The 89,073-nt window shown below is 71.2% G+C and carries 72 protein-coding genes and 3 tRNA genes; 31 read left to right on the forward strand and 44 right to left on the reverse strand.

Going from position 1 to position 89,073, the window contains the following annotated elements; genetic code table 11:
- Window positions 1-311: 311 nt before the first annotated feature.
- The 7 genes from E0H26_RS25670 to E0H26_RS25700 all read right to left on the reverse strand — a co-directional run bounded on the left by E0H26_RS25670 (window position 312) and on the right by E0H26_RS25700 (window position 13,789).
- Window positions 312-4,319: a galactose-binding domain-containing protein gene (locus E0H26_RS25670; RefSeq protein ID WP_131308106.1), complete on the reverse strand. Its 4,008-nt coding sequence runs from the start codon at window positions 4,317-4,319 to the stop codon at window positions 312-314.
- Between the two features lie 99 nt (window positions 4,320-4,418).
- Window positions 4,419-7,271 carry a galactose-binding domain-containing protein gene (locus E0H26_RS25675; RefSeq protein ID WP_131308108.1) on the reverse strand — a complete coding sequence of 951 codons (2,853 nt, stop codon included), beginning with the start codon at window positions 7,269-7,271 and terminating at the stop codon, window positions 4,419-4,421.
- A 126-nt stretch (window positions 7,272-7,397) separates the two neighbouring features.
- Window positions 7,398-9,029: a glycoside hydrolase family 13 protein gene (locus tag E0H26_RS25680; protein ID WP_131308109.1), complete on the reverse strand. Its 1,632-nt coding sequence runs from the start codon at window positions 9,027-9,029 to the stop codon at window positions 7,398-7,400.
- A gap of 27 nt (window positions 9,030-9,056) precedes the next feature.
- Window positions 9,057-9,944, reverse strand: a complete 888-nt coding sequence (locus E0H26_RS25685; protein ID WP_131308111.1) for a carbohydrate ABC transporter permease — start codon at window positions 9,942-9,944, stop codon at window positions 9,057-9,059.
- A gap of 4 nt (window positions 9,945-9,948) precedes the next feature.
- Complete coding sequence (locus tag E0H26_RS25690) at window positions 9,949-10,902, reverse strand: carbohydrate ABC transporter permease (protein ID WP_131308113.1); 954 nt, start codon at window positions 10,900-10,902, stop codon at window positions 9,949-9,951.
- A gap of 77 nt (window positions 10,903-10,979) precedes the next feature.
- Window positions 10,980-12,359: an ABC transporter substrate-binding protein gene (locus E0H26_RS25695; RefSeq protein ID WP_131308115.1), complete on the reverse strand. Its 1,380-nt coding sequence runs from the start codon at window positions 12,357-12,359 to the stop codon at window positions 10,980-10,982.
- Between the two features lie 428 nt (window positions 12,360-12,787).
- Window positions 12,788-13,789 (reverse strand): LacI family DNA-binding transcriptional regulator, encoded by a 1,002-nt coding sequence (locus E0H26_RS25700; protein ID WP_131308117.1) that lies wholly within the window; start codon window positions 13,787-13,789, stop codon window positions 12,788-12,790.
- A gap of 118 nt (window positions 13,790-13,907) precedes the next feature.
- On the opposite strand from E0H26_RS25700, the gene E0H26_RS25705 reads away from it, so the two are divergent.
- Entirely contained in the window at window positions 13,908-14,825 is a 918-nt protein-coding gene (locus E0H26_RS25705) for a hypothetical protein (protein WP_240742376.1), read from the forward strand.
- A 23-nt stretch (window positions 14,826-14,848) separates the two neighbouring features.
- On the opposite strand, the gene E0H26_RS25710 is transcribed toward E0H26_RS25705, so the two are convergent.
- The 8 genes from E0H26_RS25710 to E0H26_RS25745 form a co-directional block, all read right to left on the reverse strand.
- On the reverse strand, window positions 14,849-15,895 hold the full coding sequence (locus tag E0H26_RS25710) for an NlpC/P60 family protein (RefSeq protein WP_131308119.1): 1,047 nt from the start codon (window positions 15,893-15,895) through the stop codon (window positions 14,849-14,851).
- Window positions 15,896-15,920: 25 nt separating this feature from the next.
- Window positions 15,921-16,406: a poly-gamma-glutamate biosynthesis protein PgsC/CapC gene (locus E0H26_RS25715; protein WP_131308120.1), complete on the reverse strand. Its 486-nt coding sequence runs from the start codon at window positions 16,404-16,406 to the stop codon at window positions 15,921-15,923.
- Complete coding sequence (gene pgsB, locus E0H26_RS25720) at window positions 16,403-17,680, reverse strand: poly-gamma-glutamate synthase PgsB (RefSeq protein ID WP_131308122.1); 1,278 nt, start codon at window positions 17,678-17,680, stop codon at window positions 16,403-16,405. Before pgsB ends, E0H26_RS25715 begins: the two co-directional genes overlap by 4 nt.
- 2 nt (window positions 17,681-17,682) lie before the next feature.
- A complete protein-coding gene (locus E0H26_RS25725) occupies window positions 17,683-19,848 on the reverse strand; it encodes a cache domain-containing protein (protein ID WP_131308124.1) in 2,166 nt (721 codons plus the stop codon).
- Window positions 19,849-20,021: 173 nt separating this feature from the next.
- Window positions 20,022-21,236: a CapA family protein gene (locus tag E0H26_RS25730; RefSeq protein WP_240742377.1), complete on the reverse strand. Its 1,215-nt coding sequence runs from the start codon at window positions 21,234-21,236 to the stop codon at window positions 20,022-20,024.
- Window positions 21,237-21,296: 60 nt separating this feature from the next.
- Window positions 21,297-22,772: a dihydrolipoyl dehydrogenase family protein gene (locus E0H26_RS25735; protein WP_131308126.1), complete on the reverse strand. Its 1,476-nt coding sequence runs from the start codon at window positions 22,770-22,772 to the stop codon at window positions 21,297-21,299.
- 92 nt (window positions 22,773-22,864) lie between these two features.
- On the reverse strand, window positions 22,865-24,187 hold the full coding sequence (locus tag E0H26_RS25740; protein ID WP_131308128.1) for a cryptochrome/photolyase family protein: 1,323 nt from the start codon (window positions 24,185-24,187) through the stop codon (window positions 22,865-22,867).
- Window positions 24,184-25,095 carry a phytoene/squalene synthase family protein gene (locus E0H26_RS25745; protein WP_131308130.1) on the reverse strand — a complete coding sequence of 304 codons (912 nt, stop codon included), beginning with the start codon at window positions 25,093-25,095 and terminating at the stop codon, window positions 24,184-24,186. The genes E0H26_RS25740 and E0H26_RS25745 overlap by 4 nt, the downstream gene beginning before the upstream one ends.
- A 64-nt stretch (window positions 25,096-25,159) precedes the next feature.
- Here E0H26_RS25745 and E0H26_RS25750 point away from each other — a divergent pair, with 64 nt between their 5' ends.
- The 8 genes from E0H26_RS25750 to E0H26_RS25785 all read left to right on the forward strand — a co-directional run bounded on the left by E0H26_RS25750 (window position 25,160) and on the right by E0H26_RS25785 (window position 30,826).
- Complete coding sequence (locus E0H26_RS25750; RefSeq protein WP_131308132.1) at window positions 25,160-26,314, forward strand: polyprenyl synthetase family protein; 1,155 nt, start codon at window positions 25,160-25,162, stop codon at window positions 26,312-26,314.
- Complete coding sequence (gene crtI, locus E0H26_RS25755; protein ID WP_131308134.1) at window positions 26,314-27,816, forward strand: phytoene desaturase family protein; 1,503 nt, start codon at window positions 26,314-26,316, stop codon at window positions 27,814-27,816. Before E0H26_RS25750 ends, crtI begins: the two co-directional genes overlap by 1 nt.
- 55 nt (window positions 27,817-27,871) lie before the next feature.
- Entirely contained in the window at window positions 27,872-28,462 is a 591-nt protein-coding gene (idi, locus tag E0H26_RS25760) for an isopentenyl-diphosphate Delta-isomerase (protein ID WP_131308136.1), read from the forward strand.
- Window positions 28,452-29,402: a MerR family transcriptional regulator gene (locus tag E0H26_RS25765; RefSeq protein WP_131308138.1), complete on the forward strand. Its 951-nt coding sequence runs from the start codon at window positions 28,452-28,454 to the stop codon at window positions 29,400-29,402. The genes idi and E0H26_RS25765 overlap by 11 nt, the downstream gene beginning before the upstream one ends.
- Before the next feature lie 126 nt (window positions 29,403-29,528).
- On the forward strand, window positions 29,529-30,326 hold the full coding sequence (locus E0H26_RS25770; protein ID WP_131308140.1) for a polysaccharide deacetylase family protein: 798 nt from the start codon (window positions 29,529-29,531) through the stop codon (window positions 30,324-30,326).
- A 143-nt stretch (window positions 30,327-30,469) separates the two neighbouring features.
- Window positions 30,470-30,542 (forward strand) — tRNA-Glu (locus tag E0H26_RS25775).
- 33 nt (window positions 30,543-30,575) lie between these two features.
- Window positions 30,576-30,649 (forward strand) — tRNA-Asp (locus E0H26_RS25780).
- Between the two features lie 103 nt (window positions 30,650-30,752).
- Window positions 30,753-30,826, forward strand: a tRNA-Phe gene (locus tag E0H26_RS25785).
- Window positions 30,827-30,971: 145 nt separating this feature from the next.
- On the opposite strand, the gene E0H26_RS25790 is transcribed toward E0H26_RS25785, so the two are convergent.
- The gene (locus E0H26_RS25790; protein ID WP_131308142.1) at window positions 30,972-31,298 is read right to left on the reverse strand and encodes a hypothetical protein; all 327 of its coding nucleotides are present in this window, start codon (window positions 31,296-31,298) and stop codon (window positions 30,972-30,974) included.
- Window positions 31,299-31,345: 47 nt separating this feature from the next.
- Between E0H26_RS25790 and E0H26_RS25795 the strand changes: the two genes are divergently transcribed.
- Together E0H26_RS25795 and E0H26_RS25800 are read left to right on the forward strand one after the other, a co-directional pair.
- Window positions 31,346-32,068: a class I SAM-dependent DNA methyltransferase gene (locus E0H26_RS25795; protein ID WP_131308144.1), complete on the forward strand. Its 723-nt coding sequence runs from the start codon at window positions 31,346-31,348 to the stop codon at window positions 32,066-32,068.
- Entirely contained in the window at window positions 32,022-32,534 is a 513-nt protein-coding gene (locus E0H26_RS25800) for an SRPBCC family protein (RefSeq protein ID WP_131308146.1), read from the forward strand. The genes E0H26_RS25795 and E0H26_RS25800 overlap by 47 nt, the downstream gene beginning before the upstream one ends.
- Before the next feature lie 27 nt (window positions 32,535-32,561).
- Here E0H26_RS25800 and E0H26_RS25805 read toward each other — a convergent pair whose 3' ends face one another.
- Entirely contained in the window at window positions 32,562-32,951 is a 390-nt protein-coding gene (locus E0H26_RS25805) for a hypothetical protein (protein WP_131308148.1), read from the reverse strand.
- A gap of 153 nt (window positions 32,952-33,104) precedes the next feature.
- Between E0H26_RS25805 and E0H26_RS25810 the strand changes: the two genes are divergently transcribed.
- Window positions 33,105-34,442: an ABC transporter substrate-binding protein gene (locus E0H26_RS25810; protein ID WP_131308150.1), complete on the forward strand. Its 1,338-nt coding sequence runs from the start codon at window positions 33,105-33,107 to the stop codon at window positions 34,440-34,442.
- 75 nt (window positions 34,443-34,517) lie between these two features.
- Here E0H26_RS25810 and E0H26_RS25815 read toward each other — a convergent pair whose 3' ends face one another.
- Window positions 34,518-35,264, reverse strand: a complete 747-nt coding sequence (locus E0H26_RS25815) for an enoyl-CoA hydratase/isomerase family protein (protein WP_131308152.1) — start codon at window positions 35,262-35,264, stop codon at window positions 34,518-34,520.
- Complete coding sequence (locus tag E0H26_RS25820) at window positions 35,261-36,190, reverse strand: 3-hydroxyacyl-CoA dehydrogenase family protein (protein ID WP_240742378.1); 930 nt, start codon at window positions 36,188-36,190, stop codon at window positions 35,261-35,263. The genes E0H26_RS25815 and E0H26_RS25820 overlap by 4 nt, the downstream gene beginning before the upstream one ends.
- Before the next feature lie 193 nt (window positions 36,191-36,383).
- Here E0H26_RS25820 and E0H26_RS25825 point away from each other — a divergent pair, with 193 nt between their 5' ends.
- Window positions 36,384-36,671: a hypothetical protein gene (locus E0H26_RS25825; protein ID WP_131308154.1), complete on the forward strand. Its 288-nt coding sequence runs from the start codon at window positions 36,384-36,386 to the stop codon at window positions 36,669-36,671.
- Between the two features lie 68 nt (window positions 36,672-36,739).
- On the opposite strand, the gene E0H26_RS25830 is transcribed toward E0H26_RS25825, so the two are convergent.
- The gene (locus tag E0H26_RS25830) at window positions 36,740-37,528 is read right to left on the reverse strand and encodes a class I SAM-dependent methyltransferase (protein WP_131308156.1); all 789 of its coding nucleotides are present in this window, start codon (window positions 37,526-37,528) and stop codon (window positions 36,740-36,742) included.
- 54 nt (window positions 37,529-37,582) lie between these two features.
- Here E0H26_RS25830 and E0H26_RS25835 point away from each other — a divergent pair, with 54 nt between their 5' ends.
- Entirely contained in the window at window positions 37,583-37,963 is a 381-nt protein-coding gene (locus E0H26_RS25835; RefSeq protein WP_131308158.1) for a PPOX class F420-dependent oxidoreductase, read from the forward strand.
- A gap of 250 nt (window positions 37,964-38,213) precedes the next feature.
- On the opposite strand, the gene E0H26_RS25840 is transcribed toward E0H26_RS25835, so the two are convergent.
- Window positions 38,214-38,423, reverse strand: a complete 210-nt coding sequence (locus tag E0H26_RS25840) for a BldC family transcriptional regulator (protein ID WP_007073996.1) — start codon at window positions 38,421-38,423, stop codon at window positions 38,214-38,216.
- A gap of 253 nt (window positions 38,424-38,676) precedes the next feature.
- Window positions 38,677-39,516 carry a DUF8083 family protein gene (locus E0H26_RS25845; RefSeq protein ID WP_131308160.1) on the reverse strand — a complete coding sequence of 280 codons (840 nt, stop codon included), beginning with the start codon at window positions 39,514-39,516 and terminating at the stop codon, window positions 38,677-38,679.
- A 229-nt stretch (window positions 39,517-39,745) separates the two neighbouring features.
- Here E0H26_RS25845 and E0H26_RS25850 point away from each other — a divergent pair, with 229 nt between their 5' ends.
- Entirely contained in the window at window positions 39,746-40,828 is a 1,083-nt protein-coding gene (locus E0H26_RS25850; RefSeq protein WP_131308162.1) for a Glu/Leu/Phe/Val family dehydrogenase, read from the forward strand.
- A 296-nt stretch (window positions 40,829-41,124) separates the two neighbouring features.
- A complete protein-coding gene (locus E0H26_RS25855; protein WP_131308165.1) occupies window positions 41,125-41,337 on the forward strand; it encodes a DUF3073 domain-containing protein in 213 nt (70 codons plus the stop codon).
- Window positions 41,338-41,482: 145 nt separating this feature from the next.
- On the opposite strand, the gene amcA is transcribed toward E0H26_RS25855, so the two are convergent.
- From amcA to E0H26_RS25880, 5 genes are all read right to left on the reverse strand, one after another.
- Window positions 41,483-41,719 carry a multiple cyclophane-containing RiPP AmcA gene (amcA, locus tag E0H26_RS25860; RefSeq protein ID WP_165521986.1) on the reverse strand — a complete coding sequence of 79 codons (237 nt, stop codon included), beginning with the start codon at window positions 41,717-41,719 and terminating at the stop codon, window positions 41,483-41,485.
- The gene (amcB, locus tag E0H26_RS25865; protein WP_338106237.1) at window positions 41,688-42,791 is read right to left on the reverse strand and encodes a cyclophane-forming radical SAM peptide maturase AmcB; all 1,104 of its coding nucleotides are present in this window, start codon (window positions 42,789-42,791) and stop codon (window positions 41,688-41,690) included. The genes amcA and amcB overlap by 32 nt, the downstream gene beginning before the upstream one ends.
- Before the next feature lie 172 nt (window positions 42,792-42,963).
- Entirely contained in the window at window positions 42,964-44,118 is a 1,155-nt protein-coding gene (gene purM / locus E0H26_RS25870; protein WP_131308174.1) for a phosphoribosylformylglycinamidine cyclo-ligase, read from the reverse strand.
- Between the two features lie 61 nt (window positions 44,119-44,179).
- Window positions 44,180-45,781, reverse strand: coding sequence for an amidophosphoribosyltransferase (gene purF, locus E0H26_RS25875; RefSeq protein ID WP_131308177.1), 1,602 nt, complete (start codon window positions 45,779-45,781; stop codon window positions 44,180-44,182).
- Between the two features lie 160 nt (window positions 45,782-45,941).
- Entirely contained in the window at window positions 45,942-46,262 is a 321-nt protein-coding gene (locus E0H26_RS25880) for a sterol carrier family protein (RefSeq protein WP_420812892.1), read from the reverse strand.
- Window positions 46,263-46,503: 241 nt separating this feature from the next.
- On the opposite strand from E0H26_RS25880, the gene E0H26_RS25885 reads away from it, so the two are divergent.
- Complete coding sequence (locus tag E0H26_RS25885) at window positions 46,504-48,807, forward strand: carboxypeptidase regulatory-like domain-containing protein (protein WP_240742381.1); 2,304 nt, start codon at window positions 46,504-46,506, stop codon at window positions 48,805-48,807.
- Window positions 48,808-48,943: 136 nt separating this feature from the next.
- Here the strand turns inward: E0H26_RS25885 and E0H26_RS25890 are convergent, their stop codons facing one another.
- From E0H26_RS25890 to purS, 4 genes are all read right to left on the reverse strand, one after another.
- The gene (locus tag E0H26_RS25890; RefSeq protein ID WP_131308185.1) at window positions 48,944-49,699 is read right to left on the reverse strand and encodes a 2-phosphosulfolactate phosphatase; all 756 of its coding nucleotides are present in this window, start codon (window positions 49,697-49,699) and stop codon (window positions 48,944-48,946) included.
- A gap of 4 nt (window positions 49,700-49,703) precedes the next feature.
- On the reverse strand, window positions 49,704-52,499 hold the full coding sequence (purL, locus tag E0H26_RS25895) for a phosphoribosylformylglycinamidine synthase subunit PurL (protein WP_240742379.1): 2,796 nt from the start codon (window positions 52,497-52,499) through the stop codon (window positions 49,704-49,706).
- A 67-nt stretch (window positions 52,500-52,566) separates the two neighbouring features.
- Window positions 52,567-53,250 (reverse strand): phosphoribosylformylglycinamidine synthase subunit PurQ, encoded by a 684-nt coding sequence (gene purQ / locus E0H26_RS25900; protein ID WP_131308188.1) that lies wholly within the window; start codon window positions 53,248-53,250, stop codon window positions 52,567-52,569.
- The gene (purS, locus tag E0H26_RS25905; protein ID WP_131308191.1) at window positions 53,247-53,510 is read right to left on the reverse strand and encodes a phosphoribosylformylglycinamidine synthase subunit PurS; all 264 of its coding nucleotides are present in this window, start codon (window positions 53,508-53,510) and stop codon (window positions 53,247-53,249) included. The genes purQ and purS overlap by 4 nt, the downstream gene beginning before the upstream one ends.
- Window positions 53,511-53,991: 481 nt before the next feature.
- On the opposite strand from purS, the gene E0H26_RS25910 reads away from it, so the two are divergent.
- Both E0H26_RS25910 and E0H26_RS25915 read left to right on the forward strand, forming a co-directional pair.
- Window positions 53,992-54,672, forward strand: coding sequence for a S1 family peptidase (locus tag E0H26_RS25910; RefSeq protein WP_131308193.1), 681 nt, complete (start codon window positions 53,992-53,994; stop codon window positions 54,670-54,672).
- 24 nt (window positions 54,673-54,696) lie between these two features.
- A complete protein-coding gene (locus tag E0H26_RS25915; protein ID WP_131308196.1) occupies window positions 54,697-55,263 on the forward strand; it encodes a YbjQ family protein in 567 nt (188 codons plus the stop codon).
- A 203-nt stretch (window positions 55,264-55,466) separates the two neighbouring features.
- On the opposite strand, the gene purB is transcribed toward E0H26_RS25915, so the two are convergent.
- The 3 genes from purB to E0H26_RS25930 all read right to left on the reverse strand — a co-directional run bounded on the left by purB (window position 55,467) and on the right by E0H26_RS25930 (window position 59,110).
- Window positions 55,467-56,891, reverse strand: a complete 1,425-nt coding sequence (purB, locus tag E0H26_RS25920) for an adenylosuccinate lyase (RefSeq protein WP_131308199.1) — start codon at window positions 56,889-56,891, stop codon at window positions 55,467-55,469.
- A gap of 171 nt (window positions 56,892-57,062) precedes the next feature.
- Window positions 57,063-57,668, reverse strand: coding sequence for a hypothetical protein (locus E0H26_RS25925; protein WP_131308202.1), 606 nt, complete (start codon window positions 57,666-57,668; stop codon window positions 57,063-57,065).
- A gap of 149 nt (window positions 57,669-57,817) precedes the next feature.
- Window positions 57,818-59,110 (reverse strand): acetyl-CoA C-acetyltransferase, encoded by a 1,293-nt coding sequence (locus tag E0H26_RS25930; RefSeq protein WP_131308205.1) that lies wholly within the window; start codon window positions 59,108-59,110, stop codon window positions 57,818-57,820.
- Window positions 59,111-59,164: 54 nt separating this feature from the next.
- On the opposite strand from E0H26_RS25930, the gene E0H26_RS25935 reads away from it, so the two are divergent.
- The 7 genes from E0H26_RS25935 to E0H26_RS25965 all read left to right on the forward strand — a co-directional run bounded on the left by E0H26_RS25935 (window position 59,165) and on the right by E0H26_RS25965 (window position 66,583).
- Complete coding sequence (locus E0H26_RS25935; RefSeq protein WP_131308208.1) at window positions 59,165-60,538, forward strand: 3-oxoacyl-ACP reductase; 1,374 nt, start codon at window positions 59,165-59,167, stop codon at window positions 60,536-60,538.
- The gene (locus E0H26_RS25940; protein WP_420812890.1) at window positions 60,538-61,722 is read left to right on the forward strand and encodes a MaoC/PaaZ C-terminal domain-containing protein; all 1,185 of its coding nucleotides are present in this window, start codon (window positions 60,538-60,540) and stop codon (window positions 61,720-61,722) included. Before E0H26_RS25935 ends, E0H26_RS25940 begins: the two co-directional genes overlap by 1 nt.
- An 85-nt stretch (window positions 61,723-61,807) precedes the next feature.
- On the forward strand, window positions 61,808-62,560 hold the full coding sequence (locus E0H26_RS25945; RefSeq protein WP_131308211.1) for an NUDIX hydrolase: 753 nt from the start codon (window positions 61,808-61,810) through the stop codon (window positions 62,558-62,560).
- Window positions 62,557-63,531: a serine/threonine protein kinase gene (locus E0H26_RS25950; RefSeq protein WP_131308214.1), complete on the forward strand. Its 975-nt coding sequence runs from the start codon at window positions 62,557-62,559 to the stop codon at window positions 63,529-63,531. Before E0H26_RS25945 ends, E0H26_RS25950 begins: the two co-directional genes overlap by 4 nt.
- A 10-nt stretch (window positions 63,532-63,541) precedes the next feature.
- A complete protein-coding gene (locus E0H26_RS25955) occupies window positions 63,542-64,501 on the forward strand; it encodes a hypothetical protein (protein WP_131308217.1) in 960 nt (319 codons plus the stop codon).
- Between the two features lie 68 nt (window positions 64,502-64,569).
- Window positions 64,570-65,829, forward strand: a complete 1,260-nt coding sequence (locus E0H26_RS25960) for an adenylosuccinate synthetase (RefSeq protein WP_131308268.1) — start codon at window positions 64,570-64,572, stop codon at window positions 65,827-65,829.
- Between the two features lie 133 nt (window positions 65,830-65,962).
- The gene (locus tag E0H26_RS25965) at window positions 65,963-66,583 is read left to right on the forward strand and encodes a DedA family protein (RefSeq protein WP_131308220.1); all 621 of its coding nucleotides are present in this window, start codon (window positions 65,963-65,965) and stop codon (window positions 66,581-66,583) included.
- A 67-nt stretch (window positions 66,584-66,650) separates the two neighbouring features.
- Here E0H26_RS25965 and E0H26_RS25970 read toward each other — a convergent pair whose 3' ends face one another.
- A complete protein-coding gene (locus E0H26_RS25970; protein ID WP_131308223.1) occupies window positions 66,651-67,277 on the reverse strand; it encodes a TetR/AcrR family transcriptional regulator in 627 nt (208 codons plus the stop codon).
- A gap of 65 nt (window positions 67,278-67,342) precedes the next feature.
- On the opposite strand from E0H26_RS25970, the gene E0H26_RS25975 reads away from it, so the two are divergent.
- The 3 genes from E0H26_RS25975 (at window position 67,343) to E0H26_RS25985 (ending at window position 70,828) form a co-directional block, all read left to right on the forward strand.
- Window positions 67,343-67,795, forward strand: coding sequence for an SCP2 sterol-binding domain-containing protein (locus E0H26_RS25975; RefSeq protein ID WP_131308226.1), 453 nt, complete (start codon window positions 67,343-67,345; stop codon window positions 67,793-67,795).
- Between the two features lies 1 nt (window position 67,796).
- Window positions 67,797-69,011, forward strand: coding sequence for an acyl-CoA dehydrogenase family protein (locus E0H26_RS25980; RefSeq protein WP_131308229.1), 1,215 nt, complete (start codon window positions 67,797-67,799; stop codon window positions 69,009-69,011).
- Window positions 69,012-69,253: 242 nt separating this feature from the next.
- Window positions 69,254-70,828, forward strand: coding sequence for an AMP-binding protein (locus E0H26_RS25985; RefSeq protein ID WP_131308232.1), 1,575 nt, complete (start codon window positions 69,254-69,256; stop codon window positions 70,826-70,828).
- Between the two features lie 81 nt (window positions 70,829-70,909).
- Here the strand turns inward: E0H26_RS25985 and E0H26_RS25990 are convergent, their stop codons facing one another.
- The 9 genes from E0H26_RS25990 to E0H26_RS26035 form a co-directional block, all read right to left on the reverse strand.
- On the reverse strand, window positions 70,910-71,836 hold the full coding sequence (locus E0H26_RS25990; protein ID WP_420812891.1) for an endonuclease/exonuclease/phosphatase family protein: 927 nt from the start codon (window positions 71,834-71,836) through the stop codon (window positions 70,910-70,912).
- A 152-nt stretch (window positions 71,837-71,988) separates the two neighbouring features.
- Complete coding sequence (locus E0H26_RS25995; protein WP_240742380.1) at window positions 71,989-77,061, reverse strand: DNA repair ATPase; 5,073 nt, start codon at window positions 77,059-77,061, stop codon at window positions 71,989-71,991.
- Window positions 77,054-79,075: a flotillin family protein gene (locus E0H26_RS26000; RefSeq protein WP_131308235.1), complete on the reverse strand. Its 2,022-nt coding sequence runs from the start codon at window positions 79,073-79,075 to the stop codon at window positions 77,054-77,056. Before E0H26_RS26000 ends, E0H26_RS25995 begins: the two co-directional genes overlap by 8 nt.
- Window positions 79,076-79,239: 164 nt before the next feature.
- Window positions 79,240-79,872: a hypothetical protein gene (locus tag E0H26_RS26005; protein ID WP_131308238.1), complete on the reverse strand. Its 633-nt coding sequence runs from the start codon at window positions 79,870-79,872 to the stop codon at window positions 79,240-79,242.
- A gap of 268 nt (window positions 79,873-80,140) precedes the next feature.
- Window positions 80,141-80,710: a hypothetical protein gene (locus E0H26_RS26010; RefSeq protein ID WP_131308241.1), complete on the reverse strand. Its 570-nt coding sequence runs from the start codon at window positions 80,708-80,710 to the stop codon at window positions 80,141-80,143.
- On the reverse strand, window positions 80,707-81,276 hold the full coding sequence (locus E0H26_RS26015) for an RNA polymerase sigma factor (RefSeq protein WP_165521987.1): 570 nt from the start codon (window positions 81,274-81,276) through the stop codon (window positions 80,707-80,709). Before E0H26_RS26015 ends, E0H26_RS26010 begins: the two co-directional genes overlap by 4 nt.
- A gap of 66 nt (window positions 81,277-81,342) precedes the next feature.
- On the reverse strand, window positions 81,343-82,587 hold the full coding sequence (purD, locus tag E0H26_RS26020; protein WP_131308247.1) for a phosphoribosylamine--glycine ligase: 1,245 nt from the start codon (window positions 82,585-82,587) through the stop codon (window positions 81,343-81,345).
- Between the two features lie 218 nt (window positions 82,588-82,805).
- Window positions 82,806-83,726: a type IV toxin-antitoxin system AbiEi family antitoxin domain-containing protein gene (locus tag E0H26_RS26030; RefSeq protein WP_131308250.1), complete on the reverse strand. Its 921-nt coding sequence runs from the start codon at window positions 83,724-83,726 to the stop codon at window positions 82,806-82,808.
- A 277-nt stretch (window positions 83,727-84,003) separates the two neighbouring features.
- On the reverse strand, window positions 84,004-85,293 hold the full coding sequence (locus tag E0H26_RS26035; RefSeq protein ID WP_131308253.1) for an adenylosuccinate synthase: 1,290 nt from the start codon (window positions 85,291-85,293) through the stop codon (window positions 84,004-84,006).
- Between the two features lie 123 nt (window positions 85,294-85,416).
- Here E0H26_RS26035 and E0H26_RS26040 point away from each other — a divergent pair, with 123 nt between their 5' ends.
- Together E0H26_RS26040 and E0H26_RS26045 are read left to right on the forward strand one after the other, a co-directional pair.
- A complete protein-coding gene (locus E0H26_RS26040) occupies window positions 85,417-86,415 on the forward strand; it encodes a diacylglycerol kinase family protein (RefSeq protein ID WP_131308256.1) in 999 nt (332 codons plus the stop codon).
- A 69-nt stretch (window positions 86,416-86,484) separates the two neighbouring features.
- Complete coding sequence (locus E0H26_RS26045; protein WP_131308258.1) at window positions 86,485-88,893, forward strand: chromosome partitioning protein; 2,409 nt, start codon at window positions 86,485-86,487, stop codon at window positions 88,891-88,893.
- Window positions 88,894-89,073: the final 180 nt, after the last annotated feature.

The raw sequence follows: 89,073 nt of genomic DNA on the forward strand, positions 1-89,073 counted from the left end.
GCCGCGCCGCAGTACGCGCAACGCAACCCGGCGTACCGGGGCCCCCCCCCACCCCTCCCCTCCCCTCCCCCCCCCTCCCCGCCCTCCCCTCCCCCCCTCCCTCCCCTCCCCCCTCCCTCCACTCCCTGCCCTGCCCCTGCCCTGCCCCGCCCAGCCCCGCCCTGCCCAGCCCAGCCCCGCGATCTTGCAGTTTTGGTCTCCGATACGCGTCTTATGTCCGCTATACGGGGACACAAAGTGCAAGATCGCGGGGTGGGAGGGGTGGGAGGGGTGGGAGGGGTGGGGGTGGGGGTGGGGAGGGAGGGGTGGGGTTAGTTGCGGGTGATGGTGAAGGTGGGGGTGGTGTTGCGGATGTCCTGGTGGTTGTTGGTCAGGCGGAGGTTGTTGAAGGTGACGGAGCCGACGGCGGGGCCCTGGCCTGCCTCGGGTAGCTCGTTGGCCCAGATGGCGAAGCCGGACTTGGCGTCGAAGGCGTCACCACTGCGCTGCGCGCCGCTGATCGACACGTTGGTGAAGACCGTGTCGGTGATCGGATTCTCCGGCTGGCTGCCGGTGTACTTGGTCTGGAACATGATGCCCGAGTACGTCGGGTCCACGATGTCCACGTCGCTGACGCGGATGCCGCGGAACTCCTTCGACGCGGAGAACACCCAGATCGCGGGGAAGGTCTGCGCGCCCCAGAAGTGGCCGCCGGACCGGATCAGCGAGATGTTCTCGAAGCGGGTCGGCGGGCTGGCCCCGAACCCGACGAACGGGTAGCCGAAGTCCAGCGAGCTGATGGTGATGCCGGAGTACGTCAACTGGTCGGCGATGTAGAGGTTCCGGAACACGTTGTCGTAGCCGCCGTACACCGCGATCCCCGCCGCCCGCCAGGTCAGCGTGGCGGTCAGGTTCTCGAAGACGTTGCCGTGGTTGCCGGTGGAGGCACCCTGGTCGGTCGCAGAGAACAGCGCGAACGCGTCGTCGCCGTTGGAGCGTCCCTCCGAGTTGCTGACCAGGTTGTTGGTGCTGCCGTTGGTCAGGTTCACCGCGTCGGCGAAGGTGTTCCGGAACCGGCTGTTGGTGATCTTCAGCCCGCTGACGCTCACCCCCCAGTACGCGCAGACCGTGTGCTCGACCCAGACGTTGTCCAGGGTCAGGTTGTCGACGTCCTTGAGTTCACCCCAGACCTTGCCCGGTCCGTCCTGCCGGACGGTGTAGTTGCCGAAGAAGGCGAGGTGTTCGAAGGACGACCCGCTGGCGCTCGGCTCCACCCGGAAGCCGGCGTCGGTGTTCTGCTGCGACGGCGGCGTCTGGAACCGGGTGAACCACATGCCGGCACCGACCACCTTCACCGCCTTGCCGTACACCTGGAACTTCTGGGCCGTCTCGTACGTGCCCGGCGGCAGGTAGACGCCGATCAGATTGCCGGTGGTGTCCATCCGGACCGCGTCCATCGCGCTCTGCACGTCGGCGTGGCCGAACCCGTTGGGCACCCGGTAGCGCGCCGGGTCCGGGTTCGCTCGCGGTGCCACCTGCTCCAGGTTGATGAAATCGATGGCGTACGTGGTGGTGTTCGCCAGGTCCTTCTGCAACCGGATCCGGCTGCCCGCCGGGATGGTCGAGTTGAGCAGTACGTTCGCCTCGTCGTAGAGGTGCCGGGGCGGCCCGGCGCTCGGCGAGTCGCTCGGGCTGGCCTCGGCGCCGTACAGCCAGATGTGCTTCGAGGTGAGGCTGATCGGCTTGTGCAGCACGCCGTTGACGTAGATGTTCAGCGTCGAGTTGATCCCGCCACCGTTCGGGGCGTCCGGAATGGAGAAACGGGTGACCAGGGCGTTGGCGTCCGCCTTGGTGGTCCACTCGACGTACGCGCCGGTGCTGTTGAGGGTGACCGCCCGCCGGCCGGACGCCTCACCGGCCAGGTCGCCGATGGTCCGGTTCGGCCCGACCACCTGCGCCCCGCCGCCGACCGAGCCCTCCTCGGCCTCGTAGTGGTCGTACGGCAGGTTGGCGCCCCGGCCCACGAACAGCGGTCGCTCGCTGGTGTTGTTGGCCCGCTTCACCGGCAGTTCGTTGGCATCGGCCGCGACCACCACCCGGACCGTGTACCGACCGTTGGCCGCCGTCCAACTGCCCAGGTTGACCGGGCCGGCCGTGGCGCCGGCACCGATCGTGCCGGTGTAGGAGCCGGTGAGGGTACGCACCACCGTGCCGGAGTCGTTGAGCACGGTGAGGGTGATGCCGTGCGCGCCGCCCGCCGAGGCGATCGTGCCCTGGTTGCGCAGGGTCACCGCGAAGCTGACGGTGGCGCCCGCGCTCGGCGTGCCGGGCGACCAGGTGACCGCCGAGGCGACCAGGTCCGAGCTGGCCACCGGGCTGACCGTCAGCGGGCTCGCGGCGGTCCGGCCGTTGTTCGACTCGTCCTGCTCGATGACCGTGTTCGCCGGGTCGACGGTGGCGCTGAGCTGGTAGCTGCCGGCGTCCCGGGCGGCGATGGTGGTCGACACGGTGGTCGACGCACCGGCCGCCAGGGCGGCCACGTTCGCCTGCCCCACCTTCGTCCCGTCCAGGGCGAAGTCGACGGTGGTCGCACCGGCGGCCAACGGGCCGGCGTTGCGCACGGTGGCGGTGAGCGTCAGCGGGTCGGTCTCCACCGGCGCGGCGGGGGCGAAGGTCACGTTGGTGACGGTCAGGTCCGGGTTCGGCGCCGGGGTGCCGATCACCTGGAATTCGGCGACCTGCCCGTTGGACGACCCGGTGTTGGCGGTGAAGCTGAGCCGGACGTCGGCGGCGGTCGCCGACACCGGGATGGTCACCGTGTTGCTGCCGGCCGGGCTGAACGAGTAGTTCACCGAGCCGACCAGCGTGCTGAATCCGGACGCGGACTGCTCGCGGCCGAGCACGGAGAAGGTCTGGGTACGCGGACCCCACGCCGCGTCCGGGTTCAGCTTCACCACGACCGCGCTGATGCTGGCGTTGGCGCCGAGCGCGACGGTCAACGTGCTCGGGTACGCCCCCGGTGCACCCTCCCAGTAGGTGGTCACGTCGTCGTCGACGGCGTTGGCCGCGGCGAAGACGTGCACCGTCGAGGAGGCGGTGGCCGGCTTACCGGCGGCCAGGTTGGTGCCGCCGGGGGTGCTGCCGGTGCGGGTGACCGTGTTGCTGTTCGCCGAGACGTTGCCGGCCGCGTCCTTCGCCCGTACGTGGTACGACACGGTCGCGCTGGCCGGTTGGGTGTCGGTGTACGTCAGGGTCGTACCGGAGACGCTGGCCCGCAACGAACCGTTGGCGTACACGTCGTAACCGGTCACCCCGACGTTGTCCGTCGACGCCGTCCAGGTCAGCCGGATCTGCCCACTACCGGGCTGGGTGAACGCCAGGTTCGTCGGTGCGGTGGGCGCCTGGGTGTCGCCGGTGGCCGGGCCGTACACCTCCAGCTCGGAGAGCTGCCCGGCCGGCCACGCGGTGTTCGCGGTGATCAGCAGCCGGACGTGGCGGGTGGCGGCCGAGCCGACAGGGACGGTCACCGTGTTGTTGGCCGCCGGGTTGAAGGCGTACCCGGCGGAGGCGACCAGGGTGCTGAACGTCGACCCGTTGGTGCTGCCCTGCACGGTCAACGTCTGGGTACGCGCTCCCCAGCCGGCGGGCAGCTTGAGCACCAGCCGGTCGACGGTGACCGTGGCGCCCAGGTCCACCTGGATCCACTGTGGGAAGGCGTTGTTCGCGCTCTCCCAGTAGCTGCCCTGGTTGCCGTCGTTGGCGTTGGCAGGGGCGTAGACGTCGGCGTGGCCGCTGGCGGACATGCTCCGCCCGGCCGCCAGGTTGGTCGACGAGTTGGTCGCGCCGTACACCTCCAACTCGGCGAGTTGTGCGGCGGGCCAGCCGGTGTTCGAGGTGATCGTAATCCGGACGTACCGGGTGGTGGTGGCCGGGAAGTCGAGGGTGACGGTGTTGCCGCCGGCCGGGCTGAAGGTGCGGCCCGCCGAGCCGACGATCGTGCTGAAGGCGCTGCCGTTCGTGCTGCCCTGCACCGACAGCGTCTGGGTGCGGGCCTCCCAGCCCGCCGGCAGCTTGAGCTTGACCTGGTCGACGGAGTGGCTGGAGCCCAGGTCGACCTGGATCCATTGCGGGAGGGCACCGCTGCTCTCCCAGTAGCTGCCGGCGTTGCCGTCGGTGACGTTGGCTGCGGCGTACGGGCCGTTGACGCTGCTGGCGGTCGCGGCGCGGCCGGCGGCGAGGTTCGGGCCGCCGGCCGCAGTGGCCGGTGGCGCGGGCGCGGCGGTGAGCGCGAGGCCGACGGCGGCGAGCACGGCGGTCAGCCGGATGCGGAATCTGGACATGGGGAATCGACACCTTCTTCCGGGACGTGGAGAGGCGTTGCGGGGGTGTGGTGCTCTTCGTGGGTGGGCCCCGATCGGCGTGCGGGGCCCACCCACGGGTCAGGAGGCGTGCACCTCGAACTCGGCGAGCTGGGCAGCCGGCCAGCCGGTGTTGCCGGTGACGTTGAGTCGCAGGTACCGACGGTCACCGGCCGGCAGGTTGATCGACACCGTGTTGCCGGAGGCCGGGTCGAAGGTGCGACCCGCCGAGCCGGCGAGGGTGGTCCAGGTGTTGCCGTCGGTCGAGCCGAGCACCGACAGCGTCTGGGTACGGGTCTGCCAGGCCGACGCCGGTGGCAGCTTCAGCACGACCCGACCCACCTGCCGGGCGGTGCCCAGGTCCACGGTGATGGTCTGCGGGAAGGCGTTGTTGGCGCTCTCCCAGTAGGTGTTCGCGTTGCCGTCCACCGTGTTGGTGGCCGTGTACACGTCGGTGTGGCTGGTGGCCGTGACCGGCCGGCCGAGCGCCAGATTCCCGGCCGGGGGCGGGGTGGTGGTGGGCGGCGGGGTGGTCGGTGGCGGGGTGCTGCCGCCGTACACCTCGAACTCGGCGACCTGGGCCGCCGGCCAGCCGGTGTTGCCGGTGATGCTCAACCGCACGAACCGGCGGTCACCGGCCGTCAGGCCGATCGAGACGGTGTTGCCGCTGGCCGGGTCGAAGACCCGCCCCGCCGATCCGGCGAGCGAGGTCCACGAGTTGCCGTCCGTCGAGCCGAGCACCGACAGCGTCTGCGTGCGCCGTTCCCAGCCGGCCGGCAGCTTGAGCACCACCCGGTCGACGGATCGCGCGCTGCCCAGGTCGACGGTGAGGGTCTGCGGGAAGGCGCTGTTGGCGCTCTCCCAGTAGCTGCCCGGGTTGCCGTCCACCGCGTTGCCCGCGACATAGCTCTGGTTGTGGCTGGTGGCGACGACCGGCCGCCCCTGAGCCAGGTTCCCGCCGGGCGGCGGGGTGGTCGGCGGGGGCGTGGTGGGCGGCGTGGTCGTGGGAGGCGGCGGGCTGGTCGGGCCGCCGCCCCACTGCGGCTCCGGCCACGGTCCGCAGTACGGAGTCGAGGTGTACCAGCCGGAGTTGCCGGTGCCCTGGGTGATCTGGAAGCCGCTGCCGACGCAGTTGTGGATCGGGGTGGACTGCGCGATGCCGGTGGCCCGGACGTTGGTGAAGGAGACCTGGCTGGGCGCCTGCACCTGGAGGGCGTACGTGCCGGCGCCGTCGATGCGTACGTTGGTGAAGCTGATCCCGCTGGTGGCGCCCTCGATCCAGTGCAGCGCCGCGTAGGAGCTGTCCAGGATGTCGGTGTCGCTGACCACGATCGAGGCGCCCTGGATCGGCTCGTTCAGCGCGGAGAACCAGATGGCGCCGACGCCGAAGCGCCAGTTGTAGTCGGAGTTGCCGTTACGGATCAGGGTGTTGCGGGCGACCGTGATGGTGCCGGCCACGGCGGTCGGCCCGTGCACGCCGGTGTACCGGTTGGCCACGTGGATGCCGCCACCGTTGGTGACCGAGTCGGCGGTCACGTTGTCGGTGATCCGGATGTCCCGCCCGCCGTAGGTGACCAGGTGGTTGGCGAGGATGGTCACGCCGATGGTGTTGCGGGTGAACGAGTTGCCCACGTTCGGCACGGTGTCCGCCCACATCGCCAGCGCGTCGTCGCCGGTGTTGCGGACGAAGGTGTTGGTCACCGTGGAGTTGGTGACGCCCCAGTGGAAGTTCACCCCGTCGGCGGTCTGGTCCAGGATCCGGCTGTTGCGGATGGTGAAGTTGTCCATCGGGCCGTCCATCCAGGCGCCGACCTTGGTGTGCTGCATCCAGACGTTGTCCACCACCGAGTCGGACATCGCCCCGCCGATGGCGTTGACCTGGTCCTCGTCCACCCGCTCCCGGATGTCGCCGATGATGGCGAAGTCACGCAGCACCACGTTGCGGCTGGGTCCACCGGCCTCGTGCGGGCGGATCTCGCCTCGGTAGCCGCCACCGTTAACGTATTTGCCGTAGATGCCGGCGGCGCGCTTGCGGTCGGTGGGGTGCCGGCCGCCGAGCACCGAGTACCAGGGCCCGGCGCCGCGCAGGGTCACCCCGTCGACCACCACGTGGTCCCAGAGGGTGAAGTTGCCCGGGGGGATCCAGACCGCGCGGCCCTGCGCCCGGCCCGCGTCGACGGCGGCCTGGAAGCGGGCGGTGGAGTCGGTGGCGCCGGTCGGGTCGGCGCCGAAGTCGGTGACCACGTCGAACACGTTCGCCGGTTTGGCGATCGGCGCGGCGACCAGCTCGAAGTCGGCCAGGTCGATGGTGAAGGTCGGCGACTGCGCGGTCGAGGAGACCTGGAGCCGGATCTTCGTACCCGTCGGGTAGGTGGTGCCGAAGAGGGTGCGGGCCTCGTCGTAGAAGTGGTGCGGGTTGCTGTCGCCGGGGTTGTTGTTGAACGGGTATCCGCCGTAGTACCAGCCGTACTTCGAGGTCACCGGCACCGCCCTGACCAGCGTGCCGTTCGCCCGCAGGTCGATGCTGGCGTCCCGGCCGGTGCCGGCGGCGTTGTCCGGGAGGCTGTAGCGGAAGGTCACCGCGTTGGCGGGCGCGGTGAGGGTGAACTCGACGTACTCCCCGACCGCGTCGAGGGTGACCGCCTCCCGGCCGCTGGCCTCCGAGGGGAGCGTGCCGTAGCGGCGGTCCGGGCCGATCCTCGTGCCGTTGTGCGCGGCGTTCTCGGCCTCGTGCTCGATGAACGGGACGGTGGCGCCCCGACCGACGATGTCGAACGGGGAGAGCCCGGCGGCACGGGCCGGGGTCGCGGTGCCGGCGAGGGTGACGATCGAGATCGCGCCAGCGGCGAGGGCGGTGCCGGTGAGCGCGGCGAGCGCCGTACGGATCCGGTTTCTGGGCGGGTGGGGGTGGTGCGGGGCGGTGTGGTCGGCCATGAGCAGCGCTCTCCCTTTCCTCAGGTGGCCAGTCCCCGTGGTTGCGGTGCCGGTGCTGCGGACACCTCCTTCGTCTGGTTCGGTGGTGCCGGCGGCGGGACGGGACCGCCGGCACCGGGTGTGGGGCTACGCGGGCGCGGTACGCAGCCAGACGGCGGTGTCCGGCGGCAGCAGGTCGTCGTCGAGCGGCCCGCTGGCGAGCAGCCGCTCGGTGTGCGGCGGCAGTGGCACGGCCGCGCCGGAGAGGTTGACCACGCAGGTGAACCCGGGTTCGCGGCGGAACGCCAGCACCCCGTCCGGGGCTGGCAGCCAGGCCATCCCGCCGTCGCCGAGCGCCGGTTCGGCCCGCCGGACGGCGATGGCGGCCCGGTACAGCTCCAACATCGAACGCTCGTCGCCGGCCTGGGCGTCGGCGGTGCGGTCCTTCCAGTCGGCCGGTTGGGGCAGCCACGGCGCCCTGGCCGACCCGTCCGGGCTGAAGCCGAACGGTGGCGCCTCGCCGGACCAGGGCAGCGGCACGCGGCAGCCGTCCCGGCCCGGGTCGATCCGGCCGGAACGTTCCCACATCGGGTCCTGGCGCAGTTCGTACGGGATGTCCTCGACCTCCCAGAGGCCCAGCTCCTCGCCCTGGTAGACGTAGGCGGCGCCGGGCAGGGACAGGGACAGCAGTGCGGCGGCCCGGGCCCGGCGGGTGCCCAGTTCCAGGTCGGTGGGGATACCCTCGCGCTTGGCCGCGAAGCTGAACGTGGTGTCCGCCCGGCCGTACCGGGTGACGTGCCGGGTGACGTCGTGGTTGGCGAGCACCCAGGTGGCCGGCGCGCCGACCGGGGCGTGGGCCCGCAACGTGCCGTCGATGCTCTCGCGCAGCGCGGTGGCCTCCCAGGCGCAGCCGAGGAAGTCGAAGTTGAAGGCGGCGTGAAGTTCGTCCGGGCGCAGGTAGTTGGCGAACCGCTGCCGGTCCGGCAGCCACACCTCACCGATCAGGGCCCGGTCACCGGGGTACGCGTCCGCGATGCGCCGCCAGTCCCGGTAGATCTCGTGTACCCCGTCGAGGTCGTGGAAGGGGTGCGGGCGGTCCGCCACGATCTCGGGCAGCGTGGCGTCCTTGACCAGCAGCCCAGCCGAGTCGATCCGGATGCCGTCCACCCCACGGTCGAACCAGAACCGCAGGATCTCCTCGAACTCGGCGCGGACCCGGGGGTGGTCCCAGTTGAAGTCCGGCTGCTCGGGGGCGAACAGGTGCAGGTACCAGTCGCCGGGGGTGCCGTCCGGGTTGGGGGTCCGGGTCCAGGTCGGGCCGCCGAACTCGCCGACCCAGTCGGTGGGGCGCTGGTCGCCGTTCGGGCCCCGGCCCGGATGGAACCAGAACAGCTCCCGCTCGGGCGCGTCCGGCCCGCCGGCCAACGCCGCCTGGAACCAGGGATGCGCGTCGGAGCAGTGGTTCGGTACCACGTCGACGATGCACCGGATGCCGAGTGCGTGCGCCTCCGCGATCAGCGCCTCCACCTCGGCCAGAGTGCCGAAGACCGGGTCGATGTCGCGGTAGTCGGCCACGTCGTAGCCGGCGTCGGCCATCGGGGAGGGGTACCAGGGGCTGAACCAGATGGCGTCGATGCCGAGCGCGGCCAGGTAGCCCAGCCGGGACCGGATGCCGGCGACGTCGCCGATGCCGTCACCGTTGCCGTCGGCGAAGCTGCGTGGGTACACCTGGTAGATCACCGCTCCACGCCACCACGGACTGCCGTCTGCTGTGGACACGAGCACCTGCTTTCTGGGTTTGGGGGGCTATCCCTTGAGGCCGCCGGTGGTCAGGCCGGACATGATGTTCCGTTGGAAGATCAGGAAGATGACCACCGTCGGTATCGCGGCGATGACCGATGCGGCGATCACCACGTTCATCGGCGTACCGCCGGCGAAGGCGTAGATGCCGACGCTGACCGTCCGGGTCTCCGGCGACGGCATGACCAGCTTCGGCCAGAGGAAGTCCTTCCAGACCGCGGTCACCGCGAAGATCGAGACCACGCCGAGGATGGGACGCGACATCGGCAGGATGATCGACCAGAGGGTACGCAGCGCGGATGCGCCGTCCATCAGTGCCGCCGCCATCAGGTCCTCCGGGATCGAGTCGAAGAACCGCTTCAGCAGGAAGATGTTGAACGCGTTGGCGACCAGCGGCAGCCAGATCGCGAACGGCGAGTCGAGCAGGCTGATGTGCAGGATCGGCAGGTCGATCACGGTGACGTACTGCGGGACGATGAGGACCATCGCCGGGATCATCAGCGTGGCCAGCATCAGGCCGAGGATGGCGTTGCCGAAGATCGGTCGCAGCTTCGACAGCGAGTACGCCGCAGCGGTGTCGAGGACGAGTTGGAACAGCACCGCGCCGGCCGCGTAGTAGAAGGTGTTGAACAACAGCTTGGCCAGGGCCAGGTTGTGCCACGCGTCGGCGTAGTTGCGCCACTGCGGGTCCTGGGGAAACAGCGTCGGCGGGGTCTGGGCGATCTCCTGGCCGGACTTGAGCGCGCCGGTGACCATCCAGTAAAGCGGTCCGAGGAAGACCAGCGTGAAGCCGATGATCACGACGGTGAGCAGCGTCCAGTAGAGCGCCCGCCCGGGTCCGCGCCGCAGCTGGGCCGGGGAGATGAGAGTCCGGGTGCCGGAGTCCTGTGCCATCGTCCTAGTCCTGTTTCGCGGTCAGCCGCAGATAGACGGCGGAGAAGCCGGCCAGCACCACGAGCATGATCACACCGAGTGCGGCGGCACCGTTGAGGTCGTTCTGGAAGAACCCGTGCTGGTAGATGAGGTACGCGACCGAAGTCGCCGAGTCCTCGGCACCCGCGCCGTTGGCGAGGATCAGCGGCTCGATGAAGAGCTGCATGGTGGCGACGATCTGGAGCATCGCCAGCAGGGCGAGGATCAGCCGGGTCTGCGGGATGGTGACGTGCACGATCCGGCGCCAGATCCCGGCACCATCGAGCTCGGCCGCCTCGTACAGCTCGCCGGGGATGTTCTGTAGCGCCGCCAGGTAGATCAGCACGGCGCTGCCCATGTTCATCCAGGTCGACGCGATCACCATGGCCGGCATGGTCATCTCCGGCGACTGCATCCACTGCGAGGTGGGCAGACCCAGGGCCTTGAGGATCGCGTTGAACAGTCCCGCGTCGCTGGGGTCGTACGCGTAGAACTTGAACAGGAACAGTGCCGAGGCCGGTGGCAGCATCACCGGCAGGTACACCAGGATCCGCAGGTACCCCCGGGCGTGGCGGAACTCGTTGAGCAGGATCGCCACGAAGAACGGCACCGCGTACCCGAGGACGAGTGCCAGCGCCGTGAAGTAGAAGGTGTTCTGCCAGGCGGTCCAGAAGCTGGGGTCGTCGAGGATGCGTAGGTAGTTGTCCCAGCCGACCCAGGTGGTTTCGCCGCGCCGGGTGCGCTGGAAACTCATCACGACGCCGCGCACCATCGGGTACCAGGAGAAGACCGCGAAGCAGAGCACCGCGCCGATCAGGAACGCGTGTCCGGTGAGGTTGTCCCGTACCTTGCGGCCGGGGCCCGTACGCGGTGACCCGGCCGGCGGCGGCGCGGGGCGACCGGTGACCCTGCTGGCCGCCGGAGCGGAGGTGATCGCCAAGGCAACTCCTGGTGAGTCGGTGACCGAGCGGCGCCGAGTCGGGTGGGGGCCGGTGCGTCGACCCCCACCCGGTTGGTTCAGCTCTGGGCGGCGAGGAGCTGGTTGACCTTGTCCTCGGCCGTCTTGAGCAGCGCGTCGAGGTTCGCGTTCGGGTTCGTCAGGACGCCGGACATCACGGCGTCGAGTACCGCGTAGATGGCCTGTGCGTTGCGGGGTTCACCCTTGATCGGGACCGGGTTCGCCTCGAAGACCGCGAAGTTCGTGGTGTCCACGTTCGCGTTCGTCTTGCGCAGCTCCAGTTCCTGCTTCTGCGCGTCGCTGCCGTTGGTGAAGAGCAGCGGCTGTGGCAGGCCGACCGGGTAGTTCTGCGGCTTGGCGCGGGCGTAGTCGAACTGCCCCTTGCCCGGCGTCAACTTCTGGTATGCGATCCACTTCAGACCGGCCTTGACCTGCTCCGGGGTGAGGCCCTTCTTGAAGAAGTAGCCCTCGCCGCCACCGAGCGTCCCCTTCGCCGCCCCGTCCTGGCCGGGCAGCGGGCCCATCGCCCAGTCCTCGAACTTGCCCTGGAACTGGCTGACGATCGCCTGGGTGGTGTCCGGGGCGCCGACGAACATGCCGACCTTGCCGGCCCCGGCGTTGGTCAGCAGGTCACCCCACTGCAACAGCTGTCGGTCGCCCATGCTGTCGTCGCCGTACCGCATGTCCTTGAGGTTCTGCAGGACCTGCCTGCCCTGCGGGCTGTTGAAGGCGGCCTTCGAACCGTCCTCGGTGAGCACCTGGCCGCCCTGCGAGTAGAGCAGCGCGGTGAAGTGCCAGCCGCCGGTGTTGCCGGCGCTGTACTCGGCGTAGCCGGCGATGCCGTTGCCGAGCGCCGAGATCTTCTTGGCCGCCTCCCGCACCTCGGGCCACGTCTTCGGCGGGTTGTTCACGTCCAGCCCGGCCTGCTGGAACAGCACCTTGTTGTAGACCAGGCCCATGGAGTAGTTCTTCACCGGTACGGCGTAGAGCTTGCCGCCGTCGGTGAAGACCTCCTTGAGCGCCGGGTCGACGCTGTCCCAGGTCGGGATCGTCTCGGCGTTCGCGTACTCGCCGATGTCCATCGCCTGACCGGAGTCCAGCACCTGCGCCAGGTCGGTCATGTAGCCGTAGAACACGTCGGTCACCGTGCCGCCGGCCAACCGGGCGGTGAAGTCCGGCGGGTTGTTGCACTGCTCGCCGACGCTGACGCTCTTGATGACGATGTCGGTGTTCTGCCGCTGGAACTCGGCGACGTCCTCGTTCCAGTTCGCCAGCAGCTCTTTCTGGGCGCCGACCGGCTGGCAGTCGACGGTGATGGTGACCTTGCCACTCGCATCGTTCTGCGGGTCGCCGCTCTTCGTGGAGCACGCCGTGAGGCTGATCCCCAGGCCGGCCACGAGCGCCAACGCCGCAGCCTTCCGGTACTGCGGTACGGACATCTGTCCATCCCTTCGGGAAACGAGGTGTCGCCATGAGTTCGCTGAGCTGCGGTGATCGCCACCGCCGCAATGCCCTGCTGGTGATCGGTTTCCGCCATGCACCCTGACCCTGAGTGATCACCCAAGGCCCTGGTGTGAGTGGAGTCACTGTAACGAGGTCGACTCATCTCAGCAAGCATTGGATCGATGATTGAAAAGATGCGACAAGCCACCGCGAGATCCCGACATCGAACCCCGTCCCCGGACACGACAAAGCCGCCGACCACAAGCGCGGTCGGCGGCTGCTGATCGACCCAGTTCCGGCGGTAAGCCGGCATCCGAATGGCCGCGTCACCGCGGTTCGGGCGGAACGGAGTCGATCCCGCCGGTCCGGCGCCGGGGCGGGTCAGGGGCGGGTCAGGGGCGGGCCGGGGCGGGTCAGGGGCGGGTCAGGGGCGAGGTGCGGGCGCGGTGGAGCCGCGCACCACCAACTCCGGTTCGAAGAGCAACTCGTCGGCGAGCACCCCGCCACCCTCGATCTGGGTGACCAGCAGGTCCACGGCCGCCTGCCCCATCGTCTCGATGGGCTGCCGAACCGTGGTCAGCGGCGGATCGGTGCAGGTCATGAAGGCGGAATCGTCGTAGCCGACCACGGAGACGTCGTTGGGCACCGAGCGGCCGAGTCGGCGTACCGCGCGGATGGCGCCCAACGCCAGCACGTCACTGGCGCAGATGATCCCGGTCACGCCCCGGTCGACCAGCTTGGTCGCGGCGACCCGGGCTCCCTCCATGGAAAAACTGGAACGGGCGACCAGGTCGGCGCCCTCGGCCCACCCGGCGACCTGGCGCATCGCGGCCAGCTTGCGTCGGGACGGCACGTGGTCCTCCGGGCCGAGCACCAGGCCGATCCGCTCGTGCCCCAGTGAGTGCAGGTGCCCGTACGCCTGCTCCACCGCCACCGCGTCGTCGGTGGAGACGTGGGGGAAACCCAACTCGTCGACCCCGGCGTTGACCAGCACCACCGGCAGCCCTCGGTCGGTCAGCCGCCGGTAGTGCTCGTGCGCGGCGTCGGCCAGCGCGTACGAGCCACCGGCGAAGATGACGCCGGACACCTGGTGGTCCAGCAGCATCTCGACGTACGCCGACTCGGAGACGCCCCCGATGGTCCGGGCGCACAGCGCCGGGGTGAACCCGCGCTGGGCCAGCGATCCGGTCACCACCTCGGCGAGCGCCGGAAAGATCGGGTTCTGCAACTCGGGTAGGACCAGCCCGACCAGCCGGGCCCGTTCCCCGCGCAGCTTGCTCGGCCGCTCGTAGCCGAGCACGTCCAGGGCGGTCAGCACCGCGGTCCGGGTCGCCTCGGCCACACCGCCACGACCGTTGAGCACCCGGCTCACGGTGGCCTCGCTGACGCCTGCCTTGCGGGCAACTTCGGTCAAGCGTTTCGTCACGGCGGCAATCGTACGTCCTTCTGTTGCAAAAACTGAACAGCCATCCGTCACCAATTGACGGCCGATGGCCCGGCGATGACCAGAAATCCGCGTGACGGACGTCAGCTAACCTGCACCGGTGCACAGACCACCGCCGGCCGCAGGCCCGACCCGACGTACCGTGCTGGCCACGGCGACGGCGGTCGGCCTGCTCGGCTCGGCGTGCAGTCCTGCCCCGCCGGCCCCGCGCACCGAACTGGACGCCGCAGTCCTGATCGACGATCTGACCAGGTCGCTGTCGCCGAGCGGCCCGTACCGCGACCCGGACGCAACGGAACGGCAGGCGGCCCACCGGGCGGCCCGGTCGCTGCTGGCCGCCGCCGACACCACCGACGCCACCGACCGACTCTTCGCCGACCTCGGCTTCGAGGCCCGGCATGGCATCGACCCGACCACCGGCCGGGAGTGCAGCATCTACCTCGCCAGCGGATCCGACAGCCGGACCTGGGGTGCGGTGCTGGCCGACCGCTCCGCCGCCCCGCGCACGGTGATCGAGGTGCCGCACCCTGGCTTCGACATCAACACCGAGAAGCTCGGACTGGCGTTGCACCGCCGGGTTCCCGGCAGTGTGCTCCTCGTCGCCGGTGCGCACCGGCAGGCCGCAGACGGCGCCGCCGACGTGGCGCACAACAACCGCTCGCTCTTCCACAGCCTGGCCGTGGCACTCGCCGAGAGCGGCCTCGACGAGATCCAGCTGCACGGCTTCGCCAACCGCAACCTGCCGACCTCGGACGTGGTGGTGTCGACCGGCTCGGCACCGACGAACCAACTGGCCCGCCGGATCGCCGACGGCCTGTCCGACCTCGGACTGCGTACCTGTCGGGCCTGGGTCCGCCGCTGCGGCCAACTGGAAGGACGCACGAACCAGCAGGGGCGAGCGGCGGCAGCCGCCGGATCGGTCTTCGTCCACCTGGAGCTGAGTTGGTCGATCCGGCGCGACGCGACAAGCGGTGACCAGGTGGTGGCGACGCTGGCGGAACGGCTCGCCGAGGGCTGACCCCCACGAGCCGCTCCCGCGCCTCACAGCCGGCGGGCCGTCCGCCAGCGCAGCGCCCAGTAGCCCGTGCCGTCGAGGATCGACTCCCCACCCAGGTCACCCATGGTCGGCCCGTTCGCCGTGGTACGGCTGGAGATGAAGCGGTGGTGACCACGGTCGTCCACACCGAGGTAGATGCCCGAGTGTTCGATGTTCGCACCCTGGATCGGCCCGGCGTTGAAGAAGAGCAGGTCACCGGGGAGCAGCCGGTCCAGTTCGCGGGCCCGCTTGCCGGTGTTCGGCATCAGCAGGGTGCCCGGCCCGACCGACGCCATGGCGGTCGCCCGTCGGGGCAGCCCGGGGCCGGCGTTGTTGGTGCCGAGCAACGGGTAGCCCGCCCGGTAGCCGTACACCATCCGGAGGAAACCGGAGCAGTCGAGGCTGAGGATGTGCGCCGGATCCGGCCGTTCCTCCTTGTCCGGGAAGCTCCACGAGACCCCGAGGTAGTCGTAGAAGTCGGAGTTCTCCGCCCGGCCGTCCGGGTCGGTGTCCGACAGCGGGCCGAAGGCGGCGTCTCCCGAGTACTGCCGGCCCTGCCGGTCCCGCTTGGGCTGGCCGAGGTAGGTGTACTCCATCGCCAGCGCCAGGATGTCCGGCGAGCGGTCCTTACGCGCCTTGGCGAACCAGTCGACGAACCACTTCTCCGCTTCGGCGCCGGCCCGCCACTGCCGGGGCGCGAGCCGCACCCAGAACTCGGTGTGCAGCTTGGCCTTGGTGAACCGGGGCTCGGCGAAGGTCCGCTTCTTGCCGACCAGGTGGACGGTACGGGAGCCGTCGGTCATGATCGCGACGATCTTGCCCTTGTCGTCGAGTACCTGCGTCCGGTCCGGCGCGGTGAGCCGGACGTAGCGCAGCCCGGCGGCGGCCGGGGTGGCGGCCTGTGCGGCCTGCGTACCGAGGCTCAGCTCCAGCGGTGCCGGGACGGCCTGCCGGATGGCGACGTAGGTGAAGGTGCCCCCGCCGACCAACAGGGTGAAGGCGGCGACCACCATCAGCACTGCCTGGCTGCGGGAGTAGGTCCGGTAGTTCATGCCCGTTCCCCTCGTCGATGGGTGATCAGGTGACCGGCACGAAGCCGGCCACCACGCCGCTGACCGCGACGCCGTAGGTGATGGCGGTGACCATGATGGTGGCCAGCACGGTGGCCTTCGGCGGCTGCCGGACGAGTTGGTACGCGATCAGCCCCGGCGCCACGAAACCCAGCGTCTGGTGCGCGAAGAGCAACGGCAGGTCGCGCTGGACGATGATGAAGAGCGTCATCTGGAGGAAGACGCTGAGCAGCACGATCGCGGCGAACAACCGCTTGCCGTAGAGGATCACCATGCGCTGCATCAGCCGGGTGAGGGCGTAGGTGACCACGGTCATCACCACGATCACACCGGCCTGGAGCGGGTCCTCGATCAACGCCAACGCGATCCAGCCGGGCGTGATCATCCCGCCCGGTGACAGGTTGGTGGTCAGATAGCACAACAGCGCGAAGACCAGGCCGATGCCAAGGCACGCGGTCGCGAGCTGGGCGCTCAGCTCTCCCCCGAAAATCATCGCCGGATCCCTCCCAGGAAAACGGTCTCGGCGTCCACGTCGAACCCGGGCGTGCTCGGCGTACGCAGCATCGATTCGGCGCGGGTGCGTTCCCGCGGCTCCCAACTCGGCAGGGCCGCCAGCTCGTGCAGCAGCACCTCGCCCTGGCCGTGGATGTTGCCGACCGCGATCACCGAGCCGTCCGCCGCGGTCGCGGCCATCACCTCGGCGACCAGCCGTTCGGGCGGCAGTTTGCCACCCAGATCGACCACCCGGCCCTGAAGCTCCGCCGGCACGTTCACCCGGGCGCTGCGGGTCATCTCACCGATCAGCACGATGCTCTGCGGCTGTACGCGGCCGGCCAGCGTACCCATCTGCCCGTTGCGTTCCACCCGGTCGGGCCGGCAGTTGATCACCATCGTCAACGGGCGGTCGATCAACTGCTGTCGCTCCAACTGCTGGATGTTCATGAAGGTCGATTCCGGATCGTTGGCGGCGAAGATGTTGGCGAAGCGCACCCGCTTCTCCTGGTACAGCACGCGGGCCACGGACAGCACGCCCGGATCCGGCGGCGCCGCCCACATGCCCGCCAACGCGCTACGCCGGTCGACGCCCAACTCCGCGGCGACGGCCAACGCGATGGCCACGTTCTCCTTGAACGTGATCCAGCCGAAGCCCGCCATCTCCTGATCGGTCACCGACTCCGGGTCGACCGAGATCAGCCGGCAGTTCCGTTTGGCCGCCTCCTGCTCCAGGATGGCCAGCCGGTCCTTCTCGGCGGTGATGCAGATGCCGCCCTCGGGCATCGACCGGCTCAGCGACCGGGCCACGTCGTCCAGGGTGGGCCCCATCTCGGCGAGGTGGTCCTCGCGGACGTTGCACAGCACCCCGATGTTCGACCGGATCAGCTTGCTCTGGTTGATCTCCTGGAGTGCCGGCATGACCGCCATGCACTCGATCACCATCGCGTCCGGGTGGTAGACCGCCGCCCGCCGTACGATCCCGATCTGCTCCACCACGTTGGCGATGCCGAACTTACGGTGCACCGGCTCCTCGCTGGCGTCCGGAAAGATGAAGCGGGCCGCGGTGCCGGTGGTCTTGGCCACCACGACCTTGCTTCCGCCGCGCAACGCACCGGCGCACAACCGGGTGATGGAACTCTTCCCCCGGATGCCGTTGACCAGCACCCGGTGCGGGATGGAGTTCAGGTTGCGGTAGTGGTTGCGCTGCTCGATCACGCCCGCCACGACCAACGCGAGGCAGCACAAGCTGTAGACGGTGTACAGGTAGAACATGATCAGCCCTTCGTCCCCCGAGCGGTGGTCGCCGCCGCCGAGCGCACCCGGGGGAGGACCTTGGTGCGGTCGGCCCCGGCGCCGCGCAGGCGCAACGCCCCGCCGAAGCGCGCCGATCCGGTGTGCCGCACCTGACGGCAGATCTCCAGACACATGGCGATCGCACCGATGTCGTCGTGCCGCTGCGGCGGCACCGGAAGCTCGATGGTGCCGTCGCTCATCCGGTCGGAGAAGAAAGCCAACCGACGCAGCGGCCGGACGAAGATGTAGAGCTGCCAGACGTGGGTGAGCAGGACGATGCCCATTGCCGCGCCGGCCATCAGCAGCGTCCAGCGCCGCTCGACCAGTTCCGGAAGCCGTAGCCCCGACGTGTCCTGCTCGATCACGATCGCCCATTCGAGGTGGGCCACCGTTCCCGGTGCGGACAGCCCAGCGGCGGCGACCAGCGCGGGTTCCCCGTCGGCGGTATGCGAGCGGCCGACCGTCCCGCCCGGCAGCGCCTCCACCGCGGCGTCGCGGGCCAGGTCACCCTGCAACGGCTGAAACGCCCGGAACCCCTCGGAGTCCAGCACCGTCCGCAGCTCGGCGTCGACCACGTGGGCGCGTCCGCTGACCCGCCGGACCAGACCCAGCAGACGGTCCGGATCGAACTCGCCGACGACCGAGTAACCGTCGGCCATCTGGTTGTAGGCGTACACGACGGGCAACCGTTGCACCGTTGGATCGAGATGGATGCCGATCTCGCCGGGCAGCGGTTCGACGCTGCGCAGCGGGCGCCGGCCGGCGCTGGCCAGCACCGTGCCGTCCCGATCCACCAGGTAGAGCGACCGCAGCCGGTGGTCGGTGTCGAGTTCGCGGTCGAGTTGCTTGCCCGCCCGGCCCAGGTCCTGCACGTTGAGCCCGTACGAGACGCGCGAGACGGTGGCCAGCCCGCCGTCGAGGAAATTGCCGAGGGCGTTGCTCGCCTCCTCGGCCCGGTTCTCCTCGTCGCGCATCAGCTGCACCGGGATGGTCGGCGCCGGGGCCTGCAAGCCCAGGACGACGACCGCCGCCGGCCAGAGCAATGCGACGACGAGCGCGACGCCGAGACCCTGGAGCACCGTCGGCCGCCAGCGCTTGTCGGACGGAAACTGCTCACCGGAGGTGAGGGCCAGCGCGCGGGCGATCCGGTGTGCCTCCCGGATGCGCAACTTCGACCGTCGCGTGGTGGCCGCGCCGCAGGCGTCCGCCTTGGCCTGGCTCAGCAGCGCGCGTACGGGCCGGACCAGCGACATGCGCATGATCCAGAAGCTGAGCAGGCCGACGGCCAGCAGGCTGAGCCCCAACGCCAGGCCCTGACTGAGGGAGGTCCCGGTGCTGACCTCGGCGGTGAGCAGCGAGACGATCACCAGGCCGGTGCTGCCCACCGGAGCGGACGAGACCAGCAGCCGCCGGTCCGACCATTCCTTGACGACGACCTGCCGGCTCTGCCGGGAACCCGCTTCGGCCAAGCCGTCGAAGACCGCTGGCAGGTGCACCGCGTCGACCGCGTTGGCCCCCTGCATCAGGCTGGTCGTGCCGTCCGGGGTGAGGGCGTGGATGCCGTGCCCGGCATCCGGGTTGAGCCGCAGGTTCCGCATGGTGAGCGGCTGCGTCGCCAGTACGACCCGGGTGTCGTCCAGCGCGACGCCGTACACCATGAGGGGCCCGTCGGCGTTGGTGACCGCGATCGCGGACCCGACCGGAAGTTCCTCGGGCAGCAGGTCGAGCGGCAGTTGCGCGCCCTTGGCGGTGACCACCTGACGGGTCGCGGTCTCCAGGATCAGCGCACCGTTGAGGTGGCGGCCATCGTTGATCACCCTGGTCAGCAGGTCGGCGTCGGAGACCTCGCCTCGGGTCTGCACCACCCGGGCCAACTCCTCGCGCCGGGCGGTCACCTCCAGCCGGATGCTGCTGGCGAGCTTGGACACGATGTCGCGTTGGGAGTCGACCACCGCCGGCAACACCCCCTGCTGGGCGTTCACCGCGAAGCCGAGGACCGCCGCGACGACGACGAACATGGTCGCGCAGAGGTAGACCAACGACGGCGCGTTGGTCCCGGCCGGAAAGGCCGCCGCCGGCAACTGCTGGTCGAGAGCACGGCGGCGCCACGCCACCAGCTGCGCCTGGTCGTGGACCGAATCGTCCACCGGCTGCTGCTGTGGCGGGCGATGAGCCGAACCGCTTGGCACCTGACGACAACCTTCCCCCGGCGGGCTGGGTTGCCAGATGGCCTGTTAGCCCAGCTCGAAGGCCGGGCAGGGCGCCGGGCCGGCGCAGATGCTAGCAAGGCTCACGTGCGCGCAGGGTGCACCCGTGCGGCCTACGCCGCCGGTCGAACCCCCCGCACGACCAGCCCTTCCGTGTCAGCCGCCCTGGTCAAGAGGTTTCCCTCGATCCGATCGACCGCCGCCTCGTAGATCGCGCGGCGGCCCGGCGGCAGCGCCGGATCGGCCAGTTTCCGCTCTAGATCGACCAGACGGATGTCCGGATTGAGATCAACGAAGGTGGGGATGGCCTCCATGGCCACCACCTTCCATCTCTTCGTCTGCCCGGCCTGGCCGAACGTCGCCCGGATGATGACTCCGTCCCGGTTGGCGTTCACGGGCTGGGCGTGCCGGGCGATGTGGTTGCCCATGCCGTAGACGATCCAGGTGTCGCCGATCCGCTCGACCGGCTGCACCACGTGCGCGTGGTGACCGAAGACCAGGTCCACGTCCTCGATCTCGGAGACCTGACGCGCCCACGTCTGCTGGTCGACATCGGGCTCGTGCTCGTACTCGGTGCCCCAGTGCAGGCTGACCACGACGATCTCCGCGCCCGACTGCCGGGCGTTCGCCGCCTCGCGCCGGATCGCCTGCGGGTCGATGAGATTCGACACCCACTCCTTGCCGGCGGGCGGGCGCAGGCCGTTGTAGCTCTTGGTGTAACTGAGGTGCCCGACCTTCACACCCTTGACCTGGTAGATCTTGGCAGTGCCGGCGCCCCGGCTGGTCCGGTAGCTGCCGGTGTGGCCGAGGCCGGCCTCGTCGAGCGCGTCCAGGGTGCGTTTGACGCCCTCCATCCCCTGGTCGATGGTGTGGTTCGAGGCGGTCGAGCAGCCGTCGTACCCGGCGGCCTTGATGCCGTCCACGACCTCCGGCGGCACACTGAACTTCGGGAACCCGATAAACGGACCGCCCGGCGGCGCCAGCGGGGTTTCGAGGTGACACAGGGCCAGGTCGGCCCCGGACACGGTGTCGCGCACCGGCTCCAGCATCGGCCGGAAATCCAGGCGCCCGTCGCCGTCCCGGCGCGCCTGATCCCAGAGTTCCGGGTGGACGAGGATGTCACCGGACCCGACCACCGAGATCGTACGGCCGGAAACCTTCACCGGAGCGGCGACCGGGCGGGGAGTGCCGATGGCTTCGGGCGAGTCGGACGACCAGGGCCCAAGTACGTAGATGGCGCTCGACGCGACGGCCAGCGCTGTCACCGAACCCAGGACCGCCCGAAGCGGTCCGGCGAGGCCGCCGCTGGACTGAGAATTTCTCGACACCGCGACAGGCTAGACCGCCGGTGCCGGCCGCTGGTCGGGCCCCGGGCGGGAAAGCTCCGCTCAGCTCAGATTGCGCAGCGCCTCGGAGATGGCGCGGTGGAACGTCGGGTACGCGTAGATCATGTGCCGGAGCTGGGCCAGCGGCACCGCCGCGTGTACCGCCACCACCAGTCCGGACAGCACCTCACCACCCGCCGGGCCGACCGAGGTCGCTCCGATGAGCACTCCCTGGTCGGCGTCGGCGATCAGCTTGATGAAGCCGCCGGGGTCGGTCTTGTGGATCCAACCACGGGTGGACGAGGAGAGCGGCGTGAAGCCGACCTGCACGTTGATGCCGCGCTCGCGGGCCTGTCGCTCGGTGAGGCCGACCGCGCCGACCTCCGGGTCGGTGAAGGTGACCCGGGGCAGCGCCCGGTAGTCGGCGCGGGGCACCGACCCGGCCGAGCCACTCGACCCGGTCGCCGCCAACGAACTGGCCACGCCGACGGCGCCGCCGACCACGCTGGCGGTGCCGCTCGGATCCGCGTCACCCTCGGCGCGACGCACGTGATCGAGCACGTCGGCGACCACGATGGCCGCCTGGTACATGGCGATGTGGGTGAAGGCGCCCTCGCCGGTCACGTCGCCGACCGCCCAGATGCCGTCGGTGACGTGCAGCCGGTCGTCGACCGGCAGGTAGCGTCGGCTGCCGTCCACGCCGACGGTGTCCAGGCCCAGCTCGTCGAGGTGCGCGCGGCGCCCGGTCACCACCAGCAGCCGTTCGGCGGTGAACCCCTCACCATCGCTGCCCCGCAGGGTGAAACCGTCGGCACCGTGCTCGACCCGAGCGGCCTTGACCCCGGTGTGGATCTCCACCCCGTCCGCCCGCAACGCGGCGGCGGCCACCTCGGACGCCTCCGGTTCCTCGACGGCGAGCACCCGGTCGGACGCCTCGACCACGGTGACCCGTACCCCGAAGCGGGCGAACACCTGCGCCAGTTCCAGCCCGATCGCCCCGCCGCCCAAGACCAGCAGCGACGCCGGCAGTTCCTCAACCTCGATGGCCTGCCGATTCGTCCAGTACGGCGTGCCGGTCAGCCCGTCGACCGGTGGCACCGACGGGCTGGTCCCGGTGCCCAGCACGATCCCGTGCCGGGCCTGGAAGACCTGGTCGCCCACCCGGACCCGGCCCGGCCCGTCGAGCCGGCCGCTGCCCCGGACGAAACGCCCACCCTTGTCGGTGAACCGCTGCACCGCGACCCGGTCGTCCCAGCCGTCGGTGGCCTCCGTACGGATCCGCTGCGCCACCGGCGCCCAGTCGGTGCGGACCTGCGCGCTGCCGCCCAGCCCGTCGAGGCGACGCGCCTCGGCGATCGCGTTCGCCGCCCGGATCATCATCTTGCTCGGGATGCACCCCCAGTACGGGCACTCACCGCCGACCAGGTTGCGCTCGATGCCGACCACGTGGAGTCCGGCCTCGGCGAGCCGCCCGGCCACCTCCTCGCCGCCGACCCCGAGCCCGAGCACGACCACGTCCACGAGTTCCGGCTCCGCCATTCCGCCAGCATTGCGCACCGCAAGTCGAACGGCCAGCCGGCCACGCGCACACCCGGACGGCTACCGGGAGACGGGCGCTCTGCCCTTCCGAATCAGCGCAGCCAGACCGGGTCGGCGCCGGGCGGCGCCAGCGGCGGCGGGTAGTCCAGCGTGCGGCGCAGGGCGTCCGGCAGTCGCCAGGGCTGCTGCACCGCCTTGCCGGCCACCGCCGCCAACTCGGGCACCCACCGCCGGACGTACGCGCCGTCCGGGTCGTACCGTTCGGCCTGGCGGATCGGGTTGAAGCCCCGGTACGGCTTGGTGTCGTTGCCGGTGCCGGCGACCCACTGCCAGTTGCCCGAGTTGTCGGCCACGTCGCCGTCGAGCAACCAGCGGAAGTAGACCGCCTGCCCGTCCCGCCAGTCCAGACCGAGCGTCTTGGTCAGATAGCCGGCGGTGATCAACCGGGCCCGGTTGTGCAGCCAGCCCTGCGCCCGCAACTGCCGCATCCCCGCGTCCACGATGGGCAGGCCCGTACGCCCCTGCGCCCAGGCGGCGAGGGCGTCGGCGTCGTACCGCCAGTGCTCGGCGGCACCACGCCGGTACGCCTTGCGGGAGATGTCCGGAAAGGCGGCGGTGACCTGATGGTGGAAGTCCCGCCAGCAGAGTTGCCGGACGAACGGCGAGGCACGGTCACCGGCGTGGTTCGCCACGGTCAGCGGGGACAGGCATCCGAACCGCAGATACGGGCTCAGCCGCGAGGTGTCGTCGGCGGCCAGGTCGTCGTGCAGGTCGGCGTAGTTCGGCAGGCTGGGCAGCCAGCGGGCCAATCGCCGCCGCGCCTCGACCTCGCCGCCGCCGACGACGTCCGGGGATTCACCCGCCGGCAGCGCCGGCAGCGCGCCCGTCGGCACCCCATCGGGCAGCACCACCCGTGACGGTACGGCCAGCTCCGCCCGCCACTGCTGCGCGATCCACGCCCGGTGGTACGGGCCGAACACCCGGTAGTGGTCGCCACCGGCGGGCGTCAGCGCACCCGGATCGAGCACCGTGTGTCCGGGGAAGAACCGCAGGTGCAGCCGATGCCGCTCGCACTCGACGCGCAACCGACGGGCCCGGCGCTCGGCGTACCGGGAGACGTCGGCGGTGAGCGCGACGGCCTCGGCGCCCACCTCGCCGGCCAGCCGAATGGTTTCGGCCACCGGGTCGCCGTGCCGCACGACCAGGTCACCGCCGAGTCCGCGCAGCGCATCGCGGAGTACGGCGAGGCTCTGGTGCAGGAAGCGGGTGCGGTTCGGCGACCGTCGGGCCAGCGCCGGGTCCAGCACGTAGAGCGGCACCACCCGCGTGAAGGCGGCACAGCTGGTGGCCAGCGCCGGATGGTCGTGCACCCGCAGGTCGCGGGTGAAGAGCACGACGGCGGTACGACCGGTCAACGGGCCGGCGGCCCGGGCAGGGCGACCGGCGTACCGGTCGGGGTGAGCAGGGCGCGGGCCGCCACCGCCATCCGGCGTCGCTGCGGCACCGTGGCCCGCCGGGCGAACACGTCGTAGTCCTGGGCGGCCACCTCGTCGAGGATGCCGCCGTAGAGCAGGTACGCGGTGCGGATGCAGGACTGCGAGCCGGCCTCCAGCAGGATCACTCCGGGCGCGGCGGCGGCGTAGTGTGCCTGGGCCCGGGTGACCTCGTACCGGATCAACTCGCGTACCGGCTCGGTGACCCGACCGGCGGCCCGGCAGGCCAGCAGGTCGTCCCGGGTCACCCCGAACTCGGCCAGGTCCTCCTCCGGCAGGTACATCCGGCCCCGGTCCAGGTCCTCGGCCACGTCCCGAATGAAGTTGGTGAGCTGGAACGCGAAGCCGAGCTGGCGGGCCGGCTCGCGGGCCGCCAGCGGCTCCGAGCTGCCCAGGATGGGCAGCATCATGGTGCCGATGACCGCCGCCGACCCTTCCATGTAGTCCAGCAGGTGGCCGTAGGTGCGGTAGGACGTGACGGTCAGGTCCATCGCCATGCTCTTGAGGAACGACGCGAAGTCCTCCCGGTCGAGATCGAAGACGGCGATGGTGTGCAGCACCGCCGGCAGCAGTGGGTCGTCGACCGGTTCACCGTGCAGTCCGGCCACGAACCGCCCACCCCAGTCGTCGAGCCGGGCGGCGCGCTCGGCCGGCGGCAGCGCCTCGGTGCGGTCCACGATCTCGTCGGCGTATCTGGTGAATCCATACAGCGCATGGACATGTCGTCGTTTCCACGCGGGCAGCAGCCGGGTGGCGAGATAGTAGGTGCGCCCGTGCTGTCTGTGCAGCTCACGGCAGCGCTCGTAGGCAGCGGCGAGGTCCAGATCCATTCGCCCTCCTCTGAATCGACGCACCAATCGACGCAACTTGAAACCTTAGGGTACGCTCAGCCACATGGCCAACGACCAGCCAACGGGTAACCTGCTTCGCGTGTTGCCTGAACAGCCGGTCGGTGGAGACGAACCGATTCCGGCCGTCCTGGCGGCGTACACGCAGGATCTCGTCACCGCTGTCGAGGGTTCCCTCACGGATTTCCTGAACGCCGAGGTCGACGCACTCACCGATATCGACCCGGCGATGGGCGGGTTCGCCGCCACGGCCCGCGACTGCGTCCTCGCCGGTGGCAAGCGGGTCCGCCCGACCTTCGCCTACTGGGGGTGGCGCGGGATCGCCGGGCGCGACGAGCCACTCGACGGGGTGCTGCCCGCGCTGGCCACACTGGAGCTCCTGCACACCTTCGCCCTGGTCCACGACGACGTGATGGACGCCTCCGCCACCCGTCGAGGCCGGCCCACCGCCCACGTCGCCGTGGCCGCCCAGCATGCGGCCGCCGGGCGCAACGGCGACTCCGGCCGGTTCGGCGAGGCGGTCGCGGTGCTGATCGGCGACCTCTGCATGGTCTGGGCCGACCAGTTGCTGGCCCGGGCCACGCTGCCGCCGGGCCGGCTACTGGAGGTACGACGCGGCTACGACCGGATGCGGGTGGAAACGGTCGCCGGGCAGTACCTCGACATCCTCGGCGAGACCGATCCGGCGAACTGGTCGGTCAACCGGGCGCTACGGGTCGCCCGCTACAAGACCGCCAGCTACACCGTCCAGCGCCCCCTGCTGTTCGGCGCCAGCCTGGCCGGCGTCGACGACGGCACCCCCCTGGCCGCCGCGTACACCCGCTACGGTCTCGCGGTGGGCGAGGCCTTCCAACTCCGCGACGACCTGCTCGGCGTCTACGGCGACCCGATCACCACCGGTAAACCGGCCGGCGACGACCTGCGCACCGGCAAGCCGACCGCCCTGCTGATGCTGGCCCGCGAGTTGGCCTCCCCGGCCCAGCGTCAGGCGTTGGACGACACCGGCTCGCTCGGCGACGAGCCCGAGGTGGCCCGGCTGGCCGAGGTCGTGCTCGACACCGGCGCGGTCGGCCGGATCGAGCGAATGATCGACGAGCGGGTCCGGGACGCCCTGACCGCGCTCGACACCGTCACCATCGACGAGACCGCCCGCACCGCGCTGGTCGGCCTCGCCACCGCGGCCACCAACCGGCGGTCGTGATGGGCAGCAGGTGGTCGCCACCGCGGACGGTCGGCGGGCGAACCGACCGGGTGGTGGTTGTCGGGGCGGGCCTCGGCGGTCTGGCCTGCGCCCTGCACCTGGCCGGCAGCGGACGGCAGGTGACCCTGCTGGAGCGCGAGCCGGTGCCGGGCGGCCGGGCCGGTCGGCTCAGCGTCGACGGCTACGAGTTCGACACCGGCCCGACCGTGCTCACCATGCCCGACCTGATCGCCGAGGCGCTCGGCGCGGTCGGCGAGGAGCTGGCCGACTGGCTCGACCTGGTCCCCCTCGACCCGGCCTACCGGGCCTACTACCCGGACGGGTCGACGCTGGACGTGATCACCGACACGGCCCGGATGGCGGCGGAGATCTCCCGGGTCTGCGGGCCCCGAGAGGCCGACGGCTATCTGCGCTTCGTCGACTTCGCCCGCAACCTGTGGCGGCTGGAACGAACCGACTTCATCGAGCGGAACTTCGACGCACCCACCGACCTGATCACCGCCAACCTGCTCAAGCTGATGGCCACCGGCGCCTTCCGGCGACTGCAAACCAAGATCGATCAGTTCTTCCGAGACCCCCGTACCCGACGGATCTTCTCCTTCCAGGCGATGTACGCCGGTCTGTCGCCACACGACGCGCTGGCCATCTACGCGGTGATCGCGTACCTCGACTCGGTGGCCGGGGTCTACTTCCCGCGCGGCGGCATCCACGCGGTCTCCCGGGCCCTGGCCGGGGCAGCGGAAAAGCACGGCGTACGGATCCGGTACGGCACCACGGTGACCCGGGTGGAGACCGCGAACGGCCGAGCCACCGGAGTGCTGACCGCCGAGGGCGAGTTCGTCCCCGCCGACGCGGTGGTACTCAACCCCGACCTGCCGGTGGCGTACCGCGACCTGCTCCCGCCGGCCCGCCAACGGCGGCTGGCCTACTCACCGTCCTGCGTCGTCCTGCACGTCGGCTCGACCCAGGGATACCGGCAGATCGCCCATCACAACATCCACTTCGGCCGCGCCTGGAAGGGCACCTTCGACGAGGTCATCCGGCGTGGCGAGTTGATGACGGACCCGTCCCTGCTGGTCACCAACCCGAGCCGGACGGATCCGGCGGTGGCGCCCGCCGGCCGGCACACCTACTACGTCCTCGCGCCCGTGCCCAACCTCGACCGGGCGCCGTTCGCCTGGCGCGGCGACCTCACCGCCCGCTACACCGACCGCCTGCTCGCCACCCTCGAAGAACGCGGCTACGTCGGCTTCGGCGCGGGCGTCGAGGTGCTCCAGGCGATCACCCCGGCCGAGTGGGCGGAGCAGGGCATGGCGGCGGGCACCCCCTTCGCCGCCGCGCACACGCTGTTCCAGACCGGGCCGTTCCGGCCCGCGAACCTGCACCGAGCGCTCTCCAACGTGGTCTTCGTCGGCTCCGGCACCCAGCCCGGCGTCGGAGTCCCGATGGTGCTCATCTCCGGCAAGCTCGCTGCCAGCCGCATCACCGGAGGACGCCGATGAGTTTCTGCCGCGCGACGCGCCCGAGCCCAGCCGTCACGAACAGAGGAATGGACTGATGGCCCCGTCCCGGGAGAGCCACCTGGTCGAGTTGGTGGACGAGGCGGGCCAGCCCGTCGGCTCGGCCACCGTGGCCCTCGCCCACCAGCCGCCCGGCCAACTGCATCGCGCCTTCTCCGTGTTGCTGGTGGCGCCGGACGGTCGGGTGCTGCTGCAACGCCGAGCGGCGATGAAGACCCGCTTCCCGTTGCGCTGGGCCAACTCCTGCTGCGGTCATCCCCAGCCGGGTGAGTCCCTGTCCGAGGCCGCCAACCGTCGGCTCGGCGAGGAACTGGGCGTCGGCCCGGTCCCGCTGGCCGAGGTCGGTGTCTACCGATACCAGGCCGAGGATCCGACCACCGGGCGGATCGAGGTCGAGTACGACCACGTGCTGCGGGGCGAGTTCCGGCCGGACACGCAGCTGCGCCCGGAGCCGTCGGAGGTCGCCGAGGTCCGCTGGGTGGATCCGGTGACCCTGGCCACCCAGCTGATCGAAGATCCCGACGCGTACGCCCCGTGGCTGGGCGGGGTGGTGGACCGGCTGCTGCACCCGTCGGGCCCCGCCCCGGTGCCGGCCAGCGACGCGCCGGAGAAGTCGGGTGGTCGATGAGGCGCTGAGCGCCGGGGCGGTCGCCCGCCGGCTGGGCATCGCGGTGACCACACTGCGCACCTGGCACCAGCGGTACGGCCTCGGGCCCAGCGAACACGTACCCGGGCACCACCGGCGCTACACCGCGGCCGACCTGGCCCGGCTGGAAATCATGAACCGGCTCACCGCCGAAGGGGTCAGCCCGGCGGAGGCGGCCCGCTGGGCCCGGCAGGCGCCGGAACCGGTGTCCGCCCGAGGCCCGCGCACCGCCCGGTCGAGAAGCGCGCGGGCCGGCGGCGGCGCGACCATCCCGGTCAACCGCGCCGGCCCGGTGGCACGCGGCCTGGCCCGAGCGGCGATGCGACTGGACGCCGCGACGATCAGCGAGACCATCACCCGGTCCATCGCCACCGACGGGGTAGTCGGCACCTGGGACCGCCTGCTCCGCCCGGTGCTGGTCGGCGTCGGTGAGCGGCATGCCGCGACCGGCGCGCTGATCGAGGTGGAGCACCTGATCTCCCGGTGCGTCTCGGCGGCGTTCGCCGCGGTCGTGGCGGCCCGGCCGGCCGTCCCCGGACGACCACCCCGCATCCTGCTCTCCTGCGCCGACGAGGAGCAGCACAGCCTGCCGTTGGAGGCGCTCGCGGCGGCGCTGGCCGAGGCCGGCGTCAACCACCGGATGCTCGGCGCCCGGGTGCCGGTGGCCGCGTTGCTGGACGCGGTCGACCGGACCGGGCCGGCCGCCGTGGTCGTCTGGTCACACACCCGGATCACCGCCGATCCGGCCCAGCTCGTCGCGCTGCTCAGCGCGGCACGCCGGCCACTGCTCGTCCTCGCCGCCGGGCCCGGCTGGCGTGCCGACACCCTGCCCGCCGGGGTGGTACGCCCCGCCGATCTGGCCGAGGCGGTCTCGCTCGCCATCGCCGTACGCGACTCGCTGGACCGGTCCGCCGCGTCCTGACCGGCCGTGGCGGCGCCGGCCACCGCGACGCTGAGAGCCACCGCATCCTGACCCGCTGTCGATCCACCGAAAAGGGATGAACTAGCGTCAGGGCCTGCGTACCCGAACCCCTCTCGGGAGCGAACGATGCGTCCTCGCGTTCTGCTCGCCTGCGTCACCGGTCTGGCCGTCCTGTTCCTGTCCGGCTGCGGCGCGAGTTCCTCCGAGCCCACTGCGGCACCCGCCAGCCCACCTCCGTCGGCCGCCCTGCCGCCGGAGGCCGCGCCCGCGCCGAGCCCCACCCCCTCGCCAACGCCCACGCTGCGGGCGCTGCCGGCCAAACTACCGGCCGGCCTGGTCCGGACCACCGGAGTCGATCAGGTGGCCCTCACCTTCGACGACGGCCCGGACCCGGCCTGGACACCGAAGGTGCTGGACCGGCTGAAGGCGGCCAAGGTCAAGGCCACCTTCTGCGTAGTGGGTACCCAGGTCCGCAAATACCCGGAGCTGGTCCGGCGGATCGCCCGGGAGGGGCACCAGCTCTGCAACCACAGCTGGAACCACGACCTGGACCTGGCCCGGCGACCGGTCGCCGAGATCCGCGCCGACCTGACCCGGACGAACCGGGAGATCCGGCGGGCGGTGGCCGACGCGGAGGTGCCGTACTACCGGCAGCCCGGCGGCCGGTGGACCGCCGAGGTGGTGAAGGTGGCCAAGCAGTTGGACATGCGGTCGCTGCACTGGACGGTCGACCCGAAGGACTGGGCCAGACCGACCGCCGCCACGATCCGGAAGCGGGTGCACCGCGCCGCAAAGCCCGGCGCGGTGATCCTGCTGCACGACGGGGGCGGCAACCGGGCCGCCACGTTGGCCGCCTGCCCGAAGCTGATCGCCGCCCTGAAGCGCGACCACGGCGTGACCAGGCTCCCGCTAAACCCCTCCTGACCTGCGGTTTTACGAACAGCTGCGGCTGGGGCCATACCGGTTTGGTCGTCCGGTGAGACATCACGTATGCTTTCCAAGCCTCCGGCGGGGCCGGATGGGAGCAAGTCCGCACAGAGTTGCGAATGTGCAATGATGGCGGGGCCGCCCTCATCGTCTAGCGGCCCAGGACGCCGCCCTTTCAAGGCGGTAGCACGGGTTCGAATCCCGTTGGGGGCACGGTCCGGCTTCGGCCGGAGGCAACACCAGCTAGGTCCTGTGGAGCAGTTGGAGTGCTCGCCGCCCTGTCAAGGCGGAGGTCGCGGGTTCAAGTCCCGTCAGGACCGCAAGCGCTGACGCCGCGCATACCCGCGCGGCGTTCTGCGTATCGGGGTAAGCAACCCACTCGGCGGCCATCCCGTCGGCCGGGTAGCATGACCCGAGCAACACGGCCAGGTAGCTCAGTTGGTACGAGCGTCCGACTGAAAATCGGAAGGTCGGCGGTTCGACCCCGCCCCTGGCCACATAGCCTTTCGCCGGGCTACACAGCGCCGACCAGCGGAAACGCCGGTCGGCGCTGTCCTAGCTGCGGATCTTGGTACGGAACGGTCCCCATGAGGGCTGTCCCCATGAGGGCTGTTCCATACCAAGATCCCGCGAGAGCAGAACCTAGTCGCTTCGCCAGACGTACCAGCCGGCCGCCGCCACGGCGAGTAGCAGGGCCAACATCAACAGCGCTCCTCCGGCCGGGGTGGGCATCGGAATGAGGAACGGTGCCTGCTGGGCCAGCAGGCTGGCGCCGATCAGCGCCTGGCCGCCGCCGATGCGCACTGGCTGGGACTGTTGGCGCGCCTTCATCCGGGTGATCCGCACCCAGGCCGCCGGGAAACTCCGCGACACGACGACCCGGACGCCGAACGCGAGCAGGCCAAGGCTGAGGATCACGAGCACGAGTCGGAGGGTGGTCCACAGCGGGTCCGGATCGCTCACGCTCATGCGGCCCATCATCAAGCCACGGGTCAAACCCGGCTACGGTCAGCGGCATGGTCGATCCCGCCTACCTGAGCGCCATCCAGGAGTCGTACGACAGGGTCGCTGAGGAGTACGTCAAGGTCGTGCCGGACCGGTTCGCGGAGGATGCGCTCGGACGCGGGATGCTCGCCGCCTTCGCCGAACTGGTACGCGCCAACGGCCGGCAGCCGGTCGCCGACCTCGGCTGCGGTCCGGGTCACGTGACGGCCCACCTGAAGTCGCTCGGCGTACCCGCGTTCGGGGTCGATCTCTCCGCGAAGATGGTGGAGATCGCTCGTCGGAGGTTTCCCGCCCTGCGGTTCGAGGTCGGGTCGATGACCGCGCTCGACGTTGCGGACGGGCAACTCGGTGGCATCGTCGCCTGGTGGTCGATCCTCCACCTGCCTCGTACGGCGCTGCCGGCGGTGTTCGCCGAGTTCAACCGCACACTCGCCGCCGGCGGCAGCCTGCTGGTCGGGTTCCACGTCGGCGACGAGGAACTGCGTCCCGAGCGGGCGTACGGCCATCCGGTGGCCTACCGGACCCAGCTGCTGTCGCCGGACACCGTCGCGGACCTGTTGCACCAGGCTGGTCTGGTGGTCACCGCGCGGCTGGTGCAGGAGCCCGGCGAGGGGTTCAACCGGCCACAGGCCTGCCTGCTGGCGCGCAAGCTGCGCAGCGGGGCACCAGCCGGTATGGTCCGGGCCTATGGGACACGGGACACCCCATCCGACCGAAGTCCAACAGGAGTATGAGCGGTTCGCGTTGCGCAGCAGTCTGCTGGTTCCCGTCTCCGTGGAAGCGGCGTACGCGGCGTTCACCGGCAGTCTCGCCGACTGGTGGGTGACGGAGTACACCTGGTCCGGGCCGAACGTGCTCGCCGAGTTGGGCATGGAGTCCCGGGCCGGCGGGATGCTCTACGAGATCGGCCCCTACGGCTTCCGCAACGACTGGGGGCGGGTACTGACCTGGGATCCGCCCCGCCGCCTGGTCTTCACCTGGCAGATCGGCCCGGATCGGGCGCCGGTGCCCGACCCGGCGCGGGCCAGCGAGGTCGAGGTGCTCTTCACACCGGCGGAATCCGGCACCCTGGTCGAGGTCACGCACCGGCACTTCGACCGGCACGGTGAGGCGGCCGAGGGCTACCGGCAGGCGCTCACCGCCGGCTGGCACGAGTTGCTCTCCCGCTATGCCGGGACCGTGCTCGGCCATGCGGCATGAGGCCGGCCGGGCCGGGTGCGCGGACGGTCAGGTGGCCCGGTGTCGCAGGGTGGCCACGGTCGAACCGGCGAGGGTGAGCAGGCATTCCGGCAGCAGCCCGTCGGCCGCCGCCGCGCCGAACAGGGCCTGCGCCGTGTCGAGGTCGGAGTTGGCGTACGCGCTGACGAAGCGGGCCACCCACCGGGCGTCGTACCCGGCCTGGTCGATGCCCGGAAAGTCGAGCGCACAGGCCCCCTCGGGCACCTGGTCACCGACCATGGTCGCGGCCAGACACCACGCCACACCGTACGCGCCAGCGAGACCGGCCCGGTCGACGACCGCGTCGAAGGTCCCCACCACGGCGTCGGAGTCTCCGTCGAGCGCCGAGCTGAGGATCGCAGTAGCGTCGGCAAGCGTCTGCTGTGGCGAGTCGGTCACCCACCGCACGGTAGGGGTACCCGTCAAGGAGCCCACGGCAGCTACTCTCCGTACATAACGAAGGCGACCTGCGGATAGACGGGCCTCCACGGTCCCGCCGCCCATCGCGGCACGCTAGTCTGCGCAGCGGACCTTCGCGGAGGAAGGACGACAATGCACATGTCACGCGGCACACGGAGCGCCGTCATGGCGGTCTGCGCCACGGTCCTGCTCGCCACCAGCGCTTGCGGGGATGACCAGCCCGAGGAGGCGACCGCCCAACAGGTGCGTCTCTACGGCACCGACGGCAACATGTCCAACTCGTACGCGGACGAGCTGGGAGATCGCGCCAACCTGGTCGATGGCATGAAGGGCACGACCCCGCTCACACCGCTGCCTGAGGACTTCAAGAAGCGGCTACTGTCCGTCGACCCGGAGCTGGATGGCTTCCTCTACGCCGCCGAGGCGTACGACGCGGTGGTGATCAGTGCGCTCGCTGCGGAGATCGCCGGCACCACCGATCCGGCGGCCATCGCCAAGCAGATCGTCGGTGTCACCAACAACGGCACCCGCTGCGGGACGGTGAGCCAGTGCCTGCGGTTGATCCGCGACGGTAAGGACATCGAGTACCGCAGCGTCTCGATCACCCGGGCCGGGTTCACCGACGCCGGTGAGCCGGCCACCGCCAGCTACGCCACGTTGCACTTCGACGGGCAGGAGCTCAACGACGCCAAGACGGAGTTCGTCGGTGCGGGCGACGAGTCCGCCGCGAGCAGCAAGCGGCCGCCGCGCGGGAGCACCACGTCCGCCGACGCGCCGCTCGTCCTCGGCGGTCTGCTGCCCAAGACCGGTGACCTCGCCATCGCCTACCCGCCGCTGGCCGCCGGTGCCGCGCTGGGGATCAAGGAGATCAACGCCGCCGGTGGGGTGCTCGGCGAGGACGTGGTCTGGATCGACGGCGACGACGGCACCAACCCGGCGGTCGCCAAGGCGACCGTGGCCCGGCACGTCGGTGCCGGCGTCCACGTGATCATCGGCGCGGGCGGCTCCGGAATCTCCGCCGCCGTGCTGGAGGACGTGGTGAAGGCGGGCCGGATCCTCTTCTCCCCGTCGAACACCGCGGCGAGCCTGACCGAGGCCGACGACCGTGGCCTCTATTTCCGCACCGCCCCGCCGGACGGGCTTCAGGGTCGCGCGCTGGCCGACGTGATCCTGCGGGACGGCCCGCAGAAGATCGCGATCGTGGCCCGTAAGGATTCCTACGGCGAGGGTCTCCAGAACACCGTCCGGGCCGAGCTGGAACGGGCCGGGTTCGGTGGCGACAAGGTGAAGCTGCTCGGCTACCAGCCCGGCGAGGACGCCGACGCCGCGCCGATCGACTTCAGTGCGGGCGCCAAGGAGATCAAGAATTTCGGCGCCGACGCCGTCCTGATCATCGGCTTCGGTGAGTCCGCCGCTGTTGTCCGGGCACTCGCCGACGCCAACGTACCGCTGGCCGCCCTCGGCAGCTGAGCCGCGCCGGTTTCGCGCCAGCCACTGCACGCGACGGCCGCACCGACCTACGTCGGTGCGGCCGTTTTCGTCATCTCAGCGTCCGCGCCGCCGGTCGAGGAACTCCGTCATCCGCCGGCGCTTCTCCTCGTCCTCGAAGAGCACCGCCTGGCTGACCAGGTCCAGTTGCGGGTGCGCGGCGGGCGGGGCGTCGACGGCGAGCTTGGTCAACCGAAGTGCCAACGCCGAGCCCTTGGCCATCTCGTCGATCAGCTCGTGCGCCGTCGGCAACAGTTCGTCCGGGGACGCCACCACCCGGTTCACCAGACCGATCCGCAGTGCCTCCGCCGAGTCCACCCGCCGGCCGGTGAACAGCAGCTCCTTGGCCCGGGCCTCGCCTACCAGCGCCGGCAGCCGGTGCGTCGCGCCGGCACCGGCCAGGATGCCCAGCCGCACCTCCGGCTGGCCGAACACCGCCCGCTCCGTACACACCCGCAGATCGCAGGCGTACGCCAGCTCGGCGCCACCGCCGAGCGCCGGGCCGTCGACGGCCGCCACGGTCGGCATCGGTAGCGCCCGGATCCGGGCGAAGGCGGCCGAGTTGATCGCGGCGAGCGCGTCCAGCCGTCCCCGCTCGCGCAGTTGGGCGATGTCGGCGCCGCCCGCGAAGATCCCGTCGGTGCCGCCGGTCAGCAGCAGCATCCGGGGGCGGGCCTCCAACTCGGCGCAGACCTCGTGCAGCGCGGCGATCAGGTCGGCGTCGATGGCGTTGCGCTTCTCCGGCCGGTCGAGGGTGACCACCAGCCGGTCCGTACGCTCCTCGACCCGCAGTCCGGCGCTCATCGCGTCGCTCCGGGTGTGGTGCCCGGGTCACCGGCGGTCGGGCCGTCCAGGCCGGGCAGTTCGGTGCCGCCCGAGCGGACGCCGTCGACCCAGTGGTAGAAGCCCTGGCCGGACTTCTTGCCCAGCCGCCCTGCGGCGACCAGTTCCACCAGCAGCGGCGGCGGGGCGAACCGGTCGCCGTACGCGGCCTGGAGGGTACGGGCGATGTCGAGGCGCACGTCCAGGCCCACCAGGTCGGTCAGTTCCAGCGGACCGACCGGATGCCGGTAGCCGAGCACCATCGCCTTGTCGATGTCGGCCGGGCTGGCCACCCCGTCGGCGAGCATCCGGATGGCCTCCAGCCCCAGGGTGACCCCGAGGCGGGAGGTGGCGAAGCCGGGCATGTCGCGTACCACGACCGGGTCCTTGCCCAGCCGGCCGGCGAGCCCACTGGCCGCCTCGGTGGTCGCTGCGGCGGTGGCCGGCCCGACCACGATCTCCAGCAGCGCCATGGCCCAGACCGGGTTGAAGAAGTGCAACCCGCAGAAGCGCTCGGGGTGGGCCAGCCCGGCGGCGAGGTCGGCGATGGCGATGCTGGAGGTGTTGCTGCCCAACAGCGCCGGTTCCCGCTTCTCCGCCTCGGCCAGCACCGCCCGCTTGAGGTCGAGCCGTTCCGGTACCGCCTCCACGATCACGTCGGGTGCCGGGGCGACCTCGGCGAGCCCGGCCCGCAGGGTGACCCGGTTTCGGTTGGCGGCGGCCTGTTCGGCGGTCAGCTTGCCGCGCTGCACCGCCCGGTCCCACAACTGGGCGAGCCGCTCGACGGCAGCGCCGCCCCGGGCCCGGTCGACCTCGACCAGTTCCACCGCGTAGCCCGCGCCGGCCGCCACGTACGCGATGCCCAGTCCCATCGTGCCGGCGCCAACCACCACGAATCGCTCAGTCATTGCCACCCCACCGCACCGTGACGCTTCTCGGCTCCCGGGCGCCGCCGACGCGCGGGATCGCCGCCACGCCGGAGCCGGTCCGTACCCTCCGCTCAGTCATGGTGCGACCCTATGCAGCACCGATCATCGCCGCGTGCGTGGGGGCGGGCGAGATCGGGTAGAGATCGCTGACAACCAAGGGAAGGACTAGCTGATGAGCCAGGCACCGGAGACCGCGGGGACCGAGGAAACCGTCGAGACGCGTGGCGACGAGCGCATCGAGCTGCTGCGCGCCGACACCAACAACGACGGCCGTACCGACGTCTGGGTGGTCGACACCGACGGCGACGGCAAGGCCGACCTGTTCCAGTTCGACACCGACGGCGACGGCAAGGTGGACGTCACCATGGTCGACATCGACGAGGACGGCCAGCCCGACGAGATCGTCGACGGCGACGGTGGCCTCCCCCCGGAGCAACTCCCACCCACCATCCAGGTCTGAGCTGAAAGGAAGGGCCCCCTGTTAACGCCTCCGGTATAGCAGGGGGCCCCTCTTAACATCTGTGCCCGTTAACGTCCCGGCCCGCTCAGCCGCAGCGTGGCGAGGTAGTACGGGGCGTCCCGGTCGTCGATGTCGGTCAGCCGCCAGGCGGTGCCCCGGACCAGTTCGGCCAGTTCGTCCGGGGAGCAGACCAGATAGTCGAACCACGGGGTGCCCAGCTCGCGGTAGCGCAGCCGCAGCCGCAGTTGCCCACCGAGGCGGCCCCGGCGCCGGTTGTGTTCGTGGTAGCCGGTGTGCACCGGGTCGCGAGTGCCGTACGGATCGGTGCCCTGGGCGATCACCTGCGCCCCGGGGTGGGCCATCGCGGCCAGCGCGGCGAGGAAGCCGGCCGCTCGTTCGCGGCCCTCCAGCAGCCCGAGGTTGTTGCCGAGCAGCAGGAACGTGTCGTAGCGCCGCCCGCTCCCGGCGTGCTCGTCCACCGTGCCGTGCACCAGGTCCCGTACGCCCCGGCGGCGGCACACCTGGAGCGCGCCGGGTGAGACGTCCAGTCCGGTGACCGCGACGTCGCGTTCCTGGAGCAGCAGCGCGATCCGCCCAGCGCCCACGCCGACGTCCAGCGTGGCACCGCGTACCCGGTCCACCGCCCGGTGGTCGTGCGGTTGCCACTCCTGCGGCCCGTCGAGGTACTGAGCGGCCGGCGCCCCGTTGACCAGTCCGTCGTCACGCTCGATGATCTCGATGACCGGGCGGGGTACGCGCCCGCCGGCAAGTGGCCGAGGACCGACCCCGGTGGCCACGGCCAGCGCGTCGCGCAGCAGTTCCCCGAAGACGTCACCGATTCGTGGTTCTCCTGTCACATCCGCCACGCTATCGGCCTGCCCAGTCTCCGGTCGCGACCGTATTCTGAGCGGGTGACCACGTTGGACCGCCTGGCGGCGGAGAAATACATCCTCCTCACGACCTTCCGCAAGGACGGCCGAGCGGTGCCGACGCCGGTCTGGGCGGTCCGCGACGGCGATGCCCTGGCGGTGTGGTCCGCTTCGGACGCCGGCAAGGTGAAGCGAATCCGTCGCAGCGGGGAGGTCACGGTGGCGCCGTGCGACGTACGCGGCCGGCCGCACGGCGCGGCGGTGCCCGCCCGAGCGACCCTCTACGACCCCGGTAAGACCGAGCGCATTCGCGGCCTGATCAAGCAGAAGTACCGGATGATCGGCCGGCTGACGCTGCTCGGCAGCCGGCTACGTCGCGGCGAGGGCGGCACGGCCGGCATCCGGATCGAACTGACCGCCTGAGCGCCGAGCCCGATCTGGTCGGCCGGGCGAACGACCCGACGGTACGGCACGGCTTGTCGCAACGGCACGCCTTCACGCAACGGCACGGCTTGTCGCAACGGCACGGCCCGTAAGACAGCCGGGTGCCCCCGAGCGGGCGGCTGGGCGGCCGGCCGAGGGATCGGCGGGGCGACCAACCCTGGACGTGCCGAAGGGCGGCGGATCCGACGATCCGCCGCCCTTCGGAGAAGCTCTGCTATCTACCGTCCGGTCAGTCCCCTTGACGCTGCTGCGGAATCTGGCCCTGCAACAGTGCCCTGACCTCCGACTCCCGGTAGCGGCGGTGGCCGCCCAGGGTCCGGATGGCGCTCAGCTTGCCAGCCTTGGCCCACCGGGTCACCGTCTTCGGGTCGACACGGAACATCGACGCCACCTCGGCCGGTGTGAGTAGCGGCTCTGGTTCGTGCGTTCGCGATGCCATCGGTCACTCCTCCACATGTATAGACATCGGCCGGGGTCCCGCCGGCCGACGCGTCTCCCATGGTCCGGCTAGTCCCCGATGTCCGACATGGGCCGAACGGCCGAACGTCCCTAGACGGACGGATGAACCATGCCCGATTTATGCGACTTTTACACGCCAGAAAGTATCTTATTCGGACTCATGATCACGGTTCGTGATGCATCAACTACGAAGGAGCCTCGCATTGTTGTCCCGCATTTCGGACAATGCGGGACTAGTTACACCGCTCCAGGAGTTGCACGGCCCGCCAGCGGGCGACCAGCTTGTCGTACGCCGTGGACGCCTCTTCCGCCTCGCCCCGGGACAGCCCGGCCAGGCCCGCGGCCACCAATTCCGGCGAATCGTCGGCGGCCAACGTCTCGTCCGAGAGCAACTCGACCAGCCCGCCGTAGTCCAACTCGACCACGGAGCGCGGATGGAACTCCTCCAGCCACCGGGCGGCCTCCTCGACCGCCTCGGTGATCGGCGCGTCCCCGACCGACTTGCGCAACACCGACAACGCCCGGGAGGAGCGACGCCGCGCCTTCGAGATGTCCGTCCGGAAACGCAGCGCCCGGCGCCCGGGGGCGGTGACGTGATGCCGCTCCTCGGCGTCGAACAGCACGAACCAGCGCAGCGGCACGCCCCACGTCGCGATCTGCTCGTGCACCCGGGGCACGCCACGTTCCAGCACCCGGGCCCCGCTGCGCCAGTCCTCCACCACCGCCTTCGCCTGCCCGGCGAGCACGGGCGGCACGAACGCGTCCGCCAACACCGGGGGAACACCGTCCCGCGCGCTCAACGCCGCCTCGGCCACCCGGATCCGCAGGTTCCACGGGCACACCAACAGCGTCTCGTCGGCCTCCAGGACGTACGCCTCTTCCGGCAGGTCGGGCAGCCGGGTCCAACCGGCGCCGAGCGCCTCGATCACCGAGGTCCGCTGCCGGCCCGGCCCTTCCACCGGCGCCACTGCCCGCCCCTGCTCGACGTAGCGCCGCCAGTACGCCTGGCGGTCCCGGTCGAAGGCGGCCAACGGCTCGTACACGCGCAGGTATGAAGCGAAGAGCGACGGCACGGCGCGATCCTCCCACGAACCGCAAGCCGAGCGTTGCTCGGCGTCATCGTGGCTGGACGCGCCGAGTGCGGCGGGCGGCTCCGGGGCCGCGTCCGCGGGCCGGAACGACGGTGCCGGCGAGAGCAGCCGGCGGGCGGCCGATACTAGGCTCGCAACACCGGCAGCATCCCCGCCGGCGTACACCAGGTCCGCGTCCCACAAGGACGCCCGCCGACACAGGAGCCAAGTCATGGGCGTATTCGCCGCTACCGACGACCCGGAATCCACGGGTCACGAGCAGGTCGTGTTCTGCCAGGACAAGCAGACCGGCCTCAAGGCGATCATCGGCATCTACTCCACCGCGCTGGGTCCCGCGCTCGGTGGCACCCGCTTCTACCCGTACTCCAGCGAGGAGGCCGCCCTCGCGGACGTCCTCGATCTCTCCCGTGGCATGGCGTACAAGAACGCCCTCGCGGGGCTGGACCTGGGTGGCGGTAAAGCGGTCATCTGGGGTGACCCGGGGCAGATCAAGACCGAGGCGCTGCTGCGCGCGTACGGTCGCTTCGTGGAGTCGCTGGGCGGCCGGTACTACACCGCCTGCGACGTCGGCACCTACGTGCCGGACATGGACGTGATCGCCCGCGAGACCCGCTACGTCACCGGGCGCAGCGTCGAGCACGGCGGGGCCGGGGACTCCTCGATCCTCACCGCCTGGGGTGTCTTCCAGGGCATGCGGGCGGCGGCCGAGCACGTCTGGGGCGCGCCGACGCTGCACGGCAAGCGGGTCGGCGTCGCGGGCCTGGGCAAGGTCGGCAAGTACCTGGTCGGCCACCTGGTCGACGACGGCGCCGAGGTGGTCGCCACCGACGTCAACCCGCAGGCACTGGAGTGGGCCCGCACCACCTACCCGCAGGTGTCGCTGGTCGACGACGCCACCGCGCTGGTCGCCGCCGACATCGACGTGTACGCCCCCTGCGCCCTCGGCGGCGCGCTCAACGACGACACGGTGGCGACGCTACGCGCGAAGGTGGTCGCTGGAGCTGCCAACAACCAGCTCGCCCACCCGGGTGTCGAGAAGCTGCTCGCCGATCGCGGCATCCTCTACGCGCCGGACTACGTGGTGAACGCCGGCGGTGTGATCCAGGTCGCCGACGAGATCGAGGGCTTCGACTTCGAGCGGGCCAAGCTGCGCGCCACCCGGATCTACGACACCACCCGGGAGATCCTCCGACTCGCCGACGCCGACGGCATTCCGCCGGCGGTGGCAGCGGACCGGCTGGCCGAGCGGCGGATGGCCGAGATCGGCCGGCTGCGCACGATCCACCTACGTTGACGGCGCGCCGTCGAGGGCGGGCCGGGCGTGATTCCGCCCTCGACGGTCAATCCTGGCTAAACTGAAGATACGACGCGTTCGTGAGGTTTCGCCCTGTGTCACGACCGTTCCCGGCATCGCTCCTTACCGGGTACAATGGGTGACGACTGCACGACCGCAACTCGCGGCGACGGTCGACGGTAACCCGAGGTGCCGAACGGTGGCATCCCCATGTACCGTAAGAGCCACGAGAGATGCCTGACGTCATCGGGGCCCGCCTTCGGGCTGCCCCGCATTCTGTGCGAGGGGGTCGAGCCATGGGGCGCGGCCGTGCTAAGGCCAAGCAGACAAAGGTGGCCCGGGAGTTGAAGTACCACTCCCCGAACACCGACCTCGCCGCCTTGCAGCGAGAACTCGGCGGCAGCGGCAAGTCGGACCACAACTTCGACGACGACTACAAAGAGTACGTCGACGATGACGAGGACCACGCCGAGGACGACCCGGACAACTGGGTCCGTCCGACCCGCTGACCCCCGGTCACATCTGAGCACGCGGTAACTCCCCGCGTGCTCACGCATGTGCCCGCTAGGCGGCGGCGTAACGCCCGACGATCCAAGGGCCTGCCACGCCCGGAAGATGCTCCGGCAACGTGGCAGGCCCTTGGCTCCGCCCAGGTCATCGTGGGCGGTTGTTCCAGTTGTAGAACGTCGGGATGTTCTCGAAGTGGTTCCAGGCGCAGACCGCGCTGGCGCCGTCACCACCCGTCACCTCCGCCCGTGCCTGTCGCGCGACCTCGGCCTCGTGCAGTAGAACGGCGAGCCCGGAAGCGGCCTCCCGCACCCGTGAGACGACCCGGTCGGACGCGTCTCCTGGCACTGGCTCAGACTCCCGGTGACTGGTGGTTTCGGGCATGCTCCAACACTCCCTCCAGTAGGCGGATCTTGCTGTTGCGGCAGTGCTCGGTCTCCGTACCGTCAAAACGCCCCAGCTCGAAGTACCGGTTGGCCGCGTGGCCCCCGCCACAGAAACCGAAGTACGGGCAGGACGAGCGGCACGCCTCCACCCCGGCCATGAACTCGCCGACCCAGGCCGTGCGCTCCGCTGCGGCGAGGATCGCGTGCAGCGGTGCGGCGAGCACGTTGCCGCTGCTGAAATCGCCGTAACGCGGATCGGTGAAGCCGGCGAGTTCGGGCGAGAGCACCACGACCGAGCCGTCGTGGGCGATCGTCGGGATCGGGTCCAGCCGGCCAGGCAGAAGATCGTCTGCCGAGTCGTCCAGGACCGCCGCGGCGTACCGCAACGACCACTCGATTTCCCGCAGGTGGATCCGTGGATCCCGGCGCCAGGCGGCCACCAGCTCGGCCCAGAACCCGGTCACCACGGCCGGGTCGTGGGCGTTGGCGCGGGTGTTGACTCCCTCGGTCTCCTCGATGTTCACACCGAGCACCTCACAGCCGAGGTCAAGGCAGTACTCGTACAGCTCCGTCGCCCGGCCCGGCACCGGGTCGTTCACCACGGCGAGCGCCGAGAACGGCAGGCCGTGGCGGCGCAACGCCGCCACACCCCGAACGATCCGGTCGTACGCGGGCCGGCCGGACCGGCTGACCCGGTCGCCGTTGCGCTCCCGGGGCCCGTCCACGCTCACGCTCACCCGCATGCGCTGTGCCGTGAAGAACTCGCACCACGCGTCGTCGATCAACGTGGCGTTGGTCTGTACGTGATGCTCCACGTCCGGGCTGAACGGCGCCATCAGCGCGGCCAGTTCCTCCCGGCCGGCGGCGAGCGGCTCACCACCGTGCCAGACCACCGAGAACCGCCCCGACGCCGCCCAGGGGTTCACCGAGGCGGCCACCGCCTCCGCCACCGCGACCGGCATCCGCCGGTCGACGGCCCGGAACGGCAGATAGCAGTAAGCGCAGTCCAGATTGCAGAGCGTGGTGGGCTGCATCACGACGTACGACGGGACGGCGGCCAGGCCGCGCATCCCGCGCAATGACCGTCCCCGCGCAGCCATCGCCCTCCTCATAGCGGTCGGGCTGCCGGGCACACCCCGGCAAGGGCGCGCCCCACAGCTTTGAGGGTGCCCTTCAGGCTAGGCCGCGACGGCCACTCGGGTGAAGCCCGGATCAGGTGCTCGGACGATCAATTCGGCGTGATCAGCCGCGGGTGTGCTGACCGACCATCTGCACCTCACCGGTGCCTTCGATGATCTCGCCCACCTGCCAGGCATCGACGCCCCGGCCGGTCAGCGTGGCCAGCGCCCGGTCGGCGTCCTCGGCCGAGACGATCGCGAACATGCCGACGCCCATGTTGAAGGTCGCCTCCATCTCCGGGTCCTCGATCCGTCCCTTGGACTGGATCAGGTCGAAGATCGGCTGCGGCTTCCAGGTGGCCCGGTTGACCACCGCGTCCACGTGCTCGGGCAGAATCCGGACCAGGTTGCCGGGGATGCCGCCGCCGGTGACGTGGGCCAGCGCCCGCACCTCCGCCTCGGCGATCAGCTTGAGGCAGTCCTGGGCGTAGATCTTGGTGGGGGTGAGCAGCTCCTCGCCGAGGGTGCGCTGCCGACCGAAGTCGTCGATCACCACGTCCAGCCGCATCCGCCCGGCACCGAGCAGGACGTGCCGGACCAGCGAGTAGCCGTTCGAGTGCAGACCGGACGAGCGCATGGCGATCACCACGTCGCCCACCTCGACCCGCTCGGAGCTGAGGATGGCGCTCTCCTCCACCACACCGACGCCGGTGGCGGAGATGTCGTACTCGTCCGGACGCAGCACGCCCGGGTGCTCGGCGGTTTCCCCACCGAGCAGCGCGCAACCCGCGTAGCGGCAGCCGTCGGCGATGCCGGCGCCGATCTCGGCGACCTTGTCCGGCACGACCTCGCCGGTGGCGATGTAGTCGAGCAGGAACAGCGGCTCCGCGCCGCAGGCGACCAGGTCGTCGACGACCATCGCGACCAGGTCGATGCCGACCGTGTCGTGGATGTCCATCTGCTGGGCGATCACCAGCTTGGTGCCGACACCGTCGGTGGACGAGGCCAGGATCGGGTTCTTGTACTTCGTGGTGTCCAGCCGGAACAGGCCGGCGAAACCACCGAGGTCGCCCATCACCTCCGGCCGGCGGGTCTGCTTCACCTTGGACTTCAGCAGCTCGACCGCGCGGTCACCCGCCTCGATCGACACGCCGGCGTCCGCGTACGAGACCGAGCGTTTGCGAGGTGAGCGGCCGGTGCCGGCAGTCCAGGGCTGGCGGTCGCCGCCAGCGCCGGTCGGGCTGCTTCCTGCGCCGCTGCGCTCGGACACGTGCGTCACGGTTCTCCCCTTTGTGGTTCTCGGCTGCCAGTCGACGGTGACCGACCGCAGCCGGGCGGTGCTACGGGCGGTTTGTGGTCGCCGACATCTTCAGGTCGGTGCGCGATGTCCGACGCGCCGGGCTGAGGTCGTCGTCGGCCCCCGCAGCGGCGACGAGCGGAGGGACGATCTGCTCGCCGGAATCGCTGTCGTCCGCGCTGTGTGCGACCCGACGGCCGATTCCTTCGAGGACGTGCTTACCGATCAGGTTGCCGGCGGGAAGCTCGATCGGATACTCCCCGTCGAAACACGCCCGGCACAGCCGGGTCTTCGGTTGCTCGGTCGCGGCGATCAGGCCGGGCAGCGAGACGTAGCCCAGCGTGTCAGCGCCGATGGAGCGCCGGATGCCGTCGTTGTCGAGGCCGTTGGCGAGCAACTCGGCCCGGGTGGCGAAGTCGATGCCGTAGAAGCACGGCCAGGACACCGGCGGCGAGGAGATGCGTACGTGCACCTCAAGTGCGCCGGCCTCGCGGAGCATCCGGACGATCGCCCGCTGGGTGTTGCCCCGGACGATGGAGTCGTCGACCACGACCAGCCGCTTGCCCCGCACGTTCTGGCGCAGCGGGTTGAGCTTGAGTCGGATGCCCAGCTGGCGCAGGGTCTGCGACGGCTGGATGAAGGTACGCCCGACGTACGGGTTCTTCATCAGGCCGGCGCCGTAGGTGATGCCGGACTCCTCGGCGTAACCGATCGCCGCCGGGGTGCCCGACTCCGGGACCGGGATGACCAGATCGGCCTCGACCGGGTGCTCCTTGGCCAGTTGGCGGCCGATCTGCACCCGGGCCGCATGCACGTTACGTCCGGCGATGGTGGCATCCGGACGGGCGATGTAGACGTACTCGAAGAGGCAGCCCTTGGGTTCGGGGGCGGCGAACCGGGTCGACCGCAGCCCGTCGGCGTCGATCGCGATCAGCTCGCCGGGCTCCACCTCGCGGACCACGCTGGCGCCGACGATGTCCAGCGCCGCCGTCTCGCTGGCCACCACCCAACCGCGCTCCAGCCGGCCCAGCACCAGCGGGCGTACCCCGTGCGGGTCACGCGCGGCGTAGAGCGTGGTCTCGTCCATGAAGACGAAGCTGAACGCGCCCCGGAGCTGCGGCAGCACCTCCAGCGCGGCGGCCTCGACGGAGAGATCCGGTCGGCCGGCCAGCAGCGTGGTCACCAACGAGGTGTCGTTTGTCGAACCGTCCGTGGTCAGCCCACGCTCGGTCACCTCGCGCTGCAGGTCGGCGGTGTTGATCAGGTTGCCGTTGTGCGCCAGCGCGATGGTCGTGCCGGAAGTGGTGGCACGGATCGTCGGCTGGGCGTTCTCCCAGGTCGAGCCGCCGGTCGTCGAGTACCGGGTGTGCCCGATCGCGACATGCCCGCGCAGGCTGGCCAGCGTCGGCTCGTCGAAGACCTGGGCGACCAGGCCGAGATCCTTGTAGACCACCACGCCGGAACCGTCGCTGACCGCTATTCCGGCCGCCTCCTGCCCCCGGTGCTGCAACGCGTACAGCCCGAAATAGGTCAGGTTGGCGACCTCTTCCTCAGGAGCCCAGACACCGAAGACGCCACAGGCGTCCTGGGGGCCGGGGCGTTGGGGATCAAGGTCGTGGCTCAGCCGGCCGTCGCCTCGGGGCACCTGCCGCTCCCTCTTGCTGGTCTGGACTGGCCTGGCGGAACCAAGGACCTGCTCCGCGCTGATCGGCCGGGACCACACTGTCGTCGCCTGACAGTGTACGCGAATCCATGTCGCCACATACAGTCACGTTGTCACCGCTTTAGGTCAGCGGAAACATGCGTCACTCCAGTTCGAGGGGCAGATACGGGGAAAGGTCCGCTCGATTTCCGCTCGCCCGTACGCGACCCTCCGTAACCGCCTGGGTCCAAACGAGTCGCCCTGTGGCCAACCCGAGCCAGGTTGCCGGATCCATCTCGACCGTGTTCGGAGGCGTACCGCGGGTGTGTCGCGGCCCCGAAACACACTGAACTACACCGTAAGGTGGGACACGCACCTCCACCGATCGGCCGGGGGCGCGGTCCGCGAGGGTGGTCAACAGGGCTCTGACCGCCTCACGGAAGACCGACCGTTCGGGTGTGCGCCCCTCGTCGAGCGCCGCCATCGCCGCCACGACCGCGGCGGACTTAATGTACGGAGAGGACACGACGGGACGATACGGCCTCCCCGCGCCGAGCATCACGCTGGCCCTGGGTCGCGCCGATCCGCCCCGACAAGGCATAGTTGCCGACGGCGTATTCGTACCGTGATGTTCCCCGGCCCGGCACCTGCCCGGCCATGGGAGGTCAGTCCGGAAGGCGGTGGACGTGTCAACACACCGACGAGCCTGGCAAAAGCGGGCCGGTGTGGTCGTGGCGCTGATTGTGGGTGCCCTGCTCGCGGTCCCCGCCACACCCGCCCTCGCCGCCCCGAGCGTCAACAATGTCTCGGCCTCTCCGAGCGCCGTTGAAGCGGGCAAGACCACCACGGTGAGCTACTCGCTCAGCTTCGAAGATGGCGCGGTCCCTGCGGACATCACCGTCAGCTCGAATAACGGAAAGCTGAGCTGCGTTGACGGCTGCGAGCGCAGGCGGGTTGACGCCAGTGGCACTTTCCAGGCGACCTTCCGGCTCGCCAATGACGCCTCCAACGGGTCTGCCACGATCACGGTCAAGGCCGTCGACTCCCAGGGCGTGATCCGACAGGAGGAGCAGGCATCGACAACCGTCACGATGGTTGCTGCCCCGCCGCCGCCGCCGACCAGCCAGGCGCCGCAGACGGTTCGGTCGATCTCCGGCAAGGTGGTCAACCAGGCCGGTGACGGGGTGCCGAACGCGTACGTCCTGCTCAAGGACAGCGCCGGTAAGCAGTACGACACCACCACCAACTCCGACGGCAACTTCCGCTTCACCGGCACCACCGACCGGCCCATCGCGCCGGGTCGGATCGATCTCGGTGCGAGCGCGAACAACATCCGCGAGGTCGTGAGCTTCACGGCGAACGCGGGTCAGAGCGTCACCGGGCAGCGGATCACCCTCGCCATCCAGGCGTCGAACAGCCCGAGCCCCACTCCCTCGGCCTCCGAGTCGGCGGTGCCCACCGAGGACCCGTTCGACGACGAGTTGACCGAGGAGGAGGAGACGCCCGGCGAGAGCGCGCCTGCCCAGACGCAGGCCAGCAACGAGGATTCCGGCGGCTTCGGCAGCTGGCTGCTGGTCCTGCTCGGCGGCCTCTTCGTGGCGGTCGGTGTCGGCACGATCGTGCTGCTCTGGATGAAGCGCAAGGAGAACGAGGACGCCGAGGTGGACGGGGACGCTCCCGCTGGTGCCCCCGGTGGCGCCGTGCCGGCTTCGCGGGGCTCCTTCGCCAGCGCGGACGACCAGACCCGGGTGGTGAACCGGGTCGGCAACACGCCGGACCCGACCATGGTCGGCGGTCCCGCGATGAGCAACGCGCCGACGATGATGCATCAGCCGGTCGTCGATGACGTACCGCCGGACCCGTACGGCGCGCCCGCACAGCCGTACGGCGCTGCGGGCGGCGCCGGCCAGGCATGGTCCGGCGGGGGCTACGGCGACGAGCCCGGCGGATACGGCGCCGCCGGCTACGGCAACGCCCCGTCCTCCGGTGGCGGCTACGGCAACGCCCCATCTTCCGGTGGTGGCTACGGCAACGCTCCCTCCTCCGGTGGCGGGTACGGCAACAACCCCTCGTCGGGCGGTGGCTACGGCAGCCGTGACTATGGCGCCGGCAGTGCCGGTGCCGACTACCCGCCGGCCGGTGGCGCCGCTGGGGCTGCTGGTGCTGCTGGTGCCGGTGGCTACGGCGGCGAGCGGTACGACGAGCCGACCGGCCGCTACAACGGTGAGGAGACCCGCTACCCGGCGCCCGCCGACCCGTACGCGACCGGGGTGTACGAGCCCGAGGCGGGCCAGGGCTACGGTCAGTCCGAGTCCACCGGTTACGGCCGTAACGAGCCGACCGGCGGCTACGGCCGCAACGAGCCCGTTGGGGGCTACGGCCGCAACGAGCCCACCGGCGGGTACGGCCAGAGCGAGCCCACCGGCGGATACGGTTCGGGCGACCGCGGTGGCTACACCCAGGGCACCCCGACCGGCGGCTACGGCCAGAGTGAACCGAGCGGCGGATACGGCCAGAGCGAGCCGACCGGCGGCTACGGGCAGAGCGCACCAGCCGGCGGATACGGCCAGGGCGCACCGAGCGGCGGATACGGCCAGAGCGAGCCGACCGGCGGGTACGGCCAGGGCGAGCCGACCGGCGGGTACGGCCAGAGCGAGTCCACCGGCGGCTACGGCGCACCAGCCGGTGGGTACGGCCAGGGCGGCGGATACGGGCAACCGGCTGGCGGCTACGGCCAGGGCGGCAACTACGACGACTCCGGCCGCTACGGTCAGGGTGGGTACGGCCAGGGCGGCGGCTACGGCCAGGAGCCCCCGCAGCAGCGCGGTGGTGGCTACGACAACAGCTACGACCAGGGCGGCGGCGGGTACGGTCAGGAGCCGCCACGCCAGCGCGGTGGCTACGAGAACAGCAGCTACGAACAGGGCAGTGGCGCGTACGGCGATTCGGCACAGACCGGCCGGGGTCGGCCCGATGGCGGACCGGCGGCCGAGCGCGGCGGACGCCGACTCGACTGGCTGGACGACTGAGCGCCCCTTCCTGGGGAGCGACACACCTGACAGCGCGACACCTGCCAGGCCGCATCTTGTGACAGCGGCGCGGTGACGGGGGACGAGGTCCGCCGCGCCGCGCCGTTGCCGTCGGCACCGCAGGTGCCGCTCTTCGTCAGGCGTTGGTGAAGACGCCGTGCCGCAGCACCGGCACGACCTCTGAGGTGTCGATGCGTACGGCGATCTCGACGTCCTCGGCGAAGCCGTCCTCGATCAACTCCCGGCCCGAGACGCCGCCCCGAACCGCTGCGGGTACGTCCGGAATGCTGGCCAGCGCGGCCAGGGCCACGGCCGCTTCCACCGACAGGCCGCCCGACACCCCGGAGAGCGCGTCCAGCACGCTCGCCGCGCCGAGCTGATCCTCGGCTGCCGGGCGCAGCGAGCCGTCCGGCCATCGCTCGCCGGTGGCGATCACGCCGATCGGTTGGGCGGTCGAGCCGTACCCCTCACGCAGTAGCCAGCGCCCGACGGCGCGGGCGTTGCGCAGGTTGGCCGCGATCACCGGTAGGCCGGTGGCGCTGGCGGCCGCGCTGATCGCCGACCCGTTCGGCGTTGGCAGCACCAGGTCGGACACGACCGGCGCCCGGCTCAACGCGGCCGGCGACAGCGACCACGGATGTTCGGGGGTGGCCTGCCGGCGGCCGGCGGCCGGGACGGCACCGACCCGGCGGGCATAGTCGGCGGCCTGTTCGCCCCAGGGAAAGGGATGCACCCGCATGCCCCGCCCGACGGCCACCTCGACGGTGGTGGTGAACGAGAGCACGTCCACCACCACCAACACCGCGCAGACCCGGCCGAGTTCGGCCGCCCCCGCGAGGCCCCAGTCGAACCGGGCCCCGGATCCGGGTTGGCCGAAGACGGGCCGGGTCAACGCCTCAGCGCTCGTCGGACGCCGACGGTTGCGTGCCCGGCGTGCCGTTGGCCTCGCCCTCGGCGGTTGCGGCGTCCGACCCGGCCGGGCCGTCGCCGGCTGCGGCGTCCTGTCCCACCGGCCCGTCGCCAGCTGCCTCGACCGGCTGCGGGGTCGGCTGGCGGACCGGCGGTGCCGCCCGCTCGGCCGGCCGGTCGCCCTCACCGGCGGACGGCGCGACGTCGTCCGCCGCCGGTACGGCCGCCTCGGCGTCATCCCCGGTCGTCGGTGCGACGTCATCCACCGGCGCGGCCTCGACCACGCTGTACTGCGTCACCGGCTCGTCCGCTGGCACCTCGACGGCCACCTCGAACGGCTGGACGCCGCCGAACAGGGCCGGCAGCGTGCCGCTGTGCGCCTCACGCAGCTCGTCCAGGTCGATCCGGAACTGGCCGCGCACCTCCAGCGCGCCACCCGAGGGATCGGTGACACCGATCAACTCCCACGGCACGCCGTGCTCGCCGCAGAGCGCGGTGAACGCCTTCTCGTGGCCGCGCGGCACCGAGACCAGCACCCGGCCGGCAGACTCGCTGAACAGGAAGACGAAGGGCATCGAGCTGCCCTCGAAGCGCTCCGGCACCGCGACCCTGGCACCGACGCCGTGGCGCAGGCAGGACTCCACCAGGCTCTGCGCGAGGCCACCGTCGGAGAGGTCGTGCGCCGAGCTGAGGTGGCCCACCCGGGCGGCGGCGGCCAGTAGCCCGGCGAGTTGCTTCTCGCGGGCCAGGTCGACGTGCGGGGGTACGCCACCGAGGTGCTCGTGGGTCACCCAGGCCCACTCCGAACCGGACAGCTCCACGTGCGTCTCGCCGAGCAGGAAGAGCTGGTCGTGGTCACCGCTGCTGGGCTGCGGGGCGAAGCCCGTCGCCACCCGGTCGGCAACGTTCTCCAGCACGCCGAGCACACCCACGACCGGCGTCGGGTGGATCGCCGCCGCCCCGGTCTGGTTGTAGAAGCTGACGTTGCCGCCGGTCACCGGGATGCCCAGTTCGGCGCAGCCGTCGGCCAGGCCGCGAACCGCCTCGGCGAACTGCCACATCACGCCCGGGTCCTCCGGCGAGCCGAAGTTCAGGCAGTCGGTGACCGCGATCGGCGTCGCCCCGGTGACCACCACGTTCCGGTACGCCTCGGCCAGCGCCAGCTTGGCACCGTGGTACGGGTCGAGCCGGGCGTACCGGCCGTTGCCGTCGACCGACAGCGCCACGCCCAGGCCGGTCCGCTCGTCGATCCGGATCACGCCCGAGTCCTCCGGCTGGGCGAGCACGGTGTTGCCCAGCACGTAGCGGTCGTACTGCTCGGTGACCCAGGTCTTGTCGGCGAGGTTCGGCGAGGCGATCATGCGCAGCACGGTCTCGCGCAGCGCGTCCGGGTCGCTCGGCCGGGGCAACGTCTCGGCGCGGTCGGCCTGGAGCAGGATCAGGTCGGCCGGCTCGCGCATCGGACGGGCGTAGACTGGGCCGTCGTCCACCAGCGAGCCGGGCGGCACGTCCACCACCAGGTGATCCCGCCAGGTGATCAGCAGCCGGCCCGGCTGGCCGTCCGGCTCCGGCGCGGTGACCTCGCCGATCGCGGTGGCCAGCACGCCCCACTTCTCGCAGGTCTTGAGGACGGCTTCGAGCTTGGCCGGCTCGACGACCAGGAGCATCCGCTCCTGCGACTCGCTGGCCAGGATCTCGTGCGGGTCCATCGACGGCTCACGCAGCGGCACCCGCTCCAGCCAGACCCGCATGCCCGTGCCGGCCGCCGCGGCGGTCTCGGTGAGCGCACAGGTGAGCCCGGCGCCGCCGAGGTCCTGGATGCCGGCGACCAGTTCGGCGTCGTACAGCTCCAGGCACGCCTCGATCAGCAGCTTCTCGATGAACGGGTCGCCGACCTGCACCGACGGGCGGCGCTGCTCGCTGCCCTCGGTGAAGGTCGCGCTGGCCAGCACCGACACACCGCCGATGCCGTCCCGCCCGGTCTTGGCGCCCATCAGCACCACGACGTTGCCGGGGCCGACGGCGGCCTTGTTCTGCAACCGGCTCACCGGCAGTACGCCGAGGCAGAGCGCGTTGACCAGGGGGTTGCCCTGGTAGCAGGGGTCGAAGACCACCTCGCCGCCGATGTTGGGCAGACCGAGGCAGTTGCCGTACCCGCCGACCCCGGCGACCACGCCGGGCAGCACCCGCGCGGTGTCGGGGTGGTCGGCGGCGCCGAAGCGCAGCGGGTCCATCACGGCCACCGGGCGGGCACCCATGGCGAGGATGTCGCGGACGATGCCGCCGACGCCGGTCGCCGCGCCCTGGTACGGCTCGACGAAGCTCGGGTGGTTGTGCGACTCGACCTTGAAGGTCACCGCCAACTCGTCGGAGACCCGCACCACACCGGCGTTCTCTCCGATGCCGGCCAGCAGCCGGTCGCTCGGCGGGGCCTTCTCACCGAACTGGCGCAGGTGCACCTTGCTGGACTTGTAGGAGCAGTGCTCGCTCCACATGATCGAGTACATCGCCAGCTCGGACTGGGTGGGCCGGCGGCCCAGGATGTGCCGGATGCGGTCGTACTCGTCGTCCCGGAGCCCCAACTCGGCGTAGGGCTGGAGTTCCTCCGGGGTGCCCTCGGCGCGCGGCACGGTGTCCACCCCGTCCGCCCAGTCGGCCGGGCCGGCGGCGTGCCGGGCCGGGGTGGCCTGCGGCGCGTCGGCCGGACGCGGCTGGACCGGCTGTGCCGGCGCGGCCGGGACTGCCTCCGGGGTCTCCCGTACCGGGTCCGGATGCGTAGTCATGACCTCTCCTCGTTGCGCTCGCCGCCCTGGGGGCGGGTGAGCCGACCGATGATCCCGACGCGAACGGTCACGCCGGCGCCCCCACCAGGTGCTTGAGCACCGAGGTGAAGAAGCCGAGGCCGTCGAGGGAGGGGCCGGTGAGCGCCTCCACCGCGTGCTCGGGATGCGGCATGATGCCGACCACGTTGCCGGCCGGGTTGGTGATGGCCGCGATGTCCCGCTGTGACCCGTTGGGGTTGCCGCCGACGTATCGGGCGACGACCCGGCCCTCGGCCTCAAGTGCGTCCAGCGTCGCGGCGTCGGCGACGTAGCAACCCTCACCGTTCTTGACCGGGATCAGCACCTCCTGCCCCGGCTGGAAGGTGTTCGTCCAGGCGGTGCCGGTCGACTCGATGCGCAGGATCTGGTCGCGGTTGCGGAAGTGCAGGTGCTGGTTGCGGGTGAGCGCGCCGGGCAGCAGGTGGGCCTCGCAGAGGATCTGGAAGCCGTTGCAGATGCCGAGCACGGGCAGGCCACCGGCGGCGGCGTCGACGATCGTCTCCATCACCGGGGCGAACCGGGCGATGGCGCCGCAGCGCAGGTAGTCACCGTAGGAGAAGCCGCCGGGCAGGACGACGGCGTCCACCCCGTGCAGCTCCGGGTCGCCGTGCCAGAGGCGGACCGGCTCGGCCCCGGCGATCCGGACGGCCCGGGCCGCATCCCCGTCGTCGAGCGAGCCGGGGAAGGTCACCACACCGACCCGCGCGGTCACGACCGGGCTTCCGCGCGCTCGTCGGCCTCGACCAGGCGGACGGTGAAGTCCTCGATGACCGGGTTGGCGAGCAGCTTGTCGGCGATCTCCCGGGCCCGGTCCAGGTCCGGTTCACCGGTGAACTCGATCTCGATCCGCCTGCCGATCCGTACCGAGGCGACGTCGTTGACGCCGAGCCGGGGCAGCGCGTTTGCGACGGCCTGGCCCTGCGGATCGAGGATCTCGGGCTTGAGCATGACGTCGACGACGACGCGAGGCACTGGGCACTCCTGACTGTGTACGCAGTTGGGTGCCGACCCACAACGGGCGAGCGCAGCCAGCCTACCTGGCAGATACCGCAGTGGACGCACCGGTGGGACGCCATCGGGACGGCCCTGACGCCGGCCCGTGCAGCCTCTTCGGGAACGATACGGGTTCGTTGCTGTCCCGATACGGCATTGTTGCCGGATCTGCCGGCGGGTCGCGCCACGAGCCAGCGCCACGGGCGCTGGCGACCGTCGGCTGAGGCGGGTGAGCGAGCCGTCGCCGAAGCCGGACACGGGGCGCAGCCGGGCCGACACCGGGAAATTCAGCTGTTACATCGCGGTGTTTCGATGAACCTCTTGTGAAACACCTCACCTGGCCCTACGGTACATCGTCAGATGTCGATTTATCGGCGTCGCGGTGACGGAACACCCCCGCCCGTCGCCGCAGGTCGATCCGGTTAACCCGGGTCCCGCAAACCCCGAAGGAGCCCTACCGATGCGCATCCGATCCCTGATCGCGGTCTTCGCCACAGCCCTGGCCGGCGTGCTCGGCGCCAGCTCCGGCGCCGTCGCCGCGCCCGCCAGCCCGTACATCATCGGCGGCGGAACCGTCTCCTCCGCGCCATGGGCCGCAGCAGTCTTCAGCAACGGCTCGTTCACCTGCTCCGGCACGATCATCGCCCCGCAGTGGGTGCTCACCGCCCGGCACTGCATCGGCGGCACCATGTCCGTCCGGGTGGGCAGCGTCTACTACGGCTCCGGCGGCGTCACCCGCACCGTCAGCGCCACCTACGGCCGCTACGACCTGGCCCTGATGCGCCTGTCCAGCTCGGTGAGCACCAGCTACGTCTCGCTGGCCAGCAGCAACCCGCCGCTCAACTCGACCAACACGATCTACGGCTGGGGCATGACCTGCTACAGCGGCTGCTCGGCGTCTCCCCAGCTGAAGACCGCCTCGGTCCGGGTGACCAGCAACAGCGTCACCGACGCGTACGGCGGGCAGGCGATCCGGAGCACGCGGATCAACGGCAACGCCTGGCGGGGCGACTCGGGTGGCCCGCAGTTCTACAACGGCCTACAGGTCGGGGTGGCCTCCACCGCCGACGGCGTGAACATCCAGAACTACGGCAGTGTCGCGTTCAACCGGGCCTGGATCACCTCGGTGGCCGGTGTCTGACGGTTAGCGCCGCGTCGGGCGCGGATGGTGGGCTACGCGCCCACCGTCCGCGCCGCGCCATTTTGCAGCATCCGATCAGGTGAACAAGGCTCACGTTGGGCCGCAGCGATGCCTGCCAGCATCGGAAATGTGCTGGTCGTGACGACGGATCAACTTCCCGGCTACGAGATCCGCCAGATCCTCGGCGAGGTGGTCTCCTCGATGGCCAGGACCCGCAACCCGTACCGCGAGGGCGTGAAGAACCTGCGCGGTGGCGCGTACGACCCGATGGCGCCGGACAACCTGACCCGCTGGCGTACCGACTCGGTGGCCCGGCTCGGCGAGGAGGCCCGCCGGCTCGGCGCGAACGCCGTGGTGGGCATGCGGTTCGACAGCCGCGACTGCGGCGAGATGTGGATGGAGATCTGCGCCTACGGCACCGCCGTGATCGTGGCGCCCAAGGTCCCCGACGTCATGCCTCCCGACCAGCCGCTCATCGCGGCCGAAACCGCCAACGACCCCGCCTTCGCCGACACTCCCGGCGGCATCGCCGAACCCGCCAGCGCCCCCACCCTCCGCACCGCCGCCGAAACCCCCACCCGCGACGCCTAACCCCCCACCCCGCCCTCGCTCCGCCCTCGCTCCGCCCCTCGCTCCGCCCTCGCTCCGCACTCGCTCCGCCCTCGCTCCGTTGATCAAGAGGTTTGCGTCTGAATCCGGCGGGTCCCAGACGCAAACCTCTTGATCAACCACGCGGGGCGCGGGGTGCGGGGTGGGCGGGGTGTGGGGCGGGGTGTGGTGTGGGGTGGGCGGGGTTAGAGGATGGGGGGTGGGGTGTAGGTGGCGGCGGTGGGGTGGGATTCGACGATTTTGGTGATGCGGGCGGTTATGGCCTGGATCTGGGTGGGGGTGGCGCCGATGAAGGCGGCGCGGTTGGCTACCAGGGCGTCGATCTCGGGGCGGGTGAGGCCCAGGCGGGAGTCGGCGGCCAGGCGGTCGAAGAGGTCGTTGTCGGGGCTGCCCTGCTCGCGCATGGCCAGGGCCACGGCGACGGCGTGCTCCTTGATCGCCTCGTGCGCGGTCTCCCGGCCGACGCCCCGACGGACGGCCGCCACCAGGATCTTGGTGGTGGCCAGGAACGGCAGGAAGCGCTCCAGTTCCCGGTTGATCACCGCCGGGTAGGCGCCGAACTCGTCCAGCACGGTGAGGAACGTCTGGAACAGCCCGTCGGCGGCGAAGAAGGCGTCGGGCAGGGCCACCCGACGGACCACCGAGCAGGAGACGTCGCCCTCGTTCCACTGGTCGCCGGCCAGCTCGCCGACCATCGACAGGTAACCCCGGATGATCACCGCGAAGCCGTTCACCCGCTCCGACGATCGGGTGTTCATCTTGTGCGGCATCGCGCTGGAGCCGACCTGCCCCGGCTTGAAGCCCTCGGTGGCCAACTCCTGGCCGACCATCAGCCGGATCGTGGTGGCCAGCGACGACGGCGCCGCCGCCACCTGCGCCAACGCGGAGATCACCGCCAGGTCGATCGAGCGCGGGTAGACCTGCCCGACGCTGTCCAGCACCCGGCTGAATCCCAGGTGCTCGGCGACCCGCCGCTCCAGTTCGGCCACCTTCCCGGCGTCGCCGTCCAGCAGGTCCAGCTGGTCGGCGGCGGTGCCCACCGGGCCCTTGATCCCCCGCAGCGGGTACCAGGAGATCAGCTCCTCCAGCCGCTCGTACGCGATGATCAACTCCTCGGCGGCCGACGCGAAGCGCTTGCCCAGCGTGGTGGCCTGCGCCGCCACGTTGTGCGACCGACCGGCCATCACCACGTCCGCGTACTCGTGCGCGTGCCAGGCCAGCCGGGCCAGCGTCGCCACCACCCGGTCCCGGATCAGCTCCAGCGACCGGCGCACCTGGAGCTGCTCGACGTTCTCGGTGAGGTCCCGCGAGGTCATGCCCTTGTGCACGTGCTCGTACCCGGCGAGGGCGTTGAACTCCTCGATCCGCGCCTTCACGTCGTGGCGGGTCACCCGCTCCCGCGCCGCGATCGAGTCCAGGTCGACGTCGTCCAACACCCGCTCGTACGCCTCGACCACGCCGTCGGGCACCGGCACACCGAGATCCCGCTGGGCGCGGAGCACGGCGAGCCAGAGCCGCCGCTCCAACCGGATCTTCTCTTCCGGGGACCAGAGCGCGACCAGTTCGGGCGAGGCGTACCGGTTGGCGAGCACGTTCGGGATCGTCGTCACGCTGCCATTCTCCGCCTCCTCCGGCACCGCCGTTACGCCGCCCGGCCAGGTATGACTGGATGCACTCTGCCCGGCTCTCGCCGGACCTGCGGGGCCGTTGAGCCTCGCCTGCCTCATCGCGGTCCCTGTCGAGCTGCTAGCGCAAACGATTCACGCCGCCGTCGGCCCGGGTCACACCTCTGCCACCTCATTCACGGTCGCGGTCACCACCAGGGTCTTGGTCTGCTTGCCGTGAGCGTTGCGCACGGTCAGCAGGTAGGTGTGCCGCTGCACGTCGCCGCCCGCTCCCTCGCAGGGGAAGGTGAGGGTTTCGCTGCCGGTGGGCGGGTAGTTGTCGGCGTACACGCCCTGACCGTCGACGGAGAGGGCGACGGAGTCGACGTTGCTGACCTTCCACTCCAGAACGACCGGCGTGCCGGGAATCGGGTTGACGTTCGTCCCGGCCGGGCAGGAAGGCTTCTGGGCAACCCGGAAGTAGGTGATGGTTGGCCCGGTCCCCGACTTGGTCCCGGACTGTCCCCCGCCAGTCGAGCCGGTGGAGCCGCCGCCCGTCGAACCGCCCTTGGTCGTACCGTCTGCGGTGGGCTCGGAGGCGGCGGTGTCGTCGGGCGCGGCCGTCGGGTCGGACGCGGTGGTCGGGTCGACGGTTGCCGGGGTGCTGGGTGCCGCCGCAGTCGGGGCGGACTCCGGGCTGGTGCCGGTGGAGGCGCAACCGCTGACCACAAGTGCAGCGGTCAGGGCGACGATGGATGTGCGGAGCAGGGCTTGACCACTCATGACCACTCCTTGGTAGCGCGCCGCCGGTGGCTCCGGGGCGCAGGCTGTGGTCCACAGTAGAGATGACTGACAATGCCTTCCGACCAGGTCAAGGTCGGAGCATCGGCAACTCTTCTCGCACCTTCCGCATAGCCGGCACGCCCTGACGATCAGCGTTCCAGGATCGCGGTGATGCCCTGGCCGCCGGCGGCGCAGATCGAGATGAGGCCGCGACCGCTGCCCTTCTCCGCGAGCAGCTTGGCCAGGGTGGCGACGATCCGACCGCCGGTCGCGGCGAACGGGTGCCCGGCGGCCAGCGACGAGCCGTTCACGTTGAGCTTGTCGGTGTCGATGGCGCCCAGCGGCTCGTCCAGACCCAACCGCTCGGCGCAGAACTCCTTCGACTCCCAGGCGGCCAGCGTGGCGAGCACCTGCGCGGCGAACGCCTCGTGGATCTCGTAGTAGTCGAAGTCCTGGAGGGTCAGCCCGGCGCGGGCGAGCAGTCGGGGCACGGCGTACGTGGGTGCCATGAGCAGCCCCTCGTCGCCGTGTACGAAGTCCACCGCCGCCGTCTCCGACCAGGAGAACCAGGCCAGCACCGGCAGGTTGCGCTCGGCCGCCCACTGCCCGCTGGCCAGCAGCACGGTGGACGCGCCGTCGGTCAGCGGCGAGGAGTTGCCGGCGGTCATGGTGGCCCGCTCCGCGTCCGGGCCCTTGGCACCGAAGACCGGCTTGAGCCCGCCGAGCTTCTCCAGGGTGGTGTCGGGGCGCAGGTTCTGGTCGCGGGTGAGCCCCAGGTAGGGGGTCATCAGGTCGTCGAAGAACCCCCGGTCGTACGCGGCGGCGAGCCGCTGGTGCGAGCGCAGTGCCAGCTCGTCCTGCGCCTGCCGGTCGACGTTCCAGCGCAGCGCCGTCTGTGCGGCGTGCTCCCCCATGGACAGCCCGGTACGCGGTTCGGCGTTACGTGGGATCTCCGGCTTGAACGGTTGGGCCGGGCGCAACTTCGCGGCGATGCGCAGCCGCTCGCCGAGGGTCCGGGCGGAGTTGAGCTTGAGCAGGGTGCGGCGCAGGTCCTCGTTGACCGCGAGCGGGGCGTCGGAGGTGGTGTCGACGCCACCGGCGATGCCCACTTCGAGCTGCCCGAGGGCGATCTTGTTGGCGACCAGGATGGCGGCTTCCAGGCCGGTGCCGCAGGCCTGCTGGATGTCGTACGCCGGGGTGCGTGGGTCGAGTGTGGAGCCGAGCACCACCTCGCGGGTGAGGTTGAAGTCCTTCGAATGCTTCAGCACCGCCCCGGCGACCACCTCACCCAACTGCTGTCCGGCCAGGCCGAATCGGGCGATCAGTCCGTCCAGCGCGGCGGCGAGCATGTCGGAGTTGCTGGCGCTGGCGTAGCGGGAGTTGGAGCGGGCGAAGGGGATCCGGTTGCCGCCGATCACCGCGACCCGTCGAACGTTCTGCACGATCCGCCTCCTGGTAAGTGTTGCCCACACCTTACTCACCAGTAGGCTACGCCTATGACCGACAGGTACGCGAGCTTCGTCCAGTCGGGCACCGGTCGGGCGCTGGTCAAGCGCCTCGGCCTGCCCGATCCGCCGCGGCTGCGCCGGTACGCCCCCGGCGAGCCGATCCTCCCCGGGCCGGTGCTGCTCGGCGCCGCCCCCGGTGGTCGGCTCGCCGAACCGGTCGGCAAGATCCTGGCCGCCGCCGGGCTCGCCCTGCGCGATCCGGCCACCGCCGTGCCCGACCCGACGACCGGCCGTACGCCCGCCAGCGCCGCCCTCGTCTACGACGCCACCGGCATCACCGACTCGACCGGGCTGCGCCAGCTCTACGACTTCTTCCACCCGCAGGCCCGGGCCGTGCAGCCCAGCGGGCGGGTGATCGTGCTGGGCACCCCGCCGGCCGAGTGCCCGACGCCCCGCGAGGCGACCGCCCAGCGGGCTCTGGAGGGTTTGACCCGCAGCATCGGCAAGGAGTTCGGCCGGGGCATCACCGCCCAACTGGTACACGTCACGGGCCGGGCCGACGAGGGCACCTGGACCAGCCTGGAGGCCACCCTGCGCTTCCTGCTCTCCGGCCGGTCCGCGTACGTCTCGGGCCAGGTGATCCGGGTCGGTGCCGGCCAGGCCACCGCGCCGATCGACTGGAATCGCCCGCTGGACGGGCAGGTCGTGCTGGTCACCGGGGCGGCCCGGGGCATCGGTGCGGCGCTGGCCCGGGTGCTGGCCCGCGACGGTGCGACCGTGGTGGCGCTGGACGTCCCGGCCGCCGGGGACGAGCTGGCCGGGGTGGCCAACGAGATCGGCGGCAGCGCGGTGCAGCTCGACCTGACCGCCGCCGACGCGCCGGCCCGGCTCGCCGAGTACCTGTCCAGCCGGCACGGGCGGGTGGACGTGGTGGTGCACAACGCCGGGATAACCCGGGACAAGACCCTCGGCCGGATGGACGCCGACCGGTGGGATCAGGTCATCGACGTCAACCTGTCCAGCCAGGAGCGAATCAACGACCTGCTGTTGGAGCGGGAGTTGATCCCGGCCGGCGGGCGGATCGTCGGCGTCTCCTCGATCGCCGGGATCGCCGGCAACCGGGGCCAGACCAACTACGCCACCAGCAAGGCCGGTGTGATCGGGTTGGTCGACTCGCTCGCCCCGGCGCTACGGGAGCGGCAGATCAGCGTGAACGCGGTCGCGCCCGGGTTCATCGAGACCCGGCTGACCGCCCGCATTCCGTTGATGCTGCGCGAGGCCGGCCGCCGGATGAACAGCCTCGCCCAGGGCGGACTGCCGGTGGACGTCGCCGAGACGATCAGCTGGCTGGCCTGGCCGGCGTCCGGCGCGGTCAGCGGCAACGTGGTCCGCGTCTGCGGCCAGAGCCTGCTGGGGGCGTGATGGCCCGGCGCAGGCGCGGCGAGGAGCCGTCCGACGACCTGTCGGTCGGCGAGCTGATCGACGGTCCCACGGAAGCGCTGACGCCGGAGATCCTGGCCGCCGCGTTCGCCACGCCCGGCGGGGACGGCCGGGACCGGGACACCACCCAGGATCTGACCAGTGCCGCCGCGTCGATCCGGGCGGCCGGGGACCCGGTGGGTCCGGTCACCGGTGACACCGGCTCGGCGGCGAACCAGCTGCCGGCGGCCGGGCCAGCCGGCAACCCGCGCGCTCCCGGGGAGCCGCACCTCCTCGGCGACGGCCCGGGCGGGGTGCCGCAGCCGGCGACCCGGGATCGGATCGAGCTGTCCGGGCTGCCGGCGGCCGGGCCGCTGTACCGGCGGGCGCTGCTGGGTGCGGTGCCGGGGCTGGGCGGCCGGCGCGGTGCCGACGTGCCGGCGGTGGAACTGGCCGTCAGCGGGGTACCTGTGGACCCGCAGCGGCTGGCCGACTACGACCGGGTGTGCGGGTTCCGGCTGGCCGACCGGCTGCCGGCGACCTTTCCCCATGTCATGGGCTTTCCGTTGGCGCTGCGCCTGATCACCGCACCGGAGTTTCCGATCCCGCTGACCGGGGTGGTGCACGTCGGCAACCGGATCACCGTGCGTCGGCCGGTCACCGTCACGGACCGGCTGGACTTCACCGCCTGGGCGGAGAACCTGCGTCCGCACGATCGCGGGCGGCAGGTCGATGTCGTACTCGTCGGGTCCGTCGACGGGGAGGAGGTGTGGCGCGGCGTCTCGACGTACCTCGGGCGGCAGCGCAGCCCGGTCGGCGGTGAGCGGCGCGACCGGACGGAATCGCCCGCTCCGTCGGCCGCCACCGCCCGCTGGCGGGTCGAGCCCTGGGTCGGTACGGACTACGCCCGGGTTTCCGGCGACCACAACCCGATCCACACCTCGCAGTTGGGGGCCCGGCTGTTCGGTTTTCCCCGGCCGATCGCCCATGGCATGTGGAGCAAGGGGCGTTGCCTGGCCGCGCTGGAGAACCGGCTGCCGGAGGCGTACACGGTGCAGGTGGCGTTCAAGCTTCCGGTGCCACTGCCCAGCACGGTCGCCTTCAGCGCCGCGCGGTCGGGCGCCGACTGGGATTTCGCGCTGCACGACCAGCGGGGCCGCCCGCAGCTGGTGGGCACCATCCGCTGAGCGAGGGTCGGGCACTTGCCCGGCCCTCCTTTTCGCGCTATGTTGTTCTCACATAGAGATATTCTCAGAGTGAGAGTGATGAGCCGTGAACGAGCAGGACTTCCTCGCCGCGTACGACCCGCAGGCCTATCCCGCCATTGCGGTCACCGTCGACGTGGTCGCCCTGACCATCCGGGCCGACGCGCTGCACCTGCTGCTGATCCGCCGGGGCGAGCAGCCCTACGCGGGGCACTGGGCGCTGCCCGGCGGCTTCGTCCGGCCCGACGAGGATCTCGCCACCGCCGCCCGCCGGGAGTTGGCCGAGGAGACCGGCCTCGGCGGTGACCGGCTGCGCCGCGTACACCTGGAGCAGTTGGCCAGCTACGGCACGCCCGACCGCGACCCCCGGATGCGGATCGTCTCGGTCGCCCACCTCGCCTTCGCCCCGGACCTGCCCGACGCGACGGCCGGCACCGACGCCGACGAGGCGATCTGGCTACCGGTGGCCGAATTGACCAGCCGGGAACTCGCCTTCGACCACCGCCAGATCGTCGCCGACGGGTTGGAGCGAGCCCGATCGAAGCTGGAGTACACCCCGCTGGCCACCCGCTTCCTCGCTCCCGAGTTCACCATCAGCGAGCTGCGGGCCGTCTACGAAACGGTCTGGGGGCACCCGCTGCACGCCGGCAACTTCCACCGCAAGGTGCTCTCGGTGCCGGGCTTCGTGGAGAGCACCGGCGCGAGCACCGAGCGCGGCGGCAGCCGGGGTGGCCCCCGGGCCCGGCTCTACCGGGCCAGCGACGCCCGGCTGCTGCATCCGGCGCTGCTACGCCCGGCCCGAGAGGAGACCGTGCGATGAGGACCGACGAGGCGATCCGCCTGGTCAGCGGGGCCCGCGACGACGACGAACTGTTCGGCGCCGACGCACCGGAACGCCGCTACCGGGAACTGGTCGCGGCCCTGCACCCCGACCGGCTCGGCTGGGCCGGGCCCGGCGTACGGGCCGAGGCCACCGAGGCGTTCGTCCAGGTCACCACCCGCTGGCGGACCCGCCAGGTGACCGAGCTGCGTGGCTACCGCTGCGGCCGGCCGGCGTACTCCGGTGACCTCGCCGACCTGTACGACGTCGGCGCCGACCGGCTGCTCAAGCTCCCCCGCGCCGCCAACGACAACGACCTGATGGTTCGGGAGGAACGCGCACTGCGCCGGCTCGCCGAGCGGGGCGACCCACGTTGGCTGCCGTACGTGCCCCGGCTGGTCGACAGCTTCGCCCACCGGGACGCCGCCACCGGAGCCGAGCGGCGGATCAACGTCCTCGCCACCGCGCCCGGACTGCACAGCCTGGTCGACGTGCGGCGGGCGTACCCGGACGGGCTGGACGCCCGCGACGTGGCCTGGATGTGGCGGCGGCTGCTGGTGGCGCTCGGCCTGGCCCACCGGGCCGGCGTGGTGCACGGCGCGGTGCTGCCGCCACACGTGCTGATCGAGCCGGACGCGCACGGCGTCGTGCTGGTCGACTGGTGCTTCGCCACGGAAACCGACGGTGTGGTGCCGGCGCTGGTCCCCGACTACCGGGACTGGTACCCGCCCGAGGTCACCGACCGCCGCCCCGCCGGGCCGGGCACCGACATCGCGATGGCCGCCCGCTGCATGACCTGGCTGATGGGCCGGCGCGCCCCACGCGAACTACTCGCCTTCGCCCGGGGCTGCCGGCAGCGGTTCCTACGCGCCCGCCCGATCGATGCCTGGCGACTGCTCGGCGAACTCGACGAGGTGCTGGAACGCCGCTACGGCCCGCGCACCTTCCGACCCTTCACCCTCAACCCCTAAGGAGGCTGCCATGGGCAGCGGAATGTGGTCCACCGACGTGTACGACGCCGCCGACCGGTACCGCCGGGCCACCGGCTCCAGCGCGTTCGCCTACAGCGACGGTGGCGCCCGGGTGGTGCACCCGGCCCTGGACCCGCGCGACGCGGTACGGGAGAGCCGCGACTCCGACGAGCACCCGCAGTCCACCCCGGTCGCCGTACTCTTCGACGTGACCGGCTCGATGGGGCACGTGCCCCGCACCCTCCAGGCCAAGTTGCCGCAACTGCTGGGCCTGCTGCTGCGCCAGGGATACGCCCGCGACCCGCAGATCATGTTCGGCGCGATCGGCGACGCCACCTGTGACCGGGTGCCGTTGCAGGTGGGCCAGTTCGAGTCCGACAACCGGATGGACGACGACCTCGGCCGGATCGTGCTGGAGGGCGGCGGTGGCGGCCAGATGACGGAGTCGTACGAGCTGGCGCTCTACTTCATGGCCCGGCACACGGTCACCGACAGTTGGTCCAAGCGCGGCCGGCGCGGCTACCTGTTCATCATCGGCGACGAACTGGCGTACCCGAAGGTGAAGGCCGCCGAGGTGGCCCGGCGCATCGGCGGCGGGCTGCGCGAGGACGTGCCGCTGCGGCAGATCGTCGACGAGGTGACCCAGCGCTGGGACACGTACTACCTGCTCCCCGCCGGCAGCCACTACGCCGGCAACCGCAAGGTGCTCGACTTCTGGCGTGGGCTGCTCGGCCAGAACGCGCTGGAACTGGACGACCTGGACGCCGTCTGCGAGACCATCGCGCTCACCGTCGGCCTCGGCGAGCAGGCCATCGACCTCGACGGCGGCCTACGCGACCTGGACCGGGCCGGCTCGACGGCCACCGGCACGGTGTCCAAGGCGTTGGCCCGTCTCGGCAACACCCGACGCGCCGAGGTGGCCCAGCTGCCGGCCACCCGGAGCACCGGCGGCGGGGTCGTCCGGCTGTGACCGGCACGGTGGCGGGTGACGTCGTGGCACCGGCGGTCCGAGGCGATGGTGGCGGCCGGCAGCACACGATCGTGGTCGACCTCGGGTACGGCGACGCCGGCAAGGGCACGGTCGTGGACTGGCTCTGCGCGACCCGGCCGGTGCACACGGTGGTCCGGTTCAACGGGGGTGCGCAGGCGGCACACAACGTCGTGCTGCGCGACGGCCGGCACCACACGTACGCACAGTTCGGCGCCGGCACCTTCCATCCCGGCGTACGGACGCACCTGTCCCGGCACGTCGTGGTGGACCCGCTGGCGCTGGCCACCGAGGCCGACCACCTCGCCACCGTCGGGGTACCCGACGCGCTCGACCGGCTGACCGTGGACGGGGAGGCACTGCTGGCCACCCCGTACCACCGGGCCGCCAACCGGGCGCGGGAGACGGCCCGGGGAGCCGACCGGCACGGCTCCTGCGGGCAGGGGGTGGGTGAGACCGTCGCGTACGGTCTCGCCCACCCGGACGAGGCGCCCCGGGTGGCCGACTGCCGCCACCCGGAGGTGCTGCGCCGCCGGCTGACCGCGCTGCGGGACCGGCTGACGGCGGAACTCGGCCCGTTGGACGCCCCGCCGGTCGCCGACTGCCTGCCGGCCTACCGTGCTTTCGCCGAGCGGGTGGCGATCGTGGACCGGACCTGGCTGGCCGGGGCGCTGCGGGCCGGGCCGTGCGTGTTCGAGGGCGCGCAGGGGGTGCTGCTGGACGAGTGGCACGGCTTCCACCCGTACACCACGTGGAGCACCACCACCTTCGCCAACGCCGAGTCGCTGCTGACCGACGCCGGGCTGGCCGGGGCGGCGACCCGGATCGGGGTGCTGCGTACGGTCACCACCCGGCACGGGCCGGGGCCGCTGGTCACCGAGGACCCGGGGTTGGCGCTGACCGACCCGCACAACCCCACGAATCCGTGGCAGGGCCGCTTCCGCTTCGGCCACTTCGACGCGGTCGCCCATGCGTACGCCCTGGCGGTTGCCGGTGGGGTGGACGGCCTGGCGCTGACCCACCTGGATCTCGCCGAACGCGGCCTCGACCTGCGCGTCTGCCGTCGTTACCAGGGCCTGGACCGACTGCTGCCGGGCCCGCCCGGTGACCTCGACCGGCAGGCCGCACTCACCGCCCGCCTGCTGCGGGCCCGCCCGGTGTACGACGACGGCCCGCCGGCCGACTGGCCGCAGGCGGTGGCCGAGGTGCTCGGCGCACCCGTGGTGCTGACGTCGCACGGCCCCACCGCGCAGGACAAGCGCCCGCGTGCTGCGCTGCTCGCCCCGCCGGTCGCCGGCCTCCGCGGCTGAGGCGCCGCCACCCCGGTCGGCGGGTTCCGGTGCCCGGTGCCGCCGGCCTGGTCGGCGGGTTCCCGTGCCGGGTGTCGAGTGCCGATCCGCTCATCCGGCCGCGGGGTGCTCGTCGGGCCGCGAGCATGAGTAGATGGAGGCCGCGCTCGACCTGCTCCGGCAGATCCTCACCTCGCCCTGGGTGTATCTGCTGCTGTTCGGGCTCATCGCGGTCGACGCGATCTTTCCGCTGGTGCCGGCCGAGGCGGCGGTGATCACGGCAACCGTGCTCGCCACCGGTGGGGAGCCGAACCTGGTGCTGGTGACCGTGGTGGCCGCCCTCGGTGCGTTCCTCGGCGATCACGCCTCGTACGCCGTCGGGCGCGGCGGCGGTTCCCGCCGGCTGGACCGGTCGCCGGTGGACAGCCGGCGTCGGGCCAGGTCGCAGTGGGCCCGGCGGGCGGTGGACCGGCGCGGCGGGATGATCCTGGTTGCCGCCCGGTTCGTGCCGGGCGGACGGACGGCGGTCACCCTGGCCATGGGCGCGGTCCGCTATCCGCTGCGGTCGTTCGTCCTGTTCGACCTGATCGGGGCGGTCATCTGGGCACTGTACTGCGTGCTGCTCGGCATCTTCGGCGGGCTGACCTTCCAACGCCATCCGGTGCACGGGATCCTCGCCGGGATCGGCCTGTCGATCGTCGTCACCGTGTTGTTGGAGCTGATCCGCTGGCTGCGCCACCGGGCTCACCGTCGGGCCGCGGCCGGCGAGGGTTGAGCTGGTTAACAAGGGACCCTTCATCTACCGCAGGCGTTAATAAGGTGCCCTTCCTTATCGCCAGTCCTTATCGCCAGCGGGCGCCGCGCAGCAGTTGGGCAGCGCCGAGCCAGGCGACGTTCATCATCCGGGTCGCCGTCTTCTCCGGGTCGGCCTCGGGGTGGTCGGCCAGCCAGTCGGCCAGCGACTCGGTCGCGCCGACCAGGGCGTACGCGACGACCTCCAGATCGGTTTCGGCCACCTCGCGCCCCTCGGCGCGCAGTGCGTGGTCGAGCATCCCGGCGACCACCTCGACGATCCTCGTTCGCATGCCGGCCAGTTCGTCGGCGAATGCCCGCTCGGCCCGGGCCTGCCGGTAGAGCACTGCCCAGCCGTCCCGGTGGGCGCCGACGAAACCGAAGAACGCGCGCAGTCCGCGCCAGAGCCGCTCGTCGGCTGGTAGGTCGGGCGCGGCGGCCCCGGCGATGGCCTCCATCATCCGGGTGCCCTCGCGGTGCAGGCAGGCGACGAAGAGTTCTTCCTTCGTGCCGAGATAGGCGTAAACCATGGGTTTGGAGATGCCAGCCCGCTCCGCGACCTCGTCCATGCTGGCACCGTGGTAGCCGTGGCGGGAGAAGACCCGTACGGCGGCATCGAGCATCTGTTGCTCACGTACGGCCCGGGGTAGGCGCTTGAAGGCGGGTGTACTGGACACCTTGCCAGCATACCTACTCACACGTAAGGTTACGCCAGAGTAACCACTGTTCGAGAGGTGCTTCCATGACTGACTTCGACCCGGCCAACTTCGCCAACGTCGGCCCGAAGGAGTTCGCCAAGCTCGTCAAGTCCACGCCGGACAAGAAGCTCGCCGAGGTGATGTCGGGTGAGCTGCGCGGCAAGATCCTCGGTGAGGTCTTCGGGCGGATGCCGGAACTCTTCCGCGCCGACCGGGCCGGTTCGACCAACGCGGTCATCCACTGGAACATCACCGGTGCCCCCGAGGGCGGCACCGACACCTACGAGGTGGTCATCGCCGACGGCACCTGCACGGTCAACGAGACTCCGCAGCACGACCCGCGCCTGAGCCTGACCCTGGGTCCGGTCGAATTCCTCAAGATCGTCTCCGGCGGCGCCAACCCGGTCATGATGTTCATGACCGGCAAGCTCAAGGCAAAGGGCGACCTGGGTCTGGCCGCCAACATCGCGAACCTCTTCGACATCCCCAAGGCCTGAAATGGTCGAGTTCTCGCTCGACCTGAACGAGGAACAGCGGGATCTGCGTGACTGGGTGCACGGCTTCGCCGCCGAGGTCGTGCGCCCGGCCGCGGCCGAATGGGACGCCCGTGAGGAGACTCCGTGGCCGGTCATCCAGGAGGCGGCGAAGGTCGGCCTGTACGGCTTCGAGTTCCTCGCCACCTGCTGGGCCGACCCGACCGGGTTGTCCCTGCCGATCGCCAGCGAGGAACTCTTCTGGGGTGACGCGGGCATCGGCCTGAGTCTCTTCGGCACCTCCCTCGCGGTCGCCGCGATCTACGGCGCCGGCACCCCCGACCAACTCGTCGAGTGGGTGCCGCAGTGTTTCGGCGACGTCGACTCCCCGGCCGTCGCGGCGTTCTGCTCCACCGAGCCGGAAGCCGGTTCGGATGTCGCCGCGATGCGTACCCGGGCCAGCTACGACGAGGCCACCGACGAGTGGGTGCTGCGGGGGCAGAAGGCGTACGCCACCAACGGCGGGATTGCCGGGGTGCACGTGGTGATCGCCTCGGTCGAGCCGGAACTCGGGTCGCGTGGCCAGGCGGCATTCGTCGTACCGCCGGGCACGGCCGGGCTCAGCGCCACCCGCAAGCTGCGCAAGCTGGGCCTGCGGGCGTCGCACACGGCCGACGTCTTCCTCGACGAGGTACGCGTGCCGGGTCGCTGCCTGCTCGGCGGCAAGGAAGCACTGGACGAGCGGCTGGCCCGCGCCCGGTCCGGGCAGCGCTCCTCCGGCCAGGCCGCGATGCGCACCTTCGAACTGTCCCGGCCCACCGTCGGCGCACAGGCGCTCGGTGTCGCCCGGGCCGCCTACGAGTACGCCCTCGACTACGCCAAGGAGCGCGTCCAGTTCGGCCGGCCGATCATCACCAACCAGGCGGTCGCCTTCACCCTGGCTGACATGAAGATGGAGATCGACGCGGCTCGGCTGCTGGTCTGGCGGGCCTCCTGGATGGGTCGCAACAACCGGCCGTTCACCGCTGGCGAGGGCTCGATGTCCAAGCTCAAGGCCGGTGAGGTGGCCGTATCGGTCACCGAGAAGGCGGTCCAGTTGCTCGGCGGGGCCGGCTTCCTGCGGGACCACCCGGTCGAACGCTGGTACCGGGACGCCAAGATCTACACCATCTTCGAGGGCACCTCGGAGATCCAGCGCCTGGTCATCTCCCGGGCGATCTCCGGCATGCAGATCCGCTGACCGGCCGCTCCGCTGGGGGACAGTGCCGGCTGGTCCGCTGGGACGGTGCCGGCTGGTCCGCTGGGGACGGTGCCGGCCGGCGCCGGACCGCACGGGCCGGGCGGAGCTGCCCAGGCGAGCCGGACGCCGTCACCGAGGCCAGCCAGCCACCACCCCGCGCCGCGTGGCAACCGATCGCCGCCCGATGCATGATCGAAAGGATTCCGAGGGTTCCGGGCGAGCGACAGAAGGAGGTACGCCGCATGGAACTGCCGTTCGTCGTCGCCACGCTGACCCGGCGGGGCCTGCTCGCCCCCGGACGCCCGATCCGGGTCGCCGCCCAGCTCAACGCGCTACGCGAGTGGGGCTGGAGCCTGGCCGGTGAACTCCGCCAGGCGGCGGCCCGCGACCCGGGCCGGATCGCGGTCATCGACGACCAGGGCGCCGAGCTGACCTACGCCGAACTGCTCGACCGCTGCCTGCGGCTGGCCCGCGCGCTCCGCGCCGGACTGGGCGTCCAGCCCGGCGACCGGATCGGCGTGCTCGGCCGCAACCATCCGGGTCTGATCGAAACCATCGTCGCCGCCACCCTGCTCGGCGCGGACGCGGTGCTGATCAACACCGGCCTCTCCCCGGCGCAGCTGACCACCGTGGCCGAGGAACAACAGCTCCGGGTCCTGGTGCACGACGACGAGTTCACCGAACGGATCTCCGGGCTCCCCGCCGACCTGCACCGCCTCGACGAACGGGCGCGGGAGGAACTGATCCGCACCGCACTCCCCGCGGAACTGCGCCCACCCGAGCGGGACGGGCGGATCATCGTGCTCACCTCCGGCACCACCGGGACACCGAAGGGCGCCCGCCGCCCCACCCCGAACGGGTTCGGTCCGCTGGTGGCCATCATCGACCGGATCCCGCTGCACGTACGCGACCGGGTGCTGATCGCCGCTCCGGTCTTCCACACCTGGGGGTACGCGGCCCTACAGGTCTGCTTCGCGCTGCGGGCCACCATCGTGTTGCAGCGTCGCTTCGACCCGGCCGCCACCCTGGACGCCCTGGTGCGCCACCGCTGCCAGGCGCTGTTCGCGGTGCCGGTGATGCTGCAACGCCTGATGGAGGCGCCACCGCCGGATCCCCGACCCCCGCTGAAGGTGGTGGCCGTGAGTGGCTCGGCGCTGCCCGGCGGCCTGCCCTCGGCCTTCATGGATCGCTACGGCGACGTGCTCTACAACCTGTACGGCTCGACCGAGGCGTCCTGGGCGTCCATCGCGGTCCCCGCCGACCTGCGCCAGGCACCCACCACCGCCGGCCGCGCGCCGCACGGCACCCGCCTGGAGTTGCTCGACGACACCGGCCAGCCGGTGCCGCCCGGTCGGGTGGGGCGGATCTTCGTCGGCAACGAGATGCTCTTCGAGGGCTACACCTCCGGGGCCGACCGGGAACGCCACGACGGCCTGCTGGACACCGGCGACCTGGGTCGGCTCAACGCCGACGGCCTGCTCTTCGTGGACGGGCGGGCCGACGACATGATCGTCTCCGGCGGGGAGAACGTCTTCCCCGCCGAGGTGGAACAGCTGCTCGCCCAACTCCCCCAGGTACGCGAGGCTGCCGTCATCGGCGTACCCGACCCCGAGTACGGCCAGCGGCTGGCCGCCTTCCTCGGTCTGCACCCCGGCGAAACCCTCGACGCCGAGGCGGTCCGCGAGTACGTCCGGCACTACCTGGCCCGCTTCTCCGTGCCCCGCGACGTGGTCTTCGTCAAGTACCTGCCCCGCAACGCCACCGGCAAGGTACTCACCCGCGAACTGCGCCGCTACAAGTCGGGTCCGCCCGGTTGATCAACTCCGTTTCGGTGGAATGGCGGGGTTCGGGTGGGCGGATTACCGCCATTCCACCGATACGGCGTCTGTCCGGCGGGGTCAGACCGTGATCGAAACGGTGACCGTGCCGATCAGGATCCGGTGATCCGAGCACGGGCCGCCGCAACTGGTGGCGATGGCCAGGGAGTCACCGGTGTAGCTGCCGACGATCCGATTCTCCCGTACGAAGATCAGGTCGACCTTCTTGACGTCGCCGCACGGCCCCAGGTCGCCGGCCTCCTGGGTCTTCTCGCCGTAGCCGAAGCAGGTCGGCTCGGTGTCGTCCAACTCCCGGTAGGCACCCTGGTTGTTGGCGTTGTTCGGGTGGTTCAGGCTGGCCGAGTACCACCCGTTCAGGCGGCCGTAGTTGGGCTGGGCGTTGAAGTCGCCCGCGATGACGACCGTGTCACCGTTGCCGTGGAACGTCTCCAACCGGCTCAACACCTCACCCAACTGCCGCTCGTTGACCTTCTGCCCGTTGATCACCTCGTTGGAGGGCGTGATGTGGGTGGTGCAGAACCGCATCTTGGGCCGGGCCTCCAGCGGCGCGCAGAGGAGCTTGCGCGTTTCCCGGCTGCCGTCGGCGGCCAGGGCGTACCGGTTGGCCGAGCCGAGCGGCGCCTTGCTGAAGATGGCCAGCCCGAACGGCTCGCCGCCGCAGGCGGTGTCGTTGTGCGGCTCGAACCGGGAGAAGTTCTCCACGTCCTGCGGCCAGCCGGAGCCGCGCAGATTGGCCTGTACCGCCTTGTACTGGCTCCAGCACAGCTCGTTGAGGGCCGCGAAGTGCGAGCTACGGTTGCGGATCGAGTTGGACAGGGCCGGGATCAGGCCGTTGGTGGTCGAGCCCCGGTGCATCGTCCAGCCCGCGGCGTTCCAGGTCCAGATGTTGTACGTCGCATTGACCGTGGCTGCCTGAGCTGGCACGGCGCTGGCGGTGAGCAGCAGTACCGCGGTGACGCACACCGCGAGGGCCCTTCGAATCAGCAAGACGTTCCCCCATGTCTCCGGCCGCCGAATGCGTCGCCGGGCGTCCGCGATTCTCGCACGAAGTGATCCACAAAGGACGCCCCGTAATCGCATGCGGCGTTTGTTAAGAAGGGGCCCCTGCTCTACCGGAGGCGTTAAGAAGGGGCCCTTCCTTACCGGTCGGCGGCGCGGCCGATGGCGGTGGCGACTGTGCTGACCCGGTCGGCGAGCAGGCCGAGCGCGCCCACCGCGCGGTCGACCGGGTCGTCGCCGGTACCACCGAGGGCCCGGGAACGCTGGTAGGCGTCCTTCACCTCGACCCAGCGGGCGGCCTGTTCGGGGGTGAGCCGGCCGCGCAGCTCGGCGAGTTTGAGCAGGTTGGCCTCTGCGCCGGCGGCCAGGGTCTGCGCCTCGCCCAGGTAGTGATCGTCGATCACCGCCTCCAACTCGTCGTCGCTGAGCACCGGGACGACCCGTTCGGTCAGCTTGTTCATGTTCCGGTACGACCCCTGGAGCTGGAACGGCGGCTCGGTGCGGGCATCGTCGGACTGTGCCGCCGAGGCGATGTACGCCTGGTTGTTGGCGAGCACCACCTGCTGCACCCGCAGCAGCTTGCGCAGCACCGAGACGATCTGTTCCAGCTCCACCGGCGGATACGGGTGGGACAACCGATCGGGTCGGACGCTGTCGTCGCCACGTGCCATCCGGACCAGCAGTTCCAGGTCGGCGCGGTCCCGTCCGGCGAGCGGCGCCAGCACCGGGTTGGCGGTCAACGAGTTCTCGATGTAGCTGAGCGCGAAGACCTCCTCCCGGCCGGAGAGCACGTCACCGAGGTTCCACACGTCGGCCCGGTTGGCCAGCATGTCCGGGATCCGGAACCGCTTGCCCGACTCGGTGTACGGGTTGCCGGCCATGCACACCGCGAACCGCTTGCCACGCAGGTCGTAGGTGCGGGTCCGGCCATCCCAGACACCCTCCATCCGGCGCTGGCCGTCACAGAGCGAGATGAACTTCTGCAACAGCTCCGGGTTGGTGTGCTGGATGTCGTCCAGGTAGAGCAGCACGTTGTTGCCCAGTTCCAGGGCGAAGGAGATCTTCTCGACCTCCTGCCGGGCGGTGGCGTCGGGCGCCTCGGCCGGGTCCAGCGAGGTGACCTTCGTACCCAGGGCCGGCCCGTTGACCTTGACGAAGACCAGGCCGAGCCGGCTGGCCACGTACTCCATCAGGGTGGTCTTGCCGTAGCCGGGCGGTGAGATCAGCAGCAGCAGGCCGGACTGGTCGACCCGCTTGCCGTCGCCGGTCGCGCCGAGCTGCCGGGCCAGGTTGTCGCCGATCAGCGGCAGGTACACCTCGTCGAGCAGCCGGTTGCGGACGAAGGCGTTCATCACCTTCGGCCGGTACTCCTCCAACCGCAGCCGGTCCCGTTCGGCGTCCACCAGCGCGTTGCGGCGCCGCTGATAGTCCCGGTACGCCGGGATCAGTTCGGTGCGGAACGCCCGGGTGCGGGCCAGCATCTCGTCCAGGCGTACGTCCAGGGTGGAGCCGTCGATGCGCGGGTGCGCGCCGAGCAGCCCACCGACGGTTTCCGTCATGGCGGCGGCGCTGTCCTGCCGGGGCAGTTCGGCACCGCACAGCTCGACGGCGATCGCCTCCGGCAGGTCGTAGGAGGACAGGTTGCCGTCGTCGGTGGCGAGGAAGGCGGTCAACCACGCCTCCACCAGCTGGTACCGGCCGGCCAGGTCGTTGCCGAGCGCCCGCAGGTCGTCGTCGAACTCGCGGGAGGACCGGGACTGCGGGCCACCGAGGGCGCGCCGGAACCGGTCCAGCATGGCCTGCGCCCCGCTGCCGGTGACGAACCGCACCGGCGGTACGGACAGCTCCTCGAACAGGTACTCGCCGGCCAGGCCGGTACCGCCGGCCGGTACGGGCAGCGCGGTCTCGCGCAGGAACCCCTCGATCGCGGTGGCCAGCTCGGCACAGAGCCGGTCGGCGGCGTCCTCGCCGTCGGGTCGACCGAACCGCTTGCGGGCCCGGGCCAGCGAGGCGGCCCGCGCCATCCAGGCCGTCCGGGTCGGCTCGTCGGTGCCGTACCGCCAGAACAGTCCGGCGGCGGCCCGGTCGGCCGGCGGGTAGCGCAGCAGTTCCGCCCCGGCGTGCAGGCGCAGCAGCACCCGCAGGATCTCGGCGGCGTCGTGGTCGTGCACGCCGCGCTCGTACCCCTCGTCGTAGCGGGTCTCGGCGACCCGCCGGACCAGCTCGCGCAGCTCGTCGCCGCTCACCGCCGCGGTGTGCAGCGCGTCCAGGCTGAGCCCGTCGCGGCCCGCCTCGGCGGCGGACAGGATCGCGGTGGCCAGGTGTTCGGCCCGGTACACCTGCGCCGACTCCGACACCAGCAGCTGGTCCCAGAACCGGCGGGTCTGCTGGAACTCCTCGTCGCGCACCGGGGCGCGGTAGTCGGTGCCGGTCACCGCCACCGCCATCCGGCCGTCGTGCGGCACCACCGCCACGTCGATCGGCTGGGTGTTCACCGCGAAGCGGTGCCGACCCAGTCGGATCGTCTCGCCGCCGTCGGCGTACAGGTCGAGCCGGTCGCGTAGGCCGCGCCCGGCCTCCTGGCGGGCGGCCCGGACCCGACCGTCCAGCTCCTCGGCCCGCACCGCGTCGCCGAGGGTACGCAGCTCCTCGACCACCGTACGCAGCTTGCCGACCATCGGATCGGCCGCGAAGTAGGTGTTGATCTCGTCCAGCGAGCCGAGCGTGCCGGCCCGCCGGTGCACGCTGACCATGATCCGCTCAGCCGAGCCGACCAGCCGGTCGGCGCGGCGGGCGCGCTCGTCCAGCAACGCCTGCTTGCGGCTGGAGAACGCCTCGTAGATGTCGGTGCGCCGGGTGGCCAACTCGGCGAGGAAGTCGTCGAACTCGCCGAACCGGGACTCCAGTTCCTCCACCCGCAGCAGCAGCCGGCCCAGCTGCTCGTCGCAGCGTTCGGCGGTGTCCGCCGCCGCCAGCGCCCCGGTGACCGCCTGCCCGAGCAGTGCGAACTCGGCGGCGAAGCCGGCCCGCCCCTCCACGGCGGCCAACTCCCGGCGCCGCTTGTCGAGCACGGCCCGCGCCCGGTTGACCGCGCCGAGCACCTCACCGACCCGGCCCAGGATTCCGGTCCGGACGGTCGCGTCGGCGATGTCCAGCCCGCCCACCACCTCGGTGATGGTCTGCAGGCCCTCGGTACGGGCGGCCAACTCCTCGCTGACCGTGCCGGCGTCGGCCACCGTGCCGATCTCGGCGGCCCGCGCGGCGAGCCGTTCCACCTCCTGCTGGTAGCCGGTGAACGCCTCGTCCCGGCGGAGGAACTCCACCGCCCGGCGGCCGGCCACCGCCAGTTCCTCGTCCAGCCGCCCGGCCAGCTCGTCGATCCGGTCGTGGTCGACGTAGCGCAGCTCACGCAACGTCTCCAGGTGCCCCCGGGCCCGACGCAGGCCACCCAGCTGGGCAACCCAGTCGTCGGCGGTCAGCGGCGCCTCGCCCCGGGCCCGGCGGGCCAGGGACGCGATCTGCTCGGCACTGGAGTCCACTTCGGTCCGGGCCCGCTCGGTGAGCGTCCGGACCTTCTCGTGCTCCTCCAGCACGGCCGTGGCGGTACGCCGCAAGCCGGCCAACGGGGTGGCCAGGTCGCCGAGTTCCTCCTCGCCGAGCCAGTGGTAGTGGTCGGTGATCCGGCCACAGGCAGCGATCAGTGCCTCGTACACCTCGGCCGTGGCGGTGCCCTCGACCATCCGGGCCGCCGAGAGGGAGTCCGAGATGCCGCGTACCAGGTCCGCGTTGCCGACCCGCTCCAACGGCCCGGTCCCCGCCGGCTGCGCGGCGGCGTACGCGTCGGAGACGTACGGCGTCTGCCAGATCTGCATCGGGTGGACCCGGGTCGGCTCCTCGGAGACCGCCCGGAACACCACGAGCGTGCCGTCGTCGAAGAGCGAGAACCCGTGGCACGGGATCGGTGCGGCCACCTCCTTGCGGATCGCGTTGTACGGCAGCAGCAGCGAACGTCCGTCGGCGCGGGCATGGAAGACGTAGAGCACGTCCTCACCGTTCGGCGACCGCACCACCCGCTCGAATTCGAGGCCGGTGACCTCGGTGTCGAAGGTCCGGGTGACGCCGGTGGCCAGGTGGTACCCGCCCGGGAAGATGATGCCGTGGTCCTCGGGCAGCCGCTGGCAGGCGACCCCGATGCCGTCGAGCCGGACCACCTCCCGGGTGATCGTGTTGAAGACCAGGTGCCGCCACTGCGTCTCCTTGTACGGCCGCAGCCGCAACAGGATCAGCGTCCCCACCCGCGCCCACTGCACGTCGGCGTCGGCGAGACTCTGCAACGGTTCGTCCACCGGCTCGCTGTAGATGCCCTCGCCGACCTCGGTGTTGTTCTCCACCTTCACGGTCAGCGTGCCGCCCACCGTCTCGACGAAGACCTCGCCGTCGATGGAGATGTGCGGGTGCCGGCCGAGGACGTGGTCCTCCCGAGTGGTCTCGATCCACTCGAAGTCGTGGCTGGGTGGGAAGACGTGGTCCCGCTCGCCCCGGCTGTCCAGGTACTCCGGCACCCCGTCGACGCCGACCTGCCAGCGCAGCACCCGGATGTCCTCGGTACGCGGCCCGGTCTGGAACACCGCCAGCAGCCGGCCGTCGACCCGGCGCAGTTGCAGCAGCCGGGCCTGCCGGTAGTAGCGGTACAACTCGGAGAAGTCGCGGACGAACTGGGGATGGCGCAGCAGGCCGGGCAGTTCGTCCTGGCCGGCCTCGTCGAACCGGAAACCGTCCGTCTCGCCGCCGGACTCGCGGACGAAACGGTGCAGCGAGAAGACGTCGTCGACGCTCGTCTCCGGCTTCAGGCCGATGAAGACGTTGTAGCCGAACAGCATCAGCCCGCCCACGGAGACGATGTCCCGGGGTACGCAGTTGTGCTCGGTACGGATCCGTTCGGTGCTCAGCAGTCGCAGTTCGGTGCTGCCGAAGACCTCCAGCCGTCGGGCGTTGAGCGTCTCCGCCCGCCGGGCCAGCTCGGCGGCCTGCCCGGCGAGCCGCTTGCGCAGCACCTCGTAACTGCCGTCGTCCAGCCCCGGCGGTACGCCGTTCGGCACTGCCTCCGCGCCCGACGATTCCCCGGCCGAGCTGCCGGCACTCGCCGCCGAGGCCGGTCCGGCGGCACCGGGCGTACGCCCGACTGCGGCCGGACCGGCGGTCGGCTCACTCACCGGCGCGCTGCCGCGAGCCCGTCAGGGCGGCGACCGGAGTCTCCGCCACGCCCAGGCGTTGCGCGGCCTTCAGCAGCTCCTGGAGCTTGCCCTGGTCGGCGCCGCCGGCCCGGATCTGCTGGACCAGGAACGCCGACAGGGTGAGGTTCTGCACGTCGGCGCTGTTCAGCGAGCCGACCATCCGGGCCAGGTCGTCGGTGAAGCTGGCGCTGCCGTCGAGCCACGGCTGGGCCAGGTTCTTCGCCACGTCCGAGTGGGCCACGAAACCGTCCACGCTCTTGCCGAACGAGATCGAGCTGAGCAGCCGGTCGAAGAAGACGCTGTCCCCACCGACGATGTCGATGTTCGCCTTCTCCAGGCCGGTGGAGACCAGCTTGGCCTGCGCCTCGGCGACCTGCCGCTGGGTGTCCAGCCCGGCCAGCCGGACCTCCTTCTCCAGTTCCAGGCGCAGCCGGTACTCCTCGTGCTCCCGGGTCGCGTCGTCCAGGGCGGCCATCGCGGCGGCCTTCTCGGTGAGACCCTCGGCCTCGCCCTTGAGCTTCTCGCGTACCGCGTCGGCGGCGGCCAGCAACTTCTCCCGCTCCACCGCGACCTCCGCGCGGCCGACCTTCTCGATCGCCTCGGCGCTGCGCTCCTGGACCTGCACCTCGGCCAGCCCGGCCGCCGCCGTCTCGGCCTGGATTCCCTCGGCGAGTCGGATCTTCGCCCGCGCGTCCAACTCCGCAGCCTGCTGCCGGGCCTCGGCCAGCACCAGTTCCTCGCGCGCCTTGTGCTTGGCCGCCGCCTCGGCGGCCTCCGCCGCCTTGATGTCCTTGACCAGATTCTCCTGCGCCTCGGCCTCGGCCTGGATGACCAGCGCCTGGCGGGTCCGCTCGGCCTCCTCGACCACCCGCAGCCGCTTGATGTTCTCTTCCTGCTCGGCCACGGTCTTCTCCACCGCGATCCGCTCCCGGATGACCTCGGCGATGGCCCGCTTCTCGGCCTCCACCTCCTTGTCCTTGGCGATCGTGCTCAGCTCGGTCTCCCGCTCCCGGCCGATGACCTCCAGCATGCGGTCCTTCTCGATCCGCTCGGTCTCGATGGCGATGACCCGCTCGCGGTTCTTCTCCGCCACCGCGATCTCCCGCGCCCGGTTCTCGTGCTGGACGCCCAACTGCTCGTCGGTACGGATGTTCGCGGTCTCGGCGCGCAGCCGCTCCTCCGCGCGTACCCGGGTCGTCTCGGCCTGCTCGCGGGCCCGCACCGTCTCGATCTCGCGCTGCTGCTTGGCCTCGGCGTCCGCCTGCCGCCGCTCCAGTTCGAGGATCGCCTCCTTGGCGTCCACGTTCTGCCGGGTGATCTCCTTCTCCTCGCTGCGCCGGAACTCGTTGGTCCGGACGTTCTCCTGGGTGGTCAGCTCGGTGATCTTCCGGATGCCCTGGGCGTCGAGGATGTTCGCCGGGTCGAGCTGCGACATCGGCGTCTGCTCCAGGAAGTCGATCGCCGCGTCCTCCAGGCTGTACCCGTTGAGGTCGGTGCCGATCACCCTGATGATCTGGTCGCGGAACTCGTCACGCTTGGTGTAGAGGTCGACGAAGTCGAGTTGCTTGCCGACCGTCTTCAGCGCCTCGGAGAACTTCGCGTTGAACAGCTCCTGCAACGTCTCCCGGTCGCTGGCCCGCGCGGTGCCGATCGCCTGCGCCACCTTCACCACATCCTCGACGGTCTTGTTGACCCGGACGAAGAAGGTGATCCGGATGTCGGCCCGGATGTTGTCGCGGCAGATCAGGCCCTCGTTGCCGGTCCGCTCGATATCGATCGTCTTCACCGAGATGTCCATGATCTCGGCCTTGTGCAGTACGGGCATCACCACCGCGCCGGTGAAGGTCACGTCGACCCGCCGGATCTTGGAGATGATCAGCGCCTTGCCCTGCTCGACCTTGCGGAACAACCGACTGACCATGAACAGCACGCCGAGCGCGACGAGCAGGACGACGGCGAGGAGTACACCGATTCCGGTGGTGATGACTTCCATGGCTGGGCGCGCGGGCGGCCGGCGAACAGCACCGGGCGGTGACCGCGCATCCTCCTTTCGAGACGTCTCAGGGGCAGCGTGGGACAGGCCGGCGAAGGGGGTTGGGCCGGCTGCCCCGGTGCGAAGTCGGGGTGATCCGCGGTCGCCGCGGGTTCACCAGGGGGCTACTTGGCGGAATGTCTCAGCGGGTCGAAGGCGGGCCCGGCGGGCATCACCCAGAAGAACTCGCCCTCGGTGTCGTAGTCGTAGATCAGGGCGGAGCTGCCGGCCGGCATCTTCTCCTCGCCCGGCTGCCGGATCTGCACCACGGCCGACGAACCGTCGGTTGCGGTCACCTCGGCCTGGCCGAAGTCGTTGGTGACCGTGCCGGTGCGTACCACGCAGAGGCGGCCGACGAAGGCGTGCCGGGTGGCGTCCGACTCGGTCGGAAAGAGTCGACTCAACGGGACCGCGACCAGCCGGGTCACCAGCCAGGCGCAGAACGCGGCGGCCAGCAGCACGCCGATCGAGACGAGGATCCGGGTGCCGGCGCCGAAGCCCAGGCCGTCGAGCAGGGCGGTGCCAGCGAGGCTGACGAACCAGGCGACGGCGACGAGCAGGGAGAAGATGACGGCACTGGGCACACCGCCGAGGCCAAGTCCGGCCAGGACCGTGCCCGGTACGCCGTCCACGTCCAGGTCGTCGCCGAGATCCAGCACCCCGGTCAGCACCAGCAGCCAGTAGCCGACCACCACCACCAGCAGGAAGCTGAACAGCACGGTGGGAAAACTGAGCGCCGCACCGAGAAAGTCGGTCACCGCGTCCTCCTCCCCGTAGCCGATGCCCCGTACCGGCCACCGGCACGATGATCGTGACATGGCGTGTCAACGGCCAACCGGGGCCGATCGGCTGGTTTCCGCCGGTCCGGGCGGGTGGACCGGCAGTCCGGGGACACCGGTCGCGGGCGGGCGGCGGGCAGTCCCGCCCCACCGATGCTGACGCACGTCGACCGCCGCGCGGAGGCTGACGTGTCGATCGCCCCGCTGAGGCTGAGGTGTCGATCGCCCCGCTGAGGCTGAGGCGCGGTCAGTCGCCGGCCGGGGCCACCAGCATGCCGACGCTGCCACACGTCCCGGCGTGGTCCTGAAGTTGGTCACCGTCGACGACGTAGACCAGTCGACCCCACCGGACGGGCTCCGTCGGCGCGCCCGGCGCGTCGGCTGCGGTAGCACCGACCCGCTGGACGCAGGGGTACAGGTGGGCCGGAGCCTGCCGGTCGAAGATCGACTTCCAGGACCGCCGGCAGGCCGCCACCGGTGTCTCGCCTTCCAGCGCCCGGGTGTCACCCATGCGGCGAAGTCCCTCCGTCGCACAGACGAACGCGTCACCGTTGGTCGGTAGCGCCTCCGGCGGTGCGGTGGGTGCGTCGTACCGGCCGATCGCTGCCGTCGCGCCGCCGGCCAACACGACCCCGGCGACGACCGCACCGGCGACGGCGAGCGTCTTCCTGTTGCGGCGCCGTCGCTGCGGCTCCCGCGGCAGGTCGAGGATGCGGGCGAGCATCGCTTCGCCCGGTTCGGTGGCGGTGAGGCGAACCCGGGAAGCCGGTCGGGCGGCCGAGACGAGCTTCTCGGTCTCGTCGCTTCTCCACCTCACAGCTGCCCCCTCGCGTACGACGTCTGAGTGCCCTTCACCGGCGGGCTGGGCTGCACCGTCAGGTTGCCGTAGACCTGCTCGAAGCGACGCCGGGCCCGGTGCAGCCGGACGGCGAAAGTGGTCGCCGTACAGCCCAGCACCTTCGCCGACTCGCTGCCACTCAGGTCGTACCAGTACCGCAGCAGCAGCACCTCCCGGTCGGCCTCCGGCAACGCCGCCAGCGCGGCCATCACCTCGGCCCGGTGCGACACGTCCGGCCCAGGGTCTGCCGCCCCGTCGACCTCCGCCTGCGATTCCAGCCGGACCTGCAGGGCCACCTGCCCCGCTCGGACGCGCCGGTGCTGCAACATCAGCCGCCGGGCCACCCCGAACAGCCAGGGGCGTTCCTCACCGGCCTTGATGGTGGCGAGCCGCCGCCATGCCACCGCGAAGACCTCACCGACGAGATCCTGCGCGTCCTCGCTGCCCAGGCGGTCGCTGGCGTACGCGAAGACCGCGTCACCGTGCCGATGGAACAGGTCGGTCAGCCGCTGTCGATCCTCAGCGGTCTGCTGAGCGTCTGACACCGATCCTCTACCTGGCGGTCGCACACCCATACTTGTCGGTGCGACCCAGGATTCTTACCGCCACCGCTAGGGAATGGCGATCCGGCCCTCGATGGCGGCGGCGGCGATGTCGGTGCGGTGGTGCGAGCCGGGCAACTCGATGCCGCGTACCAATTCGTAGGCGGCGTCCCGGGCGGCGGCCAGGTCGGTGCCGGTGGCCGTGGCGCAGAGGACCCGGCCACCAGCGGAGAGCAACGCACCGTCGGCCCGGCGGGTGGTGCCGGCGTGGATCACGCCCGGCCGGTCCGCGCCAGTGATCACGTCACCGGTACGGGGCTTCGCCGGATACGCCTCGGCGGCCACCACCACGGTCACCGCGGCACCGTCGCGCCAGCGCAGCGGTGCGTGTTCGGCCAGCGTGCCGGTGGCGGCGGCGTGCAGCAGCCCGGCCAGCGGCGTCTCCAGCAGAGCCAGCACCACCTGGGTCTCCGGGTCACCGAAGCGGGCATTGAACTCGATCACCCGAGGGCCGGCCGAGGTGATCGCCAGCCCGACATAGAGCAGGCCGGCGAACGGCGTACCCCGACGACGCATCTCGGCCAAAGTCGGGTGCACCACGTCGCGCATGACCTCGTCGACCAGGCCGGCCGGGGCCCAGGACAGCGGGGCGTACGCCCCCATGCCGCCGGTGTTCGGGCCGCTGTCGCCGTCGCCGACCCGCTTGAAATCCTGGGCCGGCAGCAACGGCACCGCCGCCTCGCCGTCGGTCACCACGAACAGCGAGACCTCGGGACCGGCGAGGTACTCCTCGATCACCACCTGGCCGCACTCCCGTGCGTGCTCCAGCGCCGCTGCCCGGTCGTCGGTGACGACGACACCCTTGCCGGCCGCGAGCCCGTCGTTCTTCACCACGTACGGCGGGCCGAACTCGTCCAGCGCCCTGCCGGCGCTCTCGGCATCAGTGCAGCTGTAGGCACGAGCAGTGGGTACGCCGGAAGCGGTCATCACGTCCTTGGCGAACGCCTTCGACCCCTCCAGCCGAGCCGCCTCGGCACTCGGCCCGAAGACCGGGATGCCCTTGGCCCGTACGGCGTCGGCGACCCCGGCGACCAGCGGCGCCTCCGGCCCGATCACCACCAGGTCGGCCGCCAGCTCCACCGCCAGCGCTGCAACGGCCCCCGGATCGACGATGTCCACCTGCCGCTGCTGGGCAATCCCGGCGATACCCGGATTACCCGGCGCGCAGATCAACTCCGAAACGGACGCATCCTCGGCAAGCCGTAGCGCGAGAGCATGCTCCCGCCCACCACCACCCAGCAACAAAACCCGCACAACCCACCATCCTACCCACCCCGCCACCGTCCCCCCGCTCCCGCTCCCGCTCACCCCGCCCCGCCCCGCCGCCCTGCCCGCCCCGCCCGCCCCGCCCGCCCGCGTTGATCAAGAAGTTTGCGTCTCAATTCGGCCTGCTGATGACCAAAAGCTCTTGATCAACGCGGCGAGGGTGCGGGCCGGAGGGGGTGGGGTTGGAGGGTTGGGAGGGGGTGGGGTTATCGGGGGTGGAGGGCTTGGCGGACGGTTTCGGGGATGTAGTCGGGGCGGAGGGTGTCGAGCCAGGTGAAGCGGAGGACTCGCCAGCCGGCGTTGACCAGGCGGTTCTGCCTCACGCGGTCCTCGTAGAGCGCCTGCGGTGTGCGGTGCGGGGCCCGGCCGTCCGCCTCGGCAATCAACCGGCCGGCACGCCAACCGAGATCGCCGACCCCCAGCAGGTAGCCGTCGTCGTCGCGGACCTCCAGTTGCAGCGCGTCGGGTGGGACACCCCCGTCGACGCACCGGAGCCGGGAGCGGGTCTCCAATGGCGACTGGGCTCGACCGTCCGCCTCGGCCAGCCATGTTCGTGCGGCGACTGCGCCACGCCGTCCCGCGATGAGGGCGGGGATCGCCGCGATGTCCGCGTCGGTGAACAACTGCCGGTTGAGCGCCGAGTCGAGGAGGCAGACCGCCGGGTAGCGGTCCACCCGAAGAATGACGTCAGCGGCGGTACGGATCGCGGTTGTGGCGGGGATTCCGGCGACGACACAGACGTCGCGCGGCCCGATCGTGAGCTGATGCACCACCAGATCAGGATCGTTCCGGCGCTGCGGTCGCGGTTGGTCCACCGGCACCGACACGTGGATCCTGGAGGTCGCCCTGAGACCCGCCATGCCGTGCAGTTCGGCAGCCGTGTCGAGGACGGCCACTGCTGCGGGCCCCAGACTTTCGACCGCCGCTCGGATCCGCGCCCGCCGAAGTCGGCGTACGTCCGCCTCGCCAGTCAGCACGAAGCGTCCTCTGGCCACCCTCGCCCAGCGGCCCGACCTGACGAAGTGCCGAATCTGATCCCGGGTGTAGCCGGCGGCCAATGCCTGCGCCGTCGACACCACCCCACCCCGCCCGGCAGCCACCCGACTCAACAGATCGATGTCACCCATCCACCCAAACTGCCGACAAGCCCACCCACCCCGCCGCCCCTGTGGACAACCACCCCACCCCCTGTGGATAACCCACCCGCCAACCCAACCAACCCACCCGCCAACCCAACCAACCCACCCCACCCACCCGACTCCGTTGATCAAGAGGTTTGCGTCTATCCGGCGACGAATTCAGACGCAAACTTCTTGATCAACGCGGGCAGAGGGCGGGGGCCGGGGGTCCGGGGGGCCGGGGGGCCGGGGGGCCGGGGGGCCGGGGGAGGGAGGGCCTGGGGGGTTAGGGGAGGAGGGGGTGGCGGGTTACGTTTTCTTCGCGGCCGGGGCCTACGCCTACTACGGAGACTTGGGTGCCGCAGAGTTCTTCGATGCGGGCGATGTAGCGTCTCGCGTTCTCGGGGAGGTCTTCCTCGGCCCTTGCCTTGGTGATGTCTTCCCACCAACCGTCGTGCTGCTCGTAGATCGGGGTGGCGTGGTGGAAGTCGGTCTGGGTCATCGGCATGTCGTCGACGCGCTTGCCGTTGATCTCGTAGCCGACGCAGATCGGCACGGTGGGCAGGCCGGTCAGCACGTCCAGCTTCGTGATCACCAGGTCGGTGACGCCGTTCAGGCGGCAGGCGTAGCGGGCCACCACCGCGTCGAACCAGCCGCACCGGCGCTCGCGGCCGGTGGTGGTGCCGTACTCGTGGCCGACCTTGCGCAGGTGCGCGCCGTTGTCGTCGAAGAGCTCGGTCGGGAACGGCCCGGAACCGACCCGGGTGGCGTACGCCTTGCTCACCGCGATCACCTTCGTGATCGCGGTCGGTGGGATGCCGGCGCCGACACACGCCCCGCCGGCCGTCGGGTTCGACGAGGTGACGAAGGGGTAGGTGCCGTGGTCCATGTCGAGCATGGTGGCCTGGGCACCCTCCAGCAGCACCGTCTCGCCACGGTCGAGCGCGTCCCAGAGCATCGACCGGGTCTCCGCGATGTACGGCCGCAGCCGCTCCGCGTACTCCAGGTATTCCTCGATGGTGGCGTCGACGTCGATCGCCTTGCGGTTGTAGACCTTGAACAGCACCTGGTTCTTCTCGCGCAGCGCGAGTTCCAGCTTCTTGCGCAGGATGCCCGGGTCGAGAAGATCCTGCACCCGGATGCCCATCCGGGCGACCTTGTCGCCGTACGCCGGGCCGATGCCCCGGCCGGTGGTGCCGATGCGGGAGCTGCCCAGGTAGCGCTCGACCACCCGGTCCAGCGCCCGGTGGTGGGGCATGATCAGGTGCGCGTCGCCGGAGATGCGCAGCCGGGAGACGTCGACGCCACGCTCGGCGAGCCCGTCGATCTCGCTGAGCAGCACCTTCGGGTCGACCACCACACCGTTGCCGATGACGATCACGGCGTTCGGGGAGAGCGCGCCGGATGGCATGAGGTGCAGGGCGTACTTCTGGCCGTCCGGGGTGATCACCGTGTGGCCGGCGTTGTTGCCGCCGGAGTAGCGGACGACGTAGTCGACCCGCTCACCGAGCTGGTCGGTAACCTTGCCCTTGCCCTCGTCGCCCCACTGAGCGCCGATGAGCACGATCGCTGGCATCTTCTCGCCTCCAGAAGGCTCGGGTGCCAGATGGCGACCGGTCAGCGAGCCCGGGGTGTCAGGTTAACAAGTAGTGACGGCACGACCGGCAGGGGTCGCGCCGAGAAGCAGGAGGAGCTACCCGTGTACGACGTGGTGCTGCTCACCCTCGGCTCGGAGCGGGACGCTCCGGGGGCCGGGTGCGGCAGCGGCGAAGCCTGCTGCGGCGGCCAAGCCGAGGCGACCAAGGACCGCGACGACCGTTGCGAGACGCCGCGCGTACCGGTGTTGGCCTGTGCGGACGCGTTGACCGCCCGGGGCGCCCGGGTGGAGACGGTGACGGCCCGCTCGGACGCGGAGATCGACGAGGTGCTGGCCCGGCTGGACGGCCCGGCCCGGCCCGACGGCCTCGCCTGGCCGGACCCGGACTCCAAGACCCGCCTCGTGGTCGCCGTCGCCGGTGACGCACAGTTGCGCGCCGTGCTGCGCCGGCTGGTTCGGCGGTACGCCCCACCGCCGAGCCGCCGCCCGGCGGACCTGGCCGAAAACCGGACCGTGCCGGACCTGCCGCCGATCGGCGTACTGCCGCTCGACCCGGCCCGCAGCACGACGCACCGCGACCTGGCCGCGCAGCTCGGCCTGCCCCGCGACCCGGCGGCGGTGGCCGCCGCGGTGCTCGACGGCACGCCCCGCCGGCTCGATCTGCTGCGAAACGACGGTGGCTCGGTCACCCTGGACGGCGCACTGCTCGGTGCCGCCAGCGAGGACGGGCGTCCGCTGCACTGGCGCGGCCGGGTCGAGGTGGACGACGTCGTACTGTCCAATGGCGATGATCCGCTGCTGGCCTGCGCGGTCGGCAACGCCGGCGGTTACGCCCGCCTTGACGACGTCGCCCTGCTCGCCGACCCGGACCCGACCGACGGGCTCGTCGAGGTGGCGGTGGCCGTACCGGTGGTCACCCGGTCGCGGCTGGGCCGCCGGCGGGTACGCCTGGAGGTACGCCGGGCACGCGGCCGGGCCGCGTCCGTCCTGCCTCGGGACGAGGCCCCGCTGCCCTACCTGGACGACGGTGTGCAGGGGGAGCTGACCCGTAAGCGGTCCTGGTGGACCGAGCCGGGCGCCTGGGCGGTCTGGACGACCTGACCGCGTCCCGCACCAGGGGCCGAGGTCGGCGGTTGGGCCTATCCTCGGCTGGAGGAATGGGGAGGAACCGTGGTGGACGAGAACGCCGACCGGGTGCACGTGCCCGGCCAGCATGGGGTGCCGGAACGGGACATCGAACCACTCTGGCCACCTGACCAGATCGAGGGCTTCGGCGCGTCCGGCTGGGATGCCCCGCCGCTGGCGCCACCCACCGCCACCCCGCCCGGCGTCCACCCGGCACCGCCGAGCACCCACCCGGCACCGCCGGACGCGCACGCCGCCACGTCGGGCGGCTACCCGGCGGCCGTCCCGCCCTCGCCCACCGACTATCCGTCGCTGACCGGCGGCGGCCCGAGCGCCACCGGCTGGGAACCAGCTACGCCAGCCAACCCGGATTCGGGGGCGGCCGGCAGCGCCTGGGGACCGGGGACCGCCGGTACGGGTACCTCCACCTCGTCCGGGCACACCGCCGGGCCGGTCGGGCCACGGCCGGAGGCTGGTCAGGTCGATCTGAACCTGCCGTTCACCCTCGACCAGCCGACCTCGCTCGCGCCGAGCCGGGACAGCGGGTCACGCGCCGTGGGCGACGTCGCCACCGGGCAAGACGCGCTCGCGGACGCGGGTGGGCCGGCGGACGCGCCGGCAGAGACCGCTGCGGGCAGCGCCGACGCAGCGACGACGGCCCGGCCGTCGACCGAGTCGCCGTGGGCGCAGCCGCCGCAGCGGTCGGTCACCGGTCCGGCCACGCCGACCGGGACCGGCGAGGAGGTGGCCGCTCCGCCTCGCCCCACCTGGGCTACGCCGGCCCAGCCGCTTCCGCCGGTGCCGTCTTCGCTGCCCGGCGCCCCGGTGCCCCACCAGCCCGGCCCGCACCCGCCGGCCGCCCCGCCGAACCATCCCGGCGACCTCGCGGGGCAACACGACGACCTCGCACCGCACCACGGCGACCTCGCGGGGCAACACGACGACCTCGCACCGCACCACGGCGACCTCGCGGGGCAACACGGCGACCTCGCACCGCACCACGGCGATCCCGCACCACAGCACGGCTTCCCCGCGCCGCACCACGGTGCTGCCGCGCCGCACCATGTTGCCGCGCCGCACCATGTTGCCGGGCCGCAGCACGGCGAGCTGGTACCGCAGTACGGCGACCAGGTGCCGCCGGGTCCCGCAGCACCGTACGGCGACCATGTCTTGCAGCATGGCGACCGGGTGTCGCAGGGTCCCGTACCGCAGCACGGGGTTCTGACCGGGCACGACGCACCCGTGCCGCAGCCGGGGCCACCGTTCGCGCCGGTACCGCCACCACCGGCCGACGTCCCGCCGCCCGCCGCGCCCCATCCCGGGCCGGCCTCGTCCCAGGTCGAGCCGCCGTACGCGACGCCGCCCGGTCCCTTCCCACCGCAGCCGGCCTGGAACCCGGCGCCCTGGCAGCAGCAGGGCTTGCCGGCGGCGCCTCCGCCGGTGCCGCAACGGCCGTACCAGCCGGCGGAGACCGCGTCGCGGACCCCTCCGGGGTACGCCGAGCAGGCCTGGAGCCAGGATGCGGGCGGCGCTCCCACCGCGGAGGACTTCGCGCGGCGGCGGCAGGTACGCCCCGTCGACCCGGTCGCGACGATGGGCGTACGCGCCGTGGTCAACAAGACGGGCCTGATGAAGCTGGCACCGGGGCGGCACGAACTGGAACTCAAGCGCGACATCGAGATGGTGCGCCGTAACTTCGGCGGGCTACGACAGGTGACCGTGGTCAACCCGAAGGGTGGTGCCGGCAAGACGGTCGCCATCCTGCTGCTCGCCATGACCTTCGGACAGAAGCGTGGCGGTTACGTGCTGGCCTGGGACAACAACGAGACCCAGGGCACCCTCGGCATGCGGGCCCAGCAGGACTTCCACTCCCGTACGGTGCGGGACCTGCTGCGCGACCTGGGCCAGTTCCATGGTGCGCACGGCCGGGTCGGCGACCTGTCGCAGTACGTCCGCTCGCAGGGCGAGGGGATGTTCGACGTGCTCGCCTCCGACGAGTCGGCGACCGGCGGCGAGATGCTCACCGCAGCGGCCTTCGGCGAGATCCGCGAGGTGGTCAGCCGGTTCTATAAGTTGATCTTCGTGGACACCGGGAACAACGTCCGGGCCCAGAACTGGCAGGCGGCGATGGACGCCACCGACCAACTGGTGGTCACCATGTCGGCCCGTAACGACTCGGCCGAGACCGCCGCGCGGATGCTCGACCACCTGGAGCAGAGCGGACGGCAGCGGTTGGTCCGGCAGGCGGTCACCGTGGTCTCGATGCCACCATCGCGCAAGGAGATCGACCTGCCGGCGATCCAGGAACACTTCGCCGCGCGTACCCGGACGGTGCTGCTGGCGCCGTACGAGCGGCTCATCGACACCGGCGAACCCATTCGGTACGCCCAACTGTCGGCCGCCACCCGGGACGCCTGGCTCAAGATCGCCGCCTCAGTGGCCGAGGGCCTGTAGCCCGCCCGAGGTTCTGTCCCGCGCGGATCTTGGTACTAAACGGTCCCCATGAGGGCTATTCAGTCCCATGACATCTGTCAGTGTTGAAGTCCCGGTACATGTGTCAGTTGGTAGGGATCTTGGGCGGGCTGGTACATGGTGCCTGGCATGGCTTCCAGGCGGCGTGTCATGAACCTGCTC

It is taken from the genome of Micromonospora zingiberis, assembly GCF_004331455.1.
Classification (GTDB): Bacteria; Actinomycetota; Actinomycetes; order Mycobacteriales; family Micromonosporaceae; genus Micromonospora; species Micromonospora zingiberis.

Bases quoted from the DNA above. Each gene is read 5' to 3' on its own strand.
- E0H26_RS25670 (WP_131308106.1), bottom strand. From the start codon at position 4,319: ATGTCCAGATTCCGCATCCGGCTGACCGCCGTGCTCGCCGCCGTCGGC.
- E0H26_RS25675 (WP_131308108.1), bottom strand. From the start codon at position 7,271: ATGGCCGACCACACCGCCCCGCACCACCCCCACCCGCCCAGAAACCGG.
- E0H26_RS25685 (WP_131308111.1), bottom strand. From the start codon at position 9,944: ATGGCACAGGACTCCGGCACCCGGACTCTCATCTCCCCGGCCCAGCTG.
- E0H26_RS25695 (WP_131308115.1), bottom strand. From the start codon at position 12,359: ATGTCCGTACCGCAGTACCGGAAGGCTGCGGCGTTGGCGCTCGTGGCC.
- E0H26_RS25710 (WP_131308119.1), bottom strand. From the start codon at position 15,895: ATGAACTACCGGACCTACTCCCGCAGCCAGGCAGTGCTGATGGTGGTC.
- E0H26_RS25715 (WP_131308120.1), bottom strand. From the start codon at position 16,406: ATGATTTTCGGGGGAGAGCTGAGCGCCCAGCTCGCGACCGCGTGCCTT.
- pgsB (WP_131308122.1), bottom strand. From the start codon at position 17,680: ATGTTCTACCTGTACACCGTCTACAGCTTGTGCTGCCTCGCGTTGGTC.
- E0H26_RS25735 (WP_131308126.1), bottom strand. From the start codon at position 22,772: ATGGCGGAGCCGGAACTCGTGGACGTGGTCGTGCTCGGGCTCGGGGTC.
- E0H26_RS25745 (WP_131308130.1), bottom strand. From the start codon at position 25,095: ATGGATCTGGACCTCGCCGCTGCCTACGAGCGCTGCCGTGAGCTGCAC.
- E0H26_RS25750 (WP_131308132.1), top strand. From the start codon at position 25,160: ATGGCCAACGACCAGCCAACGGGTAACCTGCTTCGCGTGTTGCCTGAA.
- crtI (WP_131308134.1), top strand. From the start codon at position 26,314: ATGGGCAGCAGGTGGTCGCCACCGCGGACGGTCGGCGGGCGAACCGAC.
- idi (WP_131308136.1), top strand. From the start codon at position 27,872: ATGGCCCCGTCCCGGGAGAGCCACCTGGTCGAGTTGGTGGACGAGGCG.
- E0H26_RS25770 (WP_131308140.1), top strand. From the start codon at position 29,529: ATGCGTCCTCGCGTTCTGCTCGCCTGCGTCACCGGTCTGGCCGTCCTG.
- E0H26_RS25790 (WP_131308142.1), bottom strand. From the start codon at position 31,298: ATGAGCGTGAGCGATCCGGACCCGCTGTGGACCACCCTCCGACTCGTG.
- E0H26_RS25795 (WP_131308144.1), top strand. From the start codon at position 31,346: ATGGTCGATCCCGCCTACCTGAGCGCCATCCAGGAGTCGTACGACAGG.
- E0H26_RS25800 (WP_131308146.1), top strand. From the start codon at position 32,022: ATGGGACACGGGACACCCCATCCGACCGAAGTCCAACAGGAGTATGAG.
- E0H26_RS25810 (WP_131308150.1), top strand. From the start codon at position 33,105: ATGCACATGTCACGCGGCACACGGAGCGCCGTCATGGCGGTCTGCGCC.
- E0H26_RS25815 (WP_131308152.1), bottom strand. From the start codon at position 35,264: ATGAGCGCCGGACTGCGGGTCGAGGAGCGTACGGACCGGCTGGTGGTC.
- E0H26_RS25820 (WP_240742378.1), bottom strand. From the start codon at position 36,190: ATGACTGAGCGATTCGTGGTGGTTGGCGCCGGCACGATGGGACTGGGC.
- E0H26_RS25825 (WP_131308154.1), top strand. From the start codon at position 36,384: ATGAGCCAGGCACCGGAGACCGCGGGGACCGAGGAAACCGTCGAGACG.
- E0H26_RS25840 (WP_007073996.1), bottom strand. From the start codon at position 38,423: ATGGCATCGCGAACGCACGAACCAGAGCCGCTACTCACACCGGCCGAG.
- E0H26_RS25850 (WP_131308162.1), top strand. From the start codon at position 39,746: ATGGGCGTATTCGCCGCTACCGACGACCCGGAATCCACGGGTCACGAG.
- E0H26_RS25855 (WP_131308165.1), top strand. From the start codon at position 41,125: ATGGGGCGCGGCCGTGCTAAGGCCAAGCAGACAAAGGTGGCCCGGGAG.
- amcA (WP_165521986.1), bottom strand. From the start codon at position 41,719: ATGCCCGAAACCACCAGTCACCGGGAGTCTGAGCCAGTGCCAGGAGAC.
- amcB (WP_338106237.1), bottom strand. From the start codon at position 42,791: ATGCGCGGCCTGGCCGCCGTCCCGTCGTACGTCGTGATGCAGCCCACC.
- E0H26_RS25880 (WP_420812892.1), bottom strand. From the start codon at position 46,262: ATGGCGGCGCTCGACGAGGGGCGCACACCCGAACGGTCGGTCTTCCGT.
- purL (WP_240742379.1), bottom strand. From the start codon at position 52,499: ATGACTACGCATCCGGACCCGGTACGGGAGACCCCGGAGGCAGTCCCG.
- E0H26_RS25910 (WP_131308193.1), top strand. From the start codon at position 53,992: ATGCGCATCCGATCCCTGATCGCGGTCTTCGCCACAGCCCTGGCCGGC.
- E0H26_RS25915 (WP_131308196.1), top strand. From the start codon at position 54,697: ATGGTGGGCTACGCGCCCACCGTCCGCGCCGCGCCATTTTGCAGCATC.
- E0H26_RS25925 (WP_131308202.1), bottom strand. From the start codon at position 57,668: ATGAGTGGTCAAGCCCTGCTCCGCACATCCATCGTCGCCCTGACCGCT.
- E0H26_RS25935 (WP_131308208.1), top strand. From the start codon at position 59,165: ATGACCGACAGGTACGCGAGCTTCGTCCAGTCGGGCACCGGTCGGGCG.
- E0H26_RS25940 (WP_420812890.1), top strand. From the start codon at position 60,538: ATGGCCCGGCGCAGGCGCGGCGAGGAGCCGTCCGACGACCTGTCGGTC.
- E0H26_RS25950 (WP_131308214.1), top strand. From the start codon at position 62,557: ATGAGGACCGACGAGGCGATCCGCCTGGTCAGCGGGGCCCGCGACGAC.
- E0H26_RS25955 (WP_131308217.1), top strand. From the start codon at position 63,542: ATGGGCAGCGGAATGTGGTCCACCGACGTGTACGACGCCGCCGACCGG.
- E0H26_RS25965 (WP_131308220.1), top strand. From the start codon at position 65,963: ATGGAGGCCGCGCTCGACCTGCTCCGGCAGATCCTCACCTCGCCCTGG.
- E0H26_RS25975 (WP_131308226.1), top strand. From the start codon at position 67,343: ATGACTGACTTCGACCCGGCCAACTTCGCCAACGTCGGCCCGAAGGAG.
- E0H26_RS25980 (WP_131308229.1), top strand. From the start codon at position 67,797: ATGGTCGAGTTCTCGCTCGACCTGAACGAGGAACAGCGGGATCTGCGT.
- E0H26_RS25985 (WP_131308232.1), top strand. From the start codon at position 69,254: ATGGAACTGCCGTTCGTCGTCGCCACGCTGACCCGGCGGGGCCTGCTC.
- E0H26_RS26000 (WP_131308235.1), bottom strand. From the start codon at position 79,075: ATGGAAGTCATCACCACCGGAATCGGTGTACTCCTCGCCGTCGTCCTG.
- E0H26_RS26030 (WP_131308250.1), bottom strand. From the start codon at position 83,726: ATGGGTGACATCGATCTGTTGAGTCGGGTGGCTGCCGGGCGGGGTGGG.
- E0H26_RS26035 (WP_131308253.1), bottom strand. From the start codon at position 85,293: ATGCCAGCGATCGTGCTCATCGGCGCTCAGTGGGGCGACGAGGGCAAG.